Source organism: Bacillus sp. sid0103 (genome assembly GCF_019219025.1).
This window is the reverse complement of sequence record NZ_JAHUWN010000007.1, coordinates 115343-230685: the sequence shown is the minus strand read 5'-3', so window position 1 is coordinate 230685 and position 115343 is coordinate 115343. Positions and strand designations below refer to the sequence as shown.

At 37.7% G+C, this 115343-nt stretch carries 89 protein-coding genes, 1 tRNA gene, 2 pseudogenes and 1 riboswitch (2 of these 93 running past the window's edge); of the genes and pseudogenes, 69 read left to right on the top strand and 23 right to left on the bottom strand.

Annotated features, from left to right (window positions below; translation table 11 throughout):
* From hflX to KW850_RS10405, 5 genes are all read left to right on the top strand, one after another.
* A protein-coding gene (gene hflX, locus KW850_RS10425; protein WP_256358185.1) for a GTPase HflX crosses the window boundary here: on the top strand, positions 1-417 show its final stretch. It extends 843 nt beyond the left edge of the window; 417 of the gene's 1260 nt are visible here — the last part of the coding sequence; its start codon lies off the left edge, out of view; its stop codon occupies positions 415-417.
* 14 nt (positions 418-431) lie between these two features.
* Complete coding sequence (locus KW850_RS10420) at positions 432-1703, top strand: methionine gamma-lyase family protein (RefSeq protein ID WP_218347489.1); 1272 nt, start codon at positions 432-434, stop codon at positions 1701-1703.
* 135 nt (positions 1704-1838) lie between these two features.
* Positions 1839-2243, top strand: a complete 405-nt coding sequence (locus KW850_RS10415) for a MerR family transcriptional regulator (RefSeq protein WP_308128779.1) — start codon at positions 1839-1841, stop codon at positions 2241-2243.
* 39 nt (positions 2244-2282) lie between these two features.
* The gene (gene glnA / locus KW850_RS10410; protein ID WP_218347488.1) at positions 2283-3617 is read left to right on the top strand and encodes a type I glutamate--ammonia ligase; all 1335 of its coding nucleotides are present in this window, start codon (positions 2283-2285) and stop codon (positions 3615-3617) included.
* 213 nt (positions 3618-3830) lie between these two features.
* Complete coding sequence (locus tag KW850_RS10405; protein WP_218347487.1) at positions 3831-4091, top strand: hypothetical protein; 261 nt, start codon at positions 3831-3833, stop codon at positions 4089-4091.
* 98 nt (positions 4092-4189) lie between these two features.
* Here KW850_RS10405 and KW850_RS10400 read toward each other — a convergent pair whose 3' ends face one another.
* Both KW850_RS10400 and lexA read right to left on the bottom strand, forming a co-directional pair.
* Positions 4190-4480, bottom strand: coding sequence for a DUF4257 domain-containing protein (locus tag KW850_RS10400; protein WP_218347486.1), 291 nt, complete (start codon positions 4478-4480; stop codon positions 4190-4192).
* Between the two features lie 200 nt (positions 4481-4680).
* Positions 4681-5304 (bottom strand): transcriptional repressor LexA, encoded by a 624-nt coding sequence (lexA, locus tag KW850_RS10395; RefSeq protein WP_218347485.1) that lies wholly within the window; start codon positions 5302-5304, stop codon positions 4681-4683.
* A gap of 158 nt (positions 5305-5462) precedes the next feature.
* On the opposite strand from lexA, the gene yneA reads away from it, so the two are divergent.
* The 9 genes from yneA to KW850_RS10350 all read left to right on the top strand — a co-directional run bounded on the left by yneA (position 5463) and on the right by KW850_RS10350 (position 14320).
* Entirely contained in the window at positions 5463-5789 is a 327-nt protein-coding gene (yneA, locus tag KW850_RS10390) for a cell division suppressor protein YneA (protein ID WP_218347484.1), read from the top strand.
* A gap of 12 nt (positions 5790-5801) precedes the next feature.
* On the top strand, positions 5802-6449 hold the full coding sequence (locus tag KW850_RS10385; protein ID WP_218347483.1) for a YneB family resolvase-like protein: 648 nt from the start codon (positions 5802-5804) through the stop codon (positions 6447-6449).
* 77 nt (positions 6450-6526) lie between these two features.
* On the top strand, positions 6527-6757 hold the full coding sequence (locus KW850_RS10380; RefSeq protein WP_218347482.1) for a DUF896 domain-containing protein: 231 nt from the start codon (positions 6527-6529) through the stop codon (positions 6755-6757).
* 178 nt (positions 6758-6935) lie between these two features.
* On the top strand, positions 6936-8942 hold the full coding sequence (tkt, locus tag KW850_RS10375) for a transketolase (RefSeq protein WP_218347481.1): 2007 nt from the start codon (positions 6936-6938) through the stop codon (positions 8940-8942).
* Positions 8943-9193: 251 nt separating this feature from the next.
* Positions 9194-9634, top strand: a complete 441-nt coding sequence (gene sirA, locus KW850_RS10370) for a sporulation inhibitor of replication protein SirA (protein WP_218347480.1) — start codon at positions 9194-9196, stop codon at positions 9632-9634.
* Between the two features lie 71 nt (positions 9635-9705).
* Positions 9706-9918, top strand: coding sequence for a YneF family protein (locus KW850_RS10365; protein WP_373561664.1), 213 nt, complete (start codon positions 9706-9708; stop codon positions 9916-9918).
* Positions 9919-10286: 368 nt separating this feature from the next.
* Entirely contained in the window at positions 10287-10583 is a 297-nt protein-coding gene (locus KW850_RS10360; protein WP_218347479.1) for a hypothetical protein, read from the top strand.
* Positions 10584-10773: 190 nt separating this feature from the next.
* Positions 10774-12525 carry an ABC transporter transmembrane domain-containing protein gene (locus KW850_RS10355; RefSeq protein ID WP_218347478.1) on the top strand — a complete coding sequence of 584 codons (1752 nt, stop codon included), beginning with the start codon at positions 10774-10776 and terminating at the stop codon, positions 12523-12525.
* Between the two features lies 1 nt (position 12526).
* Complete coding sequence (locus KW850_RS10350) at positions 12527-14320, top strand: ABC transporter ATP-binding protein (protein WP_218347477.1); 1794 nt, start codon at positions 12527-12529, stop codon at positions 14318-14320.
* Positions 14321-14372: 52 nt separating this feature from the next.
* Here the strand turns inward: KW850_RS10350 and KW850_RS10345 are convergent, their stop codons facing one another.
* Entirely contained in the window at positions 14373-14549 is a 177-nt protein-coding gene (locus KW850_RS10345) for an aspartyl-phosphate phosphatase Spo0E family protein (RefSeq protein WP_218347476.1), read from the bottom strand.
* Positions 14550-14827: 278 nt separating this feature from the next.
* Here KW850_RS10345 and KW850_RS10340 point away from each other — a divergent pair, with 278 nt between their 5' ends.
* Together KW850_RS10340 and KW850_RS10335 are read left to right on the top strand one after the other, a co-directional pair.
* Complete coding sequence (locus KW850_RS10340) at positions 14828-15535, top strand: cytochrome c biogenesis CcdA family protein (protein ID WP_218347475.1); 708 nt, start codon at positions 14828-14830, stop codon at positions 15533-15535.
* Positions 15536-15712: 177 nt separating this feature from the next.
* On the top strand, positions 15713-16189 hold the full coding sequence (locus KW850_RS10335) for a CcdC family protein (RefSeq protein ID WP_218347474.1): 477 nt from the start codon (positions 15713-15715) through the stop codon (positions 16187-16189).
* A gap of 321 nt (positions 16190-16510) precedes the next feature.
* On the opposite strand, the gene KW850_RS10330 is transcribed toward KW850_RS10335, so the two are convergent.
* Positions 16511-16936, bottom strand: a complete 426-nt coding sequence (locus tag KW850_RS10330; RefSeq protein WP_218347473.1) for a DUF2621 domain-containing protein — start codon at positions 16934-16936, stop codon at positions 16511-16513.
* Between the two features lie 280 nt (positions 16937-17216).
* On the opposite strand from KW850_RS10330, the gene KW850_RS10325 reads away from it, so the two are divergent.
* Together KW850_RS10325 and KW850_RS10320 are read left to right on the top strand one after the other, a co-directional pair.
* A tRNA-Sec gene (locus tag KW850_RS10325) sits at positions 17217-17313 on the top strand.
* A gap of 194 nt (positions 17314-17507) precedes the next feature.
* Positions 17508-18479: a tyrosine-type recombinase/integrase gene (locus KW850_RS10320; protein WP_308128778.1), complete on the top strand. Its 972-nt coding sequence runs from the start codon at positions 17508-17510 to the stop codon at positions 18477-18479.
* Between the two features lie 688 nt (positions 18480-19167).
* Here the strand turns inward: KW850_RS10320 and KW850_RS10315 are convergent.
* From KW850_RS10315 to KW850_RS10305, 3 genes are all read right to left on the bottom strand, one after another.
* A complete protein-coding gene (locus KW850_RS10315) occupies positions 19168-20073 on the bottom strand; it encodes a replication/maintenance protein RepL (protein WP_218347472.1) in 906 nt (301 codons plus the stop codon).
* A 568-nt stretch (positions 20074-20641) separates the two neighbouring features.
* A complete protein-coding gene (locus tag KW850_RS10310; protein ID WP_218347471.1) occupies positions 20642-20860 on the bottom strand; it encodes a hypothetical protein in 219 nt (72 codons plus the stop codon).
* A gap of 19 nt (positions 20861-20879) precedes the next feature.
* Positions 20880-21173: a helix-turn-helix domain-containing protein gene (locus tag KW850_RS10305; protein WP_218347470.1), complete on the bottom strand. Its 294-nt coding sequence runs from the start codon at positions 21171-21173 to the stop codon at positions 20880-20882.
* Between the two features lie 495 nt (positions 21174-21668).
* Here KW850_RS10305 and radC point away from each other — a divergent pair, with 495 nt between their 5' ends.
* Positions 21669-22277 carry a RadC family protein gene (gene radC, locus KW850_RS10300; protein ID WP_218347469.1) on the top strand — a complete coding sequence of 203 codons (609 nt, stop codon included), beginning with the start codon at positions 21669-21671 and terminating at the stop codon, positions 22275-22277.
* Between the two features lie 205 nt (positions 22278-22482).
* Entirely contained in the window at positions 22483-23097 is a 615-nt protein-coding gene (locus KW850_RS10295; RefSeq protein WP_218347468.1) for a recombinase family protein, read from the top strand.
* Between the two features lie 337 nt (positions 23098-23434).
* On the opposite strand, the gene KW850_RS10290 is transcribed toward KW850_RS10295, so the two are convergent.
* Positions 23435-23902: a hypothetical protein gene (locus tag KW850_RS10290; RefSeq protein ID WP_218347467.1), complete on the bottom strand. Its 468-nt coding sequence runs from the start codon at positions 23900-23902 to the stop codon at positions 23435-23437.
* A 385-nt stretch (positions 23903-24287) separates the two neighbouring features.
* Here KW850_RS10290 and KW850_RS10285 point away from each other — a divergent pair, with 385 nt between their 5' ends.
* A complete protein-coding gene (locus KW850_RS10285; protein WP_218347466.1) occupies positions 24288-24731 on the top strand; it encodes a hypothetical protein in 444 nt (147 codons plus the stop codon).
* Positions 24732-24818: 87 nt separating this feature from the next.
* On the opposite strand, the gene KW850_RS10280 is transcribed toward KW850_RS10285, so the two are convergent.
* From KW850_RS10280 to KW850_RS10270, 3 genes are read right to left on the bottom strand one after another with little or no spacing between them, the layout of a single operon-like run.
* Positions 24819-25973 (bottom strand): GIY-YIG nuclease family protein, encoded by a 1155-nt coding sequence (locus tag KW850_RS10280; RefSeq protein WP_218347465.1) that lies wholly within the window; start codon positions 25971-25973, stop codon positions 24819-24821.
* Positions 25960-27891, bottom strand: a complete 1932-nt coding sequence (locus KW850_RS10275) for a DEAD/DEAH box helicase (protein WP_218347464.1) — start codon at positions 27889-27891, stop codon at positions 25960-25962. Before KW850_RS10275 ends, KW850_RS10280 begins: the two co-directional genes overlap by 14 nt.
* Positions 27888-30647: a DNA methyltransferase gene (locus KW850_RS10270; RefSeq protein ID WP_218347463.1), complete on the bottom strand. Its 2760-nt coding sequence runs from the start codon at positions 30645-30647 to the stop codon at positions 27888-27890. Before KW850_RS10270 ends, KW850_RS10275 begins: the two co-directional genes overlap by 4 nt.
* 273 nt (positions 30648-30920) lie before the next feature.
* Between KW850_RS10270 and KW850_RS34255 the strand changes: the two genes are divergently transcribed.
* Entirely contained in the window at positions 30921-31121 is a 201-nt protein-coding gene (locus KW850_RS34255) for a TrmO family methyltransferase domain-containing protein (RefSeq protein ID WP_218347518.1), read from the top strand.
* A gap of 282 nt (positions 31122-31403) precedes the next feature.
* On the top strand, positions 31404-31622 hold the full coding sequence (locus KW850_RS10260; protein ID WP_218347462.1) for a hypothetical protein: 219 nt from the start codon (positions 31404-31406) through the stop codon (positions 31620-31622).
* 670 nt (positions 31623-32292) lie between these two features.
* On the opposite strand, the gene KW850_RS10255 is transcribed toward KW850_RS10260, so the two are convergent.
* Complete coding sequence (locus tag KW850_RS10255; protein ID WP_218347461.1) at positions 32293-33048, bottom strand: tyrosine-type recombinase/integrase; 756 nt, start codon at positions 33046-33048, stop codon at positions 32293-32295.
* A 15-nt stretch (positions 33049-33063) separates the two neighbouring features.
* Positions 33064-33225 (bottom strand): annotated as a pseudogene (locus KW850_RS34250) (tyrosine-type recombinase/integrase); the annotation flags it as partial.
* Positions 33226-33364: 139 nt separating this feature from the next.
* Here KW850_RS34250 and KW850_RS33330 point away from each other — a divergent pair.
* On the top strand, positions 33365-33835 hold the full coding sequence (locus tag KW850_RS33330; RefSeq protein WP_256358184.1) for a Gp49 family protein: 471 nt from the start codon (positions 33365-33367) through the stop codon (positions 33833-33835).
* A gap of 1268 nt (positions 33836-35103) precedes the next feature.
* Here KW850_RS33330 and KW850_RS10245 read toward each other — a convergent pair.
* From KW850_RS10245 to KW850_RS10230, 4 genes are all read right to left on the bottom strand, one after another.
* Positions 35104-35277 carry an SH3 domain-containing protein gene (locus KW850_RS10245; RefSeq protein ID WP_308128783.1) on the bottom strand — a complete coding sequence of 58 codons (174 nt, stop codon included), beginning with the start codon at positions 35275-35277 and terminating at the stop codon, positions 35104-35106.
* Between the two features lie 404 nt (positions 35278-35681).
* Entirely contained in the window at positions 35682-36179 is a 498-nt protein-coding gene (locus KW850_RS10240) for an acyl-CoA thioesterase (protein WP_218347460.1), read from the bottom strand.
* A gap of 357 nt (positions 36180-36536) precedes the next feature.
* A complete protein-coding gene (gene ystJ / locus KW850_RS10235) occupies positions 36537-37784 on the bottom strand; it encodes an NADP-dependent malic enzyme (protein WP_218347459.1) in 1248 nt (415 codons plus the stop codon).
* A 164-nt stretch (positions 37785-37948) separates the two neighbouring features.
* Positions 37949-38101, bottom strand: a complete 153-nt coding sequence (locus KW850_RS10230) for a hypothetical protein (RefSeq protein ID WP_218347458.1) — start codon at positions 38099-38101, stop codon at positions 37949-37951.
* 529 nt (positions 38102-38630) lie between these two features.
* Here KW850_RS10230 and KW850_RS10225 point away from each other — a divergent pair.
* Positions 38631-38827 (top strand): annotated as a pseudogene (locus tag KW850_RS10225) (2-oxoacid:acceptor oxidoreductase family protein); the annotation flags it as partial.
* A gap of 609 nt (positions 38828-39436) precedes the next feature.
* Here KW850_RS10225 and KW850_RS10220 read toward each other — a convergent pair.
* Positions 39437-40036, bottom strand: a complete 600-nt coding sequence (locus KW850_RS10220; protein ID WP_218347457.1) for a TetR/AcrR family transcriptional regulator — start codon at positions 40034-40036, stop codon at positions 39437-39439.
* A gap of 277 nt (positions 40037-40313) precedes the next feature.
* On the opposite strand from KW850_RS10220, the gene KW850_RS10215 reads away from it, so the two are divergent.
* Positions 40314-41768: a DHA2 family efflux MFS transporter permease subunit gene (locus tag KW850_RS10215; protein ID WP_256358183.1), complete on the top strand. Its 1455-nt coding sequence runs from the start codon at positions 40314-40316 to the stop codon at positions 41766-41768.
* 65 nt (positions 41769-41833) lie between these two features.
* The gene (locus KW850_RS10210) at positions 41834-42592 is read left to right on the top strand and encodes an SDR family oxidoreductase (protein ID WP_218347455.1); all 759 of its coding nucleotides are present in this window, start codon (positions 41834-41836) and stop codon (positions 42590-42592) included.
* A gap of 342 nt (positions 42593-42934) precedes the next feature.
* Here the strand turns inward: KW850_RS10210 and KW850_RS10205 are convergent, their stop codons facing one another.
* The gene (locus KW850_RS10205; protein ID WP_218347454.1) at positions 42935-43912 is read right to left on the bottom strand and encodes an L-lactate dehydrogenase; all 978 of its coding nucleotides are present in this window, start codon (positions 43910-43912) and stop codon (positions 42935-42937) included.
* A gap of 321 nt (positions 43913-44233) precedes the next feature.
* Here KW850_RS10205 and KW850_RS10200 point away from each other — a divergent pair, with 321 nt between their 5' ends.
* The 5 genes from KW850_RS10200 to fbp all read left to right on the top strand — a co-directional run bounded on the left by KW850_RS10200 (position 44234) and on the right by fbp (position 52033).
* Positions 44234-45238, top strand: coding sequence for a LacI family DNA-binding transcriptional regulator (locus tag KW850_RS10200; RefSeq protein WP_218347453.1), 1005 nt, complete (start codon positions 44234-44236; stop codon positions 45236-45238).
* A 221-nt stretch (positions 45239-45459) separates the two neighbouring features.
* On the top strand, positions 45460-46869 hold the full coding sequence (locus KW850_RS10195; RefSeq protein WP_218347452.1) for a hypothetical protein: 1410 nt from the start codon (positions 45460-45462) through the stop codon (positions 46867-46869).
* The gene (locus KW850_RS10190) at positions 46870-48291 is read left to right on the top strand and encodes an aldehyde dehydrogenase family protein (protein ID WP_218347451.1); all 1422 of its coding nucleotides are present in this window, start codon (positions 46870-46872) and stop codon (positions 48289-48291) included.
* Between the two features lie 13 nt (positions 48292-48304).
* On the top strand, positions 48305-49510 hold the full coding sequence (locus tag KW850_RS10185) for an iron-containing alcohol dehydrogenase (RefSeq protein WP_218347450.1): 1206 nt from the start codon (positions 48305-48307) through the stop codon (positions 49508-49510).
* Positions 49511-50101: 591 nt separating this feature from the next.
* A complete protein-coding gene (fbp, locus tag KW850_RS10180) occupies positions 50102-52033 on the top strand; it encodes a fructose-1,6-bisphosphatase (RefSeq protein WP_218347449.1) in 1932 nt (643 codons plus the stop codon).
* A 165-nt stretch (positions 52034-52198) separates the two neighbouring features.
* On the opposite strand, the gene KW850_RS34040 is transcribed toward fbp, so the two are convergent.
* From KW850_RS34040 to KW850_RS10165, 3 genes are all read right to left on the bottom strand, one after another.
* Positions 52199-52933, bottom strand: a complete 735-nt coding sequence (locus KW850_RS34040) for an SH3 domain-containing protein (protein WP_218347448.1) — start codon at positions 52931-52933, stop codon at positions 52199-52201.
* A gap of 5 nt (positions 52934-52938) precedes the next feature.
* Positions 52939-53859: a hypothetical protein gene (locus tag KW850_RS10170; protein WP_218347447.1), complete on the bottom strand. Its 921-nt coding sequence runs from the start codon at positions 53857-53859 to the stop codon at positions 52939-52941.
* A 446-nt stretch (positions 53860-54305) separates the two neighbouring features.
* On the bottom strand, positions 54306-54830 hold the full coding sequence (locus KW850_RS10165) for an ECF transporter S component (protein WP_218347446.1): 525 nt from the start codon (positions 54828-54830) through the stop codon (positions 54306-54308).
* 528 nt (positions 54831-55358) lie between these two features.
* On the opposite strand from KW850_RS10165, the gene KW850_RS10160 reads away from it, so the two are divergent.
* The 8 genes from KW850_RS10160 to KW850_RS10125 all read left to right on the top strand — a co-directional run bounded on the left by KW850_RS10160 (position 55359) and on the right by KW850_RS10125 (position 66360).
* Positions 55359-56186, top strand: coding sequence for an electron transfer flavoprotein subunit beta/FixA family protein (locus KW850_RS10160; protein WP_218347445.1), 828 nt, complete (start codon positions 55359-55361; stop codon positions 56184-56186).
* Positions 56187-57221, top strand: coding sequence for an electron transfer flavoprotein subunit alpha/FixB family protein (locus KW850_RS10155; RefSeq protein WP_218347444.1), 1035 nt, complete (start codon positions 56187-56189; stop codon positions 57219-57221).
* Between the two features lie 184 nt (positions 57222-57405).
* Positions 57406-57521: riboswitch (SAM riboswitch) on the top strand.
* A gap of 48 nt (positions 57522-57569) precedes the next feature.
* Positions 57570-57989 (top strand): peptide-methionine (S)-S-oxide reductase, encoded by a 420-nt coding sequence (locus KW850_RS10150; protein WP_218347443.1) that lies wholly within the window; start codon positions 57570-57572, stop codon positions 57987-57989.
* A 153-nt stretch (positions 57990-58142) separates the two neighbouring features.
* Positions 58143-58277 (top strand): FbpB family small basic protein, encoded by a 135-nt coding sequence (locus KW850_RS10145; RefSeq protein ID WP_218347442.1) that lies wholly within the window; start codon positions 58143-58145, stop codon positions 58275-58277.
* Between the two features lie 350 nt (positions 58278-58627).
* On the top strand, positions 58628-59671 hold the full coding sequence (locus KW850_RS34035) for a Wadjet anti-phage system protein JetD domain-containing protein (RefSeq protein WP_308128777.1): 1044 nt from the start codon (positions 58628-58630) through the stop codon (positions 59669-59671).
* Entirely contained in the window at positions 59662-61173 is a 1512-nt protein-coding gene (locus tag KW850_RS10135) for a hypothetical protein (RefSeq protein WP_256358182.1), read from the top strand. The genes KW850_RS34035 and KW850_RS10135 overlap by 10 nt, the downstream gene beginning before the upstream one ends.
* Entirely contained in the window at positions 61173-61919 is a 747-nt protein-coding gene (locus KW850_RS10130; protein ID WP_218347440.1) for a DUF6063 family protein, read from the top strand. The genes KW850_RS10135 and KW850_RS10130 overlap by 1 nt, the downstream gene beginning before the upstream one ends.
* Positions 61897-66360: a coiled-coil domain-containing protein gene (locus KW850_RS10125; protein WP_218347439.1), complete on the top strand. Its 4464-nt coding sequence runs from the start codon at positions 61897-61899 to the stop codon at positions 66358-66360. The genes KW850_RS10130 and KW850_RS10125 overlap by 23 nt, the downstream gene beginning before the upstream one ends.
* A gap of 128 nt (positions 66361-66488) precedes the next feature.
* Here KW850_RS10125 and KW850_RS10120 read toward each other — a convergent pair whose 3' ends face one another.
* Complete coding sequence (locus tag KW850_RS10120) at positions 66489-67610, bottom strand: GntR family transcriptional regulator (protein WP_308128782.1); 1122 nt, start codon at positions 67608-67610, stop codon at positions 66489-66491.
* 298 nt (positions 67611-67908) lie between these two features.
* Between KW850_RS10120 and araB the strand changes: the two genes are divergently transcribed.
* The 29 genes from araB to KW850_RS09975 form a co-directional block, all read left to right on the top strand.
* The gene (gene araB, locus KW850_RS10115; RefSeq protein WP_218347438.1) at positions 67909-69606 is read left to right on the top strand and encodes a ribulokinase; all 1698 of its coding nucleotides are present in this window, start codon (positions 67909-67911) and stop codon (positions 69604-69606) included.
* Complete coding sequence (gene araD, locus KW850_RS10110) at positions 69600-70295, top strand: L-ribulose-5-phosphate 4-epimerase (protein ID WP_218347437.1); 696 nt, start codon at positions 69600-69602, stop codon at positions 70293-70295. The genes araB and araD overlap by 7 nt, the downstream gene beginning before the upstream one ends.
* 102 nt (positions 70296-70397) lie before the next feature.
* Positions 70398-71882: an L-arabinose isomerase gene (araA, locus tag KW850_RS10105; RefSeq protein WP_218347436.1), complete on the top strand. Its 1485-nt coding sequence runs from the start codon at positions 70398-70400 to the stop codon at positions 71880-71882.
* A gap of 11 nt (positions 71883-71893) precedes the next feature.
* Entirely contained in the window at positions 71894-72082 is a 189-nt protein-coding gene (locus KW850_RS10100) for a hypothetical protein (RefSeq protein ID WP_218347435.1), read from the top strand.
* A 118-nt stretch (positions 72083-72200) separates the two neighbouring features.
* Positions 72201-74216, top strand: a complete 2016-nt coding sequence (gene tkt / locus KW850_RS10095; RefSeq protein WP_218347434.1) for a transketolase — start codon at positions 72201-72203, stop codon at positions 74214-74216.
* Positions 74217-74676: 460 nt separating this feature from the next.
* Positions 74677-76380 carry a sensor histidine kinase gene (locus KW850_RS10090; RefSeq protein ID WP_218347433.1) on the top strand — a complete coding sequence of 568 codons (1704 nt, stop codon included), beginning with the start codon at positions 74677-74679 and terminating at the stop codon, positions 76378-76380.
* A gap of 35 nt (positions 76381-76415) precedes the next feature.
* Positions 76416-77624, top strand: a complete 1209-nt coding sequence (locus KW850_RS10085; protein WP_218347432.1) for a response regulator transcription factor — start codon at positions 76416-76418, stop codon at positions 77622-77624.
* Positions 77621-79504 (top strand): substrate-binding domain-containing protein, encoded by a 1884-nt coding sequence (locus KW850_RS33315; RefSeq protein ID WP_256358181.1) that lies wholly within the window; start codon positions 77621-77623, stop codon positions 79502-79504. Before KW850_RS10085 ends, KW850_RS33315 begins: the two co-directional genes overlap by 4 nt.
* 367 nt (positions 79505-79871) lie before the next feature.
* Positions 79872-81842 carry a family 43 glycosylhydrolase gene (locus tag KW850_RS10075; RefSeq protein WP_218347431.1) on the top strand — a complete coding sequence of 657 codons (1971 nt, stop codon included), beginning with the start codon at positions 79872-79874 and terminating at the stop codon, positions 81840-81842.
* 104 nt (positions 81843-81946) lie between these two features.
* Complete coding sequence (locus KW850_RS34030; RefSeq protein ID WP_308128776.1) at positions 81947-84691, top strand: family 43 glycosylhydrolase; 2745 nt, start codon at positions 81947-81949, stop codon at positions 84689-84691.
* A gap of 391 nt (positions 84692-85082) precedes the next feature.
* Positions 85083-89603, top strand: coding sequence for a family 43 glycosylhydrolase (locus tag KW850_RS10065; protein WP_218347430.1), 4521 nt, complete (start codon positions 85083-85085; stop codon positions 89601-89603).
* Between the two features lie 355 nt (positions 89604-89958).
* On the top strand, positions 89959-90969 hold the full coding sequence (locus tag KW850_RS10060; RefSeq protein WP_218347429.1) for a substrate-binding domain-containing protein: 1011 nt from the start codon (positions 89959-89961) through the stop codon (positions 90967-90969).
* Between the two features lie 12 nt (positions 90970-90981).
* Entirely contained in the window at positions 90982-92799 is a 1818-nt protein-coding gene (locus KW850_RS10055; protein ID WP_218347428.1) for a cache domain-containing sensor histidine kinase, read from the top strand.
* A 34-nt stretch (positions 92800-92833) separates the two neighbouring features.
* Positions 92834-94066, top strand: coding sequence for a response regulator transcription factor (locus KW850_RS10050; protein WP_308128775.1), 1233 nt, complete (start codon positions 92834-92836; stop codon positions 94064-94066).
* Between the two features lie 204 nt (positions 94067-94270).
* On the top strand, positions 94271-95344 hold the full coding sequence (gene chvE, locus KW850_RS10045) for a multiple monosaccharide ABC transporter substrate-binding protein (protein ID WP_218347426.1): 1074 nt from the start codon (positions 94271-94273) through the stop codon (positions 95342-95344).
* Between the two features lie 79 nt (positions 95345-95423).
* A complete protein-coding gene (mmsA, locus tag KW850_RS10040) occupies positions 95424-96953 on the top strand; it encodes a multiple monosaccharide ABC transporter ATP-binding protein (protein WP_218347425.1) in 1530 nt (509 codons plus the stop codon).
* Between the two features lie 13 nt (positions 96954-96966).
* On the top strand, positions 96967-98190 hold the full coding sequence (gene mmsB, locus KW850_RS10035; RefSeq protein WP_218347424.1) for a multiple monosaccharide ABC transporter permease: 1224 nt from the start codon (positions 96967-96969) through the stop codon (positions 98188-98190).
* Positions 98191-98407: 217 nt separating this feature from the next.
* Positions 98408-99409, top strand: a complete 1002-nt coding sequence (locus KW850_RS10030; RefSeq protein ID WP_218347423.1) for an ABC transporter substrate-binding protein — start codon at positions 98408-98410, stop codon at positions 99407-99409.
* Positions 99410-99549: 140 nt separating this feature from the next.
* The gene (locus KW850_RS10025) at positions 99550-101022 is read left to right on the top strand and encodes a sugar ABC transporter ATP-binding protein (RefSeq protein WP_308128781.1); all 1473 of its coding nucleotides are present in this window, start codon (positions 99550-99552) and stop codon (positions 101020-101022) included.
* On the top strand, positions 101012-102094 hold the full coding sequence (locus KW850_RS10020) for an ABC transporter permease (RefSeq protein WP_218347421.1): 1083 nt from the start codon (positions 101012-101014) through the stop codon (positions 102092-102094). Before KW850_RS10025 ends, KW850_RS10020 begins: the two co-directional genes overlap by 11 nt.
* The gene (yjfF, locus tag KW850_RS10015) at positions 102072-103085 is read left to right on the top strand and encodes a galactofuranose ABC transporter, permease protein YjfF (RefSeq protein ID WP_256358180.1); all 1014 of its coding nucleotides are present in this window, start codon (positions 102072-102074) and stop codon (positions 103083-103085) included. The genes KW850_RS10020 and yjfF overlap by 23 nt, the downstream gene beginning before the upstream one ends.
* A 70-nt stretch (positions 103086-103155) precedes the next feature.
* Complete coding sequence (locus tag KW850_RS10010) at positions 103156-106194, top strand: immunoglobulin-like domain-containing protein (protein WP_218347420.1); 3039 nt, start codon at positions 103156-103158, stop codon at positions 106192-106194.
* 576 nt (positions 106195-106770) lie between these two features.
* Complete coding sequence (locus KW850_RS10005; RefSeq protein WP_218347419.1) at positions 106771-107802, top strand: LacI family DNA-binding transcriptional regulator; 1032 nt, start codon at positions 106771-106773, stop codon at positions 107800-107802.
* A 286-nt stretch (positions 107803-108088) separates the two neighbouring features.
* The gene (locus KW850_RS10000) at positions 108089-109381 is read left to right on the top strand and encodes an ABC transporter substrate-binding protein (RefSeq protein ID WP_218347418.1); all 1293 of its coding nucleotides are present in this window, start codon (positions 108089-108091) and stop codon (positions 109379-109381) included.
* Positions 109382-109500: 119 nt separating this feature from the next.
* Positions 109501-110451 (top strand): carbohydrate ABC transporter permease, encoded by a 951-nt coding sequence (locus KW850_RS09995; RefSeq protein WP_256358179.1) that lies wholly within the window; start codon positions 109501-109503, stop codon positions 110449-110451.
* Positions 110452-110475: 24 nt separating this feature from the next.
* A complete protein-coding gene (locus KW850_RS09990) occupies positions 110476-111321 on the top strand; it encodes a carbohydrate ABC transporter permease (protein WP_218347417.1) in 846 nt (281 codons plus the stop codon).
* A gap of 12 nt (positions 111322-111333) precedes the next feature.
* Positions 111334-113457, top strand: coding sequence for a glycoside hydrolase family 36 protein (locus KW850_RS09985; protein WP_218347416.1), 2124 nt, complete (start codon positions 111334-111336; stop codon positions 113455-113457).
* 129 nt (positions 113458-113586) lie between these two features.
* A complete protein-coding gene (locus KW850_RS09980) occupies positions 113587-114633 on the top strand; it encodes a hypothetical protein (RefSeq protein WP_218347415.1) in 1047 nt (348 codons plus the stop codon).
* Positions 114609-115343 carry the 5' end (the start) of a carbohydrate-binding protein gene (locus KW850_RS09975; RefSeq protein ID WP_218347414.1) on the top strand. Its footprint extends 1221 nt past the window's final position, so the window shows 735 of its 1956 coding nt (coding positions 1-735); its start codon is at positions 114609-114611; its stop codon lies off the right edge, out of view. Before KW850_RS09980 ends, KW850_RS09975 begins: the two co-directional genes overlap by 25 nt.

Genomic DNA, 115343 nt, shown 5'->3' with positions numbered 1-115343 from the left:
CTCCTCCATGTGGTGGATATGTCCAACCCTGATTATTTTCATCACGAAAAAACCGTAAAAAAACTCCTGGATGACTTAGAAGTTAAAGATATCCCGCAAATAACAGTATATAATAAAAAAGATATTCAGCATTCAGATTTCGTCCCAACTGCTGATACACCTACAGCCTTTATTAGTGCTTTTGATGAACATGATCGCCATGCTTTAAAAGGGCAAATAGAGAAAGTTGTGATGGAATTGATGACTCCTTATGAAGTAGAGGTTCCGTCAACGGAGGGAAAACTGCTATCTCAATTAAAAAATGAGACGATATTAAGAGAACTTTTCTTTGATGAGGATAGCCAGTTATATCGCTGTAAAGGATATACGTTACAAGACCATCAAATTACAGGGCGTTTAAAGAATTATAAAAAGTAGATAGGAGATTCAACATGTTTCAACAGTTAAAAAATGGGGAAAAACTTCAGCCAATCGTTAAAAAAGTAGAACAACAAATTGCTGAGATCCATAAGGAAATGGACGAAAGAATCGAAACCAATCAATTTAGGGTTTTACAGAGTTTTCAAAAACATCGTGTCAGTGATTCTCATTTTATACCGTCAACGGGGTACGGCTACGATGACATAGGCAGAGATACGCTTGAAATGGTCTATGCAGATGTCTTTGGCGGCGAGGCAGGATTGGTCCGCCCGCAAATCATTTCTGGTACCCACGCCATTTCCATTGCTTTATTTGGCGTGCTTCGCCCAGGAGATGAACTCCTTTATATCACAGGCAAACCGTATGATACCTTGGAAGAAATTGTTGGTCTTCGTGGTAATGGGGTCGGCTCCTTAAAGGAATTTGGCATTTCTTATGATAGTGTGGCGCTGACGAATGAAGGGAAAATTAACTGGGACATGGTGTCAGAGAAAATAAAACCCAATACGAAAATGATTGGGATTCAGCGTTCTAAAGGCTATGACACAAGACCTTCATTTACAGTTGCTGAAATAGGCGAGATGGTTAAGTTTGTAAAAGAGATTAAACCGGATGTTGTCGTCTTTGTTGATAACTGCTATGGGGAATTTGTTGAAGAGATCGAGCCCTGCCATGTCGGTGCTGACTTAATGGCTGGATCCCTAATTAAAAATCCTGGCGGCGGAATTGTAAAAACGGGCGGCTATATCGTAGGGAAAAAACAGTGGGTCGAAGCCTGTTCCTATCGTATGACATCTCCAGGAATTGGGGCTGAAGCGGGTGCTTCCCTCTATAGTCTCCAGGAAATGTATCAAGGCTTTTTCCTTGCACCTCATGTTGTGGGCCAAGCCTTAAAAGGTGCGGTATTTACCGCAGCGATGTTGGAGAAATTAGGCATGAATTCCTCTCCGAAATGGAATGCTAAGAGGACAGACTTAATCCAATCCGTACAGTTCGATGACCGCGATAAAATGATTGGATTTTGTCAGGCTATTCAATTTGCTTCGCCAATTAATTCTTACGTTACTCCCCATGCAAGTTATATGCCAGGGTATGAGGACGATGTAATTATGGCAGCGGGCACCTTTATTCAAGGGGCGAGTATTGAACTCACTGCTGATGGGCCGATTAGACCGCCTTATGTGGCCTATGTTCAAGGTGGATTAACCTATTCACATGTAAAAATGGCTGTTTGTCTGGCAATAGATCATATAGCTGAGAAAAGATTATTAGATTTATTCTAGGAAATGGAGAGCATTTTTTGAGTTGTCCCATTTTTTTAAAAAAATTCGTGTAAGAAAACCTAACATACGATTGACAACTTTTCTGACACGAAATATAATAACAATATAAATAAACCCAAAGGGAGGAGTAATTAGGTGAGTGGAAAGGAAATTCGCCGTTCCATGCCCCTGTTCCCGATTGGAACAGTCATGCAGCTAACGGAACTTACAGCCAGGCAAATTCGATACTACGAAGAACACCAATTGATTTCTCCTGCTAGAACCGAAGGGAATAGACGTCTATATTGTTTGAATGATATTGATAGGCTTCTAGAAATTAAGGATTTAATTGATCAAGGTGTAAACATGGCTGGCATTAAACAATTGTTCCTAGTTAAGGAGCAGCAACAAACCAACATAATGGAACAACAAACAGAAAAAGCGAAGCGCGAATTAACGGATGAACAACTTAGAAAACTACTACGCAACGAAATGATGCATTCAGGTCGAAACAATCGATCCTCATTACGTCAGGGTGATATGTCAAGATTCTTTCATTAATTTTGAAAGGTTCTTTTCTAAAAAATAGGGGGTAAGGAAATGGCAAAGTATTCAAGAGAAGATATTAAAAGATTAGCTGTTGAGGATAACGTAAAATTTATTCGTTTACAATTCACAGATATCCTTGGAACAATCAAAAACGTAGAGATTCCTATTTCTCAATTAGAAAAAGCACTTGATAATAAAATGATGTTTGACGGTTCTTCAATTGAAGGTTTTGTACGAATTGAAGAGTCTGATATGTTACTATATCCAGACCTAAACACATGGGTGGTATTCCCTTGGACAGCTGAAAAAGGGAAAGTTGCCCGCTTAATTTGTGATATTTATACACCAGAAGGAGAACCATTCGAAGGGGATCCTCGTAATAACTTAAGAAGAGTATTAAAAGAAATGGAAGAGTTAGGTTTCACTAACTTCAACCTTGGACCTGAGCCTGAATTCTTCTTATTTAAATTAGATGAAAAAGGTGAACCAAGCTTAGAATTGAATGACCAAGGTGGTTATTTTGATTTAGCACCTACAGATTTAGGTGAAAACTGCCGTCGTGATATCGTGCTTGAGCTTGAAGAAATGGGCTTTGAAATTGAAGCGTCTCACCATGAAGTAGCTCCAGGTCAGCACGAAATTGATTTCAAATATGCAGATGCATTAACAGCTTGTGACCAAATCCAAACGTTTAAATTAGTTGTTAAAACAATTGCACGTAAACATGGCTTGCACGCAACATTCATGCCAAAACCATTATACGGAGTAAACGGATCCGGAATGCACATGAACCTTTCATTGTTTAAAAATGGAGAAAATGCATTCTATGAGCCAGGTGGAGATTTAGATATGAGCGACACAGCTCGTCAATTCATCGCAGGTATTCTGAAGCACGCTCCAGCGTTTACGGCAGTAACAAATCCAACTGTAAACTCTTACAAGCGTCTTGTTCCTGGCTATGAAGCACCATGTTATGTGGCTTGGTCAGCACGTAACCGTTCACCATTAATTCGAATTCCTGCTTCTCGTGGACTAAGTACACGTGTTGAAGTAAGAAGTGTAGACCCATCTGCAAACCCATATCTTGCAATGGCTGTCCTTCTAAAAGCTGGATTAGACGGAATTAAAAACAAATTAACTCCTCCTGCACCAGTTGACAGAAACATCTATGTAATGAGCAAAGAAGAGAGAATTGAAGAAGGCATCGTCGATCTTCCTGCAACATTAGCTCAGGCATTAGATCAATTAAAAGCTGACGAAGTGATTGTTGCCGGTCTAGGCGAGCACATTATGGAACACTTTGTTGAAGCAAAAGAAATTGAGTGGGATATGTTCCGTACAGTCGTTCACCAATGGGAACGCGATCAATATATGAGCATGTATTAAAATGATCAAAGCCCTGTCGCTTAATGCGGCAGGGTTTTTTATTTTTTATTTCGTGTCTATTCATTGACCTAGTCAAATATAATGTCTCTATGTCCAACATTTTTAGATGTAATTTCGACCACTCTTTTTTTCTTGAAAAATTCACATTTCTACGTGTTCTAGTATTGGTAAATAGTGTATGCTTAACTAGAAAACATTTGGGAGGTGCTCTAATTGTATAAACTGCAAATTTGTAATGCTCTAACCCAAGAAATACTTCGTGAAAAGACGTATAAGAAACCAGACCTTATTTTAAGTTTACTAGAATCAGGAGCGAATGGTCAGGAATGTTTTCTATTCGATGAGGAACGCAGGACTTTAAAAGGAGATTATGTGAGCCATTCTACCTTTATGGAAGCGGACACACAAATTTATAAAGCGTTTTTTAAGGTAAGATTATCTGATATTCAGGCTAGGATCGCGAAATTGGCATGAAAAGGAGGGACACTGGGTTCTCCTGTCGATCTTATATGATTATGTATTAATTATTGAAAAAGCCCTGACGATTTAAGCGTCAGGGCTTTACTTCTTAATTATTCATTATTCTTTTCCGTCTGATTTATTAGTTTGATTTTAGAAAGAACGGCATCACCGCCAATTCCTGCAATAACCGAAAAAAGGATATTTTCTACCAATGAATTGGGAGCAGTATATAAAACCAGGAGAAGCGCAGCAACAGCACCAAGGAGCAATTCTTCTAAAAAGCCAAGATAAATGAACTTTTTCGTTTTCCGAGGCATGATAATTTTTCCGTACTTACGAACATGTCCAACAATTCCAACCGTTCCACCAATTACTATAGAGAAAATAATGTCCACTAACACTGTTTCTCAACCTCCTTAAGCCTTTATTTTTTGGACCTAAGGTAAATCTTGGTGTAGTACAATTATATCAAAGGTTAACAACATAAGCATGAGTAAAAATACTGAATTTTCACTATATAAAATCCATGATATGATAAAAATGAAAAATTTTCCCAATAACACAACATTAAAAGAGCTTGCACCATAGTGCAAGCTCCCTATTAATGAATATGCCGATAAACGCCTATAACTTTTCCTAGAATTGAAACATTCCTTAGTATAATAGGGTCCATTGTAGAATTTTCCGGCTGCAGGCGTATGTAATCTTTTTCCTTGAAAAATCTCTTACAGGTGGCTTCATCTTCTTCGGTCATTGCTACAACTATATCACCGTTATTTGCGGTTGGCTGTTGTTTTACAATAACATAGTCTCCGTCTAGTATCCCAGCTTCTATCATACTCTCACCCATGATTTCTAGCATGAACACTTGCTCATCTGCTGGTGCTAGACTTTCTGGAAGCGGGAAGTACTCCTCCACATTTTCGATAGCTGTTATAGGTAGTCCTGCTGTTACTTTACCAACCACTGGAACATTGACTACTGCGTTTCTTGGAATATGTGCCGCTACATCTGCTTCTAATATTTCAATTGCTCTTGGTTTGGTTGGATCTCGTCTAATTAGTCCTTTGCTTTCCAATCTTGCTAAATGACCGTGAACAGTTGAGCTGGATGCTAGTCCAACTGCTTCTCCGATTTCCCTTACGGAAGGGGGGTACCCTTTACTCTTAACCTCACTTTTAATGAAGTCTAAGATATCCTGCTGCCGCTTTGATATTTTAGCCATGATAAAATCCACCTCGCCTGGTTAATGTTGTCTTTATTATACCATGTTCGTATTTTTAATACAAACATAAGTTCGAAATATGGTTGACAACAAACAAATGTTCGATTTATAATAAAATCAATAAAACGAACATATATTCTTAGTAGAGGTGTTAATTTATGAAAAAATTATGGAACAAATACTCCTATGCTATTACTCTAATTATTTTAAGCTGTTCACTATCTTTCATTTTATCTATCCAACATCATTCAAACGACCAAGATAAATATGTAAAAATTACAATTTCTGAAGGTGATTCACTATGGGAAATCTCTGATCAATTTTCCGAACAACATTCATTATCAAACAAAGAATTTGTTACATGGATAAAAAAGCATAATGAAATTGATGAAGATCGAATTTTTCCAGGTGAAGAAATTGTGATCCCGGTCAGCAAGGAAGAAGTTTCTTCAACACAAGAATTAGCTAGTGCGATTGGTGAATAGAAAGGAACATTTATGAAAGCAATCATATACTGCCGTGTCAGCACAAATAAAGAAACACAAGAAACATCTTTAAAGCGTCAGGAAGAGGAGTTAACACAACTAGCTAAATCCTATCACTTTGAGATTGATAGGGTCATTAAAGAAAGAGCAAGTGGCTACGATTTCGACCGGGAAGGCATTTTTCAATTATTAGAACGAATCAAAGATGAACAGGTTCATGCGGTCTTAATCCAGGATGAGACACGAATAGGTAGAGGTAACGCTAAAATAGCCATTTTACATTGTATTCTAAAAGAAAATATTAAACTTTTTAGTATCTCCCATAGTGGAGAATTGCAGCTGTCAGAATCGGATTCAATGGTCTTGAAGATTGTTGGTATGGTTGAGGAGTATCAACGGAAACTTCATAATGCAAAAATTAAGCGCGGTATGAAGCGGGCGGTTCAAAAAGGATATAAACCTGAAAAAAACCTAAAAAATCTGGGAGATGCTTCCGGACGCGAGAAAATTGAAGTTCCAGTAGAGGAAATTGTCCGGTTAAGAAAGAATGGCTTAATTTTTGCTGAAATAGCGGCCACATTGAGAGGATTCGGGTATAACATTTCAAAGGCGACAGTACATAGAAGGTATCAAGAATATATCGAATCACAAGAAGAGTAGACCTCTTGCCTTGTCATTAGGTTTTTTTTTTAGTAAAATCAGGTGTCATGTAAACAGATAGAAAGGAAGGTTACTCCATGCTATCCAAAGAAAAAATGGCTAGAATAAATGAGTTGGCAAGAAAATCAAAGGCATCGGGTTTGACTGAAGCAGAAGCCAAAGAACAAACTAAATTAAGAAGCGAATATTTGGCTACTTTCCGTTCAAATATGCTAGACACTCTTACCAACACAAAGTTTATTGATCCCGAAGGAAATGACGTAACACCTGAAAAGATCAAAGCTAGGAAAAAAAATACCCTTCACTAATAATTGAGGAATACATTTTTGTATTCCTATTTTACATAGAGATACTATTTCTGAGTCAAACTAAAAAATAAAGTGACTTTTGTTTCTTATTAATATGCTATTTGTTGAATAAAAAACGGTATCAATATAAAATTGAAAATGTATTTAGAAACCTAGTGATTAGGAAAGGATGTAATTCATGTTTAATACTATTGACGATTTATCTGTTACTTCAATTCGAACGCTTTCCATCGATGCAATCGAGAAAGCAAACTCAGGACATCCAGGAATGCCGATGGGTGCTGCACCAATGGCCTATACTTTATGGACACGTTTCATGAACCAAAATCCAAAGAATCCACACTGGTTTAACCGTGATCGTTTTGTCTTATCTGCTGGACACGGTTCAGCGTTGTTATACAGCATGCTCCACTTGTCTGGTTTCAATTTAACAATCGATGACCTAAAACAATTCCGTCAATGGGGCTCAAAAACTCCTGGTCATCCAGAGTACGGCCACACTGAGGGTGTAGAAGCAACAACTGGTCCACTTGGACAAGGTATTGCAATGGCAGTCGGTATGGCAATGGCAGAACGCCATGTTGCAAGTGTTTATAATAAAGATAAGTATGAACTTGTGAACCATTTTACATACAGCATATGCGGAGATGGAGATTTGATGGAGGGTGTGTCTGCTGAGGCCGCTTCACTTGCAGGACATTTAAAACTAGGCCGCTTAGTTGTTCTTTATGATTCAAACGATATCTCTCTAGATGGTGACTTAAATAAGTCTTTCTCTGAAAGTGTGAAAGATCGCTTCCTATCCTACGGATGGCAATATCTTCGTGTTGAAGATGGAAATAATCTAGAAGAAATTTCAAAAGCACTTGAAGAAGCAAGAAACGATTTAGACCGACCAACAATGATTGAAGTAAGAACAGTAATTGGTTATGGTTCACCTAACCGTGCTGGAACTTCAGGTGTTCATGGTTCACCACTTGGTGCAAATGAGTTAAAGCTTACTAAAGAGGCGTATAAATGGACCTTTGAAGAAGATTTCCATGTACCGCAGGAAGTCTATGATAACTTCCAGAAACTCATTGTTGAAAATGGAGAGAAAAAGGAAAAAGAGTGGAATGAACTTTTCGCTCAATACAAAAAAGATTATCCTGAGTTAGCGACTCAACTTGAACAAGCATTAAATAATGAACTTCCTGAAGGATGGGATAAAGATATCCCTGTTTACAGTGAGGGCAAGAGCCTTGCGAGCCGTGCCTCATCAGGAGAAGTAATCAATGGAATTGCAAAGAATCTACCTATTTTTATCGGTGGTTCTGCAGACCTTGCTGGATCAAACAAAACAATGATCAAAGGTACAAAGGACTTTATGCCAGGCTCTTATGAAGGCCGAAATATCTGGTTTGGTGTTCGTGAATTTGCAATGGGTGCTGCAATGAACGGAATCTCTCTTCATGGCGGAGTAAAAGTATTTGGTGGAACATTCTTTGTCTTCTCTGATTACCTACGTCCAGCAATTCGTCTAGCTGCGTTGATGGGATTACCTGTTACGTATGTCTTTACTCATGATAGTATTGCAGTAGGGGAAGACGGACCAACCCATGAACCTGTTGAACAACTGGCTGCGCTACGTGCGATGTCAGGAATCTCCATCATTCGTCCTGCAGACGGGAACGAAACAGCGGCAGCTTGGAAACTTGCGGTAGAGTCAACAAACAAACCAACTGCACTTGTTTTAACTCGTCAAGATTTACCTACATTAAAAGGAACAGATACGAATGCTTACGAGGGAGTTTCAAAAGGGGCCTATGTGGTTTCACCTTCTGAAAGAGAAACCCCAGATGCGTTGTTATTAGCAACTGGATCAGAAGTAAGTCTTGCAGTGGAAGCTCAAAAAGCGCTTGCTGGAGAAGGGGTTCATGTTTCAGTTGTAAGTATGCCTTCTTGGGATCGCTTCGAGCAACAATCCCAAGAATATAAAGACTCTGTCTTGCCAAAAAGCGTGAAAAAGCGTCTTGGAATTGAGGTTGGAGCATCATTCGGCTGGCACAAATATACTGGTGACGAAGGCGATGTATTAGCGATTGATCATTTCGGGGCTTCAGCACCTGGAGAAAAGATTATGGAAGAATTCGGGTTCACAGTAGAAAACGTTGTGGCACGTGTAAAAGCACTTTTGCAAAAATAAAAACTCGTAACTATTAAAGGAGAGCGGATTTAATCCGTTCTCTTTTTTATTTGTGAAAAATTCTAAACAATATTATGAAGGGAAGTTATTTTTGCAGGGAAATACATCAAAACTACCGAATTAGTAAAAAAATAGCTTGCAATTATGCTAATCGACAAAAGTAGTGGATGTTTTTGTCGCCGTAAGACAAATGTTTCGCTTGTCTTTTTTTATAATAGTAAAAAGGGTAACCAACGAAGGAGAGAACAGTGGTGAGAAAATATCAGCTATATTTAATAGAAGATGAATTTGCGACCCATTACTTCGGAAGAGAGCGATTATTTTTTCAGCTTTTTCATGAAAATCATAAAGCAAACGGTGAGTTTAAATTTATAACACAAAAACAAATTTCCTATATAACCAAAAAGGTCGAGGTACTTAAGATCCATCAACTCATTCAAAAACAGCTTGGAAAAATCAAGGGTTTTAAAGCAGAGAATGGTGCATACTCGATTGAATTAAGCGGAAAACTAAGTACGGCAAAGTTAGATGTTTTCCAAGACTTAATTACAATTGATGCCCAAGGAAGCTATGAAGCAGAGACTGCTTTTTTTGAAGTTCTAAGAAAGTGTGAGTCTTCCTTTTTGGCACTTGACCTTGAACATCAACGATATGGCTGGTTAAAGCCGATAAAAGAAAGAAAATTTATCTGATTGCAGATATTGTCTAATCGTGTTTTATTTAGTACACTGTATGGTAGACAACACGAAGGAGGAAGTTGAATATGTATTACGTTCTAGTTGGTATACTGGCATTAGCAGCTGGTGTAGCACTAGGATTTTTCATTGCTCGTAAATATATGATGAGCTATTTAAAGAAAAATCCGCCTATCAATGAACAAATGTTGAAAATGATGATGATGCAAATGGGTCAAAAACCATCACAAAAGAAAATCAACCAAATGATGGCTGCAATGAACAAGCAACAATCCAAATAAACGGACAAGCTAATACAATCCGATTAGACCAATAAGTAACCACCCTTCTGAATGAATCAAATTCGGACAGGTGGTTTTTATTTATTAGGCTATGTAAAAAGTGCCTGTTGATTTCCGCTCCAGGTGCTGCTTTCCGCGGGCGGATCGGGGGCCTCCTCTTCGCTTGAGCGACTGCGGGGGCTCCCGTGACCACTTTTCTCGCAGGAGTCTCGCACCTTCCGCTCCAATCAACTGAGTTCAAAAGATCAATATTACCATTTTTTATTCAACATACATATGACGAATTTATGAAATATCAGCTGGAAGATAACATACAGTAGGAAGCGCTTTCATTCCTGTCGAATAATATGGGGACGGGAGGCGAAAATATGAAAGTAGAATTGGTTCCTACTAGTGTTGTTCAAGGCAATAGGCAATGTGTATTTTGTAGTGATGTGTTTGATTATGTAGCAGTAGTAAATGGTGAGAGTATTTTGGAAGAATTAAAAGAGATCAATCCCCATAAAGGAGTAACGGATCAAGTGATTGTCCTAAAAAAGAAACTAGTCAATAACAGCCAACAACAGATTATTGATTTAGAGATTACGGTACGATGTCCTCAGTGTCATTGTAATAATAGATTTACTGGCTTTTATGGGGATTCAGATAAGGTAACTGAATTATAAATGGTAAGCACTCATCTAAATGGGTGCTTTTTTTATGTTGTTTTAGTTAATTCTAAATCTTTATTATTTTATAAATATTTGGTAAAATGAAACCTCAGTTAAATGGATTATTTTGCCTGACACCAATAATTAGGGAGGAATGGAAGGGTATAAAAAATAGATCAATTTTTTGTGTTTTGGAGGCGTTTCAATGAAGGTATTTTTAGACTTAGGCTGGTTTTTTAAGAAAGAGAAAAAAGCGTATATTTCTGGCATTTTCATTTTATTGCTTGTCGCCATGCTGCAATTAGTGCCGCCGAAGGTAATTGGAATCATTGCTGATGAAATTAAGGATGGAACCATGACAAAAGGAATCCTCTTGCAGTGGATCGGTGTTCTATTAGTGGTAGGCCTGGCTATGTATTCACTTCGGTTTTATTGGAGGATTATGATTTTTGGATCTTCAGTTAAACTGAGTAAACTGCTTCGAAATCGGCTGTATCACCACTTTACCACTATGTCCCCATCGTTCTACCAAAAACGTCGAATTGGAGATCTGATGGCTCATGCAACAAATGACCTTCAAGCGATTCAGCAAACAGCTGGTGTGGGCGTATTAACTCTCGTGGATTCTCTGTCTACTGGGGGATTTGTTATCTTTGCAATGGCAATTACGATCAGTTGGAAATTAACCTTAATCTGTTTGATCCCAATGCCGTTAATGGTCATCCTTACAAGTTGGTTTGGAACCATGCTCCATCGGACCTTCTATCAAGCACAAGAGGCCTTTTCTTCCTTAAATGATAAAACCCAGGAAAGCATTACCGGGATTAAAGTAATAAAGACGTTTGGTCAGGAACAGGAGGATATTGAGGATTTCCGGAAGCAATCTGAGGATGTTGTCCAAAAAAATATAACCGTCGCAAAAATTGATTCGCTTTTTGATCCAACGATTTCGATTATTGTTGGAATTTCCTTCTTTTTGTCGATTGTATTCGGAGCTAAATACGTCCTGAATGGGGAACTGACGATCGGACAATTACTTTCATTTACTACATATTTAGGGTTGCTTATCTGGCCGATGCTAGCTTTTGGCTGGTTATTTAACATTGTTGAGCGAGGCAGGGCTTCCTACGATCGTGTCACCCAACTCCTTCAGGAAAAAGCAGATATAAACGATCAGCAAGATGCTTTAGACGATGTTCCAGCAGGGGAAATAAAATTCGACCTTGCTCATTTTACCTATCCAGGCGAATCAGTGCCACTATTAAAGGATATTCATTTTTCTCTACATAAAGGCGAAACACTTGGGATTGTCGGGAAAACCGGTGCAGGAAAAACGACTCTATTAAAGTTGCTCATTCGTGAGTTTGATCATTATCAAGGGAAAATTACCTTTGGCGGGAGGCCTCTTCAAGCATACAAACTTGAAAAATTACGCGAAGCGATTGGTTATGTACCACAAGATCACTTCTTGTTTTCAGCCTCTGTAGGTGAAAACATCGCTTTTACGAACCCTAACGCCGCAATAGATAAAGTGGAGCATGCAGCTAAGTTGGCCAATATTCATGATGATATTCTACAATTTATAGATGGTTATCAAACTGTAGTTGGTGAACGGGGGGTGTCCATATCAGGTGGGCAGAAACAGAGAATTTCGATTGCCCGGGCTATTTTGATGAATCCAGAGGTATTGGTTCTCGATGATTCCTTATCAGCTGTTGACGCTAAAACCGAAGAAGCGATTCTTTCCGCCTTAAGGGAGAATAGGGAAGGAAAAACGACGATTATTACTTCCCACCGCTTAAGTGCCATTCAACATGCCAATCTCATTCTCGTTCTTGAGGATGGTAGGATTGCCGAACGAGGTACCCATGAAGCACTAATGGAAATGGACGGATGGTATAAGCAAATGTATTTACGCCAGCAGCTGGAAGAGCTGGTCGAGCATGGAGGATATTAATATGGAAGAAAAAATACAGCTTTCCGAGCGTGAACAACGAAATATATTATTCCGGCTCCTGTCCTATACAAAACCACATAAAAAACTGGTAGGAATGGCATTTCTTTTCCTATTATTAACGACGATCGGCGATATCTTCCTTCCGATCTTAGTCAAAATATTTATCGATGATTATTTAACACCTGGAAAGCTTTCGTTTCAACCTCTTTTCATACTTGGTTCCACCTATATGGGAATACAAATCATCAAGGCGATTCTCATGTTTTTTCAATTTGTAAAATTCCAAGAGCTAGCGTTAAAAATTATCCAACAACTTCGAATTGATGTTTTTTCTAAGGTTCAGGCGCTCGGTTTAAAGTATTTTGATAAAACACCGGCAGGTAGTATTGTTTCAAGGGTAACCAATGATACGGAAGCGATTAAAGACATGTTTGTGACGGTTATTGCAACCTTCATCCAAGGTGGATTTTTATTAACAGGAATTTTCATTGCCATGTTTATTCTGAATATCAAACTTGGATTGCTATGTCTCATCATCCTTCCGCTGCTATTGTTTGTCATGAACCTTTATAGAAAATTAAGTTCAAGATTTTACCTAGATATGCGCGAACGGCTGAGCCAATTGAATGCAAAGCTCAGCGAATCCCTTTCAGGAATGAGCATCATTCAAGTGTTTCGTCAGGAAAAACGACTCCGTGCTGAGTTTGGACTGATTAATGATCAACACTATCAGGCTGGAATGAAGAATATTAAAATAGATGGACTTCTGTTAAGACCAGCGATTGACCTCATTTACATTTTAGGATTAATCATTGTGTTATCTTATTTTGGGATTACTTCTTTTAACCATGTGATCGAAATCGGAGTATTATATGCCTTCATAAATTATCTGGATCGTTTTTTTGAACCGGTCAATCAGATGATGATGAGACTTTCCTTGTACCAACAAGCCATTGTAGCTGGATCGCGTGTCTTCAAATTGTTGGACGAAGAGGAATTAGCACCGAGTCAAAAGGAAGAGAAGAATCTATTGATTGAACATGGAAAGATTGAATTTAAGGATTTAAGCTTTTCCTATAATGGGAAACAAGATGTGCTAAAACATATTTCATTCACTGCGAATCCAGGTGAAACCGTCGCACTCGTTGGTCATACCGGTAGTGGAAAAAGCTCCATCATCAATTTGCTGATGCGGTTCTATGAGTATGAGCGCGGTGACATATTCATCGATGGTCAATCGATTCGTAACTTCACTAAGACAGAGCTCCGCGAGAAAATGGGCCTCGTTTTACAGGATCCCTTTCTATTCTACGGGACGGTAAAGGATAATATCCGCTTACATTCGAATGACATGACAGAAGAACAAGTGGAAGAGGCAGCGAGGTTCGTCCAGGCCCATACATTTATAGAAAAATTGGAGGATGGTTTTGCCCATAAGGTTGTGGAGCGAGGGACCACTTTCTCTAGCGGTCAAAGGCAATTAATTGCTTTTGCTAGAACGATTGCGACGAATCCTAAAATTTTGGTCCTTGATGAGGCTACCGCCAATATTGATACCGAGACGGAGGAAGCAATTCAAACAGCACTTGCCAAAATGCGAAAAGGACGAACCACGATTGCGATTGCACACCGTCTATCAACTATTCAGGATGCTGAATTAATTTTAGTATTGCATCAGGGAGAAATCGTGGAAAGAGGTACCCATCAAGAACTGCTTGCCCAAGGCGGGTTATACCATAAAATGTTCCTGTTACAAAATGGAGTTGTAGAGCACCTTGAGGATATTGTGAATTAATGAAGAAAGCCTGGCATATGCCAGGCTTTTACTATTTTTATAAAAGTTTCTATTAACAGGCTGATGAAGGAACCTTTTTTATATATATTCGATGATATTCATTTAAGAGGTGGTCAAGCTCCTGGCTGTAGCGAATGGCAACGGAGGATGTCAGGCCATTGCTCGTCGCGACTTGAATTAATTCAGCACGTTTTTTTTCGATTAATGTAACTAAGTCATTCTTTGTCACGGCCGTTGTCCTTTCCGGAGTAACCCCTAAATTTTGGAGAAAATAGAATACTAATATATCAAACTTGCATTGGAATTACTAGTATAACCTATAATGTAAATTTTTTCAAAGGCAATTGTAAATAAATATCCATCGGATTTATGCATATATATGGAAATATGGGTGGTAGGAAAGGCAAAGAAAAACCTAGGTGACACAAAATATTCATGTTAACCATTATCATTTCTATCAATCATTTGTTAGAATATAAACGTATCGACTATAGTGGGAGTGTTAATATGTCAGATGTAAATATATTTTTAGCTTTAGGAGCAGGATTTTTAAGCTTCATTTCGCCCTGTTGTTTACCGCTGTATCCTGCATTTCTCTCATACATTACCGGAATGTCAGTGGGCGAATTAAAAAGTGAAAATGCCATGCTTCAAAAGCGGAGCCTGCTCCATACCTTATTTTTTCTAGTAGGATTTTCGATCATATTTATTGCGATAGGATTTGGAACATCGTTTCTAGGAAGCTTTTTTTTACAGTATAAAGATCTCATTCGTCAACTGGGTGGAATTTTCATTGTTTTCTTTGGTTTAGTGATCGTTGGGATATTAAATCCGAAGTTTATGATGAAAGATCGCCGCATTGAATTTAAAAATCGGCCTTCAGGCTTTTTTGGCTCCGTTTTAATTGGGATGGCGTTTGCAGCAGGGTGGACACCTTGTACAGGACCAATCCTTTCTTTTGTTATCTCTCTTGCAGCAACGAATCCTGGTTCTGGTATGATGTATATGATCGCCTATACTTTAGGTTTTGCGATACCATTCTTTATTCTTTCGTTCTTCCTTGGCCGGATGACTTGGATTAAGAAAAACAGCGGGAAAATTGTTAAAATTGGCGGTTACATAATGATTGTCATGGGAATTGTTTTATTCTTTGACTGGATGACAAAGATCATTATGATCTTTTCTAATCTGTTTGGCGGCTTTACAGGGTTTTAACGGTGAAAATATAAATATTCTTGGTAAGAAAATTCCTGAGAAGGTTTTTCCTTTTTTATATCATTTAAACGTGACGTGTGGTAAATATGGAACATTTTTTTATGAGTTAATTTTTTTCAAATCCATTTATTTGAGATATAATGGGTTAGAAAATAAATTAGATAAGGAATGAATCTAATGAACTTAGTAATAGCTTCTTCAATTGGAGCGGTATTTATGGGCAGCCTCGCATTGGTGGTCCGAATGAAAGCCGCAAAAAAACCCACAAATGCTCGTAAAATCATTCTACCGCCCATTTTCATGTCGAGTGGGGCATTAATGTATATGGAACCGCAATTTAGACTAAGTGGAGCCGAAATGATTGAGGCCGCGATAGTAGGGATGCTATTCTCCATTTTACTAATCAAAACCTCAAAGTTTGAGATTCGCGATAATGATATTTACCTAAAGCGATCCAAAGCATTTTTCTTTATTTTGATTGGACTATTAGTCGTCCGCCTTGTGATGAAATCAGTCCTGAGTGCAACCATAGATTTTGGAGAATTAAGCGGCATGTTCTTCCTCCTTGCGTATTGTATGATAGTGCCATGGCGGATTGCGATGTATGTCGACTACAAAAAGCTTTTTAAACAGCTTCATGGTAGTAAAGAGTAATAATTGATTGAGACACTGGCCCTTAAGAGGGTCAGTTTTTTTATTATTAAATAAGTGTTCACTCGTGATAAAACATTTAACGGTACATTGACCTAAATGTAAAAAAGAGAGGGCATAGGGTAAATGAAAACCCGTTTCATTAACCGAAATGTAGAAAAGTGAGGGCTCAGGGTAAATGAAAGCCAGTTTCATTGACTAAAAAGTGAAAAAGAGATGGTGCAGGGTAAATGAAACCCTATTTCATTTACCGAAAAGTAAAAAAGTGAGTGCACAAGGTAAATGAAATAACCAACAACAAAAAACCGTCTATCATATAGACGGTTAAAATAGGTGCTCAAAAGGAGCCACATCAATTTGATTTTCAAAAAGCTTTTTACGTAGAAATTTATGATCTCTTTTTGGTGTTGCCTGGATATAGCCACGTATGACGAGGTCTTGAGTAATTTTTGGAGCCTTTTCATTTAAGGCAATTTCACCGATCTTACCTGCAATTTTATGTCTGGCAACATCACGGAAAAGCTCGGGAACAGGACTGACTAAATCCTCGAGGAGTTCTTTCTCCTCGGGCCCCCACAAGTGTCGCGATTCATTTACATAATGTTCTTCCCAATCCATAACTGATTTGCCGTCTTCTTTCGGCATCTTTTTCAAAAATTTTCGAAACATAAAAAATCCACCAATGGCAAATGATCCAACTAGGAAAAATACCCAGAACAGGATAAACCATAAAAACCAACCATGAAGCATATCTATTCACCTACAAGATAACTATTTTTTCTTCTTATTATAGTCTGTTTCTATGAATTAAGACAAGTATTGTAGGTATTGGAGTTTACATTTGGCAGGGGCAGGTCCATCTTGTTGTGATATGCTTGTCGAAAAAGTGACATATAGGCCGATTCTATTGATTAATACTATAATCCATTGTAATATGATAAATGATTATAGAGAATCGGAGTAGATAGTTTAAATCACGAAAAGACCTCGTAAATATAGTCCTAACACCTGATATTTTTTTTACATCCATGGGGCTGAATGGGGTACTGGTGTCCTCCACAGTCTTCAAAACTGCTTGAGACCTGCGTGCCAGGTCTGGTGGGTTCGATTCCCACGCAGTCCCGCCAACGTTCTTACTCCCGCAAGGGATTGACGATGATTGACCTTTGCATTGATAATTACACAAATAGGGATTTCCCCCACAGTTTTCTGCCAGTTTCACGAAAGACTGTTTGAGACTGGGATGTAAGACTGATTAGGACTTATCAAGAAAACTGTTCAATTCGTAGCTCGCTTAATACTAATTAAGGGGGCTTTTGTTGTGCAAAGAAAAGTGAATAGGAAGTTTAAACGAGATACCATTATACCCAATGTGAATGTGAATCAGGAATCCTACACAATGACCGAAATGTTTGAAAGATTCATGCTGCTAAAGAAATCAGAGGGCTTAGCACGACGCACCATTAAGGAGTATTACGTCAACTATGATTATTTCCTTCGTTATACAAGTGGAGACCTAAAACAAGAGGAACTGACTATTGAGCTTTTCTGTGGATGGATTAGTCATATGGCGGAGGAGATGGAACTCGCTCCCGCTACCATAAACATACGGGTACGGACAATGCGCTCATTCATTCGTTTCTGCTATGAGGAGAAAGGATGGGTTACAGAACCTATTCATAGGCGTTTTAAGCCTGTTAAAGCCCCAATAGATAATGTGGAATCCCTGACAACAGAAGAGATACGGCGGTTAATCGGTGTGATTGATGATAATTCCTATACAGGATTCCGTACCAAAGTAATAATCTTTATGTTACTGGACACTATGGTTCGTGTTAGCGAGCTTGTGGACATCAAGCGGGAGAATATTGACCTTAAGAATGGGTTAATACAGCTTGAGGCGACAGACACTAAGACTAGAGTCGCCCGTGTAGTTCCGTTATCGCTGAAAACTATTAAAATGTTGGAAGATTACTTACAAGAAACAGCAGACTTTGGCTGTGAATACACATTCTTGACCTATGAAGGAGAAAGAATTTCCGAAGCCACAGTAAGGGATAATTTATCTTTATACGGGAAGGTAGCGCAGATTAAGAATAAGAGGGTATCGCCGCACACATTCCGCCATACAGGAGCTTTGTTCTACATCATGAACGGGGGAGACCCTTTTTCCCTACAAAGAATACTTGGGCACTCTCATATGAATATGGTTAGAAGATATATCCAAATGACAAATACAGATGTGCAAGTACAGCATAATGCTTTTTCACCCGTTAATTATTTATATAAATAGGCATCAAATAGTTTTCAGCCACATAATTTCTCTAGTAATTTAATGTAACTACAAAGGATAGGCACTATAACTTGTTCATTGGTGCCTTTTTTCCATTAGGTTGGTACAGTATGCTAACATGTTTCCGTAAATACTGCCGCATTAAAGGTGTTTTTTTCGCAAAAGTTGCCGCATTATTTTTAATCAATAACCTTACTCTCCCAAGGTATATAGCTATATTTAGTGAGTTGTGTTCTCTTAATCTTAATGCATACTAGCACCAAGTTTGTTTTTAAAGCTACCAACCCAGCACCGTCTGCCTTTAGAGAGGTTTTAAAGTTAAGAAAATACCCCCACCCAAAAGGTTGATGCGTTGCAGAGACAATAAGCATGAGCGTAAAAGCGAAATGCCACTTACCGAATGCAATGAGGTTATTCATAGATAACTTGCGGCTTGCCAACAGAGGCAGCGACTATGGCGATGGTGAGCGACCCCTGAGCTAACAGGGAGCGAAGCCATCCAGCCTAATAACAGGTAAAGGTTTCTATTCTCTTGCACTTCTTGGATACGAATTAGATATCTATTCACCCATATGGTTTGTGGAGGGTGGTTTACTACCCCGCAGTTGTTAATCCATGAATAAAAGATTTGTGAGCCGCAGTGGTGGGTTACCAGTTTACTACTGCGGCATTTGTTCATCCATAAAAGCTACTTTAAGAAACCTGACTGCTTAGATAGATGCCGTTCGTACTCCCCCTGTTTTACTAAGCTATATCTGAATAAGTTCTTGGCTGCGTAATAGTTGTTATTGTTGTGACCTCTGTGTAGTAAGTCTGGGTTGAATAAGTAACCTTCCTTACCATGGCTTCCATACTTATCTACCACGCCCACCTCCCACATCTTTTTCAAGTGCCTGTTTACCGTATCAATAGACTCACCCATGAGTTCAGCCATTCTTTCCTTGGATAGTGGGATGACTTCCTCACCATTCAGTTCTCTTGGGTTCTCCGCCAACCAAGATGTTTCAAAGTTGATGAAAGGTATCAACTTGTACACAAACCCTTGCTCTTGAATGCTGAGTAGATTCATTAAGTGCTTTCCCTCTGTCTTGTAAAGGCGGGTAAAGTCCACCATGTTCCCCTCTATCTCACCCATGATGTGGCATTTGGGATTCACCACGTACTTAGGTGAGCGGTTGTTACCTTCGTTTGTAAGAGCACCCACCTCAATTAACACTTTGATGATTCCTCGTGTAGTTCTCTCAGACTTACCAATCAAATTAGCCATTGTAGCTAGTGTCATTGGCTTACCGTTCTTTACTAGTTGACCATCTTTTTTGAATTGCATATATGGAAGAAGCCTCATCAATGTACCTGCCTGTGTAGTAGTAAGCTTGCTAGCTACTTCACTAACCCCTTTATGGATACAGATGATAAACTGGCGATTTTTCTGTTGCTCTCTGTAACTCTCTTGAGCAACTTTCTTCCGCAGACCTTCTCTTTGCTTCTTGTTAATGATTTCATACTCACTGTATAACAGTTCGTGTCCTTGTTCAGGAGTTAAAGAGCCGCTTTCAATACCTTCCAAAATTTTGAATGATTTTGCCTTGCTCATTTCCATATTTCCCCTTTATATTTGTGTATTTGTACAGTTATTCATATAAAGCTTCGACAAATGTTATGCATAAATAGAAATAATTTCACTATATAGGTAAAAAAATAGCACAAATTTCTCTGAGCAATTATGTAACTGTAAATGGTTCCGACAACGTTCGGTGCCCACCCATGGTCTATATATAGCCTTCGGCTTTTGGAGTATGCTCCCTGCTCCTTATTTAGCGTGTTGCCACTTGTGCACTCCACACGCCAAAAACCATAAAGGCGATAAGACCGCCACATACCCATGTCATCGTCAAGGGTTGCTCCTAACGTCGCAAAACTTTTTCAAAACGCTTCGCTGAAAAACTTCTCTTGCGAGCCCTGGACAATGCCACTCCCACCCATTGCGGTCATCTTACCGACGACCACGCACTGATAGGACATTAATAAAGCTTATCGTCGCTTTCCAGTGTAATGGTGGGAGGGGAGCGAGAACGCAGGAGGGTATTCCTTGCTCATTTAAGACCTTGGGGCTCTGCCCCAAACCCCGACCTCTGAGCCAAACCTGATAGGAAGGAAAACCATTAATCATGCAGTAGCTTGTTTGGAGTTATGGAATATCCATGTGCTAAGCGTTGTTGTACAGCATCATAGAAGACTATCTTTGTTGGTGCTGGCTTTTCCTTATGAAGCATTTCTAACCACTTTACACGAAAGCTATTAGCTTCTCGTTGGCTTTCAGATGTATTGGGGTTCATGTTTTGTTGTTTCAATTGCTCGATTATCTGTTTGTAATCAGTCATTGTTTATCATCCTTTCTTCTTACCAATCTTGTTCAACGGGTCCGATAAATTCCTTGTCATAATACATTTCACAGTAAAGATACTGTTTTACTCGCTCCAAGTATTTGTAAGGAATGCGGCGGCGGTTGTTCTCTACCTCTGAAAGGGTGGATACTCCCATACCAAGAATTGCAGCCAATTCGGTTTGATTGAAACCATCATGAATCCTTTTAACCTTTAATTGACGGTGAATTGGTAGGCTTGCAGCATCAATAATCGGTTGCTTAAGGTTTGCCAACTCCAATAATTCTTGCATTGCTTGATTAACATACATATTTATCAAATCCTTTATGATTTATTTATCAGGAACACCGCCCCGTTAAGAGCGGCTAAAAAGAGGTTTACCAAGGAGAGAGCCTTGTTAGTACCTTGACAAGACCATCAAAACCATTTCTCGAAGAAATATCAATAGTTTTTTCTACTTTTTTGAAACTTCTTTAATATATATATTTACTGATTAATGAAAGGGGGCGATGCTTTAACAAACTTAAGGAAATGTAACGAAGGAGGTGAATTGAATGTGAAAGGCGTGTGAAGGATATCTGATTATGGAGGAAAGTATATGTTAGCTATAAAGAGCATTAAATGAAGCCCTTAGAGTGCGGATTGCATTCAAGGGCTCTTTGTATGCACAAAAAAAGATGAGCCGCCTGAACGGACTCATCAATTACCAATTAAGTACATCATACAGAAAAAAATTATATCAATCAATGGGAGAGGCGTACATTCGTCTCTCCTTTTTTTATTTCAATAATTGGAGGAATTACTAATGACAACTCAATTCGATAAATTAACTTTTAAATATTTATTAGCGATCACTATTCGAGAAAAGAACGACAGCTATATCGTTAGTGAAATTTTTAACCGCTTCCCATCCATCCAAGAGTTATTGGATGTTACCGAGGAAGAACTACTATCAATAAAAGGTGTCGGCAAAGTAAAGGCTCAACAAATTATAGCTGCATTGAAGCTAGCTAGGTTAAATCCAAGTACAGCCGAAGAACGCTTTGCCATAAGGAGCCCAGAGGATGCTTATAATTACCTTAAAGATATGCAGTACTTGCATCGTGAAGAATTCGTTTGCTTAGGACTGAACACCAAGAACGAAGTAATGTTTAGACAAACAGTTTTCACTGGTTCTTTAAATGCATCCATCGTGCATCCAAGGGAGACTTTCCTTCCATTAATAAAAAGATATTGCGCCAGTGCTATAGTTGCTCATAATCACCCATCAGGGCAGCCAGCACCATCAAGAGAAGACATAGAGGTGACCAAGCGTCTTGTAGAGGTAGGAAAAATAGTTGGCATAGAACTCCTTGACCACGTAATCATAGGCCATGAAAAATTCATCAGCTTAAAGGAAAAAGGATACCTATAAATAGCGGTGGGGACGGCCTGAAATGGTTGTCCTCTTTTTGTTTGTTCATTTAAGTATACTTTTGCGAACAGTTAAGAAGGCATGTAAAAACAGCATTTTTCTTGTTCTTTAATGTTCAAAAATACTTTACGAATATTCACTTAGTCATAAATACATTTACGAACTGTTTATTTAAATCAATATGAAATATTGGGAGGAAAAGAAATTGAACAGTAAAAAGTTTGGCTATGTACGAGTAAGCAGCAAAGACCAAAACGAAGGCAGGCAAATGGAATCCATGAAGGCACAAGGTATTGAGGAAAGAGATATTTTCACCGACAAACAGAGCGGAAAGGACTTCAATCGTGAGAAGTACCAGGCATTAAAGCAATGTTTGCGTGAAGGAGACATTCTCTATATTCATTCATTAGACCGCTTCGGAAGGAACAAAGAGGATATACTCAACGAATGGCAGCACATCACCAAGGAGATCAAAGCAGATATTATTGTTTTGGATATGCCGCTGCTGGACACTACCAAGCATAAAGACAGTATGGGAACATTTATATCCGACCTTGTTTTACAAATCCTTTCATGGATGGCAGACGAGGAACGGGAACGTATAAGAAAAAGGCAGCGTGAAGGAATTGACGTAGCTTTAAAGAATGGTACTCAATTTGGCAGACCGAAAGCAGAACCAACAAATGAGTTTTACCAAGCATACGGAAAGTGGAAAGCAGGAGAAATCACCGCCACCGCTGCCATAGATGAAGCAGGAATGAAACGCACTACCTTTTATAAGCTGGTGAAGGAAATTGAAGCAGAGGAGCACGGAGCATGAGGACGTTAAGCCAAATTAATAAGGATTATGAGGAAAATCATTCATGGACAAGTAAATGAGCCATTCAGAAGCCGCAGATTGGCTAGTTTAATGGAGGAAATGGAAAGGGATTACAAAATACCATCTTTAAGGAATGAAGCCTGGGAAAGCCAAAATCAAGCAGTTATAGCCCTATATAGGAAAATCAGTATGAGTAGGAATTTATAAAAAGGGGCTGTCCGAAAAGTGGACATCTCCTCAAATCTAATAATCGAGCGTGTTGATATATCAAAGTATTGAAACACAAAAGGGGCATCCCAGAAGTTGAAAATACGACTTTCTGGACAGCCCCTTTATCCTACTTTTCTCTTCCAGAAACCATCTTGCATACAACAACGATTATGAATATGAATCCAATTACAAATGGATACAGTTCCAGTCCTTTGTACGGAGAAAAATTATCTGCTATTATAGCATAATCAGTATTAGATACATCAGAAGATATAGGACCTAATAAATGTTTAAATCTAAAACCCATAAATAATAAAATTGGGACCATAATCCAATTAAGCAAATTAGGCCGCAAAACATGAAAAATAAGGGCAATTATACTTAAAACAACAAAGAAAAACTTTAATTTACCAACGGGTGAATCATGTAAGTTTGCTATAAAGCCAAAATCCAAAAAACGGAAAATTGTTGCATCCATCATTACTAGAATAATAATTATAGTAATATCAGCTAAAATTCCACCAATCAACCACTTAATATGTGGCTTTTTCTTTACATCAGGTGATGTTTGGTTTTCTGAAATAGATGTTTCCACTTTTATTCCCCCTTAAATGACAAAATATGAGTAATTATACCACTTTTTACAAGTTATATGGGGAAAATTAACTGTTTTTTTATATGACTTTTTTTGTTTTTTTCTTGCCTTACACCTAAAATAATAAAATTAAAAATGTCCTTTAATCATGAATGTAATAATACCAATGGTTAAAGAGCTTATTTAATTTGGTTAGCACTTTATTTACAAAGGTTATTCGCCGCTCCGTCTAGGAGGAATAAGCCATTAAAAAAGAAGCGAAAATAATATAAAAAATTTTGGACACTTATTAACCTTTTAACAAATAAAAACTACAAAAATTACTTGACCTTTTTTATTGAACTGGTTATTTTTCATTAAACCATTTCAACGGAGGTCTGTCACAATGGGATTATTTAAACATGGCTTATCAAAAACACGGATACATGGATTATGGAGAAAAGTTATAGATAGGTGCACTAATCCAAATGCATCCAACTACCATAATTATGGAGGACGAGGAATATCAATCTGTCATGAATGGCGAACTGACTTCATGAACTTTTATAGCTGGGCAATTGACAATGGCTACCAAGAGGGTTTGAGTCTGGAGCGTATTGATGTAAATGGAAATTACGAACCTTCTAATTGTAAATGGATAGAACTGCGTGAACAATGCAGAAACAAACGGGATACCAAGTATGCAGAATTAAATGGAGTTACAAAACCTCTTATTGAATGGGCTGAAATATACGGCATTCCTTATAAGACCATTATAACTAGATGGTACAGGGGGTGGCGGGGAACAGAGCTAGTACAGCCATCCAAAAAGCAAAGAAGGATTTCGTGAGGAATACTAGAAAAAGCTAAATTAAATATATAAAAAAGCATCATCACCATATGGCAAAGATGCTTTAACAACTATCATAAATTTGAATTAACTGTTCAATTTCACAATAACATCATTTATATTTGCTTCAATTTCATCCAAAGAAACTATATACCATTCTTTCGGATTTTCAATTTTCCCATTTGCTGTTGGAACAGAGATTTGTAATTGCTTATCTGCAAATCTATGATGAATGAATGTTTCTAATTTTCGACCACTAAAGTTTTGAACTTCCCATGTTGCAACAATTTTCACAGGTGCGTAAAGATAAGTGGCTTCATTTTCAGCATTACTAATGCGTTTTTCAACACTCCCACTAGCAAAACCAATCTTATAAAGATTTTGAAATTTTGATATTTCAGGATTCGAACTAAGTGATTTTACTACATAAATATAGCCCGTAGTCAGATATTCAGCAGCTCTTTCTTCAACGGTTGTTTCTCCCATAACATCACTCATTACTTCGGTTACCATTCGACCATGACGAGTTTTATCAAAGAGATTTGATGCAAATGATCTCAGTAATATTCCTTTGTTTTCAGTTCCATTTTCATAAATAAGATGAAGCTTTGCGTTACGCTTACCATGTTTATCTTCATAATAATTACCTACGGATAGAACGTAAAGCAGAATCCCATTATCAATATAAAATTTACCTGGTAAAATGTTGTTTTCAGTATCAACAGGAATTATTTTTCGAGTGCCATTTGCAATTTCTTTTTGAACAAGCTTAAATAGTGGTTCGTATCGTTCGAAATGGATAGCTCGTTTCCGAACGCTGTATTTATCAGCTGCACTAATTGTTCTTTTATATCTTGACAAGTCAAGCAGTGAATCAACTTTATCTTTTTTCTCGAAAAGTGTGTCATCATTAAGAATATCAACAAGAGATTTTGGACTTTTTATCGTATTTTCTAAAACCGTATTTTGGCTATCAAGCAAGTTAAGTTCATCAATCTCAGCGAGCTTCTTTATCATTTCTGGCTTGTCACGATAGCCTTTAAGTCTGGAAAATAATTTTCTTTCGGTCATATCACGAGATTTTTCTGGTTCTTTTCCATCATGATTTTTTATCCATTCGATAATCTCTTGAAATTTTTCAAATTCTGGATCAATTCGCTTAACTTGTTTCTTAGGAGTTTCAGCTATTAGTTCATCAAAAATTGGGTCTGAAAAAATATCATCAAGATTAAGCTTGTCCATCTTGTCTTTCTCTCCTTAGTTGCTCCAAACGTAATAAAGCATAGGCTAATCTTTGCTCGTATTGGTCTGAACTAGACTTATCTGGAATTCTACCATTTTCATTTTTAAATTGAACAACTTGAGGATACAACATAACTAATTCATCTTCAGAAAAAGTAAATTTTATACCATCCATATAATCTTGGATAAAGCGTAAAGTTGGTGCATCAATTTCCTTTGAAATAATCTCATAAGCACGCTGGAAAGGATTCACTTCATCAATCAAATCAATGGCAATTTCATCAATATTTATAAACTTATTCGCCATTCTAAGAAATTGATTTCCGCCTGTTCCTTCTTCACGTTCCGCAGACTTAATGACAGTTTGTGCTACTAAGTGCTGACGAACTTCTTCAGTCTCATCATTTGACAAATCAGGATAGGTATTCATTATCACACGCGGTATAAGTTGTTTATTAATCACTTTTGCATCGACGCCAGCAGCAATAGCTTGCTGAATTTGACTGTCTTGTAAAATAGTCGCTTTCAAATCATTCAAATCGTTTTGAATAATATTTTTTGAACGCTCAGTACTTGGCTCTTTTAAGCCTTTGATGAAAATATCTGTTCCTTTTGATTTTTGGTCATCATTATCTTTACGCTTAAAGTTAAAGTTTGGAGCTAATACAGATTCCATCAAAAGACTTGCAGTGATTGCCTTCATGACATTATTAACCGCAAACATGACCTCATCATCTTGAGCATCTGGTTGAGCAATTAAATTGGTAAATTGTGCATGAGTTTTATTTGAACTATCACGAGTCACGCGCCCAATAATTTGCACAACTTCAGTTAATGAATTACGATAACCAATTGTTAAAGCATATTCTGCGAATGGCCAGTCAAATCCCTCTTTTGCCATACCAAGCGCAATGATAATATCCAAGTCATCAAGTTCAGACATATTTCGGATATATTCTTGAACTTTTTCACGACCTCCTTCATTAACCAAATCCGCAATTTTTAAAACTCGTCCAGATTCTTCAGTTACTAGCCAAAGTCCTGTATTTTCATCAAATTTTGCATCACCTAATTCTTCCAGAATACGGTCAACTTCATCATATTTATCTTTGGTAGATTCGCCAGAATTTACATTTGGAATATGAATAATTGTTTTCTTTGTAGTATCTAAAACTTCTGAAAGTGCATCAGTATAGCGACCTTGATAGAAGCTATAGCCCATGGCAAAACTCTTTAGATATTTATAACCTTCAAGTTGTTCATAATAAGTATAAGTTACCTTATCAAACTTTTGCTCGTCAGTAGGCTCCAGAATCGGGACTGAATCACCGCGAAAGTAAGAGCCAGTCATCGCAACGATATGAGCAGAAGAATTTCCCATAATATTACGCATCGCATTACCAAGAACTGAATTATCATCTTGTGATACATGATGAAATTCATCAATGGCAAGTAAAGCATTGTCAAAGTCCGAATCATTCAATTTCTCAAAAGCAAAACGTAAAGTGGCGTGGGTGCAAATCATAATATTATCTACTGAGTTTGTTGAACGAATAAAATTAACAAACTGCGACACTTTACTTTCACTTGTTCCACGTTCCGTGAGATTGTTTTTTGGATTAATAACCCAATCAGAGAAGAAGCCGAATTTTGCTAGCTCTGTGGTTTGGAAGGATTTCCCAATCGAACGTTCTGGAACTGCAATAATTGCTTTTTTTATACCTTGATTTGTGAGCTTATCTAAAGCTACAAACATCAAAGCTCGTGATTTCCCTGATGCAGGGGGAGCCTTAACTAATAGATATTGTGAGGAACGTTTCTCATAGACACGTGCCTGCATCTCACGCATCCCTAATGCATTTGTATTTTGGCTTTGTCCAGTACCATTATAATTAATTTCAAAAATATTTGATGTCATTTTTTCTCCTCACTTACCATTTCTTGATAAAGTTTCAACAATACACTCAATCGTTCCTTATCGGATTTGAAAGGTTCTTGCTTATAAGCGCGCTCCACAATGCCGTCAATTTTTTCGTGTGCTTCGCGTAATCTTGCGTTCATTGGTTTATTTGCACCGCCATAAAGCTCAGCAAGAGTACCCCCTTCTTCTTCACGGACATCCAGCATCTCTAAAACGGCTTCTTCAAGAATATTTTTACGATTTGTTGAAAGGTTGGGAATTGGGAATGTATTGTAAACCATACCTGCGGAATAGCGATAATCCGTTTTCAGTCTTCCACTAACTGCGCGGAACCAAGTCATATGCATCCGAGATTCTAGGATGCCGAGGAGCCAGATTGGGGCGCCGTAGATAAGATAGAGTTGATTTGAAAAAACAATATTGGAATCAGAATAAGTTCCACACATGTAGTCTCTTTTTTCCGAATTGATAACAGGAATTACGATTGCAGGTAAATCTTTGTATCTAATTTGTGAAAATTTCCAATAGGTTGATACTGATGACTTTGCAGTTGTACCTCCTTCTTGACGAAATTTCTTCACTAATTCAAATCTACGAGATAATTCGGGTATTTTTTCTGCCTCTTCTAGCTGATTGTCGTTTATCCATACTACATAGGAATACTTATCGTTTACTAAGTCCTTTGCATTAATAAATTTTTTGAAAAAAACTGCTGAATTTGGATATTCGGCTATAATATTCTCGTATTCAGATATCGAAAAAATCAAATTATTTCCTTCATAACCAGCGCTCCCTAATTCCATCTGATAAGGTAAACTAGAATTTAATTCCCGTGTTTTTGAGACTCTTATTCCATCCTCAGTTCCTAAATAAGCATTTATTGAATCAACTTCCTTAAAGTCATCATCTGTGTATAGTTTTTTCATATTGCTATCAATATTTGAAATCCCCACGATTGAGACAATTACTCCAGCATTATTTTTAGCCTTATTGCTCCATTTTATTGAAGGATAAGCATAAAAAATCTCAAGGCCTGTAAGAATATGTTCTTGCACCTTTATCGCTTGAATTCCTTGAAATAGTGAGTTTGTAGTTACAAAGGCATATTTTGCCCTTTGATTTTGAATTAACTTTGAAGCTTTAAAGAACCAACCAAAAATATAATCAACTATTCTAAAGTCATTTGGATAAATAGCAAACAATAAATCTTGAGTTTGAGACTCCGTTCTGTGATTCGTACCTTTCGCAGCAATATACGGCGGATTCCCCATAATATAGATTTCGTCATTAGATTCATGAGTCACAACTTCATTCCAATCCACACGCAAGGCATTGGCATGCACGATATTTCCCGATTCTTGTAATGGCAGAATCCGTGGCTGATAGTCTGCAAGTGCTGCGGTCATCTCGACATTCATCTGGTGCTCGGCGATATATAGAGAGAGCCGTGCAACTTCGTGCGCAAAGTCATCCAGTTCTATTCCTGAAAATTGATTGAGTTTAATTTTGGATTGTTTAAGAAGACTACCTTGATAAACATCTTTCTCATTCAGAGATTCTCGTACTTCTCTTGTTTTAACAAGACAGTCGATTTCAAGTCGACGGAGTTCCTTATAGGCGATAATCAAAAAATTACCTGATCCACAAGCTGGGTCTAAGAATTTGATTTTGCTCATGCGCTCAATCAAGGTTTCAAACTGATTGATAATATCACGTTGTTGCTTGCGACGTTGTTCCTCAGTAATCTCACGCTCAAGATAATCATCTGCTCGTTCTGATAAACGTTGGTATTCAGCTTGGAGATTATCCAAAAACAGCGGCTTAATCACTTTCATGATATTCGGCACGCTTGTGTAGTGCATGCCTGAAACTTGACGTTCTTCTTTGTTTGCAACAGATTGAATCATTGCTCCCAAAATATCAGGATTGATTTCATTCCAGTTAAGCAATTCGCCTGCTTCGATGAGTAGTTTTCGGGTAAAAGTGTTGAAGTTTAAGTCATGATGTGGTTCTTTGAAAAGTTTACCATTAACGTATGGAAATTCTTTCAACCATTCAGGCGTATCGTGTCTTTGGTTTTCGGGCACATCTAAAATTAAAAATAATTCTTTGATGACCGAATTTAGATTACTTCCATCGATTTCAGTTCTTGTTTTAAGGATATTAGTAAAAGAGCCTTTAGTGATAATTTCTGTATCTTCAGAGAAGTACAAGAAAAGTGAACGAATTAGAAAAAGGTTAAAGGATTTGCCGTCAGCTTCCTCTTTTGCAAGCTCTGGATTGATTCTGACCAATTCATCATAAAGTTTTGTGAAACGCTCCGCAGCCTTAATATCCGCTGGGTTTTCTTTTTGGTAATCTACTTTCTCAATCCCATTCCATGCAAGGAAAAACTCTGCAGAAGTTGGTAAATCTTCAAAGTGAATGGCAAGTGAATCATTTGTTTTTGTATCTTTTGCATAAAGCATTTCAAAATCAGTTGTGATAAGATAGCGAGGTTTTTGATTTTGAGATACAATTTCCTGCTCGATTTCATCAATAGCGCGTAGTGGATTATTTTCAACCCTTCGATAACGAACTTTATTTCGTATCAAAAAATCACCTTCACTTGATCTTGCACGTGTGATACTTGTTTTAGGAATATCAAAAAGTCCTAAAAACTCTTCAATAAAAGTTTCTTCATTTAAATTTTCAATTATTGTTTTAGCTCTATCTTCGATTTCCGTTATAGATAATAAATTTTTCTTTGGCATTAGGTCCACAGTCCTTTAATCAGCTAGTATAAGAACAATTATAACAAAATTTGTACGGGTTTCTATTATTCATAGGTGGAGAAGTGATATTTTTTTTAATAGCTAACAAAAAATTGCCTTTATCACTAAATGATAAAAGCGTTTTTTTTCAACCACACCAATTTTTGGTGGGGAACCAATTAATTTTTATCTAAAATTAACCTTCCTATAACTTGTAAATCCCTATTAAATCAGGCAAAAATTTATTTTATTCCCATGCAATTATAATATTTTATCTGGATTAACTTAGAGATAACTGTCAAGAAAAGTGGAAGAGACAGCCAAGAGGAATTATGGATTCGGAAGAGAAGTGCTGCTTCGCACAGAGAACAATACCGTCCCAATCCTATTGGTATAGCAGTAGTTAAGCTCGAAACAATTCAAGGGAATTTTATAACTGTAACAGGATTAGATGCGATCAATGGAACATATTAAACCATTTACCTGCCTTTGATATTGGAGATAATGCTCAAGTTCCTGATTGGATGAATAAATTAATGAAGGATTACTTCTAAAAATAACATTGCTTAGTAGCTGTTTAACAATTTCTTATTTCACTAGAGGGCAGTTTGCGCAACAAGGTGTGAAACTTTCATGATATATAAACGTATTCATTTATTGATATTAAAAGTTTATACAATCATAATTCTTACTATTAAAACTATTTAAAATGTTATATTAGATATATCTAAATGATAAAGAAGGAGTGGTATAGAAATGTCAGAATTAAACAAAGTTTTTTCTAATGTTGAAAAGAAGGATGTAGGAGTAGCCGTCGGTGAAGTAGGTAAAGCATTTGGGGATGCGATAAAGAAACACCCTGAAATGGCATTAGGTATAGGAGGGATCTTAGGGGGTCTTTATATCCTAAAAAATAAAAAAGTTAAATTCAAACTTAAGAGACCAAATTTAGACATTGAGTTTGAAACAGAATAAATTATTTTAAAGAAGGCTGTTACTATTACTGATAACCTAGTAGGTTCTAGTTCAAAAAATACAGGTCAATTTTAGAGCCTCATATGCTAATTTAGGCATATTTGTGAAACTCTTCACTAAACTATAGGGGCTTTAATGAATTAACGATAACAATTTAGGAGCCCAAAATATGCACGTTATTATTCCTTGTTTATTTTAGGCTCATTTTATATATAAAAACATAATGCCAGGTAAATAGCATTTTTTTCCAAATACAGCCTTTTTCAATGTATCATATTTAATGTATGGCGATACACCTATGTACACAACAATAAATCGTTCATGCATTTTTTGTATTGCACATCGTATGTAAAGAAAACTATAATAAAACTGTAGCGACTACGGAAAAACTGAACAGAATACCTTGATAAACCTGTTGGGGAATGAAGATAAACGTTGATTTGACGGCTTTCTTACAATGTTGTTTCCATCTGGATTAATGACACAGTCTTCAAAACTGCTTGAGACCTGCGTGCCAGGTCTGGTGGGTTCGATTCCCACGCAGTCCCGCCAATCCAGTTATATCAAGGGTTCTAACGAATTCTTTTATTACATAGATCTGAGGGCACTCGGTCTTTTTTTATTGCCAAGTGCCCAAAAAGTGCCATTCTTCCTTTTGTGCCTTCTTTACCTAATCAAGTAGAGTATCTAAGGTGTCTACCGCAATCCCCTCTATGGAATCCGTCAGGTGCGAATAGGTGTCCATGGTTACTTGAATTTTGGAATGTCCTAAACGGGCACTCACGATTTTTGGGTGAACATTGGCTTGAAGTAGGATGGTTGCATGAGAATGGCGTAAATCATGAAACAGAATATCTGGAAGATAGGCAGCTTTTATGGCTCTTTTTAAGGCTCTTGAAATTTCAGATGGGGCTATGATGTTCCCTTTGGTGTTGCAAAAGACCAGATCATAAGGATTTAAGCTATCCCCTAGTATTCTTTTCTGATTGTCATGTTCCTCATTGAGTGATGTTAATAACTTTTCCAGTTCTGCCGTTAACTTGATCCCTCTTGGTTTTTCGTTCTTAGGAATAGAATTGAAAAAATATTTGCCATTGGCTTCTGTAATGGTCTGCCGGATATAAAGCCTTTGCGTGTGAAAGTCCACTTTCTTCCAAGTCAACCCAATTAACTCGCTTTTTCGCATTCCAGTGTGGGTGGCAGCATAGATAATGGGGTAGAACACGGGTGTTTTTTCCTTTGCCGTCTTTAGAAGTAAATTGAGTTGTTCGACGGTGAAAGTATTCATTTCCCGTTTCAATGGCTTAGGTGGTTTGGCCCCTTTTGCCACATTCTTCTCGATGAATTCCCAGTCAATGGCATCATTTAGAGCTTTTGATAGAACACGATGGTGGTGGGTTACAGATTGAGCAGATAAACCGTTCAACCTCTCTTTATAATAGTTTTGTAATTGGGTGCTTTTCAATTCGCGGAGTTGAATATGTCCTAGAGACTGTTGGAGATGAGTTTTTATGATCTTTTCATATTCGGCATATGTCTTAGGCTTCGTGTTCGTCCTCGCATAATTTTTAAGCCAATAGGATAGGTATGCTACCCAACAGATTAACCAGTTGTAAAAAGTTTATAGAGGAAGAATTAACATGAAAAAAGTATCTTTTTTTCAAGTTTCACAGCTTTTCTACATGCTGAATAGACTAGTTTAACGGAATCTTATTTAAAAAGGCATGGTGGAGGGAAAGAGCTTGAAGATATACCAAGTGAAAGGGTCGCCAGATAGTGTAATGGAATTGTTGGAAATCACAGCGAATGGGAAAGTGAAGGTTAGGGATATCAACAATGATGAGGTCATTGAAACAACAGTGCAAGCCTTTGAAATGGCATTTGAACCAATTTCAGATTATTCCTTTATTGCGAAACAACAAGCAAAGGCACTAATGATAAATCATAGCGTACCAGCGGATATCAATGAAATGATCGAAAAATCTCAGATTAAAGTTGTTAAGGCTTTTGGAAGATGCACAATGGTTGCAGTCAAGCTGCCCAATGGGTTTATCATCACCGAATCTATATCCAGTGTAGATGAGGCATCCTATAACAAAGAAACAAACACTCAGATTTGTTTGGAACGGATTAAACATAAAATTAGTGAGCTTGAAGCTTACAAAACTCAAAGTCTAGCGATACAGTCAAGTAATAAGAATCAGGGAAAATAAAATTGCTGAGCTGAAAAAGGAAAATAAAAAATTTCTAAAGTTGATTATGATGAAGCGGTTAATGAAAATAGAAATGTAATAAAAAAGCTACAACCAGAAATTCTTGAAAAGAAGGATATGTTAAAACGATACACAAAAAGTACAGAGATGGTTGAAAAGTCCAAAATGAGAAAATTTGCTTATGCCATTTATAAGCCAGGACCACCTAAGACCTTTATATTATCCATGAGAAGCACTGAATTAGAGCCTTGTGACATTTGAATTATCCGCTGACAATGGGTAACAGTGTCATACCGTTATTGACGGCGGTTGAGGTTACAGTTTCGTACCCTTCCCTTGACTGAATATTAATTTTTAAGCCCTTATATTATTTGGGCCATTTCTTTTTTATTTTGTTGCTAAACCTACTGGATTTTAGTGGATTTTTACTTAATAGTATGCGTCTGTCCACTTGAATAATTTTGTTAAAACTTCCCCCCTAAAAGGCCCCATTTAATTTGGGGAGAATACAAATTTCTAACAAAGCAATGATAGAATAAAAAAAACCTAGAAACTGCGTTATATTAACGCTTCTAGGGTTTTTGTGATTGTTGTTTAATAAGCAAATTAATTAACGTGAGTAATACTCAATGTTTGTTAGAATTAGTCTTTGCCTTGATTAATGTCCGAAGTAATAAGGCTTCTTTTAAGGATTCCTTTAGTTTTGATTGATGTACTTCCTAATTTTATGGATATTCAAAACTACACATATTCGTGCAGATTACCATGTAATCTTTTAGTTTCATTTCATATTATAAAGGTCCTTGTTGACCTACATGACCTAAAAGAAATCAATAATAGAATGGATTTCATAAAAGGATAATCGTTTATTTATACCATTTAACTATGTGCTTTGGTGCCATGCTTGGTGCCCAAATTATTAAAATTACGAATCACAAGAAAAAACTAGATAGCATGAAAGCTTGATTTATCAAGTCTTGAGGGTACATCAAGATACTAGAAAAACAGGTACCAGCAAACTTCAAAACTGCTTGAGACCTGCGTGCCAAGTCTGGTGGGTTCGATTTCCACGTAGTCCCGCTGAACACGATTGATGTTAAGTTCAGCGGGAGAAAGACTTCCTTAATAACACTAAACATTCACAAATGTTGTTTTCTCAATGTTTGTGAATGTTTTTTTGTTTGAGGGAAAGAGTACATCATACCACTCTTTTTATGGTTTAACAGGGAAGTGATCGGTACCACGCTGGTTACATCCCTCTCATTTTATTATTTTTCCTTGACAATCAAGGCTGAAATCCAGCCTTCAATCCCGTTTTCGGTTTGAACTTTTTGCCACTTAATTCCTTTGGAATCTACTTGTTCTTCATTCAAAAAGTTCATGAATTCTCCATTTGTAATAGTGTAGAGACGGGGAGCGGTTAATCTGGGAGCTTCACGAATATTTCCGCCTTCTTCATATTCCTTATTTAAAATTAATTCTTTTTGTCACAAATATGGTACAGCGGTGGAACAGGTTAAACAGGGGCAAGTCATTGGAAAATGTGGCAGTACCGGTCCTTCTACGTGTATCACCTTACACATTGAAATTCAATTTAAACGGCAATACAGTTCATTCTTTTCCGTACATTTAGGGGTGAAAAATGAAAAAACAGCTATTTTAAATTAAAATATCTTTCTGGACCTTCACGTGATTTTAGTTTATAGACTAGTTTGTGCGGTATGGTCTCAGTCTTTCACTTTTCTCATTTTTATCCCTCTCGTTGGCTGTGTCATGAGACTTATTCAAGATTAATGAGGTTTCATTTTTTTTAACGTGACTATTTCCCTAAGTTATTAATCTATAATTAGTGTGTTAAGAAAGCAGCTAATTCTTTGCTCTTTTGTTTACGATCCTTGCGCATTATTGCTCGGTCCGGTGCGGATTCATGCAATTTTTTCTCTTCTCCAGTTTCAGGAATGACCTCTGGAACATGTGCTGGACGTTTATGCTGATCAAGTGCAACAAACGTTAATAGAGCAGTAGCTGCAATTCTACGTTCACCACTTTTTAAATCTTCAGCAATAATCTTTACAAAAACCTCCATGGATGATGTACCTGTCCATGTCACATAGGATTCAAAACAAACCGAATCTGATGTATGAATGGGACATAAAAAGTCTACTGAATCGGTTGAGGCAGTTACACATTCCCTGCGACTATGACGAGCTGCGGAAATCGACGCTACCTGGTCCACATCACTCATTAATCGTCCCCCAAATAATGTATTGTGATTGTTTACGTCATTTGGAAATACACGACTTGTTCGTATAACTCTGGACTCTCTACAAAACTTTGCTTCCATCAAATTCCCCCTATTTATCCAGACATCTGGCACTATATTGCAAACGCTCCGAGAATTTTCTTTAAAAAGTTCATCCTCTAAGCTTTTCTTCTTCTAATAATAAAGATTCTGGATTTCACTCCTGGACAGTTATGTTACTTTGAAAATTATTAAACCAACGAGTAACTCCCTTCAGAATTATTGGGGCGTTGGAAATGAAGTCAAGTGCAAAAAACAAAAATGACTTTTGAAAGGATCAATCCACCTCATGTACTTTCTAGTTTTGCCATTCCAACATAAGTTGCCCAAGCCCCAACAATTCCAATAAAAGTGCATTTTCATCAATCGTTTTGTTTCTTTATTTATTCAATTTTGAATTTAAGCTAGGACAGGTTGTTGTTCTTCCCTTAATACCAACAAACGCTCTTTGATTTCGTGTATATTAACAAACCTTTGGGAAACGCCTGTTACCATTGCGGCATTAGCCACGGCTGACGCTACATAAGCCGCCACTCTTGAATCAAAAGGGTCCGGAATTACATAATTAGGATGAAGTTCTTCAGCTGCAATTAATCCGGCAATTGCATACACGGCTGCCAGTTTCATTTCTTCGTTTATTTCTTTCGCTCTCACATCCAAAGTCCCACGGAAAATACCCGGAAATGCGAGTACGTTGTTGACTTGATTAGGAAAATCGGAACGTCCAGTCCCGACTACAAGTGCTCCTGCTGCCTTTGCCTCTTCCGGTAAAATTTCAGGCACCGGATTGGCCATTGCAAAAATAATTGAATTTTCATTCATAGAACGAACCATTTCTTTTGTTAAGGCACCTGCAGCTGATACCCCAATAAACACATCTGCTCCCACAAGTGCATCGCCTAATGTTCCTTTCATCCGTTGATTATTTGTAATGCGGGCCATTTCCTCTTTAAATGGATTCATTCCCAGTGGGCGGCCACTATAAATGATACCTTTTGTATCACATAAAATTACGTCCTTTACCCCGATATGAATCAATAGCTTGACAATGGCGACACCTGCAGCCCCCGAACCGTTTACCACAACACGAATTTGATCAATTCTTTTGTCAGCCAATTTCAGTGCGTTGATTAACCCGGCAACTGTTACAATCGCAGTGCCATGTTGATCATCATGGAAAACGGGAATATCACACTCTCTCCGTAACCGAGACTCAATATCAAAGCATTGAGGTGCTGAAATATCTTCCAAATTCACTCCGCCAAATGTAGGTGCCAATAGTTTAACTACCTCGACAATTTTGTCCGGATCAGTTGTATCAAGACAAATCGGGAAGGCATCGACATCTGCAAATGATTTAAACAATAGCGCTTTCCCCTCCATAACGGGCATAGCAGCTTTCGGTCCAATATTTCCAAGCCCTAATACAGCTGTTCCGTCTGAGACAACGGCAACGAGGTTGCCTTTTATTGAGTAGTCATACACTTTGTTTTCATCTCTATAAATTTCCAGACACGGCTCGGCAACCCCCGGAGAATATGCAAGGCTCAAATCCTTTGCATCGCGTAGGGGAACCTTTGAATGAACGCCAAGTTTTCCTTGCTTTTCCTTGTGTATCTTTAATGCTTCTTCATGTAAAATTGACATAAACTTTTCTCTCCCATTTATTATTGATAATAGAATTATTAATATTCCGGAAATTTAAGCAACTATTTTTATATTAATTTCATTGAAGTTAAAAATAGATAGATTTATCAAAGAATAGTTTTGTATAAAAAAGGATCATTTTATCCTAATTAACATACAAATACCTAATTAGTAACTAGCCGGGAATCATTGATGTAAGCGATTTTAGAAAGAATTTTACAGCCTTTCATGTTTTTGAAAGCCTCTCTTGCTTTTTCTTCTGTCTCAAATTCAAACATGGTAAAATTTGAATCTAAATAAAGAGCTATAGTCCACATGAAAAATCTCCTTTACTGATAAGTGGCCGTAAGAACGCAATACCACTCAAGTACTTTTCATATTGTTCTAACACATAGCCAAGGTTGGAGCGATGAAATTTATCAAACGATTTTGCTGCATCCTCAGTTTCCCCATTCCCAATACCTCCATGATTATATTCCTTCCTGTGTGTTGTGTCTTAATCTAAAGAATAATAATGCTTTACGGATAAGGATAATACAATTATCAGAATAATTAAAATTGCAAAAAATTATACTTACTTATAAAAAAATTCTATATGGGAAAAAGTGGATATATCATCAGATGAAATATTAATGGTCCTTCATATCAAAAAATTTTACGAACAGCTAAGCTTTGAATAATCATAAACATGAACTGTACCAAAGATAATGAAGTGGCTGGTAAGATAAAATTAGGAGTAACCAATTATTTTACGAATTGATGGGATTAGTTGCTAGAGATGGGAATGTTATTGTGACCCTAATATTTTTCTAATATTCATTTAGGGAACCTGAATTATATCACGCTATCCAGCAGGGAGAAGGGATTGAGAGTGCGGGAGAAATCTTTTCTACGGCACTAAACCGACTTGGCTACTTTTTATATGCATACCGTCACTTTTCGTCTCGAATTAAAGGCGGTCATACAAATAATAAGGTTGAGTAAGTATAATTGCTGATGACCTTGATATATTAGTAGTCTTTGATCAGGAAACCATAGATCTTTGAGGAAATATAATGAAGGAAAATAACCGCATTAACAAAAAAAGAAGGCATCAGATGATGGCTGCTTTTCCCTTTTCAAACATTTAAGGGTTCTGATTGAATTAGTTAAAACGGACCTTGGAAAACTACAAAGATTTACCTTGTTCTGGATTTTATTAGGATCAATTTTTATGATTATTGCAGCGATTTTAACTGGAGCAATGGCTTTAGGTAATTAATTCAGAATATTCTGATATATATATAATGGTAATATCTACAAACCTCTGTCTGGAAAGTAGAGGTTTGTATTAAATTTGAGAGAACTAATTTGATATGGCCAGGAGTTAATGGTGCCATGCTTGGTGCCCAAATTTTAAAAATTACAAATCACAAGAAAACACTACGAAGCGGGAAAGCTTGATATATCAATACTTGAGGACACTAGAAGATACAAGAAAAACAAGTGCCAGCAAACTTCAAAACTGCTTGAGACCTGCGTGCCAGGTCTGGTGGGTTCGATTCCCACGCAGTCCCGTCATATATTCGATAATAATTGCACATACACAGGGCTTTTACCTGTGTGTTTTTTTGCGTAATTAGAAATTTTTACGCTGAACTTCTCTGCTTTTTTCATGTCGCTTTCCTATTATCCTTATTTAAATGAAACAGCATATACAACTGCTTAGCAAGAAATTGCGGTGTATAAGGCATGTCCTTACGTAACCATGCAACGATCGTGCCGATAAGAGCTGATGAACCGTGCCAAATAGCAATATCCCTTTGGATATCGGTAGTAGCGAGTATGGAGTCTATCTCCGTTCTCTCTGTTATTGATTTCGTAAGGATATTTAATAAGCGCTCAGTAAAAATTGGCGTTCGTGTGGAACCAAGAAACACTTTATAGAATTTTGCATTCTCGGCTATATGCTCAAGCAGGTTAATAAGTTTCAACGAATCAATTTCTTCAGAGGAATTCATGTTTGTAGTCGTACTCATCATAATGCTCTCAATATCCTCGGACATTTCCTGCGCCATTTTCTCCAGCATGTCTTGTATATCATGATAATGCAGATAAAACGTAACACGGTTGATCGTTGCGCGTTCAGCAATCCGGTTAACCGTTATTTTATTGATTTCCATCTCCTGAAGCAAATCTATTAAAGCGTCTTTTATTAATTGGCGTGTACGAAGTACCCGAGGATCTACTCGCGTCTTTTCATTTTTTGTCATGTCTAATCACCTTTCCTATTAATAGGTAATTTACAATAATTTTAGTTCTGTCTATTTATTTCAACTTTCTCAACAATATTGAAATAAATGAAAACTAATTTACACTTCTCAAGAAATTGTCTGTTGTCAGAAGCAACGGTCTTATTATAATGTAATTTATACAATGTTAATTATTAAACACATTGTAAAAAAAGTCTATATTCAAGTTAGAAAGGATAGGAGAGAATTGAATAATAATCCTAAAACTGTCACAAATTCGATAAAAAAAGGACCTATTATGTTCATTATGATTTTAGGTGCTTTCATTGCAACATTAAACCAAACGCTCATGAGCGTCGCTACTCCTGAGCTAATGGTTGAATTTAAAATCTCAGCTGCGACAGCACAGTGGTTAACGACAGGTTACATGCTCGTAAACGGTGTCTTGATTCCGATTACTGCGTACTTAATGCAGCGGTTTACCACGCGACAGCTCTTTCAAGCTTCCATGTTTATCTTTCTAGCCGGAACCATTGTTTCAGCTATAGCGTCGGAATTTCCATTATTATTGACCGGACGCATGATTCAGGCGGCTGGTGCAGGAATCATTATGCCGCTGCTTACGAATGTCATTCTGACCATCTTTCCTCCCAACAAAAGAGGAGCAGCCATGGGTATGGTCGGGCTTGCGATCATTTTCGCCCCAGCCATTGGACCTACACTTGCCGGTTACATTATTGAAAACTACAAGTGGGAAACGATGTTTTACGGGATGATTCCATTTGCTGTTCTAGTTATTGTATTGGGATTCATCTATCTGCAAAATGTTTCTGATCGAATCAAGACCAAACTTGATATGTTAAGTGTTATCCTCTCTACCATTGGTTTCGGTGCCTTGCTTTATGGGTTCAGCCGAGCTGGGAGCCTTGGATGGTCGGACATGGAGGTACTAAGTACGATGGCTGTTGGAGTCTTGTCCCTAGTACTCTTTTCATGGAAGCAGATGAAATCGCAAAATCCACTCCTTGACTTGCGTGCATTCAAGTACAATATGTTCTCCTTAACAACCATTATCAATATTGCGGTTACGATGGTGATGTATGCAGATATGATGCTGCTTCCGCTTTACCTTCAGAATATCCGTGGGTACTCAGCAATTGAGTCCGGTCTTCTCCTTCTTCCAGGTGCGCTAATAATGGGCTTCCTTATGCCAGTTACAGGGAAGTTGTTCGATCGCTTTGGTGCGAAATGGCTAGCTGTTATCGGAATGATTATTACCATTCTGACAACATTTGGCTTTACCAACTTGTCAGATTCGACAAGTTACACCTATTTGGTCCTCATGTCAACAGGGCGCCGCATTGGAATGGCCTTGATGATGATGCCCTTACAGACCGCTGGTTTGAATCAATTGCCACAAAAGTTAAGTGCTCACGGAACAGCCATAAGCAATACCATTCGGCAAGTGGCTGGTGCAGTCGGAACTTCACTTCTCGTTACCGTTATGTCGGACCGGACGAAATCACATCTGCAGGATATGGCTCCTACTGCAGCTGCTAAAGGCTTTACCCAAGGGCAGCTTATTAAGGAAGCCACCATTCAGGGTATAAATGACGCCTACCTTGTCATTATTGGGATCGGCATCATCGGATTACTTCTGTCCTTCTTTATCAAGAAGGTTAAACAAGCTTCCGAAAAAGAGGCCAAAGCCACTTTGGGAAAGGTATCACAAAGAAGCTTGGAAACTACCTAACTTAACCAACATCCATTGTATGGAAAAGTTTAAATAGAAAATGATAAACAATTGGAGGAATTAATATGAGACTTCAAAATAAGGTAGCCGTAGTTACCGGTGCTGCTTCCGGCATGGGGAAGGCCATTGCGATTCTTTATGCGAAAGAAGGAGCAAAAGTAGTAGTTTCTGATATTAACATTGAAGCAGCAACTATTACAATAGAAGAAATAAAGTCTAATGGTGGGGAAGCAATAGCGGTTATGGCGAATGTTGCGAAAGAAGAAGATATACAAAACCTTATTAACACAGCCGTTAATACTTTTGGAACATTAGACATCTTAGTCAATAATGCGGGAATAATGGATAACTTTGAACCTGCTGTTGATATTGAAGATGAGAAATGGGAAAGAGTTTTTGCGATTAATACCACGAGTGTCATGCGTGCAACACGGAAAGTTTTACCTATCTTCTTAGAAAAACAAGATGGAGTTATTATTAATGTAGCTTCAGCCGGTGGACTTCAAGGAGCTAGAGCAGGAGCTGCTTATACAGCTTCTAAGCATGCAGTTGTTGGTTTTACAAAAAATACAGGATTTATGTACGCAACAAAAGGTATTCGATGCAACGCAATTGCGCCAGGTGGAGTTGAAACAAACATCAGTTCTTCAATGACGGGTGTTAACGAATTTGGCATGGGACGCATTCAAGCAGGATTAGGAATAAATCCTCGAGTAGGTAAACCAGAAGAAATTGCAAATATAGCTCTTTTTCTTGCTTCTGATGAATCAAGCTTTGTTAATGGAACAGTTATTACAGGAGATGCAGGTTGGACCGCTTATTAATTTAGTACATTAATAAATGTGTTAAAACCGTCGAGATTTATCTTGACGGTTTTTTGATAGTTTGTGAAACATTGTTCTTAAATAACGGGTGTTTATATTTAAGAATCTAGCTGCAATTGAAAAGGAAGAAGAAATCACATTTATAGCAGAAGGAATCGATGAACAAAAAGTTATTTATGTTTTGGAAACATTCATGTTAGGTGGGAAATAGAAATTTTATTTCTGGCGTGACGTGGAGATAAACATTTATGCTGTAAGAATTTAAATAAAAAGACGAACAGTACAAATCCTGTTCGTCTAAAAAGAAGTGCAAGTTGTAAACATCAAACTAGAATTTTAGAATTATGAATGAATTCTTCCTGTCTTTGCAACTTTCATCGTTTCTTTAATATATTCCGCTGATTGATGTAGCCATTCAAGTTCTTGGGAGTCGAGAGCAATTTCTAATTGTTTTTCTACGCCATTTCTCCCGATGACACATGGCATACTTAATGCAACATCTCCATCGTATCCATATTGTCCTTGTAATGTTGTGGACACCGGATAAACACTGCGTTCATCCAGCATAATCGCCTTTGCTAGTGTAACAGCAGCTTGGGCAACACCTGCATTTGTCCACCCTTTCCTATTTAACACATCAAAGGCTGCCTTTACAACTTGTTTTTTCATACCGTCCCGACTTAATGGTTCTTTTCCTTGAAAAACTTGGTCTAATTCTTTTTCTCCAAACCCTTGCACACTTAAGCGGCTTAGTACTGGGAAAGCTGTATGTCCGTGTTCTCCCATCATATAACCTGTTACACTTTTGGAATCGATGTCATAATTAGTAGCAATTATTTTACGAAGACGTGCAGAATCAAGCATCGTTCCTGTTCCAAATATCCGTCCCTTCGGATAGCCGAATTCATTTTCTGCTATGTACACCATGGTATCTAACGGATTTGTTATGATAATAATGATTGCGTCTTTCGTGTATTTAGTAATTCCAGTCATGACTTCACGAATTACCTCTGAATTGACAACAGCTAATTGTGCCCTGTCCGGCATCGCATCTTCATCACTTTTTATCATGCTGGGACCAGCAGCACAGATAATCACATCTGCATTCGCACATTCGGAATAATCCCCAGCATGTACCGTTGTATTTGACATATATGTAAGAGCGGTTGCATGTTCTTGGTCAAGAGCTTCGCCATAAGCAACATCCTTATCTATATCAATGACAGCTATTTCCGCAAAAAGACCTAATTTCATGGCATCTGCTAGAACATAAGAGCCAACATGGCCTACTCCTACAACAACTAACTTATTTCTTTTCATGGTTTCCCCCCTAATTAATTGATGTCTCTATTTTAACACAATTAAGAAAATTCGAATATTTTTTTTAAACAGTGTTCCTAGAAGCTATATAGGAACTTGTCAGGCGTATATATATGAAAATTGGCTTCAGTTACAATTCCCATTCATTTTTTCTCCTAAATGTTTGCGAAATGGTAGAATAGAGTAAAAAAGACTAAACCTTATAGCACAATTGTTTAATTTGTTGTATTATCGACATCAAACAATTATGTACAGTAATAGATTGGCAATATAATTTTTATAGATAAAATTGTAAAATGTGTCAAATAAGGAGGTAACGCCTTGGTATCATCGAAAGACGTCGCAAAACACGCAGGCGTATCCCAAACGACTGTATCACGTGTATTGAATACGCCAGAATTAGTTAAAAAACCTACTCTTGATAAAGTGATGAAGGCCATTAACGATTTAAACTATATACCGAATGCACATGCACGATCACTAGTTCAAAATAAAACAAATACAATAGCCCTTTTATCCGGACCACTGCACAACCCGTTTTTTGTCGATACCACATCCGCCATTATCACTTACGCTAATGAGATGGGGTACCGTGTAAACGTACAGTACGTAAACGATGAAAAATTGCCTGAAGCATATGCAACTGCTTTTGAAAATAAAGTGGATGGTATCATTCTATCGTGTATTTTGATTAATGATCCGATATTCGATAGGCTCAAACAAATGGATATTCCATTCATTACCTACAATCGTAAGCATAAAAAAAATGAAAACTTTGTTGAAATTGACAATTTTGAAGCTGGATATTTATCGGCAAAACATATGATTGAGCTAGGACATAAAACCCTTGCATGGGTTGGCGGACCTTTGACAGTCAGCTCATTTAACAACCGTTATTCAGGATTCCTTCACGCAATCAAAGATTATAAATTACCATTGTCCGAACAATATATCTTCAACACTGATACTTCTAAGCAAGAAATTTCAGCTGCTTTTCAACGCTTAATGAAACTTGAGCATCGCCCTACCGCCATTTGTGCTGGTGCGGATTCTCTGGCATTAAATTTGATAGACGATGCCATTAGTGAGGATTTCAGAGTACCGGATGACTTAAGTATTATTGGGATTGATAACGTAGACATTAGTCAGCATGGCTTGATCCAATTGACGACTGTAGGCAGTATCTCACAGAAAAATCTAGGACTCTTGGCAATCACTGAATTGATTGAAATGATAGAAAATAAAAAAAATTATTGCATTCAAATAACTGAACCTGTTAAAATATTTAACAGAAGAACAACTAGAAAAATAGAAAATAAACAATAAAGTTGTTTATTTCTTTTTTGCGAAAAAATGAATACGTAACCATTTTGCGAATATTCATAGCTTTAACTTCTTTTAATCTTTCCTTCGTAGGAAAGGAACACCAGAATTTTTTTGCTTTTCTCAAAAATGGTTACGTATTCATAAAAGGAATATGCAAAAGGGGTAGTATGTTCAGGGGAATTGTAAGGGGTTACAACTAAAAAAGGGGGAGAAATTATTTTATGAAATGGAAAAATCGTCCACATGGTGAAGAATCACCATACATGCCAGCGGGTCCTTTTAAAATTAGGCTGCCTTTTATTCATTACCGGTTTGAATGGCCAGACTATGTTCAAGGTTTATTAATGTGTGCAGTAGACTTGGGGGCTATTACTCTATTAGGCCAACATTTACACATGCCATTTGAGGTTGCTTTAGCGGTTGTTGTATTGAATGGGTTGCTTTATTTATTTCACCATATTTTAGGTGATCCCGTTATTCCAGGATGGATTACACCGGCAATTCCGCTGATTGTCTTGTTTGTTACTCAATTTGATGAGGGGCCAGATAGGGTTTATGCACTGATCGCCTTTCAGTTAACATTAGGTATTTTATCCATCATTCTGGGTATTACCGGCTTAGCAAGTAAAGTTGTATATATGGTTCCAAATGCAATTAAGACAGGAATCATACTTGGGGCTGGTATTGGGGCCGTCACTTCCGTTTTTGGAGTAGGCGGACAATTTGAAAAATTCCCGTTCACCATTTCGATTTGTATTGGATTTGCCTTTTTCCTTACTTTTTCAAAGTCATTTGAACGGATTAGAAAAAATAATAAAGGATTTTTATTTACTCTATTAGGAAATCTTGGTATTCTACCCGCTATTTTTCTCGCAGTTTTTGTTGCTCCGCTATTTGGAGAAGCAAACTGGCCTGATATTCAATGGGGATTTAGTAAACCAGATTTTGCGACCCTGTTTGCGGAGTATACTGTTTTCGGATTAGGATTTCCAGCTGTTGCTTTTTTTCTAAAAGCAATCCCTGCTGTGCTGGCTACTTACCTAGTAGTTTTCGGTGATGTTCTTAAAACGAAAGCATTGCTTTCTGAATCCGATGCAGTAAGAACCGATGAAAAAGTGGATTACAATCCAAACCGGGCACATTTAATTTTTGGTGGAAGAAACACACTGATGAGTATGATTGGTCCTGATATTACCATGTGTGGTCCAATGTGGGCCGCGATGCAGGTTGTCGCCATTGAACGCTTTAAAGAAGGAAAAAAAGCCATGAATTCCTTTTTTGGAGGAATTGGATCTTTCCGTTGGGGTACAAATACAGCCCTTTTATTATTGCCAATCGTAAGCTTCGTTCAACCGATTCTAGGCGTAGCTTTAGCTTTGACATTGCTTGTCCAAGGTTACGTAAGTGTCCGGATTGGGATCATGCAGGCACGGAGTCAGCGTGATTTAGGAATAGCTGGAATTGTGGCTGCCCTCCTTGTCATCAAAGGTGCTTCATGGGCATTTGCAGTAGGAATCCTGCTTTGCTTCTTAATTTATGGTAAAGACTTCTTCAAAGGAGAAGTTGATAATACATTTGTAAAAGATTCCTTGGAATCATCTAAAAATGAAGAGATGAAAGAGGTAAGTTAAATGAAAAAGCAATATTACGTTAACGGTGAATGGAAGACTGCAGAGAAATTTGCAGATCTCCACTCCCCTTACTCTAAAGAAGTAATCGCTCAAATTCCACAAGCAACACGTGAGGAGGTAGAACAAGCAATTGACATGGCCTACAACACGAGAAAACAAATGGAAGAACTGACTGCCTATGAGCGTGCAGCGATTTTAGAACATATTGCACAACTATTGATTGAAAATCGACAAAAGGCAGCTGAAATTATCTCGTTAGAAGCAGCAAAGCCAATGAAATTCGCCTTAGGAGAAATCGATCGTACGATTGAAACCTATAAATTTGCGGCTGAAGAAGCCAAACGATTAACGGGAGAAATGATTCCGATGGATGCTGCGAAAAACGGAGCAAATCGCTTTGGTTACACAATCGAGCAGCCACTTGGAGTAATTGGGGCGATCACACCCTTTAACTTCCCGCAAAACCTGGTCGCACATAAAGTGGGACCTGCGATTGCAGCGGGAAATACAATCGTTCTAAAACCGGCATCACAAACGCCTCTTTCAGCCCTGTTTTTAGCAGAATTAATCGATCAAACGGCTTTGCCTAAAGGTGCCTTTAACGTGATTACAGGTAGTGGCAGAACCGTAGGTGATACATTGGTTACCAGTAACAAAGTCAAAATGATCACATTCACTGGCAGCCCTTCTGTTGGGATTGGTATACGCAACAAAGCTGGTCTGAAAAAAGTGGCTCTTGAACTAGGATCGAACGCTGGTTTAATTATCGACAAAAATGTTGATTTGTCCCAAATCGTTCCAAAATGTGTGACAGGAGCTTTTTCAAACCAAGGTCAAGTTTGTATCTCATTACAACGTACCTATGTAATGGATGAATTATTTGATGAATTTATGGAACAATTTACTGATGCTACTAAGCAGTTAGTCATTGGAAGCCCACTTGCAGAAACAACGGATATTTCTGCCATGATCAATCCCGATGAACAGGAGCGAGCGCTTAGCTGGGTACAGGATGCTGCCGCGAACGGCGCTGAAATCGTAACAGGCGGGAAGATTGAGAATGGAGTCTTCAGGCCAACCATCTTAACGAATGTAGACCCGGCTCTAAATGTATCTTGCCAGGAAGTTTTTGCACCAATTGTAGTTGTGAATCGTATCACCTCTGTTGAAGAAGGAATCGCAGCAATTAATGATTCTAATTATGGGCTGCAAGCAGGGATTTTCACTAATGACATTCAAACGGCATTCAAAGCCTCAAAAGAGTTTGAAGTAGGCGGTGTCATGATTAACGATATTCCAACCTACCGTGTAGACCAAATGCCGTACGGAGGCGTAAAAGAAAGCGGAACGGGTAAAGAAGGATTAAAATATGCAATCCATGAAATGACTGAAACGAAACTTGTCGTTTGGAACCAAAATTAAGGAGTGACCAAAATTGTCTGAAAAAATTACCTTTACACCACTTAGTTATACCGGATGGGATTCTTTAGCTCACCTTTTAGAGGAAGTAAAACGCTTTGATGTGAAAAAGATTCTAGTCATAACAGACCCGTTCCTAAAAGACATTGGATTAACAAATAAAGTGGTGGATCCGCTTGAAGAAGCTGGCTATGTAACAGAAATTTATACGGATGTTGTACCGGAGCCCCCTTTAGCTATCGGTGAAAAATTGGTTGCTTACACCCGTGAAAATCTATTCGACATGGTCATTGGTGTGGGTGGGGGAAGTGCGTTAGATTTAACAAAGCTTGCAGGGGTATTAGCGTCACATGAAGGTAAAGTAGAAGATTACTTAAACTTAACCGGTACGAAAAAGATTACGAACAAAGGACTTCCTAAAATCTTAATTCCTACAACTTCAGGGACCGGTTCAGAGGTGACGAATATTTCCGTTTTATCCCTGGAAACGACTAAAGATGTCGTTACGCATGACTACTTATTGGCTGATGTTGCAATTGTGGACCCTGCTTTAACGATTTCATTACCACCAAAAGTAACAGCGGCAACAGGCGTTGATGCACTTACACATGCAGTAGAAGCTTATGTTTCTAAAAATGCGAGTGTAGTTTCTGATGCATTAGCATTGCAAGCCATTCGCCTCATCAGTAACTCGATTCGCACAGCTGTATCGAACGGTAAAGACAAACAAGCTCGTACGGATATGAGCTATGGAAGTTACCTTGCAGGTCTTGCCTTCTTCAACGCTGGAGTTGCTGGTGTTCACGCGTTAGCTTACCCTCTCGGAGGCCAATTCCACATTGCACACGGTGACTCAAATGCCGTATTGCTTCCATATGTATTTGGCTATATTCGCCAAAGTTGTGAAAAACGAATGAAAGATATCTACGATGCAATGGGCTTTAGTTCTGCGAATCTTTCACAAGAGGAAGCATCATATAGATGTGTAGCGGAATTAAAACGATTAGTAGAAGATGTAAATATTCCATCTTCTTTAAAAGGATTTAACATTGCAGAGGATGCACTTGAAAGTTTAACGAATGATGCGGTTGAGCAAAAACGTATTTTAGCTCGTAGTCCAATGCCTTTATTAAAAGAAGATATCTATACCATTTATAAAGCTGCATTCGATGGCGTAGTTGTTGAAAAATCGAGAGATAGTAAGATTGCAGCTCATAATTGAAGTTTTATGGAGCATTTAAGAGGAGTTAGAAGATGTGCCGAAACTAGCAGTGCGGTTCAATTTGCACTGCTAGTTTTTATTGAAATCAATTATAACTTAACTATATCTGATTAAACTAATGTAAATAAATGTAGAGAAATGGTAATCAAAAGAAGTCATTTAAAGATTTCTCCAAATCATATACCTTTTGAACACCCATCATTTGTTCTTATTTCAAGGCGCTTTGGCAGTGCCTTTTTTGTGTTTATAATTCTTGAAATGACTAACTTGCTGGTGTTTATTTGTTGATTTATATGAAAAGTAAAATGATAGAAATCATTGAAGAGATGTTTTTCATCGAGTTCATGTTATAGTAGAAGCGCTACGAAATGATCCATCCTCTAAAAAACACCTTGGATTGTAGGTTTTGCCAAGCCCTCAGTTTGTTTTAAGGGCCATGAATCGCTCAAACATTTCAAACAGAATTGATTGACAGAGAGATTCTAAATAGTAAAATAACTATTATTTAAGTTTTGTCTGATAATATAAATGATTAATCTCAATCTTTTAGATAGAAAATAAATGGTGAATTTTGAAAGGGGATACATGAATTTGAACTCAAAATATCTAGATTTACTTGTCCAAAAATATGATTGTGAAGAAAAAGTGGTAACTGAAATTATTAATCTGGAAGCCATTCTTAATCTGCCAAAGGGTACAGAACATTTCGTCAGTGATTTACATGGGGAGTATCAAGCTTTTCAACATGTGTTAAGAAATGGTTCAGGGAATGTAAAAGAGAAAATCAGGGACTTGTTTCAAGATGTTTTATTTGAAAAAGAAATAAATGAATTTGCGACATTAGTTTATTATCCTGAAGAAAAATTAAAATTAATTAAAAATCATTTTGGCAATGAACAGGAATTAAACCAATGGTATATAGTAATCATCGAGCGGATGATAAGGCTTATTTCTCATGCTTCCTCCAAATATACACGTTCGAAAGTACGAAAAGCATTGCCGAGTCAGTTTGTGTTTATTATAGAAGAGCTGCTTTACAAAGCGAATCAATCTACAAATAAGGAGCAATATTATACAGAAATTGTCCAGCAGATCATCTCCTTAGGTCAGGCTGATAAGCTCATAACGGGGCTTGCGTATACAACTCAGAGATTGGTTGTCGATCATCTTCATGTAGTTGGGGATATTTATGATCGTGGCCCCGAACCTGATAAAATCATGGATACGCTGATCAATTATCATTCCGTTGATATTCAGTGGGGTAACCATGATGTACTATGGCTAGGTGCATTTGCTGGTTCAATGGTTTGTCTCGCTAATATAATTCGTATCTGCGCAAGATACGACAATCTGGATATTATTGAAGATGTATATGGAATCAATCTTAGACCCCTGCTGAATCTTGCGGAGAAATACTATGAGGATAATCCAGCTTTCAGACCTAAGGGACATTCAGATAAGAAACTATCTGATCATGAAAAATTACAAATAACGAAAATTCATCAAGCAATTGCGATGATTCAGTTCAAACTTGAAATGCCTATTATAAAGAGACGCCCATATTTTAATATGTCAGAAAGGCTTTTGCTTGAGAAAATTGATTATGACAAGAACGAAATAACGATTTATGGGAAAACCTACCCTCTAGAAAATAGTTGCTTTGCAACGGTAAATCCCGAGCAGCCTGATCAATTATTAGAAGAAGAAAAGCAGGTTATGGAAAGATTATTATTTTCAGTCCAGCATTCAGAAAAGCTGGCCAGACATATGAATTTCCTTATGAAGAAAGGGAGTCTTTACTTAAAATATAACGGGAACCTATTAATACATGGTTGTATTCCTTTAGATGAAGAAGGGAATATGGGGAAAATGGTTATTGAAAATAAAACCTATTCAGGTCGTGATTTACTTGATGTTTTTGAACAATATTTACGCCATTCTTTTGCACATCCTGAAGAGACAGATGATCTTGCGACAGATATGGTCTGGTATTTATGGACAGGAGAATATTCATCACTCTTTGGAAAAAGAGAAATGACAACTTTTGAGAGGTACTTTATTAAGGACAAGGCAACCCATAAAGAGAGAAAGAACCCATACTACCATTTACGCGAAAATGAAGATTTCTGCCGCAAAATCCTAACTGAATTTGATCTGAATCCTGACCATGGTCATATTATTAATGGCCATACACCAGTTAAAGAAATTGAGGGAGAAAATCCAATTAAAGCAAATGGTAAGATAATTGTGATCGATGGAGGTTTCTCCAAAGCATATCAATCAACAACAGGTATAGCAGGATATACGTTACTATATAATTCCTATGGTATGCAACTGGTCGCCCATAAGCATTTTAATTCAAAAGAAGATGTTCTACTTAGCGGGACAGATGTTTTATCAATAAAAAGATTGGTGGATAAAGAATTAAAGAGAAAAAAGGTTAGAGAAACGAATGTTGGAGAGAAATTATTACAGGAAATCTCTATTTTGAATAGTTTGAGAGAATATCGCTATATGAATTGACACCAATTAGGACATAGGGACCTTTAAATAAGGAGAGGGGACTATACCCATTGGAGTCCACTCTCCTTATTTAGGTTGTGCTATGAACTGGACAAAGGATCCTAAAATCACGGAGTTTGTTGCATTCATTGCGACACTAAGATGGTAAATATCCCTCTCAATTTATTATTTTTCCCTGACAATCAAGGCTGAAATCCAGCCTTCGATTCCGTTTGCGGTTTGAACTTTTAGCCACTTAATTCCTTTGGAATCTACTTGTTCTTCATTCAAAAAGTGCATTATTTCTTCATTTTTAATAGTGTATAGATGGGGCGCGGTTAGTGTGGGTGCTTCACGAATATTTCCGCCTTCTTCATATTTCTTATTTAAAATTAATTCTTTTTGATCAGGGGAAGCCTCGGATGCTTGTATGTGCACATGTTCTTGGTTCAACCATACCTCAGCTTTCTTCCATTTTTCTGTGTACCACTCATTTGGATTGTTCATGATTGCTGCAGTAAGCAAAATCACTAAAGCTGTGGCAGAATAGAAGGTCCATCTTTTAATCCTGGTCTTATTCCTTTTCCGTTTCATGAAAAGCTGAATGATTTTGTTGAAAAAACTTACGAACAAGGCAAACATTCCTTCAATGATATCAATCCAAATAGATATGCCCGCTTTTCCTGCTTCTCTCCGGCTCCTTTGCATCGTGCAAAGAAGTGCCATGATTGGATAAGAAATGAGATAAAGTATTTTTTTCAACAAACGGCACAACAAGTTTAAGATGGGAGGAACAATGTACAACAAAATCAGCCTTGCGAGCTGCAGGAGCACAAAGAGAGCCAAAAAAATACGCAACCATTCCGGAAGGACAGAAATAAGTGACCAGATCCAAAAAAGCTGATTTAAAATGGATTCCACAATCGCTAATCTCCTTTATATAAATAGGATGAAAGTTCTCTCCTTGGACCAGCAATCTGTTTTTTTCTATTGATGTTTTCCAGATTGACCGGGAGATACGGGAATAGTTTTTTTAGCTTGGCCAATCTTTGTTCTGCCTCAAACTGGTCAATAGAGTGATCGTTGATCAAGTTTAAAAGTTGTTTGTTTACCTCATATTTGAAGGCTTGATTTTGGCTAAACTCCGAATCCACTAACCGCTTTGCCATTTCATTCTTTTCTCCAAGCTTCCCTGCAGCGATAAAATCCCCTGCTTGAAGGGCTTCTTTAATTGATGCCGAAATCCGGCGCGCTTCCTCCAAGTCGAGAGCCTCTTGATAGGCGGATAGTTCTGCGTTTCGGTCTAAATCGGCGATCGCCTCATCATGGCGCTGGTCCCGAATACCTTGCCGGATCAAAACACGAACATTTCGAACAACAATACCAGCGTCTCTTAACACCTTGACCAATCGAGAGGTTTGAAAAAAATCTTCAATATGCCGGGCAAAACTCAGATCCTCTTCAATAGGAAAAAATCTTGCTTCCGACTCCACCCAGAAGGGCAGATTATTGTTAAAAATGTTGCCAATTTCTCCTGCATTTTGTTGAACTAACCGTTCGGGATATTCAACGGCAATATCGATAAATAAATTGACAGAAAACCTTCTACCTCTTGTTGCCGAAGGGACTTCCTCCTTGTAGGTGATGGTTTGCTGCTGCATATTGACTGTATAAACCCTTTTATATTTGCCAACCCGCAATTCACTACGTGACAAACGCTCTCCATTTTTAACTGCATAGTATTCGTTGTGATTATTAACATAAACAAAGGCATAAGTCATAGACGACGCTGGCGGTTTTTCCAAAAAGCTAAATTTCACGTCTTTAACATCTTCAATAAATTGCATTAGGTTATTCCCTCCAGGTTAACTATTTTCATTGAGAGATCACTTCCGCTTGTCTACATTCTATGCAGACAAGCGGAAGAAAAGCCCCCAAATCTATGCAGAAATTGGGGATTGAGGGAGTTGAAGTAACATAATTTAAAAGGAGTATTTATATAAAACAGGGGCTTTGTTTAATAAGGATTTCATCTTTTCACAACCATAACAGTAAAAATTCGCTGATTTCAGGTATAAGAGAATAAGAACAAGGGGTTTCTGGACATAAAATTAAATGATTTAAGCATAAATGAATGGGGGAGGTGAGGAATTTGGAAACTATTAACTCCATATTAAAAAAAAAGAGAGGAAATATCCTCTCTACGTGATTGATCTTAAAGTAGAAACTCCACTTTTTATTTTTGTTACGTGTGACTTTTATACTAAACAATCACTTTTTATCTTGTTATCTGTCAGACTCTTTTCTTTAAGCGTCCTGCAAGAGGAACGACAATTATACCTGCTATTACGATCTGCAAAACGTTTCCGGGGATGGAGCCGATTGGCTGTATCCAATTACCATAAAGTATCACTTCTGCAAAATAATAGCCCACAACTTTTATTATCAATGCAGTGGCAACTGCCAGAGTGTAAACAATTACTCTTTTGCCGGGTACTTTTTCGGAAATAAGTCCGACTAAGAAGCCCATAGCACCTACGATGATAAATGTAAACGGTGACCATACTGCCCAGCCGGAGATAAGATCGAAGAAGCCCATTCCGAAGGCGCCTGCTACTGTTCCTGTTTTTTTGCCGTAAACCAAGGCCGCTATAAAAAGAGGCACGTTTCCCAGATGGATTAAACCTCCGTTACCCATTATTGGGAGCTTTATGTTTATGAACATCGTTGCTAAGAGAGTTAATGCAATGAAAAGTGCATTGATGACTATGGCTTTTGTTCTAGTTGTTGTTTTTGTTGGTGAGTATGTTGATTCCATATGTTAACCTCTTCTTTTTTTAAAAATAATATCATACAATCCATACTGGATAAATAAAATTTTGAAACCTTTTCTATATATATTTGTACATTTCAGATTTTAGAAAATGGATAGAGTGCTTTTCGATTTTAGAAGGTCGCTTTTTCTTATGATGGATTAATCCAATAGTCGTATTTATTGGTTCATAATTAATGATATTTACCTCAATAAGTTTTAACTTCTAATACAAAGTATTGTTTTTCATATTGCTTCAACATTAGGATCGGATGTTGGAAATACATCTAAAAAGTAATCTTCCTTAATCTGGAGTGTTTTTGATACAAGGGTGCGTTTTTTTTCTTAGTTTGTCTTTTCATTAGCAACTTTTACATAGATATTTGTCAGAAAATTCGAATGTAATGACATCTTTTTTAATAAAGTAAATGTAGACGGGCGTAAAAAGGCTTTTTAGCATGAAAACAGCCGGCACATTTCATAATGCCGTAAGTAATGGAACGATGTACTTTTTAATGAAAAGGGAGGGGTTAAATGCTGCATATTGTAGCTTGTATCAAGCAAGTACCTGATACCAAAATTATCAAGATGAATCCAAAAACAAACACAATGGACCGCAGGACGGCACCTGCGATCTTGAATCCGTATGATACCCATGCTGTTGAAGAGGCGGTTCGTCTAAAGAAAAGGTATGGGGGAATCGTATCAGTTGTAACGATGGGGCCACCTCCGGCGGTTAACGCAATAAAAACGTGCATTGAAATAGGCGCAGATGAGGGCTATTTGATCACGGACCGCCGGTTTGCGGGTGCGGATACATTGGCAACGAGCTATGCCGTATCAAAGGCGCTTGAAAAAATTGCAAAAACGAAGCCAATAGATCTGATTATTTGCGGAAAGATGTCTATTGATGGAGATACGGGTCAAGTCGGACCCGGAATTGCACGAAGGCTTGATATTCCACCGCTGACTTCTGTGAACAAAGTAGTGGAAATCAATCAAGACGAGGGATATGCCATTATCCATCGCAAGTTCGAGGACGGATATGAAGTGGTCCGATCCACATTGCCGTGTTTGTTTTCTGTTGAAAAAACAATCAATGAAGTGCCTTATTCTCCGCTTCCAAACATGATAAAAGCTGCAAGATATAAACCTCATATCTGGTCTGTTGATGACCTAGAAGATGTAGATGTGAAGCAGCTTGGTTTGAAGGGATCCCCAACGATTGTCTCCAAAGTATGGGCTCCACAAAAACCAACAGGGGGAACGTTCCTTGAAGGCAACCCTGCAGCACAAGTAGAGCAATTGCTCTCTGTCCTACTTGAAAAGAAAGAACTGTTTGAAGTAAAGGAGGAAAGATAATTGGATTTCCAAGATTACAAAGGTGTTTGGGTATTCATTGAACAAAAGGATGGAGTGGTGGCTTCCGTATCGCTTGAACTATTGGGTGCCGGAAGAAAGTTGGCAGACAAACGGGGAGTGGAATTGGCGGGTATTCTGATCGGGGAAAATGTTAAGGATTTAACAAAAATCGTATATGAATATGGAGCAGATACAGTTTATGTATATGATCAACCCATCTTTAAACATTACCGGACCGAAACCTACATGAGGGCGCTCCTGGAATGCTCTGAAAAATATAAACCAGAAATTATCCTCTTCGGGGCTACCTCAACAGGAAAAGACCTGGCAAGCGCAGTAGCCACCGATCTGCCGACAGGTTTGACAGCGGATACGACGGAGCTGGATGTTGAAGAAGAAACAGGGTTACTCTTGGCGAGCAGACCTGCTTTTGGCGGAAATATTATGGCGACCATTTTATGTAAAAAATACCGGCCGCAAATGGCGACAGTACGCGCCAAAGTCATGAAGGCGCTCCCCCCTCAATCAGGGAGAACAGGCAAAATGGTTGAGGAAACAATATCCCTAAAGGAAGAGGATATTCGGACAAAAGTCTTGGAGATCGTAAAGGAAACTGTAAAGAAAGTAAGAATCGACGAGGCGGATATTATTGTTGCAGGCGGAAAAGGATTAGGGAGCTTGGAGGGATTTCAGTTAATACACCAATTGGCGGAAACTCTTGGAGGAGCGGTGGGTGCTAGCAGGGATGTGGTGGAAGCGGGTTGGATCGACCACGCTCATCAGGTAGGGCAAACCGGTGTGACGGTAACGCCAAAAATTTATTTTGCGATTGGAATATCCGGTGCAATTCAACATATTGTGGGAATGAAAAATTCCGGGTTAATTATTGCCATTAATAAGGACAAAGAAGCCCCCATTTTTCAGAACTGCCATTATGGAATTGTTGGCGATGCTTTTGAGATCGTTCCTATACTAATCGAGCAGTTTAAAAAGGCTTTATCAAGAGAAAAGGTAAGCAATATCAGCCAAGGTTGATAAAATGATGCTGGGGTGAGAACCATAAAACGGAAATTCTGAAAAAGGTGGAATTCTTTAGTTCCCACCTTGTTTTTTTTTAGGGTGCCCAAATTCTGCAATTCAAATTTTGCCCGCTTGTTATTTATTACTTGAAATTTAGATAAGTAGATGTTATTGTTAGAAAAAATAAATAGCGATAAACTTCTTATCCAGAGTGGTAGAGGGACAGGCCCTGTGAAACCCGGCAACCATCAAGTCAGAATATTGATTTGAACGGTGCTAATTCCTGCAAAGGTGTTAACCTTTGAAAGATGAGAGGAATGTATTTAATAATACTAACCTCTCTTTAAATCAAAGAGAGGTTTTTTGAATGGAAAGAAAGTTTATCGCTTGAAGGAGCGAGATGATATGGAAAGAGCAGTGTTTGGTGCAAACGAATTTTTTAGTCAAAAAGCATTTATTACAGGATTTCGTGGGATTGAAAATGTTCGAATTGGACATCTAAAAGGAACAAATCTAAAGATAGTAGAAGTCTGGTTTAATCCCTGGAAAGTATCTTATGATGAAATAGTAGATTTGTTTTTTGATTTACATGATCCAACCTCTAGAGAAGGTCAGCTTTTGAAAAATCAATCATTCATTTTCTTTTCTGATATGAATCAATTAACAGTAGCTAAACAAAAGAAAAACGAGCTGCAACATCTATTTAATGATGAAATTATTACAGAAATTACTCCAGTATGGGAACATATTAATAGCTTAGAAGAGATAAAATTGATATCTTAAACAACTAAGTTGAAGTTGATTTGGCGAGTTTAACCTGTTTTTGCGACACTGGAAAATTTTCATTTTAATAAAATTCAAATAATTGTAATAATTCTGATGATTATAACGTCAATACCTTGTATATAATAAAAAGAAAAAAGGGTGTTGAAACCAATGAGAAAACGTAAACTCATTTTCAAGGAATTGGTAAATGATAATAAGAAGGAAATAAAAAGTGATTTTAAAGCATTGGAGAGAATAGAAGCAAAAATTGATGACAAGCATGCTAAGAGGTTAATATTTTCATAAATGATAAACCCAAAAAAGAGCACTCAATGGTGCTTTTTTTATTTCTCTTCATACAATCTAGCTTCCAAATCATTATCAGGGAAGCCAATATGGTAATCCGTCGAAAAGTTGGGTTCCTTATACCAATCAGAGCAAGAGGACACCAATGAGAGTGTAAAGTAAAATCGAAGAGGTTCATTTAACGAATCAGAATGATGCAAGGCTATTGGCGTGGATTAAAAAACCATTTACCCACAATCACACAACTAGTTTATAATAAAAGGATGTCCAAATTGGATAGTAGGAGTCTATTTCTATGACACTAAGAAGATATAAGTAGGTGAAATATAATCGATATCATTGAAACACGGGTGAGAGGTTTTATTGGAGATATCCAACACCCTAACCAAAAAAAGAAAATAAATATTAACGATTTAGAACTCCAGTTGCGCAAGCTTTTGGATGATTATTATGATATGGACGGTTATTCGTTGTTTTATCGTGCCATTGAAATATTGCAAGCAGAGGGACACCTTATCCCTATCCAAAATAATCAATACAATGGAAGAACACCAGCGCTTGCCTTATTTTACTGGGTTAATATAAAAGTTCAGGAAAACAAATGGGATCGTTTCGAGATGATGAAATTAAGTGATCAGTTTGATTTTTCCTATTATGAAAGGCACCCTGAATGGCAAACGAAAGACGAATGGAATCGAATCCACAATTTATATACATTTCTCCAATCCAGTCAGGAACGGGAAATTGTCTCATTCGAAGAAAGAAGCCTGGAACTCTTTGGCCATGAAAAATTCTTATTAGACAGTGATAGCTTTCCTGATGGTAAAGGCTTCTTAGCTAGAATTGGCATATCAGAAGACCAACTTAAAATGGTGAACTACGGGGAGCCTTTTGTATTTTGGATGAAACAAGAGAAAGAAATAAAAGATGTTCAGCGGGTCCTGATTGTCGAGAATCTAGCATTCTTCCATACTTCCATTAAGTTATTGGAAGCAAATGAACTGGATTATGAACCTGAACTGATTATTTATGGTGAAGGGACAAAAATTGAACGGAGCTTTTCCTTTTTCTTTCGAATGTTTCCGCCAAAACCCTATCTTTTCTATTATGCCGGAGATATTGATGCTGCAGGATACGGTATTATCATTCGGCTTATCGAAAAATACCCGGATTGCTGTATTCAGCCTGCCTTAAAAATTTATCGCAAAATGCTTGAATGTCTAGAACAAAGGAATGACCAGAAACAAGGCCAAACACAGAACATCCAATACCGTGATTTATTCTTTCATTGGTTTACTGAAGACGAGCAAGCTCTTTTACAGAAATTATGGCAGGAAAATAAGCGGATTCCACAAGAAGTCTTAACAATCGAAACATGGAGGAGATGGATGTGAACGAATCATGGGAAGGATTCGCCCAAAGAATGCAACGATTAAATCCACTGTTTGAGCTTGGGAGGGGAATGGAAGTAGGTGAGCTGAAACCTCATATCCAAACCATTCTCATGCAAGTGCTCCTCACAATCTTCTATAGAGAATTAAATGATGATGATAATAGAAGGAAATCAGATATCAAGTATATGGTTGAAGACTCCATTAAGCAAATGAAGCTTTTAGCAGACGAAAAGCAAATTGAACGGATTACAAGTGGGCTTTTATATCAGGGGAAAGAAGAGTACAGTAAACCGTTTGAAGCCTTATATTACGATGAAATAAGACAATCTTGGGAAACGCAAACATTCCGCTATGTCACAATGGATGAATTATATACGAATCTAGAGATGGGCGGGTCTATTGTTTATAAACTTACGGATGTCGCTCAGGAAATGATTTTTATGAGCAGGGAAATGGCCGAGGAGTTCTCGATCACAATTGAACAACTCTATAGTATGCAGTTGATTAAAAACGGTAATTTTAGAAAAGCTACTCGAAACCTCGATCACCTCATTTCACGAGTAAACCGCTTAATGGCAAATGAATTCACTTTTCAAAAGGAAATGATCAACAATCCCAAAATCTTACTGATTGAAGAGGAATGGCAAAGGGCAGACAATCGTGTTGAAATTGAAAAGCAATTTGAAGAAGAAAAAAATCACTTCCGTACTATTACTAGTATGATAGAAAAGACGAAACGCAGGAATGAAGAAGATGATTATATACAGAAAGAATTGATTCTTCTTCAAGAAAAAATTGGCCATACAAGACAATTGCATGATCGTTTTGCTAAGTTAGTCATTCAAAATATTTCCTATGAGATGAAATTAAAAGCGGAAAATCCCTCATTGTTTTGGGAAAACAGTCTGGTTTCATTTCGAGAGCATTTTTATGAAAATTGGTTCATGAAGGAAGGCGTTCATCGTTTCGAGACGATAGAAAGAGTCCTTTCTCCTTTATTTTCACCGAAGAATGAATTTATCTTGCCGCTCGATTGGATTTGGGGTGAACAAGAATTCGATGAAAAGCAACTAACGGATACTGTCATTGAAGATGAGGTTGAAGAAAGCATTACTCGTTTGCGAGTGACGAACTGGGATTCTGTTATTAAGGCATGGAGTTATGTTTTTCAATTTTTACAAACAAACGGAGAGTTCTCGTTAGCTGATTTAGCCGAGATGCCACTAGAAGTGCAGGATTTATGGTTTGAAGAATCTGAAACGATTGATTTGTGGATGATGTTCGATAAAAAACCACTGAAGGTTCAAGTGCTGCATCGAAAGGAAGAAACCTTTAGTGATGAGAGGGAAATCCTTCTTTATAAACTAATGAAGGAATATCCGCAATTTCAAGTGTTTGAAGGCTTGAAAATTTATACTGTGTTTGATCATCGAGCGGAGCCTTTCCTATGGTATCAAATGAAAATTACCCCTTTTAAAATATGTGTACAGGAGGAGAAATGATGAATGCAGAAAGTATCAAAAAAGCATCAGCTGTCTATTTTTCGTTATTAAAAGATAAAGTAATCGACGAAAATAGTGAACACTTCCAGACTTATTTTGATCCGGAAGTGAGACAGACGGTTCTTTTATTAGCAGACGAATCAGGTACATATATCATTGAATCGCCTAAACGCATCCACCTAGTTGTCCAGCCAACTGGATCCGTCTTTGCTACGAATTTTACCCATTTGAAAGAAAAGCATCGGCAAGTCGAAACGAAAAAACACTTTCATCTGATTAGCGTTGTGATTATGTCTTTTTTAGCAGCAATTGATCGCAACCAGGCTGCTAAAATCCGTACGAAGCGGGAAGGGATTAGCTACTACGCAATAGAACGGCAAGTCAACGACCTAATCATTAAATGGGATAGCATTCTTAAAGCTAAACCGACCTTCGGAGAAGATGAACGAATTGATATGAAGGAAGTTGTGTCAACATGGAAATACATGGAGGTTGACACGGACGATTATGGGATAAAAAAAGGCAATAGACGAACGAGAATCGGTTTAATTGCCGGGGCTATGCGCTTATTAGAGACGGAGGCACTAATCGTCATTCTTGATCGGGACGATATTCCTAAGGTGATTCCGAAACAAGAGCTTTTTGAGCGAATTGAATACTTGTATCACGATTATGATCGTTATGAAGTTTTTAAAAAATTAATGACTACAGAGGAGGATATGCATGCCGAAAATCCATCGAATTAGAATTGTCGGCCTCAAGTATGATGGCATGCAAAAGCAATATAAAGATACCACTTTTAATTTCCATAATGATGAGACATCAACAAATGGCCTCATTGCGATGATGAATGGGGGTGGGAAAGGTGTGTTCCTTCAGACCATTTTCCAAATACTCAAACCTGGAACTTCATGGGGAAAACAGAACAATCGTTATTATCAGCAGTTTTTCTTTAACAATAAAGAGCAATTTATACCCTATACCTTTCATGTTCTCATTCAGTGGGAATTGGACGGCGCTGACCACCGGCATCTAGTAACAGGAGGAATGTTCTCAGCAGAGCAGAGGATCTCTATGAGTGAAGAAAGTGGAAATGAAAGTAAAACATTGGAACAGGAAGCAAAGATCCTCCCTACTATTACATTTTATACAAGAGAATTTGAACGGAAAGAAGAGGCAGCGCTGGAGCATATTCCACTCTATGAAAATGGTGAGGTTGCCGAAACTGAAAGCTTGAAGGACTATTTAAAGTGGAATGGATATGACGTTTATCGAGATACGAAGAAGCACTATCGCATCCTTGATACATATGGAATTAACCGTAAAGACTGGGATATTATGAAGGACATTAACAAGGATGAAGGCGGAGTTGGGAAATATTTCGAGGGGGCTGAGGATGATCATTCCCTGTTCCAAAAACGGATCATTCCTACTGTGAGTCAAGTGTTGCATCGAACCGAACATCAAAAGAACGATCTTGTGGAGATTTTCAAGAGCCAGGCAAGTATCGCTAAAGACCTGCCAGTACTCTTGAAAAGAGAGCAAGCCCATAAAGAGTTTTTAGAAGACATTGTCCCATTTGAAGAGCACTTAGCTAAAGGAGTAGAACATAAAGAAATTGTACTTGCAAGTATACAGACAGGAAGACAACTTCTTGGTGCCTTAGAGCATTTGAAGCAATCGGAAGAGGAAACGCAGCTTTCTTTAGAGAAAGACTTGGAGAAATTAATCATCAGGCAGGCAAATTTACGCTTTCAAAAAGATAATCTAGAGTTTGCAAAAGCTCACAGAGTGGTCATGGATTGGGATAAGAAATTAGTGGAAGAAAGGGAGAAACACACTTCCAAACATGCAATCGTTAAAGAGAAACAGGAACGAAAAGCACAACTGGACTTTCAGCTATTATTAAAAGAGTGGAGTGAAAACGAACAAAGTATTCGCTCTCTTTCACAGCAGATCGCGACGTTGGAACAAAATAGTGGCTTAGAGCAAGTGAATCAAAGAATGGATGAAATTAAGCAAGAAGCTAGAAAGCAATGGGAGCAATCCTTTCTATCGATTCAAGAAGGTGTTAAGCAGTATTTGGGGTATCAAAAGTTCTTAAATAAAAAAGCAACAGGGCTGTTGCAACAGGATAAACAAAAGACAAAAGACATTGCACAGCTTAGTACGGAAATTGATTTTCTTTATACGCAAATGCATAATTTTGAGTTGAAGGAAGCGGCACTCATACAAGAATTTGGCGATCGCTTAACCTATGATTTAAAGGGCTTGATCGAGAGTCTTTTTAAACAAATTGAAGACAAAAAGGCTAGATTAGTAGAGTTGCAAGCAAAAGATAAAGAATCTAGTGAAAAGCAAAATCAACTTGCCACTTCACATGGTACGCTCGTCCAATCCATTCAGTTTTCAGAGGAAAAATGTGAAGATTTAAAGGCAGCTAATGAAGGGCAAAAGCAAAAAGAAGCAAAACTATTAGAAAAGCTTCTTGGTTTACTTGCTGATGTCAAAGCGCCATTTACTCACTCGCTCTTATCGAAGTATGCGATACAAATTGAAGAAATACTAGGCAATAACCGCCAACAAGCTGAACAAATTAAAAAGGACCTTTGGGAAACACAACTTGATCACTCCTTAAACGATGAGCCCTTCTGGATCGCAAATAAAGATGTGAAGGAATTAAAGGAATGGATCGATGAGAAGACTGGAATAGATGTATTTTATGGAACCCAATTTCTCCAATCACTAAGCCCAGCGGAAATAGGGCATTCCCTTATCACGTATCCGCTCCTTCCATACGGGTTGGTCGTAAGCGGCCAGCAATGGCAAAAAATTAACCAGCAGGTTCTTACAGGAAGAATGTTTAAAAGTCCTGTTCCGATTTTCTTACGTGAGGAAATGAACAGTGAATATCACCAGCCATCCTTTGTGATCATTAACGGAACCGAGAAAGAGCTATTAAGTGATAAAAATCAATTCACCAGCTGGAAAATAAAGATTGCTAAACAAATAGAGGAAAAGAAAGATACGCTCCTTGAAATTGAAAAGACAGAAACCTCCTTGCGTCGTATTTTAAAAGAAATCGATCGTTTTTTATCAAGCGAGCTTTCTAGTGATATCGAAAAAGCTCTCAATCAGGAACAAAACGCTCTACTTTCTAAGAAGACGCAATTGCAGGAAATTAAAACACAAGAAGAGAAAGAAAAAGAATTACAGCTTGGGTTAAAGGAACAGCTGGAAAAGACAAAAGTTAAGATAGAAAAGCTTACAAGAAATATAGAAACATTAGAGGAGTTTGATCAAGAAAAAACTCTTCATCATGAAAATAAACGGGTGAAACTAGAGAAAGAGAAGCAAAAGGAATCCTTGACTATTCAGCAGCAAGAAATAGGAAAAGAGCACCAAATTACAATTGATCTGCAAAACCAGTGGAATCAAACGTATGTAGAATGGAAGCTTACAACTGAACAAAATATAAAGGAGATCAGGTTCTTTATTGAAGAAGCCTCTTTTCCTGCTGATGAAAAAGCAGACCAATGTGAAGAGGTCCCTCGCTTATCACCACATTTATTACAAGAGATTAACGGAAGAATCGAAGAGCTAAAGCAGCTTCAAAAATCAAAAGAAGAACAGGCTAGAGAATTACTCGTTCTTCAAGCAAAAAGAGAAACCGAACAAAAGCAACAAAAGAAATTAGAGAAAAAACTAACTATTCATGATCAGGACTGGAATAAAGCTGCAGAACCAGATGAACCTCTAAGTATATTAGAAAATATGCTGCAAAATGCACAGAAGGAAGCGAAGACAGCGGAAAAAGAAGAACGGGAACAAGGAACGGCTGTAACTGTAGCGGAAACGTCCTTGAAGCACGCTATTGAACAGCGTGATAAGTCAGGAAAGAAAGTAGAAAAACATGAAAAACAGCCTGAACAATGGGAAGACCTTGAATTAGAAGTAAAGGAAGTAGAAATTAAAGACCAAACGAAAGTAGCGAAAGAGGAAGTAAAGCAGGCTGAGAAACGCCAAAAAGAAACGGAAACCAAAATTGCGGGTTATGAAGGAGATTTGTTAACCTTATCCGTTATCCTAAAAGAGGAAGCTGCAGTATTTACGAATGATGATCTAGAAAAAATTAAGAGTCAAGGAAAAGCGTGTATCATATCCTGGTGTGAAGAACATCAAGGGATACAGGAAGATGGTCAGGAGAAGCATGCGAAAATCGATCAATCATTGCGCAATTTAAAGCTCACGATTGAGGGCAAGGATTGGGAGATTCGTTTTAAAAATGAAGTATTAACGACACTAGACCATATGGATACAAGGCATTATACGCATATCCAGAACATCGTTAAAAATATGAAACGTTTTTCACAAAGTGGATTGGAACAATTAGAACGCGACAAAGAAAGAGCAGAAAAGGCTCAAAACTTCTGGGCCAGCCGTGCCAGTATGAAAGTGATGAGCATTTCAGAGGCCATTCGTTCAATGATTGCGAAAATGAAGCTGAAAAATGAACGAGGATCCTTTCCGCTCGTTCAGCTCAAAGAAGATATCTTACCTAAAAAGGCTGAAGATATTGAACCACTACTGAAGCAGCACTTTGTAGCTGCCATTAACAAAATTACCAAACAATTTGATATGATAGATGATCATAATCGATTGTTAGACGAAGAAATAAAACAACTCATAAGTGATGAGCAAATTTTATTTGTATCCCTTCGAAATCGATATCCTGAGCTGCTCGTCTATAATATGCGAACAGATAATGCCTTTATGTACGGGAAACCGCAAAGAGAGCATTATTCAACCTGGCAGACAATTAATCAAGGTTCTAAGACGAAATCCGATGGCAGCGGCGGACAGAAGTTATCAGCCCGAATGGTGATGATGATGATGTTATTATCCGTTAAAAGCGAAACCGATCATAGCTGGGTTCCTTTAGTCTGTGATAATCCGTTCGGACAAGCTGCATCGGCACATGTCCTTGACCCGATATTCGCAGTAGCCGAAAAACTAAAGTTCCAATTCATCGTCGTCACTCCGCCTGAACTTGTGAAAACAGAGATCAGCCAAAGATTTGATGCCTATTATAAATTAGACTTCATTCGTGAGAAAGGAAAAGAAATTGTTTCGGACACGATTGTTCCCGCATTTCGGATTTACCAGAGAGAGGGAGTCGTTCAATAAGAAGGAAAACTGTTTGGTGCACAAATTATTAAAATTATGAATCACAAGAAAACAGATATTAGAAATACAGATGTACATCTTTCTAATAAACATAAAAAAGTCGGGGATCCTCCGACTTTTTATGTTTATTATTTACTTTGTTCTATATTAAATGGAGCAGTAGAATTTCGAATAACTAATTCCGGTTCGTATACAATCGATGAGGGGCTATCACCATTTTTCTCCACAGCAGAAACAATCCATTTAGCCGCATCAATTCCCATTTGCATTTTTGGATGGGCAACAGTAGTAAATTTTATATCTGTCGCCTCTGCTAAAAAGGAATCATCATAACCAACAATGGAAACATCGTCTGGAACGCTTATTTGGAGATTTCTAAGTAAATCTAACACTTGTAAGGCTAGTTCGTCATTGTAACAAACGATAGCAGTAGGCCTGGAGTCTGTCGTGAAGAAATTTTTTAATCGTTTTATTAGTTTTTCATAGCGTTCTTCAGTCGTATAGGTAACGATCATCTCGGGATAAGCTGTCAATCCTAATTCTCTAAATGCACGGATAAACCCTCTCATACGATTGACCCCTTGAAGGTCATCGGTTTTAAACAGACCGACAATTTTCTTGTGGCCCAGTTTTATTAAATGTTCCGTTGCAATATATCCACCGTTTTCATCATTAACAATGATGTGCGGAGGCATGAGTTGCGAATAAAATTGATTAATCATCAGGTAAGGAATGTTGTTTTGTTCCAACTCAAGGTAATATTGGATGTTTGGGTTGTAATTATTGCTTTTTGTTGGTTCTACAATAAGACCATCTATTTTCCTGTTTAACATGGTCTGTAAACAATACTTCTCTTTGTCTACATCGTTGTTTGTACAGGCGAGGGTTAAGGTATACCCAGCTTCCGTTAAGTAGGATTCCATTCCCCTTATGATGGATGGGAAAATATAATCAGAAATATATGTTGTGATAACTCCGATATTTTTTCCCGTCGGTGTACTAAAAGACTGTTGAACTGGCAACACTTCCTCTAACTTGTTAGAACAAAACGTTCCAGCGCCTTGTTCTCTGTATAACCATCCTTCATGAACCAAATCTCCGACAGCCTGGCGTATGGTATGCCTGCTAACATTAAACATCTTCATAAGATCATTTTCCGAATAGATTTTCTCACCAGGTTTAACTTCACCACTTGTGATCCAATCCTTAATCTTTTCTTTTATCATTATATATTTAGCTTGTTGTGCCACGTTATCACCGCTTTCAACTATCTTGCTGCTAATTATCACTTGTACGTACGATATAACAATACCTTTTAAGTAATATGTTAACAAAAAATATAGAATATCTCCAATTTATTTTCTCTATTAGCGGTGGGGCGTAAAAATTTTACTTTCCTTATTGAAAAAAAATGATTAAATGATAAGATTAAATTAACTTATACGTACAAGTTATGGTTAGGTTAACTTGTGCGTATGAATATAATATTAAAAATTAAAACTATTAAAGATGTTTCAAAATTTTACTTTCTTGGGAAGGGTGAAGTAGATGGTTAAGTATTCAATTGGTGTAGATTATGGAACACAATCTGGAAGAGCTGTACTTGTTGAAGTAGGAACTGGAAGAGAAGTGGCTACGGCCGTAAAACCCTATACACATGGGGTCATGGATGAATTTTTACCAAATGGAACCACGAAGTTAGAACATGACTGGGCACTGCAGCATCCGGCCGATTATCTTGAAGTTTTACAGGTTACGATTCCGGAAGTTTTAGAGAAAGCAAAAATTTCAGCGGAAGATGTAATTGGATTAGGGATTGACTTTACAGCTTGTACGGTCCTTCCGATTGATGCCAATGGAACACCATTGTGTTTCAAAGATGAATTTATAAACCAACCTCACAGCTATGTGAAACTTTGGAAACATCACGCGGCTCAAGATGAAGCGAACCGCTTAAATGAAATGGCAGAAGCCCGTGGAGAAAAGTTCTTACAACGTTATGGAGGGAAAATTTCTTCTGAGTGGCTGTTTCCAAAATTATGGCAGATTCTAAATGAGGCTCCTGAAATTTATGAAGCAGCAGATCAGATTTTAGAAGCTACTGACTGGGTTATTTCAGAGTTAACAGGTAATATCGACCGCAATAGTTGTACGGCTGGATATAAAGCGATTTGGCATAAGCAAGATGGATATCCATCCAAAGAATTTTTCAAAGCGCTTGATCCTCGTTTGGAAAATGTAGTAGAAGAAAAACTTTCTACTAAGATTGTACCAATTGGCTCAAAAGCAGGGGAAATTACTGAAAAAGCTGCTAAATTGACTGGTTTAAAACCAGGTACAGCAGTAGCGGTTGCAAACGTAGACGCACATGTTGCTGTACCAGCGGTAGGTATTACAGATGCAGGTAAATTGTTAATGATTATGGGAACTTCTACATGTCATATTCTTTTAGGAGAAGAAGAAAAGATTGTTCCAGGTATGTGTGGTGTAGTTGAAGATGGCGTGATCCCTGGATATATGGGCTACGAAGCCGGCCAATCATGCGTAGGAGACCACTTCGAATGGTTCACTGAAAACTGTGTTCCTCAAAGCTACCACGAAGAAGCAAAAGAAAAAGGGATTAGTATTCATCAATTACTAACCGAAAAAGCATTTCAATTACGTGTTGGTGAAAGCGGTCTCCTTGCCTTAGATTGGTGGAACGGTAACCGATCAACTCTTGTCGATGCGGACCTTACCGGCGTTCTTCTTGGTGCAACCCTATTAACTAAGCCGGAAGAAATTTATCGTGCCTTAATAGAAGCGACGGCATACGGTACACGGATGATTGTAGAGACATTCCGTAACAATGGAGTCCCAGTGAATGAGGTATACGCTGCCGGCGGAATTGCTGAGAAAAATGCATTGATGATGCAAATTTACTCTGATGTACTAAATATAGATATTAAGATCTCAGCGTCTTCACAAACTCCAGCCCTTGGCTCTGCCATGTTTGGTGCCGTAGCAGCTGGAAAAGAACGCGGCGGGTACGACAGCATTACGGATGCAGCCAAAGATATGGGAAGAGTAAAAGATGATATCTATCAACCTATTAAACATAATGCTGAAATTTATGAACAGTTATATACCGAATATGCCCGTCTTTACGATTATTTTGGCCGCGGCGAAAACAATGTCATGAAAACCTTGAAAAAGATTAAGAAAGAAAGCTCCTTAGAGAAGAAGGAGGAAGAAACAGTATGTTAGAGCGTTTGAAAAGAGAAGTCTTAGATGCAAACTTGAAGCTTCCAGAACATGGTTTGGTTACGTTTACTTGGGGAAATGTGAGCGGGATTGATCGTGAAACAGGCCTTGTGGTTATCAAACCTAGTGGTGTTCCGTACGAAGAGTTACAAATAGATGATCTGGTTGTTTTAGATTTAGATGGAAGGATCGTTGAAGGCACGTTAAGACCTTCCTCTGATACACCAACACACTTAGCATTATATCGGGCATTTACACAAATAGGCGGGATTGTTCATACTCATTCTCCAGGGGCTACAAGCTGGGCTCAAGCAGGACGTCCCATCCCAGCACTTGGGACAACACATGCAGATTATTTTTATGGAGAAATTCCTTGTACACGTACCCTGACTCAAGAGGAAATTGAAAGGGGATACGAGCTTGAAACAGGGAATGTCATTATTGACACCTTTAAAAAAGAAGGCCTTGATCCGATTGCTATGCCCGGTGTTTTATTATCAGGTCATGCCCCATTTAGCTGGGGGAAAGATGCAAGCCAAGCGGTTCACAATGCTGTTGTTCTAGAGGAAGTAGCAAAAATGGCATTGAACACATTCCAGCTTAATCCGAAAATTAATCCTATTGATCAATTCTTGCTTGATAAGCATTATCTCCGTAAGCATGGTGCTAATGCCTATTACGGACAAAAGTAGTCTGCTAAAACAGCCAGACTGTTAAAACTTGTACGTACGAATTGTGATAGTTTACTAATATTAAATAAAAGTATATTTCATTTACTTAAAGGAGGAATTACCATGTTATCTACAAAAGCCTATGAATTCTGGTTTGTAACAGGAAGTCAATTATTATACGGAGAAGATGTATTACGGCAAGTAGAGGAAAACTCCAAAACTATTGTAAATGGTTTGGACGATGATTCTGCTGTACCGTATAAATTAATTTTTAAATCAGTTGTAAAAGATTCAGATTCCATCCGTAAACTGATTTTAGAAGCAAATGCTGATGAAAATTGTGCAGGTATTATTACGTGGATGCATACATTCTCACCATCAAAAATGTGGATTGCCGGCTTATCAGCCCTTCAAAAGCCGTATCTGCATTTAGCTACACAATTTAACCGGGATATACCTTGGGATTCTATCGATATGGATTTCATGAATTTAAACCAAGCTGCCCATGGCGACCGAGAGCATGGATTTATTGCAAGCCGCCTAAAAGTTAAGCGCAAGGTCGTGGTTGGTCACTGGGAAAACCCAGAAGTAAGAGAGCGTATTGGCAGCTGGATGAGAACAGCCGTTGCTTTTGAAGAAAGCAAAAACTTAAAGGTTGCGAGATTTGGTGATAACATGCGCCAAGTAGCGGTAACAGAGGGTGACAAGGTAGAAGCGCAAATCAAGTTCGGCTGGACAGTCAATGGTTACGGAGTCGGCGATCTCGTTCAACGTATGAATGATGTAACAGAACAAGATCTTGACCAGTTAATGGCTGAATACGAAGAGCAATATGATATTACTCCAGAAGGACTTACGGATGGTCCGGTACGTGATTCCATCCGTTATCAAGCTAGAATTGAACTTGGAATGAAAGCATTCTTATCCGAAGGCGGCTACACTGCATTTTCAACTACTTTTGAAGATTTACATGGAATGCGTCAGCTTCCTGGATTAGCTGTGCAGCGTTTAATGGAACAAGGCTATGGTTTTGCAGGTGAAGGAGATTGGAAAACAGCTGCTCTTGTTAGATTGATGAAAATTATCGCAGGAAATGAAGGAACTTCTTTCATGGAGGATTACACGTATCATTTTGAGCCAGGTAAAGAAATGGTCCTTGGTGCTCATATGCTGGAGGTATGCCCATCCATTTCAGCAACTCGTCCGAAAATCGAGGTTCATCCACTTGGAATTGGCGGTAAAGAAGACCCTGCGAGAATCGTGTTTGACGGAAGAGGCGGTTCCGCCTTGAATGCATCCATTGTTGATCTTGGACATCGTTTCCGTCTACTGGTGAATGAAGTAGATGCAGTTCAACCAGAGAAAGACATGCCAAATCTTCCTGTTGCAAGAGTACTTTGGAAAACTCAACCATCTTTAAGCCAAGCAGTTGAAAACTGGATCCAAGCTGGCGGAGCCCACCATACTGGCTATTCGTATAAAGTAACAACAGAACAACTGCGAGACTTTGCAGAACTAACTGGAATCGAAATGGTTGTTATTAATAATGATACGAATACTCATGCGTTCAATAACGAACTACGTTGGAATGACGTTATTTTCCGCTAAATATCTAGGCTATGTTAAAGCTTATTGTTGATTTTGGCACCCTGTTGATCTACGTTCCAGGCGCGAAGACTCCTGCGGGAGGACGGGGCAGGGGAGACCCCGCAGAAGCGCAGCGACGAGGAGGCTCCCCGGACCGCCCGCGGAAAGCGAAGCGCCTGGAGCGGAAATCAACAGGCAAGTTTAACAGAGCCAATATCTAAAGTCGTAAAGTCGTTAAGGTATAGTGAATCAAATAAAAAACATCAGGGCTATTAGGGATAATAGCCCTGATGTTTAATTTTAAAAAATTATCTATGGTTATATAGAGGAGGATTTTCTGTGAGTAAGACAGTTGATAAATTACTAGTAGAGCGGTTAGCGGTCAATACCATTCGAACACTTGCTATTGATGCCATTGAAAAAGCCAAATCCGGACATCCAGGTATGCCAATGGGAATGGCACCTGCCGGACATGTATTATTTTCAAAGATAATGAACCACAATCCTGAGAATCCATCATGGTTTAATCGTGATCGCTTTGTGCTCTCTGCTGGTCATGGATCCATGCTGTTATATAGCCTATTGCACTTGAGTGGGTATGATGTATCGCTCGAAGATTTAAAACAGTTTCGACAATGGGGAAGCAAAACTCCAGGACATCCTGAATTTGGGCATACTGCAGGTGTCGATGCAACAACTGGTCCATTAGGCCAGGGGGTTGCAATGGGTGTCGGAATGGCTATGGCAGAAGCTCACTTATCTTCTGTTTATAACCGTGATAACTTCCCGCTTATAGACCATTATACATACGCAATTTGCGGGGATGGCGACTTAATGGAAGGTGTTTCCGCAGAGGCAGCTTCACTGGCTGGTCACTTACAATTAGGAAAATTAATATTAATATATGATTCAAATAATATAACACTTGATGGTGAAGCAGATCTTTCATTCTCTGAAAATGTAGCTGTGCGCTTTGAAGCATATGGATGGCAAGTCCTCCGAGTTGAAGAAGAAAATAACTTAACGGCAATCGAAGAAGCCTTAGTGGAAGCAAAAAAAGAGTTGAACAAACCAACCTTAATCGAGATAAAAACAACTTTAGGTTACGGAAGCCCTAACAAGGGTGGAAAAGGTGGACATCAAGGAACTCACGGTTCTCCGCTTGGTGCAGAGGAAGTAAAGCTGACGAAGGAATTTTTCGGATGGCCGCAAGAAGACTTCTTTATTCCAAAGGAAGTAAAGGAGTACTGGCAGGAAGTTAAAAACCATGGAATCCAGGCAAATCAGCTTTGGGATGTACTATTTACCCAGTATAAAGTGGAGCATCCAGAACTATCAGAACGTCTTGAAAGAGAAATTAGAGGAGAACTTCCAGAAGATTGGGATCAAGAAGTGCCGGTTTACGAAAAAGGAGCATCCCTTTCCACACGTGTTGCTTCCGGACAAGTTTTAAATGCACTGGCTAAAAAAATTCCAAATTTAATTGGCGGCTCTGCTGATTTAGAATCATCAACGATGACTCACTTAAATGAATTAGGGAGATTCTCTGCAAGTAATTATGAGGGTCGCAATGTTTACTTTGGAGTAAGGGAATTTGCGATGGGCGCTATTGTTAATGGAATGGCACTCCATGAAGGAGTTAAACCGTTCGGTTCTACATTCTTTGTGTTTTCTGATTATCTACGTCCAGCAATAAGATTATCCGCCTTAATGAATTTACCAGTAGTTTATGTGTTTACACATGATAGCATCTTTGTTGGTGAAGATGGACCAACACATGAACCAATTGAACAATTATCAGCTCTTCGCGGCATTCCGAATGTAACAGTTTTACGTCCTGCGGATGCGAATGAAACGGCTGCAGCTTGGAGATATGCGATTGAAAATAAAAATGGTCCTGTGGCTTTAGTGTTAACACGGCAAAACCTTACAGTAAATATTGATTTCGCAACAGCAAATGAAAAGGTCGTTAAAGGAGCCTACATTGCAGATGACACTAAGAATGAAGCACCTGTTGTCCAACTAATTGCCACGGGTTCTGAATTAACGCTTGCCCTTAATGTAAAAGCAGGATTAGTAAAAGAAGGGATTAAGGCTCGTGTAATCAGCATGCCATCTTGGGAGTTATTTGACAAACAATCTAAAGATTACCAAGGATCAATTCTTAGAAATGATATTAAGGTAAATGTGGCTATTGAATTAGGTTCTCCTCAAGGATGGGCTCAATATGTTGGCCGAGAAGGACTTGTAATTGGAATTAGGACATTTGGAGCATCGGCACCAGGTGAACGTATTTCGAAAGAATATGGATTTACGCCAGAAAGCATTATTAAAAAAATCAAAGATATCTTATAAACATGTCATACAGACAGTGGAGCCTCTTTTGCTATGTTGGGAACCCCAAACAAGTGAGGGAGGCTTTTTTGCAAAAAGCAAAAGAAAAGGAATAAGGATTGTCGGAAACTGGTTATTCCTTGAAGAAGAAAGTCACGTTGGAATCAGTTCGTTGTTGCTTGCCGAAAAGTTATTAAGGGTAAAAACATTATATTAACATAATTAAATTAACAATATTCTATTTTGTCGAAATTTTGATATAATAATGCATACAAGTACTTGTCTATTGAGGTGGAAAAAAATAAATCCTTGGAAAAGTTATTGCTAATAAGATTTTTGAAAGGGTATTCATCATTAAGATTGTAATATAAACAATTAAATTTCATAATAAATTTATTGGCAGGAGGGATAAATCATTTTTTGGTTTTTTAGAAACAAATCTTTATATTTTAAATTAATTTGTATATTTATTACGATTATCTTGCTTTCTATCGCTATTTCGACAGCCTTACCTGCTCATGAATATACAAATCAGATTGAACAACAGGCGAATGAGCATACCAAGAAGGCTATTAAGCAAGTGAAAAAAAATATAGAGTTACATATAAAGGAATTAGAGAATATTACGGAATATTTGAGCAGAAATGAAAATGTAAACGATTTCCTTCTTATACATAAGTCAGAGGTTGGTCTAGAATCCAAAATAAAAAAGCAGATGAAAATGTATACGGATACACATCCTCAGATTGCTGGGATTTTAATAGTCAATAAACAGGATTTATCAATAAGTAACGAAATGTCTAAAATGACAAGGGATTCTCTAACCAATGAGAGTTGGTATAAGCAAGCAGTGAATTCTCCCTTTATGATTCATTTGGAAAGTAGACCAATCGGAAGGAACCTCACCACTAATCCAAAGTACAGTGCAGATGATGTATTGTCAGTTACTAAAGCGATCATGAATGAAAAAACAGGAGAAGTTTTGGGGGTAATTCTGATTGATTGGAAGCTTGATGCAATTAATAGTGAAATCCGAAATATGGGGTTTGGTTCGCATGGATTTGTCTACGTTATAGATGAACAGTCTCGTATTGTGTATACCCCAGTTAATAGAATCGTATATCGTATAAAGGACTCTTGGTTCGATAATAGAAGGTCAGGAAGTTTTAATAAAAACATTCAGGATACCGATTATCAGGTGATGTATGACTATTCTGAATACACAAAATGGAAGATTGTTGGAGTATTCTCTATTAACGAAACTCTTGCTTTTATAAAGGATATGAGATGGACTGCGGGAATTATTGCAATGATTGTGTTGATTTTGGCTATTATTGCAGCTGCTTATTTCACATCGTCGATTACAAGACCCCTAAGTCAATTAAGCGCACTCATGAAAAAGGCAGCACAAGGAGACTTAGACAATAAATTTGAAAGTAAAAATGACGATGAGATTAAGAAGCTTGGAGACAGTTTTAATAGTATGATTGAATCTATTAAAAACCTCCTCAATCTTATTAATTTGATAGAAAAACGAAAGCGTGAGGCAGAGTTAAAAGTGCTTCAAGAGCAAATTAAGCCTCATTTTCTTTACAACACATTTGATACCCTTAAGTGGATGGCCCTGGAATATCAGGCAAAAGACATTATGGACGTGATTGATGCGTTGACAAAACTTTTTCGGATTGGGTTAAGTAAGGGAAAAGAAAGTATAAAGGTATCAGAAGAAATCGAGCACATAGAGAGTTATCTAATTATTCAGATGACTAGATATGAGGATAAGTTTGATTATGTTATCGAGGTGCAGGAGGAAGCGAGAGAACTTTTTGTTCTCAAACTTATTTTACAACCATTAGTAGAAAACTCGATTTATCATGCGATTAAAACCAAGAGAGGCCGAGGGAAAATTTTGATACAAGTAAAGATCATTGATAATAAGCTATATCTGAGTGTATCAGATGATGGAAGTGGGATGAATCCAGAGTTGGTCACTAAATTAAATCAACGTCTGCGAAAAACGGGCATGATTGGCGGTGCAGATTCGGAAGGATATGGCATGTTGAATGTAAATGAAAGAATTAAGCTCTCTTTTGGAAATGACTATGGGTTAAATGTTCAAAGCATAGAAAATAAAGGTACGACGGTAGAGATTTGGCATCCTATTGTACGAGAGGTGTTAAGCTGATAAGTTTTTCTTTCATTTTAATAGGAGGGATGAAAATGTTGAAATTACTTATTGCTGATGATGAACCTAAAATCATTAGAGGGTTGAAAAAATCGCTGAATTGGGATGAATGGAATATTCAAATAGTAGGAGAAGCTCAAGATGGGGAGACTGCATTTGAATTGGCGCTGGAGGTTAAGCCTGATATTCTTTTTTTGGATATTAATATGCCTTTTCTAAATGGATTGCAATTAATTGAAAAACTGAAAAAGAAACTACCTTCTTCAATTATTATTGTAATCAGTGGACATGATGAATTTTCTTATGCGCAGGAAGCCCTTCGATTAAATGTATTTGAATACTTACTAAAGCCAGTTAATTCTGATGATTTGAGAAGAACCGTTACCAAAGCAGTCAACCTTCTGGATGAATCCAGAAGAAGTAATCAATTCGTCCAATGGCTGAATGAACAATTGGACGAGAATGTGGATTTGGTTAGAAACAGCTTTTTGTGCAAGTGGGTAAAAGGGCAGTTAAATGATGAGGAAATTGTTAAGCAACTCCACTATTTTCGTTTAGATTGGGAAAAAGCTGGGATCTTTGTAATTAAACCTATGCGGTTAGCTGTGGAAGGTAATATGGGAGATTCTTGGGAAATGGACCTCTTGCTTTTTAGCATGCAAAATATTATCGATGAATTACTCGATGCTTATGAGTCACGTGTTGTCTTTCGGGATGATAGGAATCATATCGTAGCAATCATCCCGATGGAAGAAATAGAGCCAATGTATCTGTTAAGTGAACAAGTTGAAGAAGTTATCGAAAAGTTGACGGGTAAAAAAATAATGATAGCCAAAAAAGTGGTAGAGAAACCCCCAACTGAAATCCCGAATGTATATAGTAATTTCATCAAAGAGCTTAACGAACAATCTATGATTTTGCCAGTGGTTATATTGGCTAAGAGATATATTGAGAAATATTACTACAAACAAAATTTAACCCTCCAAGAGGTAGCTCAGGAAGTTAATGTTAGTCCGAGTTACTTAAGCCGGCTTTTGAAGGAAGAATTAGGTTCTACTTTTATCGATTACTTGACCCAAGTCAGGATTCAGTATGCAATTAAATTTATGGAAAACCCATCTTACAAAATTTATGAAGTTGCTGATAAAGTCGGATATAACACTCAGCATTATTTTAGTACAGCATTTAAAAAAGTAATGGGTGTATCTCCCTCTAATTATGTTAAGGAGGGAGGGCATTATTGAAAGCACGGTTTAGGATTAAGAAAATATATTGGATTACAATTTTAGTCTTTATGATCCTTGGAGGGTTTGGTTATCGAGCAGGGCATGCTTCTCACCAGGCGAATGAAGGGACAAAGTTTGTTATAGGTGTGTCTCAGGCGAATTTAACTGAACCTTGGCGAGTAGCGATGAATAATGAAATCAAAAATGAAGCAGATCGATACAAAGAATTGCAGGTGATTTATACCGATGCAGCTCACAGTATTGATAAACAGAAACAAGATATTAATAAATTGTTGGGTTTTGGGATTGACTTGTTGATTATTTCCACAAATGACTCGAAAAGTTTAACACCGATCATTGCTAAGGTACATAAAAAAATACCTGTTATTGTCTTAGGGCGAGCCATCGACGGATATGATTATACATTATTTATTGGTCCGGCCAATGAAGCGATTGGCAGAAACGCCGGGCATTTGGTTGCAGATCTGGTAGGAGATAAACAGGTAAATTTAGTGGAAATACAAGGCCTAGCTGAATCACCACCAGTGATGGAAAGAAGTATGGGATTCAATGAAAGTATCCAAAATCATCCCAACATTCACCAGGTTGATACGATAGTTGCAGATTGGAATCGAGATAAGGCGGAAGATCAGATATTGGAGAGGATAAAAAATCTCCCCCCAATTGATATCGTTTTCGCTCATAGTGATGCTATGGCTCTTGGAGCACACAGGGCATTTGAGAAGAAGGGGATCCAAGGAGTTAAAATTATTGGTGTAGATGGTCTAGAAGGTGAAAATGGCGGACTCGATTTGATCAGAAGGAACATTTTGACGGGAACGTTCGGCTATAGGACCGGTGGCAAAGAATCAATTCAGTATGCAATGGATCTATTACAAGGCAAATCGGGTATTCCCAAAAAGATTCTTTTGCGTGTGAATAAAATTACGAAAGATAATGTGGACCAATATGTACAAATAAAGCAGAATACATTAACTGTACCTAAACAACAAAAAAATCAGATTGAACTAGGATTTGTTCAAGTTGGAAAAGAGAGCAGTTGGCGAGCCGCCAATTCCAGCTCTATCAAAAAAGCCGCCCAAGACTTTGGAATTGAGCTTAAATTTAAAAATGCCAACCAAAGTATGGATAATCAAATTAAAGCTATTCGGAACTTTATTCGGGAAAGGGTAGATGTTATTGCGTTTTCTCCTGTTGTGCAAACGGGATATGAAGATGTTTTGAAAGAGGCAAAAATGGCAGGAATCCCTGTTATTCTGACGGACCGAGAATTGAGCCTAAAAGATGATTCTCTTTGGCTGACCTCAATTGGCTCTGATTTTCAAGAAGAGGGAAGAAGAGCTGCGAGATGGCTTTTAGGACAAACTAAAGGAGTAAGAAAGAATATTAATATTGTAGAATTGCAGGGGACACAGGGGTCTTCACCAGCTGTTTATCGGAAAAAGGGATTTGAAGAATTACTGAAAAATAATCCGAACTATCATGTCATCGCATCCCAATCAGCGGATTTTACGAAAGAAGCAGGTAGACGTGTCATGAAGGAATACTTGGAAAAGTATGGGGATAAGATTCAGGTCGTTTATGCCCATAATGATGACATGGCGCTGGGAGCGATTGAGGCAATTGAAGAGTATGGGAAAAGGCCTGGAAAAGACATTTTGATCATTTCAGTAGATGCTACAAAAGAGGCCTTTAATGCTCTATTTGCGGGTAAATTGAATTTGACGGTGGAGTGTAATCCAATGTTAGGGCCCGAATTAATGAAAGTGATAATGGATTATAAGGAAGGAAAAGAGATTCCGGTCAAAATCGTCACAGAGGAAGGGATTTTTAGTCAGGAGAACGCCAAACGGGATTTCATTAATCGGGCTTATTAATACTAGAACTAAGCTAGGAACAGGAACAAGGACTAAGAGGATCCAATTTTAAGCAAAAAGTACCAAAGAATACAAAAAAATTATAAATATTAACCGTTTTCTATAAATAAATAAGCTCTATTAAAACATCTAGTGAATAGACCTTGAAACCACGTTATAAGTGGTTTCAAGGTCTATTTTTCTTTTTTGTATACTTAGTTAAACTAGTAAGCAAAGTTTCAATCGATAAAATTTTGCTATAAAAATAATGTGATGTATTTTATAAAATATCGTAGATTTTTATAAAGAATGTCTACAACTGATTTGATATACTCTCTCATATGAAAGCGTTTAAATATTATTTTTTAAGGAGGTATTACACAACCCTATGAAAAAAGTAGTTTCGAAAATTATGTTATCAACACTACTATTATCATCCTTTTCAACTGCAGCCTATGCGGATAACCCTATCATTAAGGATAAGTTCACCGGAGATCCGGCTGCGCTCGTTCAGGGTGACAAGGTATATCTCTATGCAGGACACGATGAAGCGAGTGCGGGTGGAAATTTTTATTTTATGCCAGAATGGGTCATTTATTCTTCAACTGATATGGAGAATTGGAAACAAGAGGGAGCACTAAGCGTCAAGGATACCTTTTCATGGGCGAGGGAAGATGCCGCATGGGCGAGTCAAGTCATCGAGAGAGACGGTACATATTATTGGTATGTAGCCACTAATAATAAGGACGGTAGTGGATATTGTATTGGTGTAGCTACCTCCCAAAGTCCAACTGAAGGGTTTAAGGACGCACTTGGAAAGCCATTGATTACCAATCAAATGACGACCTCCAACATTTCATGGGATGATATTGATCCTACAGTATTGGTGGATGATGACGGACAGGGGTACCTATACTGGGGAAATTCGTATCCATACTATGCAAAGCTAAAACCGAACATGATCGAGCTAGACGGGGATATTCAAAAGGTTACCATCAATAACTTGAAAGGTGGTTTCACAGAAGCTCCGTGGATTCATAAACGGAATGGCAAATATTATTTATCATTTGCTCATAATTGGCCAGAAGGACTAGCTTACGCAATGAGTGAGAGCCCTACCGGTCCATGGGAATATAAGGGAATGCTGATGGATCCGTTCACCTCAGACCCTAATGATAAAAACAATAGTAATACTAGTCATCAATCCATTATTGATTTCAAAGGAAAGTCGTACATTATTTATCATACCGCTGCTTTGCCAACCGGAAGTTCATACAGACGCTCAGTCTCAATCGATCGATTATACTACAATCCTGACGGCACGATAAAAAAAGTTGTCCCTACTTCCACAGGCTTGGATGGTGAAGGACAAAAGCTGCAGTCGTATAGTTTCCTAGACCGCTATATTAGGCACTATAACAATGATGCACGGATTGATCCTTTAGACGTATTAAATATTTCAAATTTTGATGCCAGATGGCAGATAGTCCCTGGACTAGCGAATTCAGGGGAGGAGTATGTTTCCATTCAGTCTGTGAATAAGCCAGGATACTATTTAAGACATAGTAATAATGACCTCGCACTTATAAAAAATGACGGTACAGATTTATTCAAAGCTGATGCCACATTTAAAAAGGTGCCTGGTTTATCAGATCCAAACTGGGCCTCCTTTCAGTCATATAACTTCCCGAATTTATATATTAAGCAAAAGGATTACTTATTGAAATTAGAGCAAGTGAACACCGAAGGGGATAAAGAGAATGCAACTTTTAAGATGTCAGAAGCAAATGTAAAGGATGTCCAATTGAATATTGATAGCCTTACACTGCAACAAAATGATGAAAGCAGTTTGTCTGCTGTTGTATTACCAAGTAATGTACTTAATCAAAAAGTGACTTTTACATCCAGTGATCCTAATGTGGTATCCATTTCTAATCCAACTTATAATCCTGAAGATGGAAAGACAACCGTTACAATTGCTGCAAAATCTCCGGGTAAGGCTGATATTATTGCTACAACCGATGAAGGACAATTTACTGATTCGGCCACAATCACTGTAGAAAAACAGCAGCCTACAACTATAAAGGATTTAAAATTATCTGTGAATAATAGAAAAGTTGTAATTGAAGGCTATTTGACCCAGAAAAAAGGGACGGATGTAGCCGTTAGAGTTACAGCGCCAAATGGTAAATTGGATTATCTTGATCAAATTACCACGGAAGACGACGGTAAATTCAGTTATGTCTTTACACTTTCGAATCATGCAGCTGGTAAATATGATGTCAGTCTCGGTGCTGCAGACTTAAGTGAAATAGTGAATACCAGCTTCCAATATAAGCCCGGACTACAAAATCAATGAATATCTTGGAATACTTAACTAGGTATCTAAGCATTAGTTTAGGAGAAACAATCTAATAATCTAAAAAGTCAATCTTATGTAAGAATCATAAGGAGGGATTAAATATGAAGTTGAAAAAAACAATTCATTGTGCACTGGCAGTCACACTTTTGTCGGTTCCAACAACGGTTGTTCCTTCTTGGGCTGCAACATTAACTCCAGAAACAACAAGTGCTGTTCAACAGCCAACTGGAAGTGTTTCAGTAACAGAGGAAGGTCTCACATCTTGGTATAAATTTGATAAGTTAAGCGGGACATCCATAACTGATGCCTCTGGTCATGGCAAGGATGCCACCGTTATGAACGGGGCTTCCCTAACTACTGTGGACGGCAGGACCGGCATTGATCTTGATCATACGAAAAGCCAATATGTGCAACTGCCATCAGGTATTATGAGTACTCTGGATGATTTCACCATCTCCACATGGGTATATTTGGATTCAAAAACAGGAGATTGGACTCGAATTTTTGATTTCGGAACCGGAGCTAATGCAGGTAAAATCTTCCTTACAGAAAACTTGTATTTGGATGTAGTAGGACGAGTTGCAGACGCTACTCCGAGTGCTCCGAAGGTCGGTGAATGGACACATATCGCTATCAGCAAAAACGGAACAGCTTATACAATCTATGTTAATGGCAAGGTTGGTGCCACAGGAACTTCAACCAAGAAACCGTCCGATTTCGGGGAAACTGCCTATAACTATATCGGAAAATCGAATTGGCCCGATCCTTATTTAGACGGTAAAGTGAGTGATTTCCGCATCTATAATCGAGGATTGGGTGTTGAAGAAATCCAGCAGGTTGTCTCAGAATCTATGACCGACCAAGAAGCCGTTGAAAGGGTTGCGGGAACTCTGACTCTTGGTGATACTTCAAAAGTCATTCAAGATTTAAAATTACCTGTGACTGCTGACGGTGGGGTATCAATTTCTTGGAAAACTGACTCTCTCTCCGTAATTTCCAATACAGGTGTAGTGACAAGACCTGCAAAAGACCAGAAGGATGCAAGTGTTACCTTGACAGCGACAATTAGCCGGAATGGTTATTCAGAAACGAAAAACTTTAACGTCACTGTGCTGGCTGACAGTATTGTTTCGATTGAAGACGTGAATCTGAGAACAATGGTAGATTTCCCACCAAAGCTTCCTAAGAAGGTAACTGTACACCATTACGATGGTCATACCGAGCAACTTGATGTAGAGTGGAACCCTATTTCAAATGATGATTTCTCACAAACTGGGAAGCTTGAAGTCAAGGGATCAGTTTATGGTACCAAAATCCAGCCTGTTGCCAATATAAGTGTTACTAAGATTGCTAAAGTTGACGAGGTGAACGTTAAGACAAAAAAGGGCACCGCGCCACAGCTTCCATCTACTGTAGATGTAAATTATAGTGACGGATCTACTGGAACACTTAATGTGGATTGGGCAGAAGTGAACAAACAAGCTTATACCAAAACCGGAACCTTTACCGTTAAAGGGGAGGCGACAACCTATGAATATACTGACCCATTGATTGAGCAAAGAGCAGACCCTCACATATTTAAACATACTGATGGCTATTATTATTTCACAGCATCGGTTCCTGAATATAACCGCATTGTATTGCGGAGAGCAAAAACTCTTCAGGGCCTTGCCACAGCAGAGGAAAAAGTAATTTGGACCAAACACGCTACAGGGGATATGGGAGCGCATATTTGGGCCCCAGAAATCCATTTTATCGATGGAAAATGGTACATTTACTTTGCAGCGGGAGCAGCGGAAGATATTTGGAAAATCCGTCCATATGTTCTCGAGTGCGGAGATGCGAACCCAATTACAGGAACATGGACAGAAAAAGGCATGATGCAAAAACCAGCAGGCAGTACAGCCTTCACCAATTTTTCCTTAGATTCCACCACATTTGAGAACAATGGCAAACGTTATTTCGCCTGGGCACAGAAGGATGGCGGAAATTCGAATCTTTATATCGCGGAAATGAGTAATCCATGGACGATTACTGGGAAACCGGTTATGATTTCCACCCCTGATTACGCTTGGGAAAGACAGGGATATTGGGTCAATGAGGCACCGAGTGTATTAAAGCGAAACGGAAAAATATTCATGGCTTATTCGGCTAGTGCTACTGATGCTAACTATTGCCTGGGGTTATTGACCGCTTCGGATACAAGTGATTTATTGGATCCTAAATCATGGAAGAAATCGCCAGAACCAGTGTTGAAAAGCGATGAAACAACAGGCCTTTACGGACCGGGACATAATTCCTTTACGGTAGCGGAAGATGGGAAGACGGATATTCTCGTTTATCATGCCCGTTCCTACAAGGATATTCAAGGTGATCCCTTGTATGATCCAAACCGGCATACTAGAGTGAAGAGACTAACGTGGAATGCAGATGGAACACCGAATTTCTCAAGTGTTCCAGTGAATGGGGCCGTACCGGGACCTGCCATTTCGGTAACAGCAAATGTTACGGTCGAAGACAATGCGGAATTTTCGGTCGTCACTGATTTTAGTTCAGCACAACTTCAACCGAAGGAAAAGCTAACTGCTAAAGTTCAGGTTACGAGCCAGAAGAGCACTGCTAAGTCTATTTTAGTGACGATGGCTCTCTACGACGGTGAAAATAGACTGGTAGATACACAATCTCAGACCCAAAACCTAGAAGCTGGTTCTAAGTCATCTTTCTCTTTGAGTATGAAGATGCCGACCAAAGTGGACGGTCACAAAGTGAAGGTATTTGTGTGGGAAGGCGAAGATATTGAATCCTCTTCATTAAAGCCTGTATCGGCAACGAAAGTTTTGGAATAACGCAATCATTGTAGGTAAGGATGAGGCCGCGCATTCACTTGTGACGAAACTCCAATCAGCAAAGGATAGATTGTAATCTAAAAATTTATTAGTAAAAATTATAATGCCAAATCAGCCAAGTGCTTTATTAAAAAAGCCTTGGCTTCTTTCCATATATCCTCTCCCAGTGCGATCACATATGATAAGAATCCAAATTACCTTTCAACAATATGAGTCATCAAAAATAGCGAATTATTATAAACAATCCATGTTTTTTGTAAATACAGTTTTTTCTTTTTTATTTAAAATTATCCAAAAGAGAAAGGAGTGTTAGCGACCCTAAAAAGAGTCGATAGAAAACTGATAATAATCAATAGTTTTCGGTGAATTAGTAAAGGAGGAAAAAGCGCAGATGAAGGATAAGCGGTATATATCATTATTTTTATCTTTATTGATGGTATTCTCATTAATCCCAAAGCCATTAATACAAGCGGAGGAGATTGGAAGTACAGAAAATCGCTTAATAGCACACTATGATATGTCGAGAGCAAATGGTAAGCTGACTGATGTTACGGACAATGGATTTGACGCAGAATATGTTGGCTTTCAAGATGGAGATTTCTTAGCAGAACAAAGTGGCACCATCCTTAACTTTACGGGAGATAAGTCCAAATATGTAAAATTACCAGCAGGACTTATTAATGATGAAACATTTACAATTGAAACAAAATTTAGCACATCAACAAGTGCAAACCATTGGCTTTACACACTTGGGACAAAGGAAGGCGCTTGGCCGAATGTTAAAAATTATATCTTTTTAAATCCAAAACAAGGAAATGGAACTCTCCGTTTTGGGATTAAAGATTCTAGCACGGAACTTCTTTTCCAAAATGCGACCATAAAATCTGGTCAATACAATACGTTTACCGCAACTTTTAAAGAAGGGGAAATCACCCTTTATCTTAACGGAGAATTAGTAGGGACACTTCCTCATACCTATTCGGTAATGGATATTCTGAAACAAGGTGTAGATCCTGCAACAAGTTCTATCGGATTTATTGGAAAATCGTTGTATACACCAGATGCCGCATTTACTGGAAAATTAGCTGATTTCAAGGTATATAACTATACATTAACTGCGCAAGAGGTCAAACAAAATGCAACATTGACAGATGATGGCGTTGTTAATTTAGCGAAAGCCAACTTGATAATCCCCAATCCAGATGATATTCGTGGAAACCTTACTTTACCTGAAAGAAGTGAGGAAGGGGCAGCGATTACCTGGGAAACAGACAGTCCAAATGTTGTCAATGTAAATAAGGGAGTAAATGAAAATTATGACGATATTCCTGCAGGGGTCGTAACAAGACAGAATATTGATACAAAAGTAACATTAACAGCCACGATCACTTATGGAAAAGCAAGAGTTACAAAGCAAATTCCGCTTACAGTTAAGGCAAAACCGGCAAAAAAGAATTTCACATCTTATTTATTTGCCCACTTTACAGGTGAAAGTGCAAATGGAGAACAGATGTATTTTGCTAGCAGTAAAGATGGCTTGCACTGGAAAGACTTAAATGCTGGTGAACCAGTATTAACTTCTGATATAGGTGAAAAGGGTGTACGTGACCCGTCTATCATCCGTTCAGCTGAGGGTGATAAATTCTATATCCTAGCAACAGATTTAAGAATTGCCAGCGGAAAAGGCTGGGGTGCTGCACAAACGGCTGGTAGTAGATCGCTGATAATTTGGGAGTCTACTGATTTAGTAAATTGGTCTAAACCTAGAATGGTAGATGTAGCCCCGCCGAATGCCGGCGATGCATGGGCACCGGAAGCTTTTTATGACGAAAAGACAGGGGAGTACGTAGTATTTTGGGCTTCAACTGTGAAGAATGATCAAGGTGTATTTGAACCACATAACATTTATTATGCAAAGACTAGGGATTTTTATACGTTCACAGAACCAAAAATGTTAATTGATCGCCCAGGTAGTCAGCATATTATTGATACAACCATTATTAAAGATGGGAACATGTATTACCGTTATTCAGGTGATGGTCAGATAACAATTGAAAAAAGTGATCAATTATTAGGGACATGGTCAAATCTTGGAACCATTCAATCTTCTACAGGATTAACAGGATCTGACGTAGAAGGGCCATTAATTTTTAAATTCAATGATAGAAATTCATGGAATTTAATGGTCGATCAGTATGCAACTGGAAAAGGTTATCTTCCATTAATAACAACTGATTTGGGAAGCGGTCAGTTCACTAAATTAACAGATGCAGACTATTCTTTGGATTCTAACCGTAAGAGACATGGATCAGTACTCAATCTTACACAAGAAGAGTACAATGCTGTAATGGCCAAATGGGATAAGGTGGTTAATGTGCCTGATGAAGAAGAACAAGAACAGCCAATTCTTGAGTATAACTTTGATGCAGCCACTACAGACAGGACGATCCAGGATAATTCGGGAAATAACCATACAGGTACCTTGAATGGAAATGCAACTTATGTGACAGATACCGAAAAGGAATCGAAGGTGTTATATCTAGATGGAACAACTAATACATTTGCCGCCTTCCCGACAGGTTTCTTTGACGGAAGGAATACTGTTACTGTCTCCATGGATATTAAACCGGAAACGGTATCAGGAAACTTCTTTACCTTTGCCATAGGAAAGAATGACCAAAAATATATGTTCTTAAGAACACGCGATACGGAAATAAGAAATGCGATTACGACTACTAGCTGGTCAGCAGAACAGGAGGTCAAAGCAAATACAGCTTCTATTAAGAGCAAGTGGATGAATATCAAACTTGTGATCACACCTACAAGTATGGCGATGTATAAGGACGGGATACTTGTAGCTGAAAATAAAAATGTATCATTGTCTATGACTGATTTAGGGGCAGATTTATCAGCATTCATAGGTAAATCCTTTTACTCAGGTGATCAATACTTCAAAGGTTATTTCGACAACGTAAAAGTTTATAATCGTGCACTCTCAGAAGCTGAAATTCTAGAAACGTCTATTCAATCTACAGGGATTGGCAATATTGTAGTACCTGGTCAAAAAGGTCAAGCTGAAATAGATACTAAATCGCACAGAATTACGGTTCCTATTAAAGAAGGACAAGGTTTGGATATAACTAATTTGACTCCAACGATAACTATTTTACCTGGATCTACTGTAAGTCCAGCGTCAGGTGAACCACAGGATTTTACTAATCCTATTACCTATACCGTGACGGACAAGGATGGAAATAAGCAGGAATGGATTGTGAGTTTAAAAGTTTATCCATCAGGTACATTGCCAGGACTTTATGCAGATCCACAGATTGCTGTTTTTGGTGATACTTATTATATTTATCCAACCACAGACGGGTTCCCAGGCTGGTCAGGTTCTCAATTTAAAGCATTCTCCTCAAAGGATTTAATAAATTGGAAAGACGAGGGTGTAATCTTAGATTTAGCAACTGACGATGTTACATGGGCAGATAAACGCGCTTGGGCACCGGCAATAGCAGAAAAGAATGGTAAATATTATTACTATTTCTGTGCAGACGCCAACATTGGTGTAGCAACAGCACCCACACCAACAGGACCATTTAAAGATGCTTTAGGCAAACCATTAGTGCCAAGTGGAAAATATTCCGGACAAGCCATTGATCCATACGTATTTACAGATGATGATGGCCAATCTTACTTTTATTGGGGTAATGGAGATCTCTATGGTGCAAAGCTAAATGATGATATGGTTTCTTTTGCAAGTACTCCAGTCAAAATGACCCCGCCTAATTTTAGAGAGGGATCTGTTGTATTTAAAAGAAACGGTATTTATTACTTAATGTGGTCAGAAGATGATACAGGTAGTGAGAATTATCAGGTTGCTTATGCAACAGGGACATCTCCAATGGGACCATGGACAAAGAAAGGTGTCATTCTGAGTAAAGATTTAAGCCTTGGAATAAAAGGGCCAGGTCATAACTCTATATTAAATATACCAAACACGGATGAATTTTATATTGTTTATGCCCGCCATGCCATTCCTGATGGCAACGGATTTAACCGTGAAGTGGTAATTGATAAGATGGAATTTAACCCAGATGGTACTATAAAACCTGTAAAACCAACCTTAACAGGTATAACTGAACCAGTATATGTAGATATAGATACAGAAGGACCTGTAGGGAAGTTTACGATAAATTCTGGTGCGGAATTTACAAAAGATCCGAATATTACACTATCACTTGAAGCAACCGATAAACTAAGTGGAGTGAACCAGGTTCGTTTTTCCACTAATGCAAAGGACTGGACAGAATGGGAAGAGTATAAGCCAACAACAGAATTTACCCTGCCTTCAGGAGATGGGGAGAAGACTGTTTATGTTGAATTTATCGACCACGCTGGAAATGTCAGTGAAACGTATAAACAAAAGATAACCCTTGATACGACCGCTCCAGTGATTCAATTTATTGGACTTCAGGATACTTATTCAGTCGATTCGCTTATTAATATAACTTGCAACGCTATCGATGATTTATCTGGTATTGCTTCTAAAGAATGCCCAAGTGTTGAAGGACCAGCCTATACCTTTGAGTTAGGGGCTCATAAAATCACTGCCTCAGCCACTGATAAAGCAGGAAACACCGCCAAAGTCGAAATCGAATTTACAGTGACTGTGGATTTTGATAGTTTAAGCCGATTGACTCAATTATTTGTAAGTAAGGATGGGGTGTCGCATTCACTTGTGGCAAAACTCCAGTCAGCGAAGGATGCAGCAGCTAAAGGCAACAAACAGGCCGTTGACGGTAAACTGAAGGCATATGAAAATGAGCTTTCTGCCCAAGTTGGGAAATCTATTTCTGAAAAACAGGCAAATATTTTGATTACTTTTTCGGAAAATCTCTATTTAAAATAAGCTAATATCAATAATAGGTAGTAATCTAAAAATATATTAGTAAAAATAGAAATGCAAAATAGCCAAGTGCTTTTTTAAAAAGCCTTGGCTTCTTCGCATGTATCCTCTCCCAGTGCGATCATAGATGATAATATTCCAATTTACCGTTCAACGGTATGCTTCATCAAAAAATAGCAAATTATTATAAACAATACTCGATTTTTATAAATACATTTATTGTTTTTTTCTTTAAAATTGTTCAAAGAGAAAAGAGTGCTATAGTCCTCTAAAACAAAGTGAGGACAGTTCGAAGTGTAGGTACAGTGAATTTTTATTGTAATCGCTTACTCTATGAACTTTGGAAGGGGGTTCATAAGTGAAAAAACTATTACTAATTTATGTCTTTCTATTAATCTCCTACTTTCTTTATATGTATGACTATCATTTTAATGAGTCGCACTTATCCCATATAGAGAAAATTCAAAGAGAAAGCCAAGAGGGTATTAGTGAGAAGTACGTAATGGTTACTTTCCAGTCAGGAATTGACTATTGGAAAAGTTCTTTAAAAGGGTTTGAGGATGCAGCTCAGAAGTTGAATGTATCAGTTGAGTACCGGGGAGCAACGCAGCATGATATACATGAACAAATTACTGTGTTGGAACAGGTAATAGCCAAAAAGCCAGCGGGTATTGCGATTTCTGCTATCGACCCTGACGCATTATCTAACACTTTTGAAAAAGCAAAGGATGCGGGTATTCCTATTGTTTTATTTGACTCAGGTGCTCCCTCGGACAACGTGTCTTCTTTTTTGGGCACTGATAATTATAAAGCTGGCATAACGGCAGCTCATAAGTTAGTTGAATTAATGGGTGGTACAGGAAAAGTGGCTGTTATAACATCACCAAATCAATTAAATCATCAGGAAAGAACAAAGGGATTTTTAGACACAGTTAAGAAAACTGCAGGAATAAAGGTGATAGCAGTAAAAGATGGAAAGGGAGATCAGTTTGTTTCAAGTAAGGTCGCCATGGACCTCTTAAAGAAGCATCCGGATTTGAAGGGCATTTTTGCTACAGAAGCCAATGGAGGGGTTGGGGTCGGTGAAGCCGTTGGTCTTCTAAAAAGAAATCAAAAAGTGAAAATTGTAAGTTTTGATACAGATAAACCAACTCTGGATTTGATAAAAGACGGTACTATATCTGCAACCTTGGCTCAAGGTACTTGGAGGATGGGTTTTTGGTCTTTGCTGTTTTTATTTGATCTCCAACATAAAAATTTTCCAATAATAAAACGTGAATTTTCAGATCAACCTCAAATGACATCATCTGTAGATACAGGGATTTCTATTGTTACTAAAGAAAATGTAGAAAATTACTATGCAAAGTGAGCCACCAAGAATATGAGAGATTTGAAGAAATTGGACAAAAATAAACTTTTTATAATAAACAATCTTCCAATACGATTTAAGTTAATTATTCTATTGATGTTAATCAGTATTCTGCCTTCCATTGGTCTTGGGGTTCTTACAGGATGGACTGTAGACCACATTATAGAGAGACAAGTGAATCAAAATACACTTCAGTTAATTGGTCAGGTCAATAAAACACTGGATTTCTACGCCGGTAACATGCAAAACATGAGTTATTTGATAGCTTTTAACCCGGAAATTAAGCAATTTTTGTACGAGAAAAAAAGTCAGCAAGGCAAACGGTTAAATGATGATTATCAGATACAAACATTTCTGCAAGGGCTTACAACATTGTATCCAGAAGCAGCAGGCATTCTTGTGGTAAACAGCAATGGTCAGTACATCAGTAACGACATGTATACCCGCTCAAAGAAAAGCCTGACGGAAGAATCGTGGTACCAAGCTGCTGTAGAAAGTGAAGGGATTTTCAAAATCTTAGGGCACCCCTCTAACAGAAACATAACTAGCCATGTACATTACAAGGATGACGAGGTTGTGTCAGTGGTACGAGCCATTTTAGACCCTGATACCCAGCAAGTAAAGGGTGTTATATTAATTGATATGAAACTGAGAGTGATATCGGAAGCAACAAAAGATGTTCGCTTAGGGAAAAGCGGTTATTTAATGGTGATTGACGATAAAGGCGAAAATATCTACTCGCCATCCGAGCCCTTTCTAAACAAGATTCCGATTGATTGGTTCCATTCAAATGAAGCCGGTAATTACTCTAAACAAGTCAAAGGCAATAAGCTTCAATTCATTTACAGAAAGTCTCCTTTTACCGGTTGGACGACTGTCGGTGTATTTTCTACAAAAGAATCAGTATTCGAGGTAAGGGAAATTCATTTTTATGTGATTAGTTTCGTCTTCTTCGTGTGTTTGTTTGGCCTTGGGGCTTCCTATTATTTATCCTATTCTATGTCAAGACCCATCAGGCAACTCATGTCGTTTATGCGAAAAGCGGAGTTAGGAGATTTTTCTGTCCGTTACAAAGGAGAACGAATGGATGAAATAGGGTTACTTGGACGCAGCTTTAATACGATGCTTGTTCAAATTAACAAACTTATTACACTAAATGAACAGCAAGAGCGTCAAAAACGTGAAGCTGAACTACGAAGTCTACAGGCTCATATTAAACCTCATTTCCTTTACAATACATTAGACACAATTCATTGGTTGGCTCGTAAAAAAGGTGCTAAAGATGTTGCTGAATTGGTAGAGTCGTTATCAAGGCTTTTCCGTATTGGGTTAAGTAAAGGTAACGATATAATTCCTCTAAAAGAAGAAATGGAACATATAAGTAGTTATTTAAAGATCCAAAAAGCTAGATATCAAGAAAAATTACATTACACATTGGATATTGCTTCAAATGTCGAAAGGATAAATGTATTAAAACTTGTATTACAGCCGATAGTAGAAAACGCTATATATCATGGAATCAAAGAGAGGCGAGGGCCTGGTCATATTATTGTAAAAGCAGAAGAACATGACGGAATTATAGTTTTTCATGTTAAAGATGATGGGAAGGGAATTCCCAATGAAAAGCTGGAAGCTCTTAGAAATAAATTGGGAACGTTAATCACTCAATCTCAACCCTATAAAGGAAGTGAAAATTTCGGGTACGGAATGATTAATGTACAAGCCAGAATTAAACTGACTTTTGGTGATGCATACGGTATATCAATTGATAGTGAAATTGGTAAGGGTACAACAGTGAAGGTTGTGCTTCCTGCCATTAAAGAAAAATGAAGCGATGATAGAGTTCGAAAGGGGAGAAAATTGTGTGCAAAATCATTGGAAGGTATTGATTGCTGATGATGAACCGATTATTCGCGAAGGAATTCGTGAATCGGTCAATTGGCAAGAACTTCATATGAAGGTTGTCGCAGAAGCGGAGGATGGAGAAGAAGCATTCGAACTTGCCATCGAATATTCAGTAGACATATTGCTGGTAGATTTGAATATGCCAATTATGGATGGTTTGACCTTAATTAAACATGTACGAGAAAGTTTGCCAAATTGTAAAATTATTATTATTTCAGGTCATGACGAATTTACTTATGCCCAAGAAGCATTACGCTTAAATGTTAATGATTATATTCTCAAACCTGCAAATCCCGATCAATTGAAAAACGTCCTTCAGAGTATTAGAAGACAATTGGAGGAAAGAGAGCAGCAAAGTGAGTACTTAGCACTAGCGAAAGACCAAATCATAAAAAATATCCCTCTCTTACAGCAAAACTTTTGTCAGGAGTGGATGAAAGGGAATATGACAGAATCTGATATTATTAAACAACTAAAATTCTTACAGTTGCCGATACAAAGTCCGAATCAGATTGGTCTTATCCAGTGTCATGAAATTTATATCAATAAACCTTTATTGAATGAAAATAATGAACAATTATTTAATTTTACTGAAGATATCGTAGCTGAAGTACTTGAATCTTTCCAAAAAGTTGTTTTTCGTGACCCTTCAGGGTTTATCATAGTTTGTATTTGGGGATGTGAACAAGAAGATTTCGTATTATTGTTATCAAAGAAATTAATAAATTATATGAACACGACACCGAATATGCACTTTGAGAAAGTTACAGGAGAAACATTTGTGATTTCTGAAATTTATAGACATTGCGAAACAATGATTTATGAAAATTTAAAAATCTCACCAATCGTCCGGCGAGCGAGGTCCTATCTTAGCGAACATTTTTCAGAAACAGATTTAACATTGGAATCATTGGCACAGTATCTGCACGTATCCCCTGTTTATTTAAGCAGAATCATGAAAAAGGAATTAGGGACTTCTTTTGTTAGTATGATTACAAATATGCGAATCAGCAAGGCACTTCTGCTGCTAAATTCCACAGAACTTTCTATTCTTGAAATCGCTGAAAAAGTTGGTTATGACACGCAGCATTATTTTAGTACTGCTTTTAAAAAAGTAATGGGTCTATCTCCCAATCAGTATCGAAAAGGTGCCGGTTTTACAGTTTCGACTTCTAGTACAGAATTGTTGTAATATAGTTTATTTAGTTTAATTCAAATTTTAGGACAGTCCAAATGAAATAATTTGGACTGTCCTTTGTTCTATTCGGGCAATTATTGAAAGCGCTTAAAAGTAAGTTGAATTTTTATAAAAATAGTTGTTTTATTGAAAAGACGTAAAAATGACAGGGTGATATATTCATAGCAAGGAAAAAATTAAAACAAAGGGGCGATTCAGATGAAAAAGTTGTTGTCGGTATTCTTGTTAATAACAGTGTTATTTTCGTTGGCGGCATGTGGAAGTAAAAGTACAAGTGGAGATACTGGATTTGTAGGTATTGCAATGCCTACAAAGTCATCGGAAAGATGGGTAAGTGACGGCCAAAATATGAAAAAAGAATTTGAAAAGTTAGGTTATAAAGTGGACTTGCAATATGCAGAAGACGTAGTAGAGAATCAGGTATCTCAAATCGAGAATATGATTACGAAAGGTGTAAACGTTTTAGTAATTGCGTCAATTGACGGTGAAGCCTTAACAGATGTTCTAGACAAAGCAAACAAGCAAGGGATTAAAGTCATTGCGTATGATCGTTTAATTAAAAACAGTAAATATGTCAGCTACTATGCAACATTTGACAACTTTAAAGTAGGGGTTCAACAAGGCACTTACATTGAAGAAAAATTAGGTTTAAAAGCAGGAAAGGGCCCATTCAATATCGAGTTATTTGCAGGCTCACCAGATGATAATAATGCTTATTTCTTCTTTGATGGCGCAATGTCAGTATTAAAGCCGTACATTGAATCAGGGAAATTAGTCGTAAAAAGCGGTCAAAATTCATTTGATCAAGGTGCCACATTAAGATGGGACGGTGCAGTTGCACAAGCAAGGATGGATAATCTATTAAGTGCCCACTATACTACTGACAAGGTGGATGCCGTTTTATCACCTTATGATGGAATTAGTATCGGTATCATATCATCCTTAAAAGGTGTTGGATATGGATCAGCTGCTAAACCACTTCCTATTATTACTGGACAAGATGCTGAACTAGCTTCTATTAAATCAATAATAAAAGGTGAACAGACACAAACGGTGTTTAAAGATACTAGGGAATTGGCAAAAAAAGCCGTTTCTATGGCTGATGCAGTTTTAAAGGGCAAAAAAGCTGAAGTGAATGATTCCAAAACGTATGACAATGGAAAAAAAGTCGTTCCTTCCTATCTATTAGAACCAGTTTCTGTTGATAAAACTAACTATGAGTCTGTATTAGTTGACTCGGGATATTACAAAAAGGATGAACTGAGTAAATAATGAGTGATGGAAATGAGTTAGTGACTGTTGATTACCTGTCACTAACTCATTTTATCAAATTGTGAGGGTGTGGTGAAATATGTCAAAGATTATTTTAGAAATGAGGAATATTACAAAAGAGTTCCCAGGAGTCAAAGCTCTTCAAAATGTAAATTTAAAGATAAAAGAGGGTGAAATTCACGCTTTATGTGGAGAAAATGGGGCTGGGAAATCCACATTAATGAAGGTATTGAGCGGTGTCTACCCACATGGTTCGTATACTGGGGATATTCTGTTTAATGGAAACGTATGTAAATTCAAAGACATCAAACAAAGTGAAGAATTAGGGATTGTAATTATTCACCAAGAACTGGCATTGATTCCATACCTATCAATTGCAGAAAATATCTTCCTTGGTAACGAACAGGCGAAAAATGGAATTATCAATTGGAATGAAACTGTGATAAGAACGAGAGAACTACTAAAAAAAGTAGGGTTAAACGAATCACCAAATACAAAAACGGCAAACTTGGGCGTTGGAAAACAACAATTAACAGAAATAGCGAAGGCACTTTCTAAAAATGTAAAATTATTAATATTGGATGAACCTACTGCTGCTTTAAATGAACACGACAGTGAAAACCTATTAAATCTGTTATTAGAGTTAAAAAAACAAGGCATGTCGGCCATTATTATATCTCATAAATTGAATGAAATTTCCAAAGTGGCGGATTCCATCACAATTCTGCGTGACGGTCAAACCGTAGAAACACTAGATATGAAAATTGATAAAATTTCAGAAGATCGAATTATCAAGGGAATGGTTGGAAGAGAATTAACGAATCGCTATCCAAAAAGGGAAGCGCATATAGGAAATACTATTTTTGAAGTGAAAAACTGGAATGTCTTTCACCCATTGCATACGAATCAAAAATCGATTGATAATGTGAATTTTCATATTCGTAAAGGTGAGATTGTTGGTATAGCCGGCTTGATGGGCGCCGGAAGAACAGAGTTGGCAATGAGTATCTTTGGAAAATCGTACGGAAAGAAAATAACAGGACAAATATATAAGGATAATGAAGAAATCCATTTGAATAATGTTAGTCAGGCAATCGAACATGGAATCGCTTATGTTTCTGAAGATCGAAAGGGTAACGGGCTAATTTTAATGGATGATATTAAACAAAACATTACATTAGCCAGTCTTAATAAGATAACAAACAAATTTGTTATTAATAAGAATCAAGAAATTATTGAATCGGAACAATTCCGTGAAAAATTAAAAATCAAAACTCCTAGTATTCATCAGAAAACTGGAAATCTTAGTGGCGGAAATCAACAAAAAGTTGTATTAAGTAAATGGATTTTTTCAGAGCCTGACATTCTGATTTTAGATGAACCTACCCGCGGTATAGATGTAGGCGCAAAGTATGAAATATACACGATTATTAACCAGTTGGCTTCAGATGGAAAAGGGATTTTAGTCATTTCTTCAGAACTACCAGAAATTCTGGGGATTTGTGATCGAGTGTATGTAATGAATGAAGGCAGAATTTCAGGAGAAGTTTCAAAAGAAGAAGCAACTCAAGAACGTATTATGAAATATATGACCAAAAGTATGGTTTAGGGGGTAGGAAAACATGCAAACGTTAACACAAAAAACGGCCGAGAGCAGCAATGATACAAACCGTGGACAAAAAGTGAATCTGATATCGCAACTGTTCAAAAATAATTTAAGACAATACAGCATGATTTTGGCACTGGTTTCAATCATGATTCTTTTCCAGGTTCTAACGGATGGCATTTTGTTAAGACCGTTAAATATTACAAATTTAATCTTGCAAAATAGCTATATATTAGTGTTGGCAATAGGAATGATTTTAGTTATTATTACCGGCCATATTGACCTGTCAGTAGGTTCTATAGCTGCATTTGTCGGGGCGATATCTGCTATTTTAATGGTAAATCATGAAGTTCCAACATCAGTTGCAATTATTATTTCGTTATTAATTGGTGCGCTTATTGGCGCCTGGCAAGGATTTTGGGTGGCCTATGTTAAAATTCCTGCGTTTATTGTTACCCTAGCAGGTATGCTTTTGTTTAGAGGATTAACTATGGTAGTGTTAGAGGGCAAATCGATCGCCCCTTTTCCTGAAGCATTTCAAAAAATTAGCTCTGGTTTCATTCCAGATGTTTTTGGCGGAGCGAGCCTACATATTTTAACTCTTGTAATAGGTGCTCTGCTATCTGTAATTCTAATTTTCAATGAATTGAAAACTAGAAAAACTGAAATAAAATACAATTTCGATGTTTCACCTATAGGAATTTTCATTTTGAAGATTATTGCAATAATAGCGTTAATCAATGTATTTGTTTATGTTCTTGCTACTTACGAAGGAATTCCAAATATTTTGGTTATCTTGGCTTTATTAATCTTGGCATATCAATTTATTACAACAAAAACAATAGCAGGGCGTCACATTTATGCGATTGGTGGAAATGAAAAAGCAGCCCAGTTATCAGGGGTAAAAACAAAGCGTGTTACATTCTGGGTCTTTGTAAATATGGGAGTGTTATCTGCACTATCTGGGCTTCTGTTTGCTGCACGATTAAACGCTGCAACACCTAGAGCAGGAAATCTTTTTGAGCTTGATGCAATTGCAGCATGTTTTATTGGCGGGGCTTCAGCATATGGTGGAATCGGTACGGTGCCAGGGGCTATTATTGGCGGTCTGGTTATGGGTGTCATGAATAACGGAATGTCCATACTAGGATTAGGAATAGATTGGCAGCAAGGTATCAAAGGGCTTGTATTATTAGCTGCTGTAGCTTTTGATATTTATAATAAAAATAAATCTTCATAATTGAGTCTCTATTGAATAGACCTCAAAACCATTATATATCTGGTTTGGGGTCTATTTTTCTTTTAAAAAAATTTACATAGTGAATTATACTCTAGTTTTTATAACAGAATTAAAAAAGAAAGCGGAATATTATAAAAAAATGCATTTCATTGAAAATACATTACTAGGGAATCTTTCTATAATTAACATAGATTCAAATATTAAAGGGGGAAGTCAAATGAAAAAATTTAAAAAATTGTTTACTGCGTTAATTTCAACAGCAACTGCGATCTCATTATTGACTGGATGCGCTGCTGGAAACAACCAACAGGCAAGTAGTGGTTCAGGCGGTGGTAAAGATGGCAAGATTGTCGTTGGTTTTTCACAAGTAGGAGCTGAAAGCGAGTGGAGAACAGCTAATACAAAGTCAGTCAAAGAAAGTGCAGAAAAAGATCCACAAATTGAATTAAAGTTCTCAGATGCCCAGCAAAAGCAGGAAAACCAAATTAAAGCAATCCGTTCGTTTATTGCTCAGAAGGTGGATGTAATCGCTTTCTCTCCTGTTGTTCAAACAGGTTTTGATACAGTTCTTCAAGAAGCGAAAACTGCAGGTATTCCTGTCATATTAACTGACCGTGCTGTAGATGCCGATCCATCCCTTTATAAAACGATGATTGGATCAGATTTCGTTGAAGAAGGCAAGAAAGCGGCACAATGGATGCTGGACAATGTAAAAACGGATAAGCCGGTAAATATCGTTGAGCTTCAAGGAACGGTAGGTTCTGCACCAGCCATTGACCGAAAAGCTGGTTTTGAAGAAGTAATCAAAGATCATACGAATTATAAAATTATTAAATCTCAAACCGGTGACTTTACCCGTACTAAGGGCAAAGAAGTAATGGAAGCATTCTTAAAGTCTGATGGGAAAAATATCAATGTCGTATATGCTCACAATGACGATATGGCAATCGGTGCAATTCAAGCGATTGAAGAATATGGCTTAACTCCAGGGAAAGATATCAAAATCATTTCTGTTGATGGTGTAAAAGGTGCTTTTGAGGCGATGATGGCTGGTAAGTTAAATGCCTCTATTGAATGTAACCCATTATTAGGGGAACAGTTGATGCAAGCCATTAAAGATGTTAAAGCAGGTAAAGAATTACCAAAATGGATTAAGACAGAAGAAGGCATTTTTGATACAACTAATGCAGCAAAGGAATTCCCTAATCGACAATATTAAAAGCTAGTTTAGATATAGGAGCTCTCTTATTAGGGAACTCCTATATTACTAATAAAATAAACAAAAGGAGCATTAAAACAATGTTCATACAAGAGAAACCAATTCTATACATGGAAGGTATCATAAAATCCTTTCCTGGAGTGAAGGCTTTGTCTGACGTTAACTTTACTCTTCGTAAAGGAGAAGTCCATGCTCTCATGGGTGAAAACGGTGCAGGTAAATCGACGTTAATTAAAGTGCTAACCGGAGTCCACAATTTAGATGGAGGAACCATCCTTTTCAACGGAGAAAGTATTGAGCCGAAATCTCCGCTAGATGCCCAAAACATTGGGATCAGCACGGTTTACCAGGAAGTTAATTTATGCCCTAATTTGACAGTAGCAGAAAATATTTTTATTGGCAGACCACCGAAAAAAAGCGGCAGAATCGATTGGAAGTTAATGAATCAAAAATCACAAGAAATTCTGAAGCGAGTTAATCTGGATATTGATCCGACCAAATTACTCTCTTCATACTCTGTTGCCATTCAACAAATGATTGCGATTGCTCGCGCAGTCGATATTTCAGCTGGGGTATTAATCTTGGACGAACCGACCGCGAGCTTAGATGAAAACGAAGTAAAACAGTTGTTTAAGATCATGCGTAAGCTGCGTGATGAAGGAATGGGAATCATATTTGTTACACATTTCTTAGATCAAGTCTATGAAATAACGGATCGTATCACCGTCCTTCGGAACGGTAAACTCATTGGCGAATATAAAACAAGTGAATTATCAAGGATAGAATTAGTAACTAAAATGGTTGGTAGAGAAATCGATGAAAAAGAACACAGCAAACAAAACAAAAGCATAGTTTCTTCATTAAAGAAAAAGGAAGAACACTTCTTAAAAGCTGTCGGTCTAGGAAAGAAAGGCACGATAGAACCATTTGATCTGGAAATGAAAAAAGGGGAAGTACTTGGTCTTGCTGGTTTACTTGGTTCCGGCAGGTCAGAAACAGCTAGACTGATATTTGGAATCGATAAAGCGGACGATGGTGTCATTTATATAGATGAAACAAAGATTTCGGCCATGTATCCTAAAAAAGCTATACAAAAAGGGATGGGATTTTGTCCGGAGGATCGTAAAAAAGAAGGCATCATTGGAGAATTAACTATCAGAGAAAACATGATTCTAGCTCTTCAGGCTAAAAGAGGCATATTCAATTATATCTCTAGAAAAGAACAAGAGGAAATCGCTAATAAATATATTAAAATGCTGCGAATAGCTACCCCATCTATGGAACAACAAATCAGAAATCTAAGTGGAGGAAATCAACAAAAAGTGATTCTTGGCAGATGGCTGGCAACCAATCCGAAATTGCTTATATTAGATGAACCTACTCGTGGAATTGATGTAGGAACTCGGACCGAAATCCAAAAATTAATCCGAACACTTGCCAATGATGGCATGACAGTATTGCTTATTTCCTCTGAATTGGAAGAATTAGTAGCTTGTTGTGATCGGGTAATTGTTCTGCGTGACCGTACTCCGATTGGACAGCTTCGCGGAGAGAATATTTCAGAAAGTATTATTATGAAAACTATAGCAGGAGCTGGCGCAAATGTTTCTTAATCAATGGAATAAACTGAGGCATTCAAAGGTGTTTTGGCCTTTAATGGCCCTTTTAGCATTACTTATATTTAATTATTTTTATATACCAGGTTTTTTTACTATCGAAATTAAGAATGATCATTTATTTGGAACCCTAATTGACATATTAAATCGGGCGGCTCCGCTTATTATTGTATCTATTGGGATGACCTTAGTTATTGCCACAGCTGGTGTAGATATCTCGGTTGGAGCTGTTGTGGCGATCTCAGGTGCCATGGCAGCATACCTGATTGGCGGAACTCTTGTTGTTAACAATGGAGTTCAAGAGTATGTAAGTGATACGCCTATGGCCCTAGCCATCCTAGCCGCCCTTGGTGCTTCCGTCCTTTGCGGAATGTGGAATGGCGCACTGGTATCTAAAATAGGTGTTCAGCCAATGGTAGCCACCCTTATCCTTATGACAGTTGGACGGGGTATTGCGCAGCTGTTCAGTGAAGGACAAATTATCACTGTCTACTATAAACCGTTTAGCTTTTTTGGTGGTGGATACTTTTTAGGAATACCGTTTGCTATTTTTGTTGCCGCGGTAGTGGGGTTACTAGTTTACTTGCTTATGAGAAAAACCGCCATGGGATTGTTTTTAGAGTCGGTAGGCGGAAATATGGAATCCAGCCGTTTTACAGGTATTAATTCGAAGAAAATTATCTTCTGGGCTTATGTGATCTGTGGTTTGTGCGCTGGTATCGCAGGAATCTTGATTAGTTCGAATGTGAAGAGTGCAGATGGAAATAACGCTGGATTATGGATGGAGTTAGATGCAATATTAGCTGTCGTCATTGGCGGTACTTCCATGAACGGTGGAAGGTTTTACCTATCAGGTACCATTATCGGTGCTCTTTTCCTTCAAATGTTAAAAACGACTATTTATTCTACTGGAGTTCCTCCAGAAAGTATACTCGTGGTGGAGGCAATTGTAGTCATTATCGTATCGCTTGTTCAATCGGAAAAATTCAGAAGCTTATTTATCTTAAAAATGGGCAGCAAGCGTAAGAAGGGAGTAATTCAATCTAATGAGAAACATGCTGCGAGTTAGTCAATTAAATATCACATTAATTTCGACCATCGTTCTATTTCTTTCCTTATTTAGTGTAGGTTCTTTTCGATATACTGGTTTTTTATCATTGCAAGTCTTTCTGAATCTATTTATCGACAATGCTTTTTTAATCATCATTGCTACAGGATTAGTATTTGTAATATTATCCGGTGGAATCGATTTGTCAGTAGGATCGGTGGTTGCGCTAACCACTATGGTGTCCGCAAGTATGCTTCAGAAAGGTGCAAACCCGATTTTTGTTATGGTTGTAGTTCTTTTAATGGGAATCATATTTGGATTTGCGCAAGGATACATCATTCAGCGTTTTCAATTACATCCATGGATTGTTACATTAGCAGGTTTGTTTTTGGCTAGAGGACTTTGTTATTTTATTAGCATCGAATCTATTACTATCACAGATCCATTGTTTACTAAGCTATCTCACTATAAAATTATGCTGGGTGGCCAATATTTTATTTCCATTAGTGTATTGATTAGTATAGTGTTTGTATTGGCAGCCATGTATGTAGCTAAATATACAGAGTTTGGCCGGACTGTTTACGCCATTGGTGGAAACGAACAATCGGCTATGCTTATGGGATTGCCTGTTGTAAGAACGAAAATTCTCATTTACGCTATCAGTGGATTTAGTTCTGCCCTCGGAGGATTGGTTTTCACCTTCTACATGTTGTCTGGATATGGGTTACACGCATTAGGTCTAGAAATGGATGCCATTGCAGCATGTGTAATAGGTGGAATTCTTTTAACCGGCGGGTATGGATATGTTGTTGGTCCAATGTTTGGCGTGCTGAGTATGGGAGTAATTCAAACCATTATCATGTTTGAAGGTACGCTCAGTTCATGGTGGACAAGAATTGTAATTGGAGTCTTATTGTTTGTTTTTATCGTACTTCAACGCATAATCGTCATTCAGAGTGAAAGAAACAAAACCATTATTAAAAGAAAAGAAAGAAAAGCACTCGCTACCTGAATCAACGAGGAGAGAGGGAAATCTGAAGTAATTTTACAATAATAAATCTATATTAATCAGGAGGGGAAACATGAAGAAAAGGAAAGGGCTTTCAACTTTTTTATTAACCTTAATGCTCTTTAATACTGTTTCAGGAATAGTTCCTAAATCAACATTTGCTGAGGAGCCACAAGAAGTAAACTTAATTCTTGATTATGATATGAACAATATTGAAGGTACAACAGTGAAAGATAGCACTGGGAATTTTGATGGAAAGCTGATTAATTCCCAAAACGCTGATCTTATTAAGGGGGCAGATGCAGGAGTTATAAGCTTTAAAGGCGGTTCTACAAGTTCATATATTGAAATGCCTAAAGGTGTCTTAAATAATTTGGATAGTATCACCGTTTCTTCTTTGGTGAATTGGAAAGGTGTTAATGAAGCCGAATGGTTATATGCGTTAGGTCAGGACAGTAACAAATATTTGTTTATGACGCCGAAGCGTAACTCGGGTGACCGCTCCTCAAGAGCAGGACTCGGGATAACAAGCTGGATGAATGAAGCAGGTGCAAATGCGACGACTGGTCCGTTAAAGTCGGGTGAATGGAAGTTGATAACTACTGTTATGTCAGGTGTAGATAAAACGATAAAGCTGTACATTGATGGGGTTGAAGTGGGGACTGGTTCTACGAACGGTTATACACTTGCACAAATCAACAATGTTAATGGAATAAGTGGTTTTATCGGGCGTTCCTTTTATTCTACTGACCCTTATTTTGGAGGCATGATCGCCGATTTTAAAGTGTTTAATGGAGCTTTGACAGCAACAGAAGTAAGCAAACTAAAAGAAGAAGCTGATAAAAAAATTACTGCCATGGATGGACTACTGCTAAATCACGCGGCTGAAAAATTAGATTACTCCATTTTTATCAATCAAAACCAAAACAAAGACGAAATTAATTCGGATTTATCATTCCCTAAAAATGGGGCATTTGGAACAACCATCACTTGGGAATCACAAAATCAAAACATTATTACAAATGATGGTAAAGTTAATAGACCTTCTTATGAAGTTGGTGACCAATCGGTAGGAATTATAGCTACTATATCGGAAGGTACAAAAACTTTGACAAAAGAATTTACCGTTACTGTATTAAAGAAACCTCAAGATTCAGTGACTGTTCGAACGGATGCAGAAGATTTGAAAGTTCATAACATTGATGATGTTCGCGGTAATCTAACTTTACCGAAAACGGGAGTTAATGGTTCTACGATCACATGGAAATCAAATGACCCATCCATTATTACACCAACTGGAGAAGTGAAACGTCCTGGAAATGGTGAAGGTGATAAAACGGTTAAATTGACAGCAACACTCACACTACACAAGGAGTCAATCACAAAAGCGTTTTTAGCTAAAGTGAAAGAAATGCCGAAAAAGGAAAACTATGAAGGATACGTCTTCAGTTATTTTACAGGAGAAGGTTATTCGAATGGTGAGCAAATTTATTTTGCCTTAAGTGAAGGAAACAATCCACTTAAATGGCAGGAGTTAAACAATGGGGCTCCAGCAATCACTTCGAATTTGGGTGAAAAAGGACTTAGAGATCCATTTATCATTCGTTCCCCTGAAGGTGATAAGTTCTATTTAATTTCCACAGATTTAAAGATTAATGGAGATTGGAATTGGGACAGATCCCAAAGGACAGGCAGCCGCTCTATAATGGTGTGGGAATCTACTGATTTAATTAATTGGTCAGAGCAAAGAATGGTAGAAGTATCTCCAAAAGAGGCTGGAAATACATGGGCTCCGGAAGTTACGTATGATGACACGACTGGTGAGTATATTGTGTACTGGGCATCCAAATTGTATGACAATGAAGCGCATAGCGGCTCTACTTATAACAAAATGATGTATAGCAAAACAAGAGATTTCTATACGTTTACTGAACCAAAAGTTTATATGGATTATGGATATTCAGTTATTGATACCACCATCATTAAGCATGACGGAAAAATCTATCGTTTTACAAAAGATGAAAGGAACAACACAACATCTTCTCCAAACGGTAAGTTTATTTTTGCAGAGGTTGGTGATTCGGTTCTGGATCCTACTTTCGATCTGATTAAAGAAGGTATCGGAAAAGGTTCAATCGGTGCTGGTGAGGGACCAACCATCTTTAAATCGAATACAGAAGAAAAGTGGTACATGTTTATAGATGAATTTGGCGGTAAAGGGTATGTGCCTTTTGAAACTACAAATTTACAGTCTGGTGAGTGGAAAATGTCTACAGACTATAAGTTACCTTCACGCCCTCGTCATGGTACAGTAATGCCAGTTACAAAACGGGAACACGAGGCTTTACTTGCAAATGTTCCCAAAGTTAAAAACGAAGATCCCATTCAAAAAGTATCAGGCGTTACGGTAGATAAGGAAAAATTGGAGCTAGTACAAGGACAAAAAGAACGGGTGTCTGCAATTGTAACACCTAATGAGGCAGTTAATAAAGAGGTCCTGTGGTCTAGCAATAATGAAGAAGTAGCTGCTGTAGATGAAAATGGGAATGTTACCGCATTTAAGGAAGGTATAGCAAAGATCACTGCAACGACAGTTGATGGAGGCTATATGGCCGTTAGTGAGGTTCATGTCAAGAAAGATATTACTCCTCCTGTGATTCAATTTATCGGTAATGATGGTACCTATCCAGTTGATGCTAAGATAGCGATTACCTGCAGTGCAGCTGATGATTTGTCAGGGCTTGCTTCCGTGAATTGTCCAAGCACTGAAGGATATGCTTATGACTTCGGGGTTGGTGTTCATAAACTCGTGGCTTCGGCTACTGACAAAGCCGGAAATACAGCGGTAGTTGAAACCGAATTTACGGTAACAGTCGATTTTGATAGTTTAAGCCGATTGACTCAATCTTTTGTAAGTAAGGATGGGGTGTCGCATTCACTTGTTGCAAAACTCCAGTCAGCAAAAGAAGCGGCCGCTAAAGGTAACAAACAGGCCGTAGACGGTAAACTAAAGGCGTATGTAAATGAACTGTCTGCCCAAATCGGGAATACAATTACTGAAAAACAGGCAAATATTTTGAATTCCTTGTCTGATAAGCTCTACTTAAAATAGCTTGAATATATAATTAGGTAGTAACCTAAAAATTTATTACTTTGATGCTCGGGGTTAAACATAGGTTGTTTAATCCTGAAGGCATCTTAACCATTTGTAAAGTCATTTAATATGCTTTTGTTCAAGACATAATGAAAGGAGAAAAAGGAGGTACGGCAGGTGTTAAATCTACCCAAAATAATTAAATACAAACCTGTAGTCAGGTTTTAACAATTAGTATGAAGTATTTTAGATTCTATGATCCCCATTAAGTAGACAGTGTAAAAAACCATGTAAATTGCATGTGTTACACTATTACTTGGAGGGGATTTTTTTATGGCTAAAACAGACACTTAGTAAATAATTTATCGATAATTATTTAATTAGGTAAAATATTTACTGATTATATTTTGTTCGAATTAACTATTAAAGATAAAAATCTTTAAATAAAAGGGTTTTATCGGTAAAAATTTATCGGAAAAATCAAAAAAACGATTGAAAACACTTACAACCTCTGATAATATACAATTATAGTTAGTAAATAAGTTAGTGAATATAAGGTTTTGTTAGTAAAAAATTTAGTGGAGATGTTTAATAATGGCTACAATTAAGGAAATAGCAGCATTGTCTCAAGTATCACCTGCAACTGTTTCAAGAGTTTTAAATAATGATCAAAAGATTACAGTTTTAGAAGAAACAAGAGAACGTATACTTCAAGCTGCAAAGGAATTAGGATATAAGACAATCTTGGAAAGGCGCATTGAACAATTTCAGGAAGCAGACAAACCACGGATTAGTGTGGGGATTTTACTTTCCAAGACATTAGAAGAAGAGATGGCAGATCCGTACTTCCTGTCGATTAGACAAGGAGTCGAAGAGGAATTACTGAACCAAGGTATAACTTCGACTTTCATGTTTCGGTGGAATGATATTAGTTCTAATCACCTGATCAGAGATTTAGGCGGAATAATTATTGTTGGGAAAATCAGTGAAAAGGCTTTGAAAGCAGTAAGTGATCAGATTGAAAACGTTGTATATATCCACCATTCTCCTGATGAAGATCTTTATGACTCTGTTGTCATTGATTTTGTTAAATCTACCGAAACAGCTTTGCTGCATTTATTGGATCAAGGGTACAAGCGGATTGGTTATATAGGTGGAGTTGATATTGAATATTTGAAAAATGAAACCATAGCCATTGAAGATAAACGTCTAACAACTTATGAAACTCTAATGAAAGAAAAAGGATTATATAATCCCAACTATACGTTCGTTGGTGAGTATACGATGTCTCAAGGGTATGAATTGATGAAGAAAGCTATTGAACAAAATGATTATCCAGAAGCTTTCTTTATATCGAGTGATCCAATGGCGATTGGGGCATTAAAAGCACTTCAGGAAGCAAAGCTTTCTGTCCCAAATGATGTAGCCATTGTAAGTTTCGATGATATTGAAATGGCGAGATTTGCAAGTACCCCATTAACAACTGTGAAAGTATTTACAAAAGAGATGGGACAAACAGGAGTTAAGTTGTTGCTCGATAGGATTAATGGAAGGAAACTTCCATTAAAAGTAACACTTCCAACTAAACTAATCATCCGACAAAGCAGTGGTGCTATTGATTGTTAATTTTTAGGCTGTATTAAAGGTCACTGTTGATTTTATAGCCAAGTTGCTTGAAGCGCCTGGAGCGGAAATCAACAGCCTAGTTTAATAGAGCCAATTTATAAAGAAGGAAAAACAGGAGGTGATTCTATGTAATTACCATTTGAAGTTACATATTTTCCCTAATGATTGAAAATTAATTTGTTTCTTAGATTTAGTTGTATCATTTTTGTGTAAAGTGGTTACGCTTACAATATTTGTATTTAGCAATATTTAATATTCTATAAAACTATTAGGGAGAGACATGATCATGGCGAAAAAAAAGTATTTATCAATGGTATTTATGCTAGTACTTGCATTATCAACTTTTTTGGCTGGTTGTAATAAGTCTCAAGAAACATCCACAGATAAAAGTGGAAAAGTAACGATTAATTATTGGACATCGTGGGCACCAGGTTCGGAAGAGGAACGAAAAACAAAAGCGCAAATTCAAAAGTTTGAAGAAGAACATCCAAATATTAAAATTAACACTCAAGTTATTACTTTTGATGCTCTCCACGATAAATTAGTTGCAGCAATCAGTGGTGGGGCTGCTCCAGATCTAAGTTGGGGATTAAGCGAATGGTTTGGAGAATTTAACAAAATGGGCGCTTTGCAGGATTTAAGCCCTTATGTAAATAATTGGGCTGATAAAGATAAAATTTATCCCAATGTTATGAAAGCCATAACATACGAAGGGAAAGTTACTGCTCTTCCGCAATATTTAGGAATTCGAGCGCTTTTATATCATGAAGACATGTTAAAGGCAGCAGGCATACAAGAACCACCAAAAACGTTTGAAGACTTACTCAATGTGGCAGATCAAATTAAAAAAGCTACTGGTAAAGAAGCGTTTGGTATTGCCGGAAAAGGTGTTCGTTCCCCTCAAGAACTCCTAGCATATTTAGCTTCAAATGATGTAAAAATTGCTGAAAAAATGGAAGATGGTAAGTACAAAAATACTTGGAAAGATAATCCTGATCAACTTGCAAAAGCAGCGGAAGTATTTAAGTTTTATCAAGACCTACAAGACAAAGGTGTTATTCCAGCAGATGCAAAAGCATGGGGATGGGAAGAAGAAGATACTAACTTCTCCATTGGGCAATATGCAATGGTTGTAAACGGACCATGGATTGAAGATCGAGCAAAACAAAATCCTAAAGAAATGAAAGATGTAAAAGTAGCAGCCCCTCCTTACAAAGAAAAACCTGCAACCTTCTTAGAAATCAGCCCATTATACTTATACAAAGATAGTAAACATCCTAAAGAAACATGGGAATTTGCGAGCTATATTTTAGGCAAAGAATGGCAATCTAATATTCGCCCAACTAACTCCCCCCGTACAGATGTTGTCAGTGAAAGCCAATGGGGTAAAGGTTTTACCGATTTAGCATCAACAGGTGTAACGTATCCTGAGATTTCATTGGGCGCTGTTACAAAAAGTATGGAGGATGCTTTGGCAAAAGCATTGCTTCAAAAAGAAAATCCTAAAAAGGTTGCCGAGTGGTTATCACAAGCAATTAATAGTGATTTGGAAAAATCTGGAGAATTAAGCGGTAAATAATTTATTTCATAAAGGAGCAAGTATTGTATAAGAACACAAGCAATACTTGCTCTCTCATTACATACTATTATCCTATTTGATAGATGCAAGCCTGTATTGAGAGAGGGAGGTAGATACTCTTGAACTTAGAATCAAAGCAAGTTAATAAAGAATTCAGAGTAAACAAAGAAACTGTTAAAATTGGAATTTCCAAAGAAAAAAAGAATATGATTCATGCTTATTTATACGTTTTTCCTGCAATCCTTTTCTTTCTTACCTTAATTGCACTCCCTCTGATTAATGTTGTATGGGACAGTTTTCATTTTAAAAATCTTGTAAACACAATACAAACTTCTTTTTCAGGATTGGAAAATTACAAAAATGTTATTCACGATGAAAATTTTCCCAAAGCACTATCTAATACAGCCATCTGGACAGTCCTTTCAGTAGCAGGAGAGTTTGCTTTAGGATTAATTTCAGCGATAGCATTAAATCAACAAATAAAAGGAAGAGCCATTTTTCGTGGGTTGATTATTATACCTTGGGTTGTTCCCATCGTAATCGCAGGAATGACATGGACATGGATGTTAACCCCTGACTATGGAATTATTAATTTTCTGCTCACAAAGTTTGGGATCTTAGATAAACCATATTATTGGTTAGGTGAATTAAATTCAGCCTTACTAACCGTAACATTTGTTAACATTTGGAGAAGTTTTCCGTATTATACGATTTGTTTACTGGCAGCAATGCAGTCAATACCTAAAGAATTATTAGAAGCAGCCGCAATAGATGGGGCTGGCGTGATGAAGAGATTTTTTAAAATTGTTCTCCCGCAATTAAAACCTGTATCGGTTGTTTTAATTTTTATCCACCTTATCTGGACAGCCATTAACTTTGACTTTATCTGGGTAATGACCGAAGGCGGACCACTGAACGCTACTGAAACTCTACCCATTATGATATATCGATATGCAATGAAACAGTTTGATGTTGGATCTGCTTCAGCATTGGCCTCCATGATGATTGGGTTTATGATCGCGATTTTTGTTGTCAATTATTATTATAATGCCAGAAAAAATAGAGTCTAAACCAATGGAAGGAGTGAAAAACATATGCTACTGAGTAAGAGAGGGATGTTAATCAGTAAAATTGTTACTTATATCGTTCTTATAGCATTCTCAATTTTCTGTGTGTTCCCGTTTCTATGGATGTTGGTCACGTCATTAAAACCAACAGAGCAAATTCGGACCAGCCATCCCAGTTTCTTCATTAATAATCCAACGTTTTCACATTTTGAAAATGTTCTAGTTAACACGAAATTTTTAACGTTTTTTGTTAATAGTTTAATAGTTGCACTTACTACGACTATTATCTCCATCTTGGTTTCCATCTTTGCTGGTTATGCATTGAGTAGATTCCAGAGATTTAAAGGGGTCAAAGTTGTAAATGTAACGATGCTATTATCTCAAATGATTCCGGGAGTATTATTGTTAGTTCCTCTTTATATCCTCATGCAAAGGTTTGGGTTGCTGGATACTTACGCATCAATGATTTTAGCATACACCACGTTTATGGTTCCATTGTGCACTTTTATGTTAAAAGGATTCTTTGATTCAATCCCATATGAATTAGAGGAAGCAGCTGAGATAGATGGCTGTGCCCGGGTTAGGATTATTTTTCAGATTATCCTTCCTATTTCCATTCCAAGCCTTGTAGCAACTGCTTTGTTTGCGTTTGTTAATGCATGGAATGAATTCATGTTTGGATATGTTTTCATCAATGATGAAGCACATCGTACCTTAACCCCGGGTATCACTCTTTTCAAAGGGCTATATTCGACTGATTGGGGTAGTATCATGTCTGCATCGGTTTTAGCTGTTCTTCCAATCGTAATCATGTTTATCTATTTACAAAAATATTTGATAGAAGGTATGACTGCTGGTTCTGTTAAAGGTTAGGGAGGTTTCAAAATGTCAGAAGTAATAGAAAAAGTAGAAAAAATAATCAAAATTGAAGAAAACGAAATTCACCTTGCATTTGAAGTCACCGAAGACAAAGATGTTAGATTTCTACATTTTTCATCTAATCCTTCAATTGAGTATCTAAATTGGGATGATAAGAAAAGAAGTAAATACCGCCTTGTTGAAATTCATTTCTCTGGTGAAAATCAAAACGATCATCATGGGTCAAAGCATACTGGAACTAATCCAGGGAGACGCTTAAAATTTAAAGATTTTATGGATACGGTAAATTCTGACGGACGTAAGCTTGTTTTTGAATTTATAGATGAAATAACAAATGTAGAGGTATCTTCACTATGGCAATTTTTCAACGGAATTCCGGTTGTAAGGACTTGGACAGAGGTCGTTCATAAAGGCGATAAACCAGTTGGTATTGAGTATGTTTCTTCTTTCGCCTATACAGGTATCGATAAAGAAGGGATAACTAGCAGAGAAGAAAAAATAAACCTACATATCCCTCACAACACATGGTATGGGGAAGCACAATGGCATCGCTATTCCCTGACTGATTTAGGACTCTACACAGTTAATGAATTTTCAATGAAAAGATTATCATATTCCAGTACTGGAACATGGTCAACTTCACAATATGCTCCCACGGCCTTTTTAGAAAATAGCGAGACTGGGACAGGGTTTATTTGGCAAATCGAACATCACGGTTCTTGGCACTGGGAAATTAGCGATATTGCCGATTCGCTCTATTTACAATTAAGTGGTCCAACAGAAAGCGAAAATCAGTGGTGGAAAGAGCTAATACCGGGAGAAACATTTGTTTCCGTACCTGTTGCAATAGGAGCCATTACCGGAGGGTTTGAAAAAGCAATCTCAGATATGACTGTGTACAGAAGAAGAATCCGTCGTCCAAATAGTGATAATATACATCTTCCTGTAATTTTTAATGATTATATGAATTGTTTATTCGGTGATCCAACTACAGAAAAACTGCTGCCGCTTATCGATGCAGCATCAGATGCTGGATGCGAATATTTTTGTGTGGATAGTGGCTGGTATTCAGATGGTTATTGGTGGGATGGAGTAGGTGAGTGGCTTCCTTCTAAAGTCCGCTTTCCCAATGGAATAACAGAGGTTTTGAACTATATTCGAAGCAAAGGAATGGTACCTGGCCTTTGGTTAGAGTTAGAAGTAATGGGGATTAATTGTCCACTTGCCAGCAAAGTTTCAGATGAATGGTTTTTCTTACGCCATGGGAAGAGAGTGATCGATCATTCCCGATATCAATTAGACTACCGTAATCCAGAGGTTACCGATTTTGCAACCGGTGTTATTGATAGATTAGTAACTGAGTATGGTGTTGGTTACATCAAAATGGACTATAACATTAATGCTGGTGTTGGAACAGACTATCATGCAGATTCAATGGGTGATGGTTTACTTGAACATAATCGCGCTTATTTAAATTGGCTTGATCAAATATTTGCAAAATATCCTGATTTGGTAATAGAGAACTGCGGCAGTGGCGGGATGCGGATGGATTATAGTTTATTAAGCCGTCATAGTATTCAATCCAGCAGTGACCAAACGGACTATATAAAAAATGGTGCGATCGCAGCTGCAGCCACTTCCCTGGTAACACCAGAACAATGTGCAGTATGGTCATATCCCTTAAAAGAGGGTGATAAAGAGGAAGTTATTTTTAACATGGTTAATAGTTTATTGCTTCGCATTCATCAAAGCGGCCATCTCGCTGAAATAAGTTCGGAACGGTTCCTTTTAGTTAAAGAGGCAATAGAATACTATAAAAAAATTCGTCAATATATTGCAACAGGTATCCCGTATTGGCCAACTGGAATTCCGAATATTGGAGATCCATGGATGAGTTTTGGCCTGAGACATGAAAACAAGAATTTTCTTGCCGTGTGGAGATTGGATTCTAGTGATGAAAACACCTTAATACCCTTAAAACATTTAATAGATAGGGAAGTAGAAGTGAAATTAGCTTATCCATCAAAAGGTGATGCAGACTATCAATGGAACAAGCATAGTGGGACATTAACAGTTAAAATCCCAAAAAGGAATGCTGCAAGACTATTTGAAGTTCACTTAAAACAATAGATTCTAAACATCAATTCTTTTATTTAAGGTGGTGATGTCTATAGCTTTAAGGATACATAACTAGTCTAGTCTGTAGTAAAAAAGGGTTATGGATGCTGTTTTATTAAATGATAAAAGGGGATAAAACATATGTTTAAGAAAATGAAAAAGAGAAAAAAGGTATTATCCTATGTTCTCGCTGGCTCGTTAATGACAACAATGGCTCCAATTTTTTCATCAAATGTTTCTGCGACATCCACTACTGCTACGACTGCAACATCCATTGCTTCTACATCACCCGCAAAAATCACAGTTGATTTGGCCGATCGTTCACTCGGTAAAATCAATCACGGGGCAAGTGCTGCGCTTTATGGTTTGAGTGAACCGAACGTCCCAGATATTAACACGCTTATCCCAATAAAACCATCACATATTTTGCAAAAGGCTCCTAATGGGGTCCAGCATCCTTCCGGTGATGGGCTGAGAGTGGCCGATTATTTCTTTGAAGCTGGAGGAAATAATATTCAGATTTACATGCAGGATTACTATGGCCGCTGGTATTATCCATCAAGGACTCCAGAACAATATATTAATGAAGCAGTTACTCCAATTACCACTCAAATAAAGGCTTATAAAGATGACTGGGCACAAAAGAACCCAGGTCAGAATCCCGATGACAAATTCATTTATGTGCCTTACAACGAACCGGAACAAAATGGGACTCGTTATCCAAACATCAATGCTACTACTGCGCAGGGTGAGCAGTCAAGAGATACATTTAATCATGATTGGTTAGCCGTTTATCAGGCAATTAAGAAAATTGATCCAGGTGCCAAAATTTCTGGACCTAATTTCTTATTCTACCAGGCCAACGCCTTTGAATCTTTTATCCGATTCTGTATTGATAATGATTGTTTACCAAATACCGTTTCTTGGCATTTATTATCGAATAAATCGTATAACAATGCCAAAAGTAATCTGGAGCTATATCGAGCACTTGAGGCTAAGTATGCTCCACAATATGCAGCGAAATATCCAGATCGAAAGAGCCCGTTCCCGATTCCAGTTGATATAAATGAATATGCGTCAACGGCGGAAATTGCAAACGGCGGTTCGCTTATCCAATATATTGCACGGTATGATGAGTTAAAAATAACGGGAGCTCTCCCTTATTGGAATACTGCAAATCCTTATTAGCAGGCCAAAACGAACCAAACGGAGCGTGGTGGCTATACAAGTGGTATGCGGATATGCAAGGGGACATGGCTAAAGTAAACGTTGTAAAAAGTAATGCAGAGGGGGACTCTTTTGGGTCTGGCTTATATGGGCTCTCTACAATTGATGATAATAAGAAACAAGCAAACATCCTATTTGGCGGTACGACCGGTGAAAGTAACATTGTGTTTAAAAATATTACTGGCGACCAAAATAGTCCTAGTTTTCTAGAAAATGCTAAAAAGGTGCATGTAACGGTATGGCGTGCTGGTTATACAGGACTGACTGGATTTTTAGCAGAGCCAACCCAAATAGTGGATGGTAATTTTGATGTTGAAAATGGAAATGTTACATTGCCAGTTCAAACTGACAATTTGGAAAGCTATTATGCCGTCATTACCGAGGCGGTGGACTCTTCTTCTAACACAACATGGTTTAAGAGGTATGAGGCGGAAAATGCGGAAATTAGAAACCACGTTCAAAATCCCGCAAGCTTTTATCCAAGGGTTAATAGTGGGCGTGCTGCCTCTAATGGACAACTTATTGGCGGTATTGACTATAATGATAGTGTAGTTAAGTTTACTAGTGTTACAGTTCCGAAAGACGGAAATTATAAATTGGATATTGTTGAAGGGAGTGGTTCAACAGCCAACCTACCAGCACAATCCGGTGGCGGTACCTCCTCGCAAAGA

Bases quoted from the DNA above. Each gene is read 5' to 3' on its own strand.
- KW850_RS10010 (WP_218347420.1), top strand. From the start codon at position 103,156: ATGAAGAAAAGGAAAGGGCTTTCAACTTTTTTATTAACCTTAATGCTC.
- KW850_RS10305 (WP_218347470.1), bottom strand. From the start codon at position 21,173: ATGTATGTTAATCAAGCAATGCAAGAATTATTGGAGTTGGCAAACCTT.
- KW850_RS10385 (WP_218347483.1), top strand. From the start codon at position 5,802: ATGAAAGCAATCATATACTGCCGTGTCAGCACAAATAAAGAAACACAA.
- mmsB (WP_218347424.1), top strand. From the start codon at position 96,967: ATGCAAACGTTAACACAAAAAACGGCCGAGAGCAGCAATGATACAAAC.
- KW850_RS10340 (WP_218347475.1), top strand. From the start codon at position 14,828: ATGTCAGATGTAAATATATTTTTAGCTTTAGGAGCAGGATTTTTAAGC.
- KW850_RS10085 (WP_218347432.1), top strand. From the start codon at position 76,416: ATGTTGAAATTACTTATTGCTGATGATGAACCTAAAATCATTAGAGGG.
- KW850_RS10065 (WP_218347430.1), top strand. From the start codon at position 85,083: ATGAAGGATAAGCGGTATATATCATTATTTTTATCTTTATTGATGGTA.
- KW850_RS10240 (WP_218347460.1), bottom strand. From the start codon at position 36,179: ATGGAAGCAAAGTTTTGTAGAGAGTCCAGAGTTATACGAACAAGTCGT.
- KW850_RS10220 (WP_218347457.1), bottom strand. From the start codon at position 40,036: ATGACAAAAAATGAAAAGACGCGAGTAGATCCTCGGGTACTTCGTACA.
- KW850_RS10215 (WP_256358183.1), top strand. From the start codon at position 40,314: ATGTTCATTATGATTTTAGGTGCTTTCATTGCAACATTAAACCAAACG.
- lexA (WP_218347485.1), bottom strand. From the start codon at position 5,304: ATGGCTAAAATATCAAAGCGGCAGCAGGATATCTTAGACTTCATTAAA.
- KW850_RS10005 (WP_218347419.1), top strand. From the start codon at position 106,771: ATGGCTACAATTAAGGAAATAGCAGCATTGTCTCAAGTATCACCTGCA.
- mmsA (WP_218347425.1), top strand. From the start codon at position 95,424: ATGTCAAAGATTATTTTAGAAATGAGGAATATTACAAAAGAGTTCCCA.
- KW850_RS10170 (WP_218347447.1), bottom strand. From the start codon at position 53,859: ATGCAATTTATTGAAGATGTTAAAGACGTGAAATTTAGCTTTTTGGAA.
- KW850_RS10315 (WP_218347472.1), bottom strand. From the start codon at position 20,073: ATGAGCAAGGCAAAATCATTCAAAATTTTGGAAGGTATTGAAAGCGGC.
- KW850_RS10195 (WP_218347452.1), top strand. From the start codon at position 45,460: ATGAAATGGAAAAATCGTCCACATGGTGAAGAATCACCATACATGCCA.
- yjfF (WP_256358180.1), top strand. From the start codon at position 102,072: ATGAGAAACATGCTGCGAGTTAGTCAATTAAATATCACATTAATTTCG.
- KW850_RS10205 (WP_218347454.1), bottom strand. From the start codon at position 43,912: ATGAAAAGAAATAAGTTAGTTGTTGTAGGAGTAGGCCATGTTGGCTCT.
- KW850_RS10330 (WP_218347473.1), bottom strand. From the start codon at position 16,936: ATGCTTCATGGTTGGTTTTTATGGTTTATCCTGTTCTGGGTATTTTTC.
- yneA (WP_218347484.1), top strand. From the start codon at position 5,463: ATGAAAAAATTATGGAACAAATACTCCTATGCTATTACTCTAATTATT.
- araD (WP_218347437.1), top strand. From the start codon at position 69,600: ATGTTAGAGCGTTTGAAAAGAGAAGTCTTAGATGCAAACTTGAAGCTT.
- KW850_RS10055 (WP_218347428.1), top strand. From the start codon at position 90,982: ATGAGAGATTTGAAGAAATTGGACAAAAATAAACTTTTTATAATAAAC.
- KW850_RS10365 (WP_373561664.1), top strand. From the start codon at position 9,706: ATGTATTACGTTCTAGTTGGTATACTGGCATTAGCAGCTGGTGTAGCA.
- KW850_RS10260 (WP_218347462.1), top strand. From the start codon at position 31,404: ATGTCAGAATTAAACAAAGTTTTTTCTAATGTTGAAAAGAAGGATGTA.
- KW850_RS09980 (WP_218347415.1), top strand. From the start codon at position 113,587: ATGTTTAAGAAAATGAAAAAGAGAAAAAAGGTATTATCCTATGTTCTC.
- radC (WP_218347469.1), top strand. From the start codon at position 21,669: ATGACAACTCAATTCGATAAATTAACTTTTAAATATTTATTAGCGATC.
- KW850_RS10285 (WP_218347466.1), top strand. From the start codon at position 24,288: ATGGGATTATTTAAACATGGCTTATCAAAAACACGGATACATGGATTA.
- KW850_RS10000 (WP_218347418.1), top strand. From the start codon at position 108,089: ATGGCGAAAAAAAAGTATTTATCAATGGTATTTATGCTAGTACTTGCA.
- KW850_RS10135 (WP_256358182.1), top strand. From the start codon at position 59,662: ATGGATGTGAACGAATCATGGGAAGGATTCGCCCAAAGAATGCAACGA.
- KW850_RS10310 (WP_218347471.1), bottom strand. From the start codon at position 20,860: ATGACTGATTACAAACAGATAATCGAGCAATTGAAACAACAAAACATG.
- KW850_RS10075 (WP_218347431.1), top strand. From the start codon at position 79,872: ATGAAAAAAGTAGTTTCGAAAATTATGTTATCAACACTACTATTATCA.
- KW850_RS10165 (WP_218347446.1), bottom strand. From the start codon at position 54,830: ATGGAATCAACATACTCACCAACAAAAACAACAACTAGAACAAAAGCC.
- KW850_RS10030 (WP_218347423.1), top strand. From the start codon at position 98,408: ATGAAAAAATTTAAAAAATTGTTTACTGCGTTAATTTCAACAGCAACT.
- KW850_RS10125 (WP_218347439.1), top strand. From the start codon at position 61,897: ATGCCGAAAATCCATCGAATTAGAATTGTCGGCCTCAAGTATGATGGC.
- KW850_RS09985 (WP_218347416.1), top strand. From the start codon at position 111,334: ATGTCAGAAGTAATAGAAAAAGTAGAAAAAATAATCAAAATTGAAGAA.
- glnA (WP_218347488.1), top strand. From the start codon at position 2,283: ATGGCAAAGTATTCAAGAGAAGATATTAAAAGATTAGCTGTTGAGGAT.
- KW850_RS10130 (WP_218347440.1), top strand. From the start codon at position 61,173: ATGAATGCAGAAAGTATCAAAAAAGCATCAGCTGTCTATTTTTCGTTA.
- KW850_RS10335 (WP_218347474.1), top strand. From the start codon at position 15,713: ATGAACTTAGTAATAGCTTCTTCAATTGGAGCGGTATTTATGGGCAGC.
- KW850_RS34030 (WP_308128776.1), top strand. From the start codon at position 81,947: ATGAAGTTGAAAAAAACAATTCATTGTGCACTGGCAGTCACACTTTTG.
- KW850_RS10100 (WP_218347435.1), top strand. From the start codon at position 71,894: ATGTTAAAGCTTATTGTTGATTTTGGCACCCTGTTGATCTACGTTCCA.
- KW850_RS10270 (WP_218347463.1), bottom strand. From the start codon at position 30,647: ATGCCAAAGAAAAATTTATTATCTATAACGGAAATCGAAGATAGAGCT.
- KW850_RS10420 (WP_218347489.1), top strand. From the start codon at position 432: ATGTTTCAACAGTTAAAAAATGGGGAAAAACTTCAGCCAATCGTTAAA.
- KW850_RS10230 (WP_218347458.1), bottom strand. From the start codon at position 38,101: ATGTGGACTATAGCTCTTTATTTAGATTCAAATTTTACCATGTTTGAA.
- KW850_RS10190 (WP_218347451.1), top strand. From the start codon at position 46,870: ATGAAAAAGCAATATTACGTTAACGGTGAATGGAAGACTGCAGAGAAA.
- chvE (WP_218347426.1), top strand. From the start codon at position 94,271: ATGAAAAAGTTGTTGTCGGTATTCTTGTTAATAACAGTGTTATTTTCG.
- KW850_RS10275 (WP_218347464.1), bottom strand. From the start codon at position 27,891: ATGACATCAAATATTTTTGAAATTAATTATAATGGTACTGGACAAAGC.
- araA (WP_218347436.1), top strand. From the start codon at position 70,398: ATGTTATCTACAAAAGCCTATGAATTCTGGTTTGTAACAGGAAGTCAA.
- KW850_RS10360 (WP_218347479.1), top strand. From the start codon at position 10,287: ATGAAAGTAGAATTGGTTCCTACTAGTGTTGTTCAAGGCAATAGGCAA.
- ystJ (WP_218347459.1), bottom strand. From the start codon at position 37,784: ATGTCAATTTTACATGAAGAAGCATTAAAGATACACAAGGAAAAGCAA.
- KW850_RS10355 (WP_218347478.1), top strand. From the start codon at position 10,774: ATGAAGGTATTTTTAGACTTAGGCTGGTTTTTTAAGAAAGAGAAAAAA.
- KW850_RS10020 (WP_218347421.1), top strand. From the start codon at position 101,012: ATGTTTCTTAATCAATGGAATAAACTGAGGCATTCAAAGGTGTTTTGG.
- tkt (WP_218347481.1), top strand. From the start codon at position 6,936: ATGTTTAATACTATTGACGATTTATCTGTTACTTCAATTCGAACGCTT.
- KW850_RS10145 (WP_218347442.1), top strand. From the start codon at position 58,143: ATGAGAAAACGTAAACTCATTTTCAAGGAATTGGTAAATGATAATAAG.
- KW850_RS10350 (WP_218347477.1), top strand. From the start codon at position 12,527: ATGGAAGAAAAAATACAGCTTTCCGAGCGTGAACAACGAAATATATTA.
- KW850_RS09990 (WP_218347417.1), top strand. From the start codon at position 110,476: ATGCTACTGAGTAAGAGAGGGATGTTAATCAGTAAAATTGTTACTTAT.
- KW850_RS10380 (WP_218347482.1), top strand. From the start codon at position 6,527: ATGCTATCCAAAGAAAAAATGGCTAGAATAAATGAGTTGGCAAGAAAA.
- araB (WP_218347438.1), top strand. From the start codon at position 67,909: ATGGTTAAGTATTCAATTGGTGTAGATTATGGAACACAATCTGGAAGA.
- KW850_RS10160 (WP_218347445.1), top strand. From the start codon at position 55,359: ATGCTGCATATTGTAGCTTGTATCAAGCAAGTACCTGATACCAAAATT.
- KW850_RS10210 (WP_218347455.1), top strand. From the start codon at position 41,834: ATGAGACTTCAAAATAAGGTAGCCGTAGTTACCGGTGCTGCTTCCGGC.
- KW850_RS10280 (WP_218347465.1), bottom strand. From the start codon at position 25,973: ATGGACAAGCTTAATCTTGATGATATTTTTTCAGACCCAATTTTTGAT.